The organism is Alteromonas sp. ABH4_453 (assembly GCF_056160665.1).
Genome location: NZ_JBSWXP010000005.1, coordinates 288,357 through 403,699, shown reverse-complemented (window position 1 = coordinate 403,699; position 115,343 = coordinate 288,357). Strand labels below are relative to the sequence as shown.

Sequence of the window (115,343 nt, the reverse complement as noted above, 5' to 3'; positions counted from 1 at the left end):
CAAGACCGAACTGCTGTTCGTCAATTTTGTTGTCTTGGGTGATGCTCCAAACGTCAATACTCAAACCGAGCTCTTGAATAGGTGCGTAGATAACACCCACGTTCCACGATTCTGACTCTTCGGCATCTAGGTTAGGGTTACCCGCAAACTCGATATTGTAGTCTAGCGATTCACAATCTTGGCCAGTTGCTTCACAGCGGTATTGGTCTACAAAGAATACACTTTTCTGCGATGGACCAAGACCAACTTGTGCAAGAGAAGGGGCTCTAAACCCTTGTGCCCATGAACCACGTACTGTTACTTCATCGCTTGGCGCCCAACGCAGCGCAATTTTAGGATTGGTGGTGCTGCCAAAGTCACTATAGTGGTCATAGCGGCCAGCTAGTTGAAGTTCTAGCTCGTCAGCCAAAGGAATAGAAAGCTCCAAATATGCCGCGTACTGGTCGCGTTCTGCTGAAGCTGATACTGACTCAGTACCAAAAATTAAGCCGCGTTGGAACTGTACATCAGGAACGTCAGATACCTGCTCTTCGCGATATTCAACGCCAGCCGCCATCATGACTACGTCGTCACCAAAATCAAAGGCTTCGCCCGTAATGTGTGCATCTACACTCGTCATGCGAGATTCACCACGACGCACTAGGCTGGTGGTAATTTCATCAATAACGCTTTGCGGATTGGTTACACCGCCAAACGGATTATAGTTGCCAAGATCGATTTGCTCTTGTAGCCAGTCAACGCGAACCCAGCCTTGAGACTGATCGCCACTTTGCTCTGAACGGCTACGGCCTTTTTGTACCGATGCTTCCCAATCATAGTCATTGAATGTACCGCGAAGGCCTGCTACCAAACGAAGGGTATCTGACTCTATATCCCAACGGCGAGCACCGGCATCAACAGGGCGGTAGCGACCAATTTCTATATCTTGCCCAAACGGGTTGTTGGGGTGAGTACCTGGAACGGTTAGGCCTGCGTCTTCGTCAAGAGGCGTTGCCGCACCACCTGCCTCAGAGGTGTTGTGTTGCATAGCCACTTCCATAAACGCGGTGGTTTCATCGCCAATTTTGTAATCAAACTGGCCGATAAAGCCTACACGTTCAGAGGCGGGAATAGTAAGGCCGAAAGGACCATAGTCAAACAAGCAGCTGCCAGATGCGGTTGCGCTACCTTCTGGGCAGTCTGGATCAATTGTTTTAACACCGTCTACATAAAAGTATCCTGGATAGCCTCGTGATGAACGAAAATCCATTCCGCCATACGGTGACTGATTAGCCGTGCCAAAACGGCCCATTTCATCAGCACCTAACGTGCTGTTGTTAAAGTAGTCGATAATCACAGTAGCGCTGCTTTTTTCACTTTGAGAGCCCCATAGGATGCTAGCCGTGGTCTCGTCATAGCTTGGGCCTGTGGTGCCGCCATAGCCCGCGTTGATCTCAAGACCTTCATAGTCTTTTTTAAGCACAACGTTAACTACGCCTGCTACCGCATCAGAGCCATAAATAGCCGATGCACCGTCCTTTAGAATATCGATACGTTCGATAGCAGATACTGGGATAGAGTTAATATCAACAAATGAATTAGTGATACTTTCTGCGAACGCGCTGATTGCCACCCGGCGACCGTTAATTAGCACCAGTGTCGCGTCAGGACCCATGCCGCGAAGCGAAACTGCTGCCGCACCATTTGCGGTTGAGTCTTGGCTATTGTTACGCGTTGAAAAGGTTCCTGCGCCGGTAGCGGGCATGCGCTCCAGTAGTTGCTGGAGATTTTCATAACCCATACCTTCAATCATAGTTGCATCAATTGATTGAATAGGTGAGGGGCCTTCCATATCTGTACGCTTGATACGAGAACCGGTAACTGCAATTCGTTCAAGGTTGGCTGCTTCTTCGTCAGCTTGCTGTGCATACGCAGGAGAAAGAGAGGTTATTCCTGAAAGTGCTAATCCCACTGCAATTGCACTTACTTTACGACCTTGTTTCATTGTTATTTCCTTATTATCCATTTTACTTGCTGTGTGTTTTCGCAACATAACATGTTGCAATTTTATGAATAGCACTCCTAATACTAAAGTTGCAATAGGGGAAATTGCGAAAGATATGACACTTAGTTACAAAGTGTGTAAAGGAAGACTTACTTTTTGCGTTAATTTTGTGCAATTTTAGGTGGGTGATATAAAGGTGAAATAGCAGATAAGTAAAGAGTTGTAAGGGGTTTGGCCTTGTACAAGGCCTACCTCAATTGCCGAGAAATACGCCAATACAGGCGTATGATTTGTAATAATTTAAAGGCTATCCAATAAGTCTACATATATTTTTATATGCGAGAAATTGGTTGTATTTATAGATTCGACTAGCTTATTGGTGATGCTAATTTGAACGCAAGTAAAGGTCGTCAGATAATAAAAACTAGGATAAATGCACCGAAACGGCCTATTTCAGCGCAGTAAAAAACCTATCTTTTCTAGGTAAATACATGTTGTTTTTATCTACAGAAAACGCCACAGACGTCGCTTTACCTTGAATCTCTTTAATTGGAATAAAACCGTAGTAGCGAGAATCTACGCTGTTGTTTCTGTTGTCACCCATAGCAAGAACATGCGCTTTAGGCACAGTAACTACATTAAAACTTTTTGCAGGGCTGGGTATTGGATTAAGCGCAATAGTGCGGTTGTGCCCAAGGATGTATTCGGAATAAATCTGGTCCTTTGTCAGGGTTAATTCTGCTTTTTCATCATTTATAAAAAGGAGGTTATTTTTTAGTTCAACCTTATCACCCTCAACAGCAATGACTCGCTTAATGAGCCTTGTACTAGCCGCATTGCTGTCGATAATAACGATATCGCCGCGTTTGATATCGCCAGTTTGCGCAATTACAACATCGGTAAAAGGAAGTTCTAGTGTGTATGCCGATTTATCGACAACCACTCGGTCCCCAACCTTTATAGTTGGCTCCATAGAGCCGCTGGGAACATGATACCAGTCGGCTACGCTGCTTCTAAAAGAAAAAAGCAAAACGATAAATAAAATAAAAGGCAGATTGTTTTTCACGCTTTGTTTAATGTGTTTCAAAATCGGGCTCTCGCTGTTCATAACTCGCTGATTTATTCAAATGCTTTTTAAGTGTTACTTTTCTTTTTAGGTAGAGGGCATTCAAGCCCGTTTGTTCCACTTCACATTTTGGAAAATGTAACTAACTGTGTCTTTGCATGGTTAAACTGAGATCAATTTCTATATTTTTTCATTCAATGTTATAAATAAATATTCCATTAAATCAGGTGCTTAATTATTTTTCATGAGCGTTCTATAAAAGCGTCACGGTTACGATTTACCTTGTTATCGCGTTCGGGCTGATCCTAATCTCGTGCACTGTCAGCGCACTTATGGTACTTCTTACACTTTTGGTTAGTGAAGAAATAAGAACGATGCGTTCAAGAATAAAAAATAGAAAACGAATATATGCTGCAGTTGCTGTGAGTGCACTAAGTGCAATATCGATAGGATGTACCTACACCGCTCATAACTTAGATAAAAATCAGTCAGTTTCCGTTGAAGCAACTAATACTGAATCTCAGAGCGCTTCTTCATTCAACGTAGACTATGAACGATTTACGTTAGATAACGGGCTTACCGTATTGCTTCACGTCGATAAGTCAGATCCCGTGGTGGCTGTCGCATTGACTGCCCATGTTGGCTCTGCTCGAGAAATACAAGGCCGAACAGGTTTTGCCCACCTATTTGAACACCTGCTTTTTCTGGAATCAGAGAATTTGGGTAAAGGTGGGTTAGATAAATTGAGCGCCAGAATTGGGGGCTCAGGTGCAAATGGTTCTACTAGTCGCGACAGCACCAATTATTACCAAACAGTACCTGCAGATGCATTAGAGAAAATGATTTGGGCAGAGGCTGACAAACTGGGCTTCTTCATTAACACAGTAACCGAGCCCGTACTTGCTAAAGAAAAGCAAGTTGTAAAAAACGAAAAACGCCAGGGGGTTGATAATCGCCCCTATGGGCATAACCAATATGTTATTGATAAGAACCTTTACCCTGAAGGGCACCCCTATAGTTGGCAAGTTATCGGTTCACTTGAAGACTTACAGAGTGCAACCCTTGCCGACGTAAAAGCGTTTTTTAACACTTGGTACGTGCCTAATAATGTGGTGCTAACCATCGCTGGCGACATTGATGTTACTCAAACAAAGACATGGGTCAAAAAGTACTTTGATGAAATACCTGCAGGTCAGCGGATCGATAAACTACCGCCGCAACCCGCAAAGCTTACAGACACGATAAAACGGTTTCATGTTGATAACTTTGCACAGGCACCACTGCTCACCATGGTGTGGCCTACCGTACCCGAATATCATAATGACTATTACGCCTTACAAGTCCTTTCTCAATACCTAAGCGAGGGCAAGAATGCGCCGCTGAACAGAGTACTTATTGATAAAAAGAAACTTACCAGTAATGTTTATCTTTACGGGTATGACGCGGAGATAGCGGGCCAATTGCAACTGCAAGTTATGGCGTTTGACGGCGTGAATTTAGATGATGTTGCACAGGGCATAAGCGAGGCGTTTGCAGTCTTTGAAAAAGAGGGTATTTCTTTAGATGATTTAGCGCGAATAAAAGCTGGGCAGGAAACGGAATTTTATCAGGGACTTTCAAGCGTATTAGGTAAAGGCTTTCAGTTAGCACAATACGAAATTTTTGCCGGTGGTGCAGAGTTTATAAGCCAAGACGTTCAAAAAATATTAGGGGTTACGCAGCAAGACGTAATGCGTGTGTATAACACCTACATTAAAAATAAACCTTTTGTTGCCACCAGCTTTGTACCTCAAGGTGAGCAGGATTTAGTGTTGAGCGGTTCGACAAAAGCAAACGTTGTTGAAGAGCAAATTGTAGCGGGCGCAGAAGAGAACTTCGATGCTTCTATTGCCGCTGAATTTGAACGGACACCCTCAACTTTTGATCGCACGCAGGAACCTAACTATGGTGATAGCATAGATGTTACTCCACCAAGAGTTTGGCAAAGCGAGTTATCTTCAGGAATAGAGATAACAGGTATATCTAATAGCGAAGTGCCTCTGGTGTCTTTTGAATTAAAGCTGGAAGGTGGAATGCTGCTTGACCCGGATAATAAAACGGGTACTGCAAACTTAGTAGCCGAAACGCTACTTAAAGGTACTGCAAACAAAACAGCTCAACAGCTTGAACAGGAAATCGAGCTATTAGGCGCGACTTTGGAGGCCAGCGCTTCTGAAACTGATATTACAATTAGAGGAACTGTACTTTCTAAACACTACGGTAAGCTAATGGAGTTGGTTTCTGAAGTGTTGCTTTCCCCTCGTTTTGATGAAGAAGAGTTTTACCTTGCGAAAGACGATGTGATAAACCAGATTGCACAAATCAAAGCAAACCCCAACGCAATAGCTTCAGTTGAGTTTAAAGCACTGCTCTACGGAAAAGACCACCCATTTTCTCAAACCACACTTGGCGACATTGAGTCGGTTAATAATATTGTACTCGACGACGTGAAAGTGTTTTATCGCAAAAACGTGTCTCCGTCTGTTGCGAAACTGCGGGTTGCAGGAGACATTCAACAGCAAGACGTTATCGCTGGACTAACAAAGCTCAACAATAGTTGGGAACGTAAAAAAGTCGTTTTACCCGCAGTTTCTGAGCCAGATCTACCTCAAAAAGCGCAACTGTTTTTCTACGACGTTCCTAATGCTAAACAGTCTGTGCTGTATTTTGGCCATTCAGCTCCCAGCGTTAACCATCAAGATGCCTACACGGTCAACGTCATGAACTATCGTTTGGGCGGGGGAGGCTTTGCCTCTCAACTGATGCAAGAACTTCGCGAAAATAAAGGGTATACCTATGGTATTCGTTCGTCCTTCTCTACTGATCAGTATTCAGGTGAATTTACTATCAGAAGCTCAGTACGTTCAAATGTGACGCTTGAAGCGACACAAGCGGTTATGGATATATTGAGGTCGTTCGATAAAGGTTATTCTAGTGAAGATCTAGCTGTTACAAAGGGGTTTACTCTCAAATCAGCTGCCCGTGCGTTTGAAACACTTGGAGCCAAACTAGACATGGTGGGTGAAATCAGTGACTTTGGCTTTGCTAATGATTATGTATTAAAGCAAGAAGCAGAGGTGAAGGCGCTGACAGTCGATGAGATAAAACGCTTATATCGTGATTATGTGCATCCAGATAAGATGATTTATTTAATTGTTGGGGATAAAGCTACGCAATTTGAACGTCTGGAGGCTCTTGGACTCGGGAAGCCGATACTGCTGAATGCTGAGCAGGAATAAAGGGCGAGCGGAATAAAAGGGTAAGCGGAACAGAGGCTGTTCACCTTGCCTCAATTAACCTACTAAATAGAATGCAAAAGAAAGGGCCCGCACAAAACAGTGCTAGCCCTTTATGCATATTTTTTTAAGTTGTACTTGCTACAGCTCAACGCAGAAAGCAACAGCCGTCAAGGCTAGTTGTTCTATCAGCGCTGGGTACTACTGTGTTTTCAGTTTAGCCAAAAGCTGTTCCAAAGTGCTAACAGCGGTAAAGATGGCCTTTGAACTCTCTGCCGATGCCTGTGAATTGCTGGATACTTCAGATGTAGCGTTGCCTATTACTACCATGTTTCTGTTGAGCTCTTCACTTACTTGGCTCTGTTCTTCAGCGGCTGCCGCCATTTGCGTCATGCGCTCGCTGATCTCTCCTATTTGAAGTACCGTGGTTTGCATTTTTTCAAGGGCTGACTGGGAAAGCTGTGCTGCACCTTCGGCTTTCTGACTGCCAGTGTGTATGGTTAATACTGTGTGATCAACTTCGCTTTGTAATGCTGTAATCACCCTACCAATTTCACCTACCGATTCTGCTGTCTTAGAAGCAAGAGAGCGCACCTCGTCAGCAACGACACTGAATCCTCTTCCATTTTCTCCCGCACGTGCTGCTTCAATAGCTGCGTTTAGTGCCAAGAGGTTGGTCTGGTCAGCTATCGCGCCAATAACGTCAAGGATCTTTTTGATGTCAGCGCTTCGTTGAGAGACAGCTTGTACAGCATCCGATGCGTTTTGCATTTCACTCGACAGTTCTATTACTGAATGTGTTGATTGAGAAATTTCACTTTCCGTTTGTTTTACAGAATTTGTCGCGTTATCCGCATTATTTGCGGCGTCGGCGGCGGTTCGCGCTACCTCTTGAGCAGTTTGCGACATTTCAGTAATAGCGGTGACAACGCTATCAATTTCAGCTTGTTGTACTTGAATTAAAGAATTCGTGCTCTCTGTGTGGCTTTGTGTTTGTTCGCTTTGCGCTATAACTTGAGCGCACGACTGTTTTGCTTGCTCAAGCAACTCACGTACTCTTTCTTTAAATAAGTTAAACGCTTCGCTTAACTGAATAAGTTCAGCGTGAGAGTCCACGTGAATGTCTTGGGTCAGATCACCACCTTGACCAGCAAGCTCTTCCATTCTTTGGGCGACCTGTCGCACTGGCTGAATAATGCTTTTTGTGAACACGAAAACCAGAGCAAGAGCAATTGCGGTACATATTATCGCTACAATTAGTTGGGTGGTTAATAATGAGGTTACTGACGAAGATATCATCGCCTCTAGTGAAGTTATTGGCGCCAGCGCATTCGTTTTATTAACGCCAACGATCATTTTCCATTTCACCTTTGCCACATTAAGCGATATGTCTTGTGAAACATATAGCATACCGTCACTTTCATAGAGCCCTGATTGTTGGTCGGCATTGAGTAGGCGACTTGATTTCGCTTCATCGCTAAATACTTCAGAAAATGGACGAGCTAACTTACTCTTTGCGCTAGTCGCTGCAACCACTAATCCATTTTGGCTTACAACGTAAACTTCAGCATTACCGTCGTACAGCGATGCCTTTAAACTTTCAGCTCGTTCTTGGATAATAGGGAGGTTTAAGTCAGTGCCTACCACTCCACGAAAACGATTATTAACAATGACAGGAACCGTAAGGCTTGTCATTAGTTCGCTGTAGCCTTCACGGATTTCGTATTTATAAGGGTTAGATACACACGGTGTGAGCGTCTCCTTGTTACACAAGTACCACTCTGCAGCCCTGAAGCCAAATTCATCTAAGGTAGTGTCATGTTTAAGCGTTGGGTCGGTAATCAAAACCTGTTCGGGCTTATTGTTAGCGCCCCGAATGAAATAGACTTCAAAGCTTCCTGTGCCGGGGGTCGAATGAGTCTTTCCGCTACTGTTTTCTGCTGCCTTGCCATCGAACAAATTAGCCTCGAATTGAGCGTACATACTTGATGTGACATTCGTTGTTAGCACACTTTTAACCAGTCTCTCTGCCTGCTCTCTACTTAACGACAAATCGTCGTTTGCTTCAATACTCGAGGTTAACTGGGTTGCGAGCGCAGTCGGCAAGTAGTGGGCACTGTTAAGCAGAGCTTCTGTTTGCGCCGCAAATTGTGCCGCCTTAGCTGATACTGTCCTCTCTATTTGTTCGATAACTTCTGAATTGACATGTTGATCAATCTTACGCTCTGTACTTTCAAGTAGCACATAGCTTACGCCAATAAAAACCGTAGCAAGCAAAATAAATAGTATGCCTACAACAGACATGAGTTTAGACGACAAGGAGTAGCTTTTTTTCATGAATAATAACTTAGCTAGGATATGTGCAGCCCGCGTGTAGCGGAACGTTTATGTGAACGCTTCAGCGGATTCGTTTTCTATAAAATTCCGTAAAGCGTAATGATGTTAAGTGTAGGGTGTTTTGATAATTATGCTTACTTATTATACGTAAAACCTTATGTGAAGAATGGAATAACGCGTTTTTTCATAAATACACAGGTATTTTATCTTATACCTTTTGGGTGTGAATGTGACCGGAATCACCGGTGAATTGCGTAGTTATTGGTAGAAATAATATGTGTAAGCAATTTAAAGGACGAGACAAATCGGATGCCGGATAAAAAGAGTGAAGCAGGTGATCGACGTAAAGACGTGGCGCTTAGTCATACCGAAGAGAAAGACGTAAGAGATAATCAGAGTTTAAACTCAGTTTCTTTGTATGCGATTGTTCATAGGGAAGGGCTTGAAGAGCTACAGCGCCCGATGATGTCACTGTGGTGGTCTGGTGTTGCAGCAGGTATTGGTATTTCGCTTTCTATTTTAGCTGAGGGCATTCTGCATCAGCTTTTTGTAAACTCCCCCAATCAGTTTGTTATTGAGAATTTGGGCTATACGGTTGGTTTCGTGCTGGTCATTGTTGGTCGCTTACAGTTATTTACTGAAAATACGCTTTCGGTCATTCTTCCGTTGTTAAGCAAGCCGTCTTTATACATGGGTTCCTGCATTGCGCGTTTGTGGCTTATTGTTTTCGCCGCCAATATGTTCGGCACCTTTTTGGCTGCGTTTTTCAGCTATAGCTTGCAAGCAGTTCCACCAAACCTCGTTGAAGGAATGACAGCCATATCTGAGCACTACGCTAAACTATCACCTTCAGACGCCTTCTCATACGGCATTACGTCTGGTTTTATCATTGCCGCTATTGTGTGGATGAAGCCTTCGGTTAAGCATTCTCAAATATTGATGATCGTTATTTTCACCTATTTAATTGCGATTGGAAATTTCACGCACGTGATAGCCGGTTCAACAGAGCTTTTCTTGTTAGCACTGCAAAATAAAATAAGCGTTGTTGAAACCGTTTCTCTCATCGGTGCTACATTGCTTGGAAATATTGTTGGCGGAACGGGCCTGTTTGCACTGTTGGCCTATGGGCAGGTAGTAAGGGAAATCGAGAAGTAACATTAGTAGACAAAAAATGCCCTTAGCGCAAAAACGCGAAGGGCATTTTAAATAAAAAGTTAGCGCACTTGTAAATTACTTATGACGCTCACGCAATACATCTAGCGCATCGTTCAATGACATATCGCTTGCTTGAAGCAGAACCGTTAGGTGATACAGCAAGTCAGCGGCTTCGTTTTTAAGCTCTTCTTTGTCGTGAACAGTCGCAGCCAATGCGGTTTCTACACCTTCTTCGCCCACCTTCTGCGCTATTCGCTTAATGCCTTTGTTGTAGAGGCTAGCAGTATAGCTACTTTTAGGGTCGGCATCTTTGCGGGCCGCCAATACTCGCTCTAAGTCTGCAAGAAAGGTAAACGCTGGCGTGTTGCCGTCGAACCAACAGCTTTCAACACCCGTGTGACATGTTGGGCCATTAGGATTGGCAAGTACCAACAGTGAATCTTGGTCGCAATCGCAGGCAACGCTCACTAAATCTAGCGTGTTACCAGATGTTTCACCCTTGGTCCAAAGGCGTTGCTTTGAGCGACTGAAAAAAGTCACTTTACCCGTTTCAAGGGTTTTCGCTAGGGCATCTTGGTCCATATAACCCTGCATTAATACCTTGCCTGATAGTGCATCTTGCACAATGGCAGGTAGCAGATTATCCATTTTGTCCCAAGCCAGTTTATTGCTGTTTTCGTTAGTAATGATCACGGATTTACTCCTTCTGCTTGCGCCGTTAAACCGTGACGCTTACGCATGGCAACGCCATTGCTGGTTAATTCTGCTTTAAGCTCATCAATGTTGATGATGCCTTTGTGAAATACCGATGCTGCAAGTGCGCCATCTACGTCAGCCTGTTGAAACACATCCGTAAAGTGGGCAATTTCACCCGCGCCACCCGATGCAATTAGCGGCACTTCACAGACATCGCGCACGGCCTTCAGCTGTTTCACGTCGTAGCCTTTGCGCACGCCGTCTTGGTTCATACAGTTAAGTACAATTTCACCTGCACCACGTGACTGAACTTCTTTAATCCAATCGATGGTCTGCCATTGGCTTTTTTGAGTACGCGCTTCATCACCAGTGAATTTGTACACTTCGTATTGGTCGGTTGCTTCGTTATAGAAACTGTCGATACCAATCACGACGCACTGTTGTCCATAAACGTCGTGCAGCTGGTTAATAAGGTCTGGATTATTAAGGGCTGGGGAGTTAATTGAAATCTTATCCGCGCCCATTTCCAAAATACGCCCAGCATCTTCAATGCTCTTAATGCCGCCAGCTACACAAAACGGGATATCAATAACCTGTGCAATACGGCTTACCCAGCTTTTATCTACCACACGGGCATCAGAGCTGGCGGTAATATCATAGAATACTAGTTCGTCGGCACCTGCTTTCGCATATTGCTCAGCAAGAGGCACAATATCACCAATAATTTCATGGTTTCTAAACTGAACGCCCTTAACGACTTTGCCGTCGCGTACGTCTAGGCACGGTATTATGCGTTTTGCCAGCATGCGATAGCCTCCTTAACCGTAAACTTACCTTCAAGCAATGCGCGACCTAGAATAACGCCGCCAACGTTTGCGGGTTTTAGCGCTTCAATATCAGCAATGCTGCCAATACCGCCAGACGCTTGCCAGCTTACATTAGGGAAACGGGCTGCCATTTCTTGATACAGCTCAGTGTTAGCGCCTTGTAGTGTACCATCGCGGCTAATATCGGTGCATAGCACGTGCTTAGCGCCAACTGTAGCGAAGTCTTCAAGCAAGCCTTCAAGAGCAACGCCAGAATTCTCTTGCCAACCGTGGGTAGCAATAAGCTTTTCACCGCTGTCGCTAATATTGATATCAAGGGCTAATACAATGTGCTCTGGGCCGTATTTTTCTACCCAAGACTTCACAAGCTCGGGTTGTTTTACCGCCAAAGAACCAATCACTACGCGGCTTACGCCAGTTTCAAGTAATTGCGCTACTTCTTCTTCACTACGAATACCGCCGCCGGCTTGAAACTTCATGCGCTTAGTGTCGACCATAGACTTAATCAGTGAAAGCTGACGCTTACTAGTGTCTTTCGCGCCCGTAAGGTCAACAATGTGCAGCCAAGTTGCTCCTTGGTCAGCATAGTCGTGAACCACGTCAACAGGGTCCAGTTCGTATTGGGTTTTTTGCTCGTAGTCACCTTGATAAAGGCGGACTACATGTCCTTCAATAAGATCAATCGCTGGAATAATCATTATAGGTTCACAAAGTTAGTCAGTAGTTGTGCTCCGGCTTCGCCAGAACGTTCTGGGTGGAATTGCACCCCGTAAAAATTGTTTTTGTTTATGGCGGCAGAGAACGTATTTCCATAAGTGCAGCTTGCAAGCGTGTGCTCGTATTCAGGAACGGCAAAACTGTGCACAAAGTAAAAGTAGGTATCTTGTGGTATGCCCTTAAATAAACTTTCTTCTTTATGAGAGACTGTGTTCCAACCCATATGAGGTAAGCGCACGCCTTTTGATTCCATGCGAGCCACATGACCTGGCATTAGGTTTAAACAGTCGATGTTGCCTGTACCTTGAAAACCACCTTCAGCGCTGGTTTCAACCATAAGCTGCATGCCTAAACATACGCCTAGTACAGGTTGGGTAAGCGATTGAAGGGTTTCCACTAGCACTTTTTGCTTAATGCTTGCCATCGCTGCTGCCGCAGTTCCTACGCCGGGTAAAAACACTTTATCAGCGTTTTTTATCACGTTTACATCGTCAGATACGTCTACTTCAACGCCTAAGCGCTCAAGGGCAAAGCGTACCGATGAAATGTTCGCGCAGCCGGTATTTACTATGACTATTTTTTGTCGCTGGCTCGGATTTACCACTGACATTACAGTGCTCCTTTACTGCTTGGAAGCGCATCGCCTTGACGTGTAATGGCTTGACGTAGCGCTCGGCCAAATACTTTAAACAGGCTTTCTACCTGATGGTGTGCGTTGCCTTCGCTGGTGGAAAGGTGCAGTGATAGTCCCATGCTTTGTGCAAGCGAATAGAAAAAGTGTGGCACCATTTCTGTGGCCATTTCGCCTACTTGGTCGCGACTAAATTCAGCGTCGAACTTAAGGTGTGGTCGGTTTGAAATGTCCATAATACATTCCGCTCGACATTCATCCATTGGCAACGCGAAACCAAAGCGACCAATACCGCGTTTGTCGCCTAGTGCCTTTTTAAGCGCTTCTCCTAATGCAAGCGCGGTATCTTCTACACTGTGGTGATCATCAATGTGTAAATCGCCATCGGTAGTTAGATTTAATTCAAAACCACCGTGTGTAGCAATTTGGTCAAGCATGTGGTCAAAAAAGCCCATGCCGGTCTGAATCGTCGATTTAGCCTGAGAATCAAGATCAACGCGAACACGAATATCTGTTTCAGAAGTGGTGCGTACCACCTCTGCAATACGTGAAGACGCTAACAAGCTTTTCTGAATATCATTCCAGTTTAAGCTTTCGCGATTGTACTGAAAGCTGCGAATACCCATGTTTTCAGCAAGCTGTACGTCAGTAATTCTGTCACCAATCACAAACGAGCGGGTAAAGTCTACTTTCCCTTGCTGCAAGTATTCTTGCACTAGACCAAGCTTTGGTTTGCGACATGTGCAGTTAGCAGCATCGAAGTGCGGGCAAATAAGCACGTCGTCAAATACTACGCCTTGGCTTTCGAAAATGGCCATCATGGCATTGTGTGGCTTGTCGAAATCTTCTTGCGGGAAACTGTCTGTGCCCAAGCCGTCTTGGTTACTTACCATCACGAGTTTAAACCCAGCTGCCTTTAGTTTAAGTAGCACAGGAATAACGTTTGGCTCGAATACCAGCTTCTCTAAACTATCTAATTGCTTATCTACTGGCGGCTCTTCTACGAGTGTACCGTCGCGGTCAATAAATAAAATGGCTTGCTGACTCATGCCGCGTCCTCATTATTTTTAAATTCGTTAATTAGCTGCATTAAACGCTGGTTTTGCTCTTCAGTGCCTATGCTTACGCGTAAACAGTTTTGTAAGTTAAGCTGTTTTGATTGATCGCGAATAAGCATGCCTTGGCTTACCAAGTACTGCATTAGGGCTTGCGCTTTTGCGTAGCGGAATAAGATAAAGTTTGCTCGTCTATCACCCACCAACTCAAAACCTTCAACTGCGTCTAACGCTTCAGCTAATGCCTCTTTTTCGCGGTTAATGGTAGCCACCTGAAGTTCAAGTAACGTTAGCGACTCAGCCGACAATGCTTGTGCTGCGATCTGCGCCACTGGCTCTGGAATAGGATAGGGTGCTATCACTTTAAGCAGAGCTTGAATGACTGGTGCTTGGGCAAGCGTAAAACCACAGCGAAGGCCGGCAAGTGCAAACGCTTTAGACAGCGTACGAAGTACCACTAAGTTTGGGTAGTTGTTAATCTCATTCGCCCATGTATTGTCGGCATCGAACTCAATATACGCTTCATCTACAACAACCAGTGCTTTATCAGCAAAGTGATTAAGCACGGCTTTGATATCTTCGCGAGCAACCGGTGTACCGGTTGGATTGTTGGGCGCACAGATGAAAATCACGTTAACGTCTTCTTCTGCGCAAACTGCATTCACATTAAGGCTAAAGTCGTCGTTAAGCGGCACTTTCTTAATGCCCACATCACAGGTTTCAGCACTGATGGCATACATACCGTAGGTAGGCGGGCAAATCAGAACGCTGTCTTTACCCGGCGTACAGAAGGTACGAATAAGTAACTCGATGCCCTCATCTGCACCGCGAGTAACGATAAGCTGCGACTTATCAAGCCCTGCGTAGTTTGCGTAACCACTCACTACCGCTTCAGGCTGGCACGATGGATAGCGGTTAAAGTTACCGCTATCTACATTATATTCGTTGGCATAAGGTGACTCGTTAGCGTTAAGCCAATCTTGACCGCCTGAAAACAAGCGGCGCGCCGATTCATACGGCTTTAGCGGCACTAAATTTTCGTTAATTAGGTTATCGATAAGCGTCGACATTAGGCGTCTCCCTGCTTAAGTGCCTGCATACGAAATGCAACAGCTTGTTCGTGGGCATCTAACCCTTCTGCTGCGGCTAGTGCCATAATCGCAGGGCCTAAATTACGCATACCATCTTCGCTTAACTCTTGAATTGTGTAGCGGCGCATAAAGTCTAACAGGCCAAGACTAGAATAATTCTTAGCATAGCCGTATGTGGGCAGTACATGGTTAGTGCCGGACGCATAGTCACCGGCAGATTCAGGTGACCAGGGACCTAAGAAAATAGAGCCTGCGTACTTAATCTTTGGTAAGTAATCACGGGCATTCTCAATTTGTACAATTAAGTGTTCAGCCGCGTAGGCATTGCTTGCCTCTATGGCTTGTTCAATTGAATCGGCCAAGATATAGCGCGCATTTTCCATAGCAGGGCGAGCGATCTCAGCACGAGAAAGGGTCGCCAACTGACGCTCAACCGCGGCTTTTGCTTCTTCTACAAGCGTAGCGCTGTTAGATACCAAAATGGCCTGTGAATCTGGGCCGTGTTCGGCTTGGGAAAGTAAATCAGCTGCCACAAATTCAGGGTTTGCAAATTCATCAGCAAGTACCAACACTTCTGATGGACCCGCCGGCATATCAATGGCAGCACCATCAGCGCGTTGGCTAACTTGCTGTTTAGCTTCGGTAACAAAGCTATTGCCAGGGCCGAAAATTTTATCGACCTGAGGAATCGTTTCAGTACCCAATGCCATGGCTGCAACCGCTTGAGCGCCACCACAGAAGAAGATTTTATCAATGCCGCATTTTCTTGCCGCATAGGCAATTTCAGGCGCAATAAGTTGTTCTTTATTTGGCGGTGTGCACAGTAGTTTATTTTCACAACCTGCCACCAACGCAGGTACACCAAGCATAAGCACAGTAGATGGAAGCGGTGCGCTGCCGCCTGGGATATAAAGGCCTACTGCGTCAAGGGCAGTGAAGCGAAGCTCGCATTTCACCCCTGGTGTAGTGGTCAGTGCGATATCACTGGGCATTTGTGCTTCGTGAAAGGTCTTTATATTGTTAAACGCTGTGTCGATAGCGTTTGCGACTTCAGGTGTTACCTTAGCTGCAAGGGCATCGATATTCTCTTGCGAAAGCACAAGGCTAGTTAGGTCGGGGCAGTCAAATTTACGTGTGTAATCAAGTACTGCCGCATCACCTTCTGCTTCAACGCGGGCGATAATCTCGCCCACGGTTTGCTTTAACTGTTGGCTATTGGCCATAGCCGGGCGGGCTAGCGCCTGTTTTTTCTCATTTGCCGAGAGAGATGACCAAGTAATCATAATTGTCTGCCTTTTAGCCCATCATTTTTTCGATTGGCATTACAAGAATAGAGCTACAACCAAGGGCTTTAAGCTTTTCCATGGTTTCCCAGAACAAGGTTTCTGTAGAAACTACGTGGATAGCAACTTGCTCTTCATTTCCAGCAAGTGGAAGCACCGTTGGGTTTTCAGCACCTGGAAGTAGGCTCTTAACCTGTTCTAGATACGCTTTAGGCGCGTGTAGCATGATGTACTTGCTTTCTTTTGCTAGCAATACACCATCGACACGAGGCATTAGGCGATTAACCAGTGTTACTTTCTCGTCACTAAGTTCGCTGTCAGTACGCTTTATAAGTACTGCTTTACTGCGGAAGATGACATCCTTTTCAACGAGGCCGTTTGCTTCAAGGGTTGCGCCTGTAGATACCAGGTCACAAATTGCGTCAGCGACACCAGCACGCGGCGCAACTTCTACTGAGCCCTGTAGCATTACGGCTTTCGCGTTAATGTCCTGGTCTTTGAAGTAGCGCTCAAGAAGGTAAGGGTAAGTAGTTGCTACTTTTTTGCCTTCTAAAGATTTAATACCGTCGTAATCCATCTCGTTAGGTACGGCAATTGATAAGCGACAGCCGCCGTAGTCTAGACGACGTAATACTTCATACTCGAACGGCTTGCCTGCCGCTTTGCGTTCAAGCATTTTTTCTTCAAGCTCATTTTCGCCAATGAAACCAAGGTCGCAAACGCCGTCCATAACAAGACCTGGAATATCGTCGTCACGTACGCGAAGTAAATCAATTGGCTCGTTCGTTGAGTGCGCAATCAGCAGGCGATCACGAATGTTCAATTTAATGCCGATAGCTTTAAGAAGTGAGATGCTGTCATCACTCAAGCGACCTGATTTTTGTACGGCAATTCGAAGTCTGTTGCTGTTACTCATTGAAACGTTCCTTACACGTTGTGTTTTAACTTTTGATTGCGCCTAAAACGAAAAACCCCCGGAAGTTTCCTTCCGAGGGTCGAGAATTTTTCTATCTGCGCCGTTGGAAGGAAATATAGACCTTCCAGCACGAACCTGAAAGGTTATGCTTTGTGGTGATGGTGATGTTTCGCCGCGCAGTTAATCATTTTGGTGAATCTAATTCCTAATTTCGAACGGCTGAAACATTAGCGGTTTGAGCCTCGATTTGCAAGGCAAAAGTGAACTCTTTTCCTACATTAACTCTAAATTAATATACATATGATAAAACTATTCGTTATGAAGTAGTTGTGAACCATAATTTTGAGCGCTTCTCGGCCGATAAATTATATAAACCTATACACATTTTAGGAGAGCGTATGAGCAACGATTTATTGTTTCCCATTTTGCCTCGCAACACGAAAGTGCCGATTGAACCCGATGATCGGGTGAAAAAAGTGCAGAAAACGAAAAAGTCTGAGTACCTTAGTGAGGAAGAACGCGACAATTTCCAGGACATAAAGCGAACCGAGGTAATAGACGCGTCAGCTGAGAACTCGAAAGACAAAGATAGAGACAAAAAGAGGGGCGGGCTAAAGCACATCGATATTGATGTTTAAGATGTCTTTTTAGCACTAGGTTTTATTTGCAAAAAGCTCTTCAAATAACCCTTCGATTTGCTTTGTGACTTTGTGCTTAGGCAAATAGAACGGCAGTGGTTCCCGTTTAGAATGAGACTCTTTCACTTTCACCGTAGCACCTATGTAGCTTTCTAGCACTGGTAAACCTTTCTGCTTGAGCGATTGCACCAGTTCTGAAGGCAGTTTAGCCTGACTATTATATTGATTGACTACAATGCCTAATAGCTTAAGTTCTGGGTTATGATCCTCTTTGAGCTCTTCTGCATTGTAGAGCAAGTGCTCGATAGCTTGTGCGGAGAAATCATCGCAATCAAAGGGAACACAAAAGCCATCTGCTGCAATAAGAGCCGCTTTTGAATAGAAATTAAAATTTGGTGGCGTATCAATAAAAATATGGTCGAATTCGCCTTTCAACTCCTTTAGTGCATCTTTAAGCTTAAAAATCTTGTATCGAGATTCGAGTTCTCGTTCTACATCAGCTAAGGCTGGTGAAGAAGGCATGACGTAAAGGTTTTCGAAGGGTGTGGGATGAACAAACTCAATAGGCTTTTTAGCCGTTCTGAATATTCCCACCACTTGTTTAAACATATCAGCAACGGAAAGGCTTTTCTCGTTGGGGGTAAGCCCCGCATAGTGAGTACTGTTACCTTGGACATCCAGATCTACTAATAACGTTTTGTGACCCAACTTCGCGCTTTGTGCGGCTAAATTGGTACTAATCGTCGATTTACCCACCCCACCTTTTTGATTAAATACCACGACAATCATACACAATCCCAATGTTGAAACGGTTATTGAACACATCAATTGACTAAAATATGCCCAAATACGATTGTGGATGCAAAGTATTGTTTTTATTTTGATCGTTTGCTCTTTGTAAAAATACGTAAGCGTGACGATAAAAATGAAATTCAACTTTACATATTAATGATAATGATTATCATTGGGGTATTATTTTATATTAATCGATTAAGTATGCGTTTTACTCCCACTTTACTGGCAATTTCACTGTATTCACTGTTCTCTCAGAATGTTCTTGCTCAATCTAACGAGCAAGATGATATGGAGAGCATTACTGTTACAGCCTCTGGCTTTGAACAGCTTTTGTCTCAAGCACCCGCGTCAGTGAGCGTCATCGATAGAAAACAATTGGCGCAGCGAGCTTACAAGGACATCACAGACGCACTTCGAGATGTGCCGGGGGTTACTGTAACGGGGGGCGGGTACCGCCAAGATATCAGCGTTCGAGGCCTACCTGCACAATATACATCTATACTTGTTGATGGAAAAAAACAAACAGGTAGAGAGTCCCAGCCAAATGGCAGCGGCGGGTATGAACAAGATTGGTTGCCGCCATTGGACAGCATAGAACGTATTGAAATTGTGCGCGGTCCTATGTCTACCTTATATGGTTCAGACGCAATGGGTGGGGTGATCAATATTATTACGCGAAAAAACTTCAGAAAATGGAGTGGTAACCTTCGCGCAGAAACAAAAATTCAAGAAAATTCAGACAGTGGCTCAGATAGTCAAGTTCAGCTGGCGTTTTCTGGGCCGTTAATCGAGAACTTGTTGAGCATTACAGCTAGTGGCCTTTATCAAAAGCGAGAAGAGGACGATATTGAACGAGGCTACGCAGAAAAAGATCTAAGCAACATTCGTACAGCATTTCACTTAACACCAAATACTACAGATACACTCACGTTTGAGTACATCTTCCAAGATCAGACACGTATATCTACACCCGGTAAGTCGTTGCCAGAAAGAAATTCCTTATCAGAGACTGAAAGCGAGAGACATTCATATGCGCTGACTCACGAGGGGAAGTATGATGATGTAACGGCTCGAAGTTATATCCAGCAAGAGTCGGTTGAAAACGTAGGGCGAGATATCACCATTGATAATCTGGTCTTTAATTCTCAATGGTCTTGGGCAGTTAGCGATAGCCACATGTTTACGGTTGGCACAGAATTTCTGGAAGAGTCACTAGATGATTTTGATACAAACGGCGGCGAGGCGACCAATATTGAAAACAGCCAATGGTCTTTATATGGCGAAGATGAATGGCGTGTTAACGATAGTTTGGCCTTCACGCTAGGTATTCGTCTTGATGACAATGAACAGTTTAGCTCACAAATTAGCCCTCGTGCGTACGCGGTGTATAATCTCAATGATAATTGGGTAGTGAAGGGTGGTGTTTCTACCGGCTATCGTACGCCGGAGCTTCGAGAAATGGCTGAGGGATGGATTCAAGAAAGCCGTGGGGGAGATGTTTACGGTAATCCGGACTTGTCACCCGAAACTACGTTAAACAAAGAACTCGCGCTTTACTATTCCGGTGATGCTGGCTTGGAGTACAGTATTACCGTGTTCCATAATGATTTCGATGATAAAATTGCCATCGCATCATGTGAACTATCAGTCTGTTTAGATGAAACGGATCGCTATAATATCAATATTGACGAAGCTGAATCGTACGGTACAGAATTCGCTGCAAAGTATAACGTTGGAAACTGGTCATTTAACGGTGCATACAGCTACACGCGTTCAGAGCAAAAGACAGGTTCAAATGAAGGCCTGCCTTTGGTTCAACAGCCTAAGCATTTGTTCACGCTAAACACCACATATCGCCTATCTCAAGAAAGCGAAATCTGGTCAAGGTGGACAGTAAGAGGGGAAGAAACGGCGCTAACATCAGTATCTTCACGTTCTATTTTATCCCCAGGGGTCGGTTTGTTTGACATAGGTTACAACACCAAACTTACGCGCAATATTAAATTGCAAACGGGGCTCTACAATGCATTTGATAAAACAATGCGATACGAAGAGTTTGGGTATGTTGAAGACGGAAGAAGATTGTGGCTAGGGTTAAATTGGACGTTCTGAAAATAGCGGTTATTGTATGGGCTGTTAGTGTGTGCGTTAGCTGCACTGCTAGCACTTCGCTAACCGCTCAAGATTATGCCCGAAAGGGCCTAGAGAGCGCTACACATTTTCCTGGCTTGGCAAACCTCTGTGATATTAGTGCTCCACCTAGAGATATGTTCAAACTTAGTGAAAAGCGACGAGAAAGACCTAAACGTGCCGAGAGTGCAAGCAAGCCCGACCGCAAAGGCAAGGGGCGGCGCCAAATACCACCCCAGAAGGTCTTTGATAACCTCTATTACGTAGGGGCAGGCAACGTTGCAAGTTGGGCAATCGATACGGGCGAAAGCATTGTTCTGGTGGATGCGTTGAATAATGTCGAGCAAGCTCAACAGTACATAATTGATGGCCTTTCTGCGCTCGGATTAGGCAACAAGCCCATATCTCACCTCATTATTTCTCATGGCCATGGCGATCACTATGGTGGGTTTGAACTTATCAAGTCAACATATAGTCCTCGCATAGTCATGAGTAATGTAGAGTGGGATTACCTCGAAAACGATAAATTTGCCAGTTATCGTTGGGGTAAAAAGCCAAGCCGAGATGTGGCGGTAGCCGATGGTGAAAAATTGAGTGTTAACGGTACTGAGTTAACGCTTTATGTTACGCCGGGCCATACGCCAGGAACGTTAACGGTCGTTTTTCCCGTAATTGACGGAAACGAAAAACATCGGGCTGTGTTATGGGGCGGTACTGGGCTCAACTACGGTCCTGATGTCTCGCGCATTCAGTCTTATACTGACTCTGCCATGACGATGAAACGATTAGTAAAAGAACAAAATATTGATGTTTTTTTATCGAACCATCCTGGTCGTGCCGGAACAAGAGAAAAGCTTGAAGCCTTAAGTAGCCGGGAAAGTAATGAAAAACATGCCTTTGTTCAAGGTCAAGATGTCGTTGTTGAAGCATTTGAACTGCTTGAAAACTGCACGCGCGCACAGTGGATGAGGATTGAGGAAAAACAGCACGACCAACGTAATTAGGACGCTTGTATCAAGGCAAGAAGAAGAGGGGGCTTGATGGTTGCCTCATTCCTCTTGCCAGTTCATTACCAGATGCTATTTGCAAAGAGTACTGTGCTTGTTAAACCTTCTCGCACTCAGCAAGCCTACTGCGAGAATAAAAATCGCAAACGTAGAGGGGGCACTTACTTCAGTTGAAGATGAGGTGGTAGCAAACGAACTTGCAAGTATGATTTCTCCGTTAACAATGGGATTATTGGTCAAATTAAGCACCGGCCCGTTTAACGTCCCACCAGCGGGGAAAATTGCATCGTATAACGCGTTCAGAGAAAAATTATCAAAAGATACTCTTACTGCATTTCGAGACTCAGAGCATAAAGTGTTTGAGCACGACTTTTCAACTTCATTAACGAATATCCCCAAGCCAAAGTCGGCAATATCCAAACCAGCAAAAAGAGACTGATTTTCAAGTGCAGTAGCAGTAACGCTATTTCCCCACAGGCTCACCTCCACATCTACGATATCTGACGAACCTACCGTAGACAGGTTCACCATCGGTCCAGATGATGTATACCCATCAATTTGTGACACAGTGGAGAGTACATCGGCACTAAGCGTTAAAAAGCCACTTATTCCAAGTAGGTCTGAAAATAAGTCGAGGTTAAGGTCGTTAATGGTTCCGCGGCCAGAAGTGGAAAAGCTTGCTGGAACGAAACTTGTTAAAGAAGACTGAGATTCGCCTTCAATAATGGCCGTAGATGCGATGCCTTCGAACTCTGTAATGTCCATCGGGTTGCCCAACGTACCCGAAGCATTTGCGCTTGCGCCAATAATAGTTTCACTCTGTGAATAACTTTCAGGCGAACTACCGCTGGTGTGAGCTAAGTTAATAGTTGAGTTAGCAATTGCAGAGACCACATTCCCCACATTGCTTGTAATGGAAAGATCGACATGGACAGCATTCCCATAACTGCTGCCTATTACTGCCGCGTTAGTTGAAAAGCCTACCGTCGCCGAAGCGAACAATGCGCTCGTTAATATCGTTCTTACTACTGCTCTTACCGCTTTGTTGTTTTGTGGTTGCATGATGAAACCCTCGTTTATGGCTTAGTGTGCTGCTAAGCGAGCCTTTTACAAGTAAAGCGTAGTCACGAGTGTTCAATTCAGTTATGAGGGTTTCCCCCTAAGTTTAGACTTTCGTATAGAGGAGAGGTGGAAAGAGAATCTATGTTGGTAACACAACACTGCTTATTTATTTGTTCCAAATTGTCTATATATTTTGAGTGGAAGAGAGCATATTGTGCAGAGAAAAATAAAAAGGCCTCTGCACTCAAGAGGCCTTCGGTGAGTTGGAGCACTAATCGCTAATATGATTAGGAATAGTTAGAGCTGCATTAGTTTAGTTCTTTATCTACCCAAAATTTCGTGCCTTTTACAGTGGCCTGCAATGTAAGACCGCTTTCAGTCATAGTGTAAACCGTTACATTACCAAGGTAACCTTCGCCTTCAGCAGACGCGCCTTTATTGCCTGCTTTCGCTGCCACATCTGCGTTACCACCGACGGTCCAACCATTTTCAATGAAATGATTCATCGCTTTTTGAGTATGGAAGACCATAACAATACGATAATCTTTAGCGCCTAATCCTAAGCCAACACCGCCTTCAGCCATATTCATATATGTTTTTGCGCCAGTAACGTTATTGTTTACCACACCGTAGCCGGTGCCTGCGGCCACGAAAAATACGTTAATGTTGGCGTTTGTGAATACGGCATAGCCAGCTGCGTCCTTTATTTGCGAGCGCGTGTCTGGCTTCTCTGTATAAAGGCGCGTAAGCGCATTTTCTTGCATATCTAAAATAGCTTGTTGCTTTTCAGCAACAGTACCATCTCCCATAGAGGCGCAAGCTGTTAAAGCCAAAACAGCTGCAAAAAATGCAGACTTAATCGCTAACTTACTAATTTTCATGTAATTCTCCTTAGCATGTCGGTATTTTACCAATTGCGATAAAAGACATTTTCTAACGCGTTTAATTCAACAAAATACCGTTTTCATTTACGTTACATGAGTTGTACGCAAAAAATGTGCTAAGTGGAGCAGGCATATATCAAATAGTAGGCGCCTTTGGTGAATCGGTGGCTTCGTGCTATTAATTTTAGCCCAAGTTGGGTTCGCTAACAGTCAGCATTCACCATTCTATTTCAAGCTCTAGCGCACCGGGATGATCGGTTTGACCGACCATTTCTTCATACGGAGTACTCTGGCGAAGCCAAACGTGCTCAAATGCTTGTGAGTCGAAATGTTCTCTAATTTCATTCAAGCAGTGAAACGTTTTAGGTTGCGACTTTTTATCTCTAACTAAACTGCGTGATGCACCCATGCCTGTAGCAGCAAGGTAGTTACCACCTTCTAATGATTCAATATATAAATTCATAAAATAGCCCTCGTTAGGTCGCAGCTAACTTTGGCTGCGTCTTATATCTAATTAGTCGAAAACGGCCACAATGATCATTAATTTTGTGTCATAAAGGTTCTCACCATCAATCACCAGTACCTAGAAAAAGGAAACAGAAGAAAGTTTGTCAGAAGCAAAATAAGACAACGAGCTTTACCACCATTTGTTGGTGCATACCATGACCCCGGCCCTATGCAAGTTATCGTGTACTAGCTTTTTGTCTTCCGAGTTTAAAAATGCGCCCAGCTCAAATTGCTGCATAGAAGTTTGTAAAATTAACCGTGAAATACGTTTTAGACTTGTGTCCTTTTGGTAGAACAAGGAGGTATCTGGACGTGGGAAGCATAAGCTAGTGCCGTTCGAGCAGGATATAAGGATACGGTCAGCCGAAATTAAAATGGTTTCCCATCGATAGGTGGCTTTAGACACCAAGTACATAATTAGTGCTAATAGGCCTACCTCTATTCCAGCAAATGGGAGGATGACCCACGCTCCCACTATTGACCAAGCAATGGCTATCGAGCTAATGAAAACGGCAAAAGCGGTAATAAGATATTTAGTTTGCTGCCAAGTTGCTGAGCGGTTTGGCGAAAGATGCAGTTGCACCTGCTGCTCAAATGTAGATACTTCAACCATATTTTACAAAGTACTGTATATGATAATTGTGTAAGTAAAAACTTATACGTTATGAGCTAACAATAGTTTGAAAAATGTACTGATGCGAATAGTTAATGTACCAAGCGAGTTTATTTTTTAACAATTATCATAGTTTTGTCGTAAGGACGTGTGTGATCTCTTTATTAAAGCGCCAACCTAGCAAATCAATTTTTGTTCTATTTCTTCTTATTTGGTGTAGCCTTTTATTAGCGCAGCCTTCACCTATTGAACTTGTTAAAGAGTTCGGCCTTTTCAGTGTTCTTGGTGTGATAGGTGCTATATTTGCGAACGCCACTGGAGCCGGCGGTGGCGTGGTGTTCGTTCCATTTTTCAATTACCTGTCATTTTCATCGCAAAGCGTAGTGGCAACCAGCTTTGCTATTCAATGCTGCGGCATGACTGCGGGGGCATTGACCTGGGCAGCGTATTATAAAAAACAGCACAAACACGATGACTACTGGAATGCATTGCCGAGCGCTCTCATGCTAACCGTTCCTTCATCTATTTGTGGTATAGGGTTCGCGCAATATTCGTCGCAAAGCCAATTGTTTTTAGCGCAATTATGGGGCGGTGCCAATAACCTTCACATTGCTTTCGGCGGGTTTTCTATTTTATTAGCCATTGCCATTTTTGCGTCTGTTCCATTAATGAAGCGCACTCATTTTGATAAGGATTTACAAACAAAGGATTTAGTGTTTTTACCTTTCATTGGTTTTGTAGGGGGGGGTATTACAGCTTGGCTTTCAGTGGGAGTGGGTGAGTTAGTGGCGGTTTATTTAATTATTCGTGGCTTTAATGTCACTATGTCTATCGCTGTAGCCGTTATTCTATCTGCTTTTACCGTGTGGTCTGCGTTGCCATACCATGCTTTTATTGGCGAATCAGTGGTGTGGCAGGTCGTTTTGTTTGCTGGCGCGGGCGCTATGATAGGTGGAATGATTGCCAAATATATAGTTTTGGCATTTTCTGTTCAGCGTCTAAAACTTTTTTTCGGTATGTGGGTACTAATTTTAGGAGTTACAAGTTTACCTATTTAAGTCATGAGCTTGTCATAGTTAGCAGTCCAGCTTGCTGCAATTTAAAGCCTAAAAGTAACATAGTGCATGGTAACGCTCACTATTAAGGTTCTTCTTCTAAACGCTTATCTCGATAAGGAAAGATAATATGGATATCAATCCTGTTCCCCAGAAACGCTATAACGTGCTTCAGCCTAAATGGTCATCTCATGCGGTTATTTATCAGGTCAACACCCGACAATTTTCAGAAGAAGGAACTTTTGAAGGAGTAAGGAAGGGTCTTGCGCATATTAAATCCCTCGGCGCGGATATTGTTTGGCTTATGCCGATACATCCTATTGGTGAAAAAAACAGAAAAGGCGAGCTTGGCAGCCCCTATGCCGTTAAAGACTATTTGGCCATTAATCCAGAATTTGGTAGCGAAGAAGACTTTAAGGCGCTGGTGGAAGAAGCCCACCGACTTTCGCTGAAAGTCATTATAGACTGGGTGCCAAATCACAGCGCATGGGATAATCCACTGGTTGAACAACATCCCGAATGGTACGCCAAAGATTACAAGGGCGATTTTCGTCCCTCGCCGTGGTGGGATTGGAGCGATATTATTGAATTCGATTATGAGCAAATTGGCCTTCGCAAATACATGATTAATGCTTTGTGTTACTGGGTTGAAAAATTTGATATCGACGGCTTTCGTTGTGACGTAGCAGGCTATGTGCCTAACGACTTCTGGCGTCAAGCTGTTGAAACATTAAACGCAATCAGACCTGTCTTTATGTTGGCTGAGTGGGAGAATCGCGACCTTCACGAAAATGCGTTCAATATGACTTACGCGTGGAGTTGGAATGAAACATTGCATGAACTCGCTCATGGAAAGTGCTCACTAGATAGGTTGCGCAAGTATTATTCTTGGAACGAACGCAGCTGGCCTCACTCCGCCTATAGAATGACCTTCGTTAGTAATCATGACAAAAATGCTTGGGATGGCACACAGCGCGAACAATTTGGTGATGCGCTTGAAGCATGCATTGCGTTGTCGGTGATCGGTGAAGGTATGCCGCTCATTCACAATGGGCAAGAAGCTGGGGAAATCAAACGTTTAGCGTTCTTTGAGCGAGATCCTATACAGTGGCAAGAACATGAAATAGGCAACTTGTACCGCAAGCTAATTGCCCTTAAAAAGTCCAAAGCCGTGCTAGGGAATGGAGAGTACGGGGCAAGAATGATTCAGGTGCCTAACTCTAAGATGGGTGAGGTTTTTAGCTTTGTACGTTGTAGTGAAAATGAAAAAGTGTTCGTCATAATTAATTTCTCGAACGATCAGCTTGAAGTAACGTTTGAAGAACCATTATTTGAAGGTGAGTATGCGCACTGGGAGCGTGACGAGAAGCAAAGTTTTGAATCTGATTCTGTCTGTAAACTTGCACCTTGGCAGTTTGAAATATGGGTGGCTTGAAGCGTTGATCGTTTGTCCTAGTCTTTTACTACAAAAGATAAACAAAATTTTTCATCTCTTACCAAGCAAAAATTAAGGACGAACTATGACTACAAATGATTCAATTGAAAAGAATGAAGACCGCTCTATAAACAATCATGCTGCGCTTAAGACTTCTATCGCCAATGGGGATGTAAAAGAGGTTAAAGCACGACTTAAAGGACACGCTTTGGATAAGCTAGAAAAAGGCTATCTGATCGACCTCGCACGCTTAAGCGGTAACAGTGAAATCGAGGAAGTGATAATGTCCACACCCGAAAGTTAGATGCTTAAATAACACACCGTATGTAAGCATGTTTCCTACTAAACAAGTGAGGGGACACGCTCTAAACTGTATTTTCGTGATTAGTATTATTTAATTATATTCGGTCGGTAAGAGGTTTGCTTCAGACTTTCAACGTCATCTTCAATGGGTTTTTCGAGTTTAGATACGGCGTATGCAACGCTTAAGCCCTGCGTTAAGTAAGCCCGCCACTGAAGCTGACAGCGTCGACTTCAAAAGAAAGCGCTGCAGTTGTGGTGCATGAGTCATTTTAGATATGGCGTAAGCTGAGCCCGTAATAGCGACAACGGATGGCGGCGTTGTCGCGTTGCTCAAAGTGCTAGATGTAAGGACGTTTTTTTCATTTTGTGCTGTGTTAGCACTGTGTCCCTTCATTTTTCGCAGCGCTCGATACGCAAGTAGGCCTTTAATTCCTGTGGAAGCTAACATAAAAATTCCCTCTTCGATAAAGCGATTAACTGCTAAAGAAAGCTCTTGTCATGTACAACATTGAAGAGATGTGTACAAAACAAGCTGTTAAAACAAAAAAGAGCCGCGCATGCGGCCCTTGTATTACTTAGTCATTACTCTTCAGAGTTATCACTCAAGTCACTTTCAGACATACTGTGATAACGCTTAAATTCAGTATGCGTAATAAGTTCATCATCATTAAGGTCAATTTTATCGAAGTCGCGGGTAACACCACTTCTTGAAGCTTCGGCTTTAGTAAGCTCGCCATCGTTGTTCGCGTCCATCATTTCAAATTCACTACGCGCGACCACCGCTTCGTCAGCGATAACTGTTTTATCGTTAACAACCGTATCTTTCGTGACTTTTTCAACTTTCGTCTTTTTTAAGTCTCCATTCGCTTTTAGCTCAGTTTCGGCTCTTAACTCGTGTGTCAACCTTTTGTCTTTCGTAGCTGCAACGACTTCATCTACATCGGTATCAACTTTCACTTCCGTTTCCATCGAACCTTTTTTACCCATGCTTTGTTTCATCGATTTTACAGTCGCAAGCACTTCATCATCGAAGTGTTGAGGGTGCTTCATAACATGAGTGTTAAACTCTTCAATCGAAAGCTGCATATCTGAATTAGCATCAATTTTAGAGAAATGCGCATAAATCTCATCGTCGTCTGCTTCTTCCCGCGAGATGTAGCCGTTGTCATCGTTGTCTAAATCGACGAACGTTGTGTCGATTTTCTCCATGTCGTTGCCAGCAAATGCACCAGCAGAAAGAGCGGCACTAATTAATGTAGCAATAGTTAACTTTTTCATATCTTACTCCTTGGTTTTTGGCCTCCATACTGCTTAAAAACGGAGGAGAGAATTCACAAAGAGTTATTCATAGTGTATGCCATTAAAATAAAATTGATTTAAATCAATGTGTTGGGTTTTTTAAGTGGCTCGGGGAGGCAGGCGAAATTGTGAGAACTATAGAATTTTATGCAAAAGTTACTCGTTATTTTTAACAAAAATAATACAAGTTAAGTGAGATAAACTGTGACGCGTGTTTACAAGCGCATAACGATCGTTTAAGTGCGGCAGTACTTGATAGCTGAACTTCTCTGGCACCATTAGAGAATGGCCCGCATAAGCAAGCCCAATAGAAAAAGCCTGTTCAATTTCCTGTCCGCTTTCATCAACATCAAAGTAACTTTTCTAGAAGGGTGGCGGACAATTTTCATAGTTTAAAATAGGGGCTTAAAACGCATTGCGTTAAGTCGAAATTATATAGGCGCTGTTTAACACTGAATTGGTTAAAAAAATAGCAATATTTTTGTTCAAAGCACTATTTTTTTTTTTATATCGGAGTAGAATCCGCGCACCTTAATTTCGATGTGATTTTCATGGACATTGGCTTCCATCACCTTGAAGAAAAGCGACTATTAACGCTTTCTTTTTATATTGCCGGCGCGTTTGTCGTAATTGCGCTTGGTTTTGCCATTTTAACGAGCTCAGGCGCTATTTTATTTGATGCCTCCTACTCGTTAATCGCTTTTATTATGTCAATGCTAACGCTTAAAGTGGCTAACTTGGTTCAACGCCCTGACGATGACCGATTTCACTTTGGTTACACGGCAATCGAGCCCACGCTCAACATGTTTAAGTCGCTTATTATCATTGCCACGTGTGTGTATGCCGTCGCGAGCTCTGTTCAGAGTTTATTAGCAGGTGGGCATGCTGCTGAGTATGGCATCGGTATGGTCTACGGTGTAGTGGCAACGGTTGGCTGTTTTAGTATCTCTCTTTACATGCGAGTAAAAGGTAAGCATTTACTGTCCGACTTAGTAAAAGTGGATTCTCACACTTGGATGATAGACGGCGTGCTAAGTGCATCCATCTTGTTCGCTTTTATTTTAGCCTACGGGCTTGAATTAACGGAATATAGAAGGCTGTCGCCATACGTTGACCCTGTATTATTAATTATTCTTGGCTCAGCAATGTTGCCAGTGCCTTTTAAAATTCTGCGTGAAAGTCTTAACGAGGTCATTAATAAGGCGCCTCCTGAAGCAATATCCGCAATAATTGAAAAGAAGTTCAAAAAGACATTGGCCGACGTACCATACGAACATGTGGAAGTGCGAATTAGTAAGCGGGGTAGGGATGTCTATCTGTTAGTCCACATTATAGTGGATGACGCATTCTCGATTGCAACGATCAGTGAGTTAGACGAAATTCGACTGAAATGCGAAGCAGAGATGCGGGAGTGGGATCCTGCAATCATCATGGATATCTTGTTCATAAAAGATCCTGAGCTTGCAGAGTAATGATACGGGGGAGTGTGAAATTTCTCGCATTCACCCCTTACTTGGCTGGTAAAATTTCTAAAATTTTCCGATAATCAAATCTTTGAGCTATTAGAAGATGTAATGGAAACGCGACTTCCGCTATACAAAAAACTGCTGGTAATGTACCGCATAGAACCGGGGTGTCTTGGGCCGCAAGGTGCAGACTATGTCGAGGAGTTTTGTGTATTTGCCAAAAAAAAGCTAAAGGACAACAATGGTCATTGCTTGAGATGGACTATTAAGCCCCGCTACGACAAGACACTGCCCGAGCTTGAATTTCAGATAAAAAACGCCGTACTTTCCCGTGACAATGCGGCTAAATATATGGATAGCTTTGGCATTGATATCGACGCTTTTGAAGAAGAGTTAGAGGAGTCACTGGCCGATTTGGTTGATGCGTTTTTTGAACGCTGATTTATTCGATTAAAGCCACCTTTGCATGCTCCGCTATATAAGACAGAAAAACTCGAAAAGGCATGTAAAAAGCAAGGCCAAATAATGTGCTCATTTCAAAAAAAGAAAGCACAAAAAAGCCCCGTCATTTCTGGCGAGGCTCGTTTATCAATTCAGATAAAGTGAATCAGTAACTCATCTTATTAGATTAGTTTAAAGATTTCAGCTTTTGGTAACCTTCAGCTTCTAGCTCATCATTTACGCACTCTAATACAAATGCGTCTTCCGACTTGCCTTTTGTGCCTTCTTCTTCAGCAATTTCTTTACAGAACTGAGTTAGTTCAGCTACTAGCTCCGCAGGTGCTTCTCCTGATGCAGCTGCAATTACAGAGAACGCCATTGCGCTTAAACCTACTAAGCCTAAACCTATAAAGCGTAAACCTTTCATAATTACCTCGTTAAATAGTTGAGTGTAAACATTTACGCGCTGGATTTTGCGCCTAAGTATTAAGTTTAAAAAGCAAATTCTTTTGTTCTGGAAGATAAATTCTTTTCATCAAAAATTTAACATTTGTGTTGCTCGATAAGTGAAGTTAAGCGCTTCATGCTTTTCGTAATTTAACTATTAAGCTAGGCAAATGAATGGAAGAGGACGACGCTAAAGTGCAAACCTTTAATGGGCATTCCAAAGGCTTTTTGGCATAATGCGTGGCCCAAACGAGAAAAGTAAAGACAGCGCTTAAACCATGCCAACAATAAATAATGTATTCTCTTCAGATGGCCTCCTTGCAGGTGCTATCAAGGGGTTTGTACCTCGCGAAGCTCAAACTGAAATGGCAAAGGCGGTTAAGCGCGCTATTGATACCACAGGTAGTTTAATAGTAGAGGCAGGTACGGGAACGGGAAAGACTTTCGCTTATCTCGCTCCAGCATTGTTGAGCGACGGAAAAGCCATTGTTTCTACAGGGACTAAAAACTTACAAGAACAGCTATTTCACCGTGACCTACCTCTGGTAAAAAAGGCCCTGGGCAGCAAGCGAAAAACTGCACTGTTAAAAGGCCGTTCAAACTATCTTTGCCTTCACCGGGTAGCGCAGCACAGCGGTAATTCTACTCTGGTTGAAAAAGAGGTACTGGGTCAGCTTTCAGAAGTAAAACGCTGGTCTAGTACTACCAAAACAGGTGACATGGGTGAGCTTAAAACCCTTCCCGAAGATGCCCGTGTTTTGCCGCTTGTTACCTCTACAGTGGATAACTGTCTGGGCCGAGATTGCCCAGATTATGAAGATTGCTACTTGGTAAAAGCGCGCAGAAAGGCGCTGGAAGCAGATATTATCGTAGTTAATCACCACCTTTTCTTTGCAGACATGGCACTTAAAGACACAGGGTTTGGCGAGCTCATTCCTGAAGCTGACGCAATTATTTTTGATGAAGCCCATCAAATCCCTGATATTGCGAGTGATTACTTTGGTGAGTCACTTTCGACAAGACAAATTCACGACATTGCGAAAGATATTACGCTCTTGTTCAGAACGGTTTTGAAAGATGCGGGGCAGTTAGATAAAGCGGCTGACAAATGCAGAATGATAGCCTCTGATTTGCGTTTATTGTTCCCGGATACGGCTGAACGCGGCAACTGGGCCGAGGCACTAGACCGTGACGACGTGCGTATGCAGGTGGGCAAGCTGGCCGAAGCGCTAGGTGTACTGCATGAGGTGTGCAAGTTACATATTGGTCGCGATAAAGATTTAGACAACATGTACGAACGTGTTGTGGCTGCAAGAGAGCAGTTAGATGCGTTAAGCGATAATAAGCAAGAAAATGTAAGTTTGTGGTATGAAACGACTCAGCGTCACCTCATTATGCATTTAACGCCCTTATCAATAGCAGCTAAATTTAGGCGTTTTGTATCATCGCCGCCGCGAGGATGGATTTTTACCTCGGCAACCTTAATGGTAAACGGCGGTTTTGATCACTTTCAGCGCCGCATGGGCTTAGAAGATGCTGAAACGTTGGGTTTGGATAGCCCGTTTAATTATCCCGAACAGGCCATGCTATGCGTGCCCCGCTATCTACCAGAACCAAATAGCTACGCTATGCGCGAAACCTTGTTAGAAACAGCTAAGCGGCTAATCAAAGCAAGTCGAGGTAGATGTTTCTTACTGTTTACCAGTCATGCCATGCTTAGGGAAATTGCGCAGAAGTTAGAAGATGAGATAGACAACCCGCTACTGGTGCAAGGGACTACCACTAAGCAAGCATTGTTGGATGCCTACCTTGCAGATGAAAAAGCCGTACTAATGGGCACAGGCGCATTTTGGGAAGGGGTCGACGTACGCGGCAACGACTTGGTTTGCGTGATGATTGATAAGCTGCCGTTTGCGTCACCCGATGACCCGCTGCTTCAAGCGCGCATGGAAGATGTAAAGAAACGAGGCGCAAATCCTTTTGGCGTTATCCAAATTCCCCAAGCTGTTATTACGTTAAAGCAGGGGGCTGGGCGACTCATTCGAGATCCATCAGATAAAGGCGTACTGGTAATATGTGACAATCGATTAGTGACGAAACCTTACGCCAAAACCTTCGTTGGTAGTTTGCCAGATATGAGGCGTACAAGAAGCTTGGACGAAGTAGAAAAATTTTTAGCCGGCATTGATGAAGCCTAAGTTAAAGCACTGAAAAAGCGGTTAGCGTGTATTACACCATTAGCCCATTTTCAGCTTATATGAAATAAGAGATAAACATGAACATTTTAGCTATAGATACCGCAACCGAAGCCTGTTCGGTTGCGCTTCAGTTCAACGACACAGTGATTACGCGTTTCGAAATATGCCCTCAGCAGCATAGCCAGCGTCTTCTACCCATGGTGGATGAGGTGTTAAAAGAAGCAAAAGTTTCGCTGGGCGACCTAGATTTATTGGCTTTTGGTCGAGGTCCAGGCAGCTTTACTGGAGTTCGTATAGCTACGGGTATGATCCAAGGGCTTGCGCTAGGAACGGGGTTAAAAGTCGCCGGCGTAAGTACCCTTGAGGCGATGGCGTATGAAGTGGCGAATAAAGCTGAAAACCGAGAGGCGATGATCGCTGTTGCGTCAGATGCGCGTATGGGTGAAGTGTATTTTGCTGTTTATAGGCAGACAGAAGAAGGTGTTTCTCTCACTATAGAAGAGCAAGTTTGTCCGCCCGAAGTGGCTATTGACCAACTAAACATGCTAACGGAAGAAAATAGCGCGGCTGTGATTGCAGTTGGAACAGGCTGGTCTGCTTATGATGAGCTTACTCAATGGAAGTCTGAAGTCATTGGTGAAACAACGTGCGATGTTACACTTCCAAACGCGCAATTCATGCTTAAGCTTGCACACGATGCTTATGACTTAGGTGAAGTGTCTGAAGCCGTGAATATACAGCCTGTTTATTTACGCGATAAAGTAACGTGGAAAAAGTTACCGGGAAGAGAGTAGAAGCACTAAAAAACGTACCGTATTAAAGCGAACGCAACACAACGGTTTTCTCTTGTATGGTACGTTTTTTGCCTTAGCAATCTCGTATGATTATCAATAATAATTTCGCATTACCGTCCTCTGAACCTTCGCAAGGACGAGTTGCAAAGATCAGCAAAGACCCCGAACAGCAAAATAAGGGGCAGAATGAATCGTCGATAAGGGCGATCGTTGTTGCGCCTGATGAACAGGGTACCGATAACGCGAAGGCCTACCAGCAATTTATCCGCGAGGATGGCAATACCTATTCTCAAAATGCAATAGCCTCTTACACCAGTTTTGAAAAACAACAGCAACGTGAATCTATCCAATCAATGTTCGGCGTAGATATTTACGCATAACTCTCCACACGCCATTGCTTTTTACTTACAAACTAATTCTAACGAATTGTTAAATTTCACAAACAGTTTTGAACAAACTCCTATTATATCTGCTCTAATCTATGTTTTGTATTTACACGCTTTCTTGTTTATGAAGCAGATAAGTTGAACGACAGTGGTTGTCGTTTCGTAATAATGCTAATGTTTAAGTGCTGGAGTGCGGTTTTTCTTTGTAACTGAAAGAGATACGTAAAAGTATATTAGAGTTTTTAGATGTAGTGCCGCATGTGGATTTCATTTGGAACACTTGGCGTTTTATTTGTAATCCATACAAGCGCAAAATTTTTCTAGGGTTCACAGGAGCGCTTTAATGTCTCGTTATTTAGTTTTACTTACGGTCATGTTGTTTACTGGCTGTACCATAGTTCCAGAAAGTATCGATGTACCAGAGGGTACCCAGTTAGTCAGCTACTCTAAAGCGGTCACTTCGGGTGCTAATGCGCAAGGTCAAAAGGCGCGTTGGGGAGGGATGATTGTTGGTGTTGAAAATAAACCTAATAAGACTCTTATAGAACTTGCTCACTTCCCCTTGAACCACTACGGTAAACCTTCTACGAACGGCGAAACGTCGGGTCGATTCAAAGTTCAAATAGACGGTTTTGTTGACCCTATTGTTTTTGAAGAAGGACGCTCTGCAACATTTTTGGGCAGTATAACTTCGCCAACAGCGGGTATGGTGGGCGAACAGCCATATATTTATCCTACTATTATTGCTGATGATTATCATATGTGGAGAAAACAAGAGGTTTACGATGTAAACACTTATTTCTTCAATTACCATACAGGTTGGTACTCACCATTTTATCGCTTCAATGGCCCTTGGATGTACCCGCACTTTAATCGAACTCGAGTTATCCGTTATCAAAACGCGCCTAGCAAAGCTAAGTTACCATCGCGCAATTCAGGGGCGAGTAACTCCAGAACAAAGTCGACAGCGCAGCCTTTGCGTGCTGATAAACAAAAATAGTATCAAGAAACAGAGCGGCATCTAATTGCCGCTTTTTTATTTTCGGCGGAAGATAGGTGTAAAAGGAGGCGGCAACTATTTGCCTGTATGGAGTTTTATGATTGAAACAGAGTTCAATATTGGATCATTACGCCTAGCTGCGTTAGACAACCAAGGTGCTGGCAAAGTTGTTATCGGTTTGCACGGGTACTTGGATAACGCAGAAAGCTTAAGGCTGCTAGCGCCTTACCTACAAACCCACCGCTTTGTTGCAATTGACTTAGCAGGGCATGGGCGTTCATCTCATCGAGTTCATGGCGCGCATTACAATCAAGCGGATTACTTGCAAGACTTATACGCCTTAATTGAATCTCAAAACTGGGAAGAGGTTATTCTACTAGGGCACTCACTTGGTGGAATCCTGGCTAGCTTATTTGCTGCGCTCTTCCCAAATAAAATCTCTGCCGTGATTAGTATTGACGCATGTGGCCCGCTTACAGAAAGTGAAGAGACTACCGCATCGCAAATGCGAGAGTCTATTATCAGCCGTCATGCCAAATCCCGTAATGAGTTGCGGATCGTTGATTTAGAAGATGCCGTAAAAGCGAGATGCAAAATTTCAGACATTTCAGAAGATCACGCGCGTTCAATATTGTCTCGAAACTTAACCCAAGATGCAGGAGGGCATTGTTTCTGGGCGAGCGACCCAAAACTTCGCACAAAATCATCGCTTAGACTAACAGAAAAGCAAGCAGAATCTCTAATGCGTGCTATTGTATGTCCTGTACTTTTTTTCGGTGCATCCAATAGCTTCAAAAAACTAGAGACGGTCTTTCCAGAAAGGAAAGGGTGGTTCTTAAATGCTCAATACGAACAATTAGTAGGCGGCCATCACATTCACATGGAAAATACTGATGATGTAGGCCTATTAATTCGCAATTTTGTTGAGCAATTGTAAATTGTGCCGTTTATTTTTTTTTACACTTCCTATACTATTCGCAAGTTATCAGACCAGTTACTTGGGCATGTCTTCTAAAGTGCTCATTAAATAGTATAAGAATAAAGTAGAGGAGGTTTTGGTGGAAAAAACCTGGCTTAAGCATTACGACCCTCGCGTTTCCGCAGAAATCGATGCCGATCGTTACGCATCTGTAGTAGACATTTTTGAGCAGTCGGTTAAGAAGTTTAAAAACAAAGAAGCCTTCATTAACATGGGGCACTCAATTTCGTTTGAGGAGCTAGATACCTTATCAGCGCAGTTTGCTGCATACTTACAGTCTAGCGGCTTAAAACGCGGTGATGCTGTGGCAATTATGATGCCTAACCTCCTTCAGTATCCTGTGGCTATGTTTGGGATATTGCGTGCAGGTATGGTTGTGGTTAACGTTAACCCGCTTTACACCGCCCGCGAGTTGAAACATCAGTTAAACGATGCCAACGCTAAAGCTATCGTCATTGTCGAGAACTTTGCTTGCACTCTTGAAGAGGTTATCGGAGATACTAACCTACAAGAAGTCTTTTTGACGGCATTGGGTGATATGTTGCCTGCTCCTAAGCGTTGGGTGGTGAACGCGGTTGTGAAGTACGTTAAAAAGATGGTTCCTTCATTCAACCTGCCTGAAACGACTTCATTTATGTCGGCGGTTAAAACAGGTCAGTCTCTCAAGTACACGCGCCCAGACATCGACAGTGGCGATTTAGCCTTCCTTCAATACACAGGTGGAACGACCGGTGTTTCTAAAGGAGCTATGCTTACTCATCGCAACATGGTGGCCAACCTAGAACAAGTGTCAGGTATTCTTGAAACCGTGATTGAAGAAGGCGAAGACTTTGTTGTTACTGCGCTTCCGCTTTATCACATCTTTGCGCTTCTGGCGAACTGCTTGATGTTCGTTAAATACGGTTGCCGGAACTTACTTATTACCAATCCACGCGACATGCCGGCTTTTGTAAACGAGCTTAGCAAATATCCGTTTACCATTTTGCCTGGCGTGAACACCTTATTTAATGGCCTGTTAAATACGCCGGGGTTCAGCGAGCTTGATTTTAGCAAGTTTAAGTTTGGTCTAGGCGGCGGCATGGCAGTTCAGCGCCCCGTTGCCGAAAAATGGGAAAAGGTTACTGGTACCGTGCTTCTTGAAGGTTACGGCCTGACAGAGTGTTCACCTGTTGTTGCGGTAAACCCTCCACAGATTGAAGCCTATAAGGGCGCAATCGGAATGCCGGTTCCTTCAACAGACATCAAGCTTCTCGATGACGATGGTAATCCAGTTGAGAAAGGCGAGCCTGGTGAAATGTGGGTGAAAGGCCCTCAGGTGATGAAAGGGTATTTGAATCGTCCAGAAGCAACAGAAGAAATTCTGAAAGACGGTTGGTTAGCCACAGGTGACATTGCTACGGTAGATGATGAAGGTTACTTCTATATTGTTGACCGTAAAAAGGATATGATCCTAGTCTCAGGCTTTAATGTGTTCCCTAACGAAATTGAAGAAGTAGCTGCAATGCATGACAACATTGTTGAGGCTGCGGCAGTTGGGGTTCCTCACGAGGTCAGCGGTGAAGTGGTGAAATTATTCGTAGTACGAAACGACGACTCACTCACTGAAAAAGACGTTATCGCGCACTGTCGTAATCACCTAACGGGTTACAAAGTGCCTAAGCAAGTTGTTTTCAAAGACGACTTACCAAAAACCAATGTAGGTAAAATACTGCGTCGGGAGCTTCGAGACTAATTTCATAGAAATAGTTTTGTAAAAGCCGGCGTAAGCCGGCTTTTTTATTACTGTGCAAAAATATGCAATATCAATTAATTACATCATCTGAACAACTTGAAAAAGTGTGCACTGCAGCACAGCGTCAAGAGGCGGTAGCCTTAGACACCGAATTTGTAAGGACCCGTACCCTTACGCCTCACTTAGGCCTGATTCAGCTTTACGACGGCCATCAACTGGTTCTTATCGACCCGCTTGCCATCGACAACATGCGCCCGTTTATCGAGCTTATGGAAAATACTGAAGTAGTAAAAGTACTGCATTCGTGTTCAGAAGATATAGAGGCATTTCTCACAGCCTTCGACACGGTACCAACACCCGTTTTCGATACACAGTTGGCGGGTAGTATTTTGGATATGGGGCCGTCACTTGGCTACGCAAAATTAGTAGAGCTGCTATGTGATATAACGCTAGATAAAGGAGAGTCGCGAACAGACTGGATAGCGAGACCCCTTCGCGAATCGCAACTGAGTTATGCCGCAAACGATGTATTGTACTTATTGCCATGTTACCAACAGCTAGCCAGTAAAGTGCAAGAAGCGGGCAAAGTGCATTGGATTTACCAAGAAATAGCGTTGCTAGTAGATAAAAAGCGTGCCCAAATGCCTGAAGATTTTGCTTATCTAAGCATTAAGAACAACTGGCGATTAAACAGCGAGCAGCTCACCGTATTACAAGCGCTGGCCGCATGGCGTTTAAATACGGCACGCAAGAAAGACTTGGCGCTAAACTTTGTTTTCAAAGAAGGCCATTTATTTGAAGCGGCGCAGCGTCTGATTGATAGTAAATCTGGCCTTTCGCGCATTAACGGCGTGAATCACCAATCGGTACGTCGCTATGGCGATACTATTATTACACTAATTGAAGAAGCAAGAGCGAAGTATGCGCAAACGCCAGAGAAGCTACGGTTACCTGTTGTGCTGCGGCTTATCGATATTGCTAAATACAAGAAAACCCTTGCCGAACTTAAAGTAATTAGTGATCAAATTGCAAAAGATAACAACGTTAATAGTGACGTTATTGCCTCTAAAAAACAGTTAAATCAATTGTTAAAATGGTACTGGTTTCAGGTAGATGAGACCCGCGTACAAGGGTTAACGCCTGATGTGCTATCTACTTGGCGTGAGCCATTGTTTCGTCCTCACGTAACCCGACTGTTAGGCGACGCGCCTGCCCAGTAACTTTCTACAAAACATCGCGGGCGTAAAAAAGTGAAAATTTTCACGACCGCACTCATTACAAAGCGAGTAAATCATTTATGTTATGCGCAGTTTATAAAACGCGAAAAAAAGAAGGCATGTATTTATATGTGCCAAAAAAAGATCATTTCGAAGATGTGCCCGAAGCGCTAATGGAAACCTTTGGTCGCCCAGAATTAGTGACCATTATCGCTTTAGAAAAACGGGAAAAACTGGGTATGGTCGATAAGCAAAAGCTTATCGATGAACTTACTGAAAAAGGTTTTTACCTGCAGATGCCACCTAAGGAAGACAACCTGTTAGAGCAGCATCGCGAATCTCTTGGACTTTCAAAAACTCCGGATAAAAAGTTTTAAATATTCATGTTAGTAAAAATGATAAACCGCTTAGTCGCTCGTTTGGCGGTTCACAATAAGCGCGCTAGCTGCAGGTTCCTCGATAAGCCGTTCAAAATCGTTGCTCTCTTATTAAGTATAACATTAGGTTTTTCACTAACTGTTCACGCTGAAAACAAGCTTATTAGTGAAAAGGGGCTTAACGAAGAAGGCTTTAAACGCTATGTCGCCCAGCTTAAAGACGAAGCGGCTGCCAAAGGTATGGACAAGGCAAAGCTAGAGAAGGCGTTTGCTGATATCTCCTTTAGACCTACCGTCGTTAAATCTGATAAAAGCCAGCCAGAGAAAAAAATCACTTTAGATGACTATTTGGCAACGCGAGTGCCAGATTGGAAAGTAAAGCAAGCGGTAGGACAGTACAACGAACACAAAGAGCTGCTTGAAGAAATTGCCCAAAAATATGGGGTTCAGGCTCGGTTTATTGTCGCTTTGTGGGGTAACGAGTCTAATTTTGGAAAAATTCAGGGCAATTTTAGCGTGTTGTCTGCGTTAGCATCATTAGCGTACGAAGGACGTCGAGAAAAACTGTTTAAAGACAATTTTTTTGCCGCACTTCGCATACTTAGTGAAGGACACATCGACGTAGAGGCGTTCAAAGGCTCTTGGGCCGGTGCTATGGGACAAACACAGTTTATGCCTATATCCTTTTTAAACTACGCGGTAGATTACGACGGCGACGGCAGAAAAGATATTTGGGGCACCAAGGCTGATGTATTTGCATCAATCGCCAACTACTTATCCTCTGAAGGATGGGATAGTGAAGGGACGTGGGGGCGCCAAGTCACTCTCACTCAACCTGTACCCTTTTCAGGCCTCGCGAAATCTAATATGAAGCCGCTATCTTTTTGGAGCTCAAATGGCGTTAAACGCTATAACGGCACTGGACTCCCCAATGTAGATGTCACAGCTTCGCTCATTATGCCCGATGGTGAACAAGGTCGAATCTATTTGGTGTATAACAATTTTCACACGCTGATGAAATGGAACCGCTCATCATACTTTGGTGTGTCGGTGGGGTATTTATCAGAGCGGATAAAGCGAGGTTACTAATGACTTATCGTCACATCGATTTTCAAGGTAATGAAATAGCGTTACCTACAAGTAAAGTGGTTTGTATAGGTCGAAACTACCTTGATCACATTCAAGAAATGAACTCTACGGTGTCTGAAGCACCGCTGCTATTTATGAAGCCGAAAGCAGCCTTATGTTATATGCATGAGCATATCGCTATTCCCACCGATAAAGGCGAGTGTCATAACGAGCTTGAAGTGTCAGTACTGCTAAAGTCACCGCTTAAAAATGCCAATGAGAATGACGTAATGAACGCCATTTGGGGAATTGGTTTGGGACTTGATTTAACCCTTCGCGAAGTGCAGGCCGAGCTGAAGAAGCAGGGGCAGCCATGGGAAAGGGCCAAGTCTTTTGATAACAGTGCACCGCTTTCAGGGTTTGTGCCGTACAGTGAAGTAGGTAACCTCGATGACTTGCGCTTTACCTTAACCATAAATGGAGAGGTCAGGCAGCAGGGGCATACCGAACTCATGCTACACAAAATCATTCCGCTAATTGCCCATATGTCATCTATATTTACGTTGGACAGTGGCGATGTGATCCTTACGGGCACGCCTAAAGGCGTAGGTAAACTTAGCCCTGCAGATAGGGTAGAGGCATCGTTAGAAGGCCTCCTATCGTTGTGCACAAAGGTGATAGCTGAATGACAGTAGCATTTTGGGAAACTAAATCTTTAGAAGACATGACCCAACAGGAATGGGAATCACTTTGTGATGGTTGCGGTAAATGTTGTCTGCAAAAGTTTATTGATGATGACGCGGTAGAAGAATACGAAGTTACCGATCATATTAATGATAATGAAAAGATTCACTATACCAATATTGTTTGCACGTATTTGAATACGAAAAAGTGTGAATGTACTCAATATGCAAGACGCACTGAGCTTGTACCCGATTGCGTGAAGCTGACTAAAGAAAACCTCAAAGATATTTTCTTTATGCCTAACAGCTGCACTTATCGACGCCTTTATGAAGGGCGGGGTATACCCTCATGGCACCCCTTGTTGAACAAGGGTAAGAAAAATGTAATGCACGCAAAGGGTATGTCGGTACGGAACAAAACGGTGTTTGAAAGTGATGTGGATCTCAACAATTTTGAAGATTATATCGCCATTTGGCCGTTAGAAGATTTAGATTAAACCCTGCGAGTTGTGACTACATAAGTTCAACACCTCACCTTTGTTAATTTTGATTTTAGACTAAAGAGCGTAAGTGAAATGCGATTGACTCGCTTATACTTACGCTTTTCTTACCCGATTTTCAAAGGCTTAAAGATGAGTAAATTGAGGGCTAGTGCTTCGATATTATTGGTAGCCACAACTTGTATAGGCACATCATTAAAAGCAGAAAGCCTAGATATTAATTACAGCGGTTCGGTTAGAGTTCGTTATGAAACGCTTAATAATCCAATCTTTCCTACAGACGAAAACATTCGGGCTAAAACAAATCAACGCCTTTCAACCCGAATTAGGTTAAAAGGCGAAGCCAACTATGGAAATTGGGGGGCTGTCGCTGAGATTGAGGACTCCAGGGCTTATCTCGACGAGAATGATCCCACTCTCAAATCTTCGCAGGTGAATACGCTTGAGCCAGTACAGTTGTACATCACTTACAAGGGTATTAGCGAGGCTATAAATAGCTTAACTATTGGACGTGTAACACTAGATCACGGCAGTCGCCGACTGATTGGGCGCACACGATTCAGAAACGCTACGAATAGCTTTGAAGGTGCACTAATAGATGCAACTTGGTCTGGGTGGCATGTTCGTGGTTTCTATTTATTGCCGCTTTCTCGTTTTCCTATCGATTCAGCATCAATCGATAGTAATAAACGCGCTTTTGATAAAAGTTATAGCAATCAAAAATTTTATGGCGTCTATGCTGAATCAGAGGATAACACTTGGAAAGTACACAGCTACTGGCTGAAAGAATCTGACTCAGAAGAGCTAGCGACAAAAAATCGCGACCTGTTTACCTTGTCGGTGGATTATTCGAAGACCTTTTTAGAAAATTGGAAATATAATATAGAAGCGATAGGGCAAACTGGTCAGGCAAGGCAGTCTACATCGACATCTGACATAGATGATAAAAACGTTACTTCTTGGATGATACATAGTCACATCGGCAAGCAAATCAGTGCTAGTACTTTTATTAGAGCAGAAATTGATGCAGCAAGTGGTGATAATAATAGTACTGACGACACCATAAAAGCCTTTGACTCTCTTTATGGTTTACGGCGGTTTGATTTCGGCCCTACGGACGTTTACCAAACATTTCCTCGTAGCAATGTATTGGCACCGGGGCTAAGAGGCGTTACAAAGCTAAATGACGATAACACGCTGATGCTGGGGTACAAAGGACTGTGGCTTCAAAAAGTGGCTGAAGGTGAAGAAGACTTTTTAGGGCACCAAATAGAGTTTCGCTTACGATATCAAGCATCTGCACCATTAAGATTCGAACTAGGCGGTGCATACCTTGCTAAAGGTGATGCGTTAGAAACTGGCGCATACCCCGACGATTCCATGTACGCCTATACGGGGATAATGTACTCTTTCTAAGAGTAATTACAGATAATAAAAAAGCACTGCCACATAAGAAGAGAATATTGGGGCTGTTAGTAGCTTGATTACACGTTTAAGCTGATTAGGTAGTTAGTGCATAAAGAAGCGCGTCTCTTCCAAATACGCGTTTTCTACACAGCCCTTCTTTCACTCCACCAATTCGCTCGGCAACACGCATACTCGCTTTATTGTTTGGTTCAACAAAGCACTCTAGTCGGTGCAGATTCATTTGCGAGAATGCGAGCTTTTTTAGCGCTTCACAAAGCGCCGTCGCTAAGCCTCTACCGCAAGCGTCGGGTCTTAACCAGTAGCCGAGGTTTGCGGTTAAATGGGTGTGATGAATATGATTGATAATACCCATGCCCAAACATTTTTCGTCATGCATTAACAAATAGGTAAGACCGTAACCCGTCTGACGGGCTTTCTCCATATTATTAATACATAGCTTTGACAATGCTGGCGTGACAGGGCACACCGCAGAGCCGAACCAAGGCTTTACATGGTGAATAGATTGTTGGCCCGCATCACACAGCGCATCGCAATGTTTCTCTGCGATACGCTGAATGCTAATTGGGCCTTGCTCCGACTGTATAGGAGGTAGGCGAGAGGGTAAGATGGATAAATCGATCAAAAGGGTTTCTTATCCAGCAAGCGACACGCAAATACAACAGCAAATACAACAAAGTAAACTGCAAAGATAATTTGCATCCACTCAGCCATGCCCATAGACAAAAACTGCCACGAGTCTTCTAAACAGTCACCCTCAGCAGCAAACACTGCGGGCAGCCACTCATGAAGCTGTAACCATGAAGGAAAGTTAGGCACTATTTCACAGCTGGCAAAAAACGGGTTGGCAGCGTTTAGAATGCCTACATGCTCTTTGGCAATTAAATAGCCCCAGCCTGAAGAGACCGCCCAACCAGCAAAGCCAAGCATTCGGGTGAATCCGTTGTTTTTTAAAACCACTATAAGTGCCGACAACACAATGCCGTACATAGCAGTTCGCTGATAAATACACATAATGCAGGGTTTCAAGCCCATGCCATATTGGAAGTACAGGGCGGCAACTTCCAATGCTAGTGATGTAGCAAAAAGCACAAGCCACGAAGACTTGTGCTCTGCCCACTGGCTTATGCCGTGAATGATACCGCGCATAGATTAATGGCCTACCGCTTGTGCGCCTGCTTCAGCTGCAGTGTGGTGCTCAATAAGATGCAAGTCGTATAGCCACTGAGTAGCATCTGCAAGCCCAATATAGGTCGCTACCAGACCAACAATAGTAAGTACTATCGTATATGGCAACGCCATCATAACCATGCGGCCGTATGACAAACGAAGTAGAGGTGCGATGGCTGAGGTTAGCAAGAATAGGAATGCCGCTTGACCATTTGGCGTTGCAACACTAGGTAAGTTTGTACCTGTGTTAATTGCTACCGCAAGCATATCGTATTGGTCACGAGTAATTTGACCTGCTTGCAGCGCAGCCGTTACCTCAGTGATATACACCGAGCCTACGAATACGTTGTCACTCACCATCGAAAGAACACCATTGGCAAGATAGAACATGACCATCTGCGTTTCGCCTTCAAACGACAGTACCCAATGGATAACTGGCTGGAATAGGCCTTGGTCAATAATAACCGCAACTACACCAAAGAAAACACAAAGTAGTGCTGCGAAGGGCAGTGCTTCTTCGAATGCTTTTCCTAGCGCATGCTCTTCGATTACGCCGCTCATCGATGTGGCAAGAACAATAACAGACAGACCGATAAGACCCACCGACGCCATGTGCGTAGCTAAGCCGATTATCAACCAAACACCAATTAGTGCTTGCACTACTAATTTTGCGGTTTCACGCTTACTGCGACCTTTGTCCATGTGGTCGTTGTAGTCGACCAAAATCTGCCTAACTGCAGATGGCAACTTGGCGCCATAAGAAAATGTACCCGTCTTTTCAAGAACAATTGTTGTCAACAAGCCGAATACGAAAACAGGCAGTGTAACAGGGGCCATACGGATAAAGAACTCTACAAAATCCCAACCTGCTTTGTCAGCAATAATAAGGTTTTGGGGTTCACCTACCATGGTCATTACTCCACCCAGAGCAGTACCAACCGCAGAGTGCATCATTAGGTTGCGCAAGAACGCTCTGAAGTCTTCTAAGTCGTGACTTCCCAATTCGTCATCACTGGTGTGGTCGTGATCTGAGTGAAACTCTTTGCCCGACGCCACTTTGTGATAAATAGAATAAAAGCCCAAGCCTACACTGATGATTACCGCCACGACCGTTAGCGCATCTAGGAATGCAGATAAAAACGCAGAGGCAAAAATAAATGAAAGCGACAGTATCAGCTTATTGCGTACCTTAATAACCAATTTGGTAAATAGGTACATAAGTAAATCTTTCATGAAGTAGATGCCTGCAACCATGAAAACAAGCAGTAGCAGTACCTCTAAGTTCACTTCAATCTCATGCATCATGTGACCGGGTGTTGTCATGCCGATAAACATGGCTTCAATAAGAAGCAGCCCACCTGGCTGAAGCGGGTAACATTTAAGCGCCATTGCTAGCGTGAAAATAAACTGAATGACAAGAGTCCAGCCAGCAATATATGGGTCCACCATGAAGATGAAGGGATTAACAATGAGAAAGGCAATAATGGTTTTTTTATACCAGTCGGGCGCGTGTCCCAGGAAGTTCTTATAGATCGCCGCGATCATTGAGGTTTGCATGAGTTCCTGTTCCTTTTACAACAAAGTACGCATTTTGCGCATCTTTATACTGTGTAGTTCCGGTTATTGCATACATAAACTGCTGGTGCTATACGATTTAATTCGTCTAACCGCCGTTTTGTAGCTGTCATTATAGTCGGAAATTAAGCGTACATGATATTACCGCCTTGAGAAAGCAATTCACAGACCCCACCATGTGAAAGTCACTGAATATTTATCACTTTTTTGATGATAATTATCATTGAATGTAAAAATGCAGAATGTTTCGAACATAAATTATACGGCGGACGCTGCGCAGTGTCTGAAATACCACTTTAATATTAACAAGTTGTTAAAAGCTTTTGTGGACGAAGCATTATTCATTGTGATAATAAAACAGCATCTGGTACAATCAGTTGCAAAATAACAAGAACGTGCAGGCGATTAGTTATGATTTATAAGGCACAGAGTCCAGCCGGATTCGCCGAAGAGTATATTGTTGAATCTATTTGGAGTGGACGATTTCCACCTGGCACCATTTTGCCTGCAGAAAGAGAGCTTTCTGAGTTAATTGGTGTAACGCGAACTACGTTAAGAGAAGTGCTACAACGTTTAGCTCGTGATGGCTGGTTGACCATTCAGCACGGCAAGCCAACTAAGGTAAATAATTTCTGGGAAACCTGCGGTCTTAACATTCTCGAGACACTTGCTCGCTTGGATCAAGAAGGTATTCCGGAATTGGTAGATAATCTGCTTGCCGCTCGCACGAATTTAAGTGCAGTTTTCATTCGAGGTGCCATTCGTAACAATCCTCAAGCGTCTGCAGACATCATTGCTAGATACAAAAATGTAGAGCAAGAAGGCTTGGCGTTTGCTCAATTCGATTATCAAATGACTCACGACCTAGCGCTCGCTTCAAACAATAACGTATTTGTCTTAATGATGAATGGTTTCCGCGGACTATATTCGCGCATCGGCGGTTATTTCTTTTCACATCAACCGGCCCGAGATATTGCGATGAAGTATTACGCAGATTTGCTTGAAGTAGCAGAGAAGGGCGAGTACGACAGAGTACCAGTGGTAGTTAGAAACTACGGTATTGAAAGTGGCAAGGTGTGGCAGGCTATTCGCGATGAAATGCCTAAAGACCTAGTCGACTGATGCTACAAGCTTGCTAAACGCGCTGCCACACAGCAAATTACAAAAATAGTATAAACGCCGCCTATTTCCTTGAGATAAGCGGCGTTTTTGTATGCGCTTCTTTTTATTTTCTCTCTGATAAGACTGGTGTATTTTGTAACATTTATTATGGTCCCTAGCGATTAGCGACAAGCCAATAATGCTACAACCTAAGTTGCATTTATATACTCAATATAATTATGCTGCGTGTTTCGTTATAAAACGTTGAGAATACTTTTAACCAAATTACGTCTTTTAAAAATGCGAAATGCGCAGTGATTCCAAACGTGTCAAAAAGGAAAAACAATGAAATTTCTATGGATAGCACTTGCCACAGCGGGGCTGATGTCGGGCTGTGGTGTCGAGAACAAATCGGACAGCGTAGAACAAGAAGTAAATAAAACAGTACGGTCAGTTATGTTAAATACGAATGTAAATGCACCAGTAGCGAAAAAAGTGCCTTTCGAAATGTCAGCCCATGGCGTTACCAGAAACGACAATTATTACTGGATGCGCGACGATTCACGCACCGATAAAGAGATATTGGCGCACTTAGAGCAGGAGAACAGCTACGTAGAAACAGTACTAGCTCCGCTTATAGAGACACGAGAGGCGCTTTATGAAGAGCTGGTTTCTCGTATTGAGAAGGACGACTCGACAGTACCTGTGTTTGATAACGGCTACTGGTACTACACCCGTTACTCTGGGGAGAATGAGTATCCTGTTTATTTGAGAAAGCCCTCGCTAGATGCAGATCCGCAAGTGTTGCTTGATGCGAATATTATGTCTGAAGGACATGACTATTTCAGTATTGGTAGTTACGCGGTAAGCAGTGATAACACGCTCATGGCGTACTCTGAAGACACGCTTAGTCGTCGCATTTATACCGTATATGTGAAAAACCTGGAAAGCGACGAAAAGCTAGACGATGTGCTTGAGGAAACGTCAGGCAGGGTCGTATGGGCGAATGACAATGAACATTTATTCTATGTGAAAAAAGACCCACAAACCCTTTTAGGCTATCAGGTGTATCGACACAAGCTGGGTACTTCACAAGAGAACGATTTATTAGTTTACGAAGAAAGCGACCCAACGTTTTATACCTACATTAGTAAAAGCAAAGACGACAGCCTTATTTATATTCATCACTCTAACACTGACAAAACAGGCGTGACTGTGATTGATGCAAATAACCCTAAATCTCAACCTGATATATTCCTACCTATTAAAGACGGGCAGGAATATAGCGTAGCAAAAGCAAGTGACGGTTATTACGTATTAACTAACATTGATGCAAAAAACTTCAAAGTAATGAAGGCGCCATTGAACGCCACTGGTGACGTGTCAAAGTGGCAAGAAGTAGTGCCACATCGTCCAGAGGTCTTTCTTCAAAGTATTGAAGTGATGAAAAACCATCTGGTTGTGAAAGAAAAAGAAAATGGCATGCTGCGCTTAGTTGTACACAACCTAACTTCAAACGAGCAAAAGGTTATACCAACTCAAGATCCTATTTACGGTGCATACTTTAATGCCAACCCTGAAATGGATACTAATAAGCTTAGAATCTATTACAGCTCATTGACTACGCCAGGCTCTATCATTGATATCAATTTAGATACGCTTGAAAGCGAAGTCATGAAGCAAACCCATGTATCTGACACCTTTGATTCTTCAGCTTACGCCTCTGAGCGAGTAATGATTGAGGCGCGAGATGGCGCTATGGTTCCAGTGTCTTTGGTTTATCGTAAAGATAAGTTCAAAAAAGACGGGTCTAATCCGCTATATCAATATGCCTATGGCTCGTATGGTGCAACTATCGACCCTACATTTAGAAGCAGCTGGCTCTCTTTAATAGACAGAGGTTTTGTTGTTGCCATTGCACATATTCGCGGTGGGCAAATGCTGGGGCGTGAATGGTATGAGAGCGGCAAAATGCATCAAAAAATGAATACATTTACTGACTTTATTGATGTGTCAAAAGGCTTAATCGCTAAACAGTACGCTGATAAAGACCGCGTATTTGCAATGGGCGGAAGCGCAGGTGGTTTGCTAATGGGAGCTGTTGTGAATATGGCCCCTGAGCTTTACCAAGGGGTGAGTGCCCACGTGCCGTTTGTTGATGTGGTGACCACTATGAGTGATGAGACTATTCCATTGACCACAGGTGAATATACCGAATGGGGTAACCCAGCAAATAAAGATGAGTTTGACTATATGCTGTCTTACTCGCCTTACGATCAAATAGAAGCTAAAGATTATCCGCACATGCTAGTGACCACAGGGTTGCATGATTCGCAAGTGCAATACTTTGAGCCTATGAAGTGGGTAGCGAAACTTAGAGAGTATAAAACAGACGATAACTTGCTTTTATTTAAAACCGACATGGAAGCAGGGCACGGTGGCGCGTCAGGACGCTTTAAGCGTTTTGAATCAACGGCCCTAGAATATGCCTTTGTTTTGCATCTTGCAGGTGTACCACTTTAGGAAGCCGCGTTTTTAAAGAAAGTTGACGTCAGTCACTACTTAGATTGTTCGCTTTTCAAAGAAGAAGCACTTCAGTATTTAAGCCCGAATAAGCACACGCTTTTCGGGCTTTTTTATTTTTTAGTGTTTTTAGTATGCGGATTCTAATTGTTAAGCGTAAAGTCTAACCATGGTGTTGAAACACACTCAAATTTAGCATTCATAGGAGCTGAACATGACTACTACTGACACAATCAAAGGCAAAATTAACGAAGCCGAAGAAATGGCGCGTAAAATTTGGTTAGCAGGCCTAGGCGCTTATGGAAAAAGCGTTGAAGAAGCACAGGGGCGTTACGAGAAGTTAAGCGAAGAAGCGAACAAAATGTTCGACGAGCTTGTGACTAAAGGTGAAACTTTAGAAGACGACGCGAAAAGCAAGTTCAAATCTACCACTAACGATGTGGAAAACCGTGTAGCTGATGTTCGCAAAAAGCTTGGTTTAGATTCTGAACCAGCAGATCAGCGTATTGAAGAGCTTTCAGCAAAAATCGACGCTTTGACTGAAGCCGTTGCAAAACTAGCTGCAAGCAAGTAAAGCATAGGTTCTTTTTGGGCACCGCTTGCGGTGCTCTGTATGCAGTTTTCATTTACTACTTCGCTAAAGAAGGGTATTAAAATAAATTGCAATTGAGTGGCAGTGAAAGCCGAGCTTTTAAGCTTAAGATGAGCTCTCAAAGAAGCTTTTAAACAAAGCATTTAGGCTTAGCTTCAAACATTTCTTACATTGCCATGCTTACAAATCTCCATATTGGAGGCGTTATGAGCAACAAAAATATTCCTAATTCAGAAGCTGTGCCTGTCGTCGAAACCGACTCGACTACACTGAATGGCACCGCTGTTTCACCTCTAAAATCATCCCCCTTGTTTGGATGGCTCTTTGCCGGCTCAGACCTATTGTCTGCAAAGCTTGATCAAGCCGCAGGTGTGGTCAGCCAGAAAATTGATGACACCCACGAGACCATTAACGCTATGCAGGTTAAAGGCCTGGAGGTGGAGAGTGAACTCAGAAGTACGCTTAACCCATTCGCTTTAGTCGATACTGCTCAAAAACTGGTGGCATCGACGCCACTATTTTCAGCATTATCAGGTGGCCAAAAACGTCAAAAGAAAGAACAGCAGCTCGAAATGTTGAGTGCAAAAGTGGATTTGCTCGTCGAGCAAGTTGCCCTTTTAGCGGCGAAAGAGGCGGCTAAAAAAGCCGAAGCGACAAGTACTGCAAGTAAGGCTACTGCCACTAAAAGAACAGCAACTAAAAGTGCTTCAGCTAAGTCAACAACGACCTCGTCGACAACAACGGGTGCTCGCAAATCGAGTACAGCAAAAACGGCCACTTCATCGCCTAGTTCGACTAAAAAGGCCGCTACTGGAACAGCTAACAAGCGAACTGGGGCAAAGTCGACGACAGCTAAGAGTACCGCGCGTAAGACAACAGCTAGTACTAAAGCGACACCGGCCAAAAACACGGCTAAAAGTACATCTAGTTCGTCTGAAAGCACTAAGAGCGACGACTAAAAACGTTCAAAAAAGATAGTTATTGGTAGTTGCGCCAAATAAATACGCGTATATTTGGCGCTGCTTCATTTAGGTTCGTTTGAATTATTTTTTTGTTTGAGTGTAGAGATAATTATCGGTGATGTCAGGCTTCTAAGCTATCCACCTCTAATCCAAGAATTTTAGCAAGTATGTCTGAGTCATCTTGTATTGCGTAATAATCGCCGTGAAACATTAATACAATTCTTGTTTGGTTAGTAGTTAGGATGCTCAGTTCGTGACATGTCAGTGAGCGTTCAGATGTATATATTTGTGTCGTTACTAAAAGAAGCTTTTCAAAAGAATCAAAAGCTACTTTAGTTTTCGGGTTGTTCAAACTGCCGATGTTTATCACTTTTTCTTTTAGGTCAAAATAAAATGCTCTTCTGCTTCTTCTGCATACAAAGGCCGTTCCTAAACTAAAAAGTCCCCCCAGTGTAAATACGACTATAACAAACTCGGTTTTAGAATTAAGGTTGGGTTCCAACTGCCAAACTTTAATTGACATGAATATGCATACTGTCCAGCAGAAAAGATGCATTCCCCATTCAAACAAATAGCTTCTAAGGTTAGGAATAATAGCGACAATATCGTTATTTATCTTCAATTTAGCGTTGCAATAACTAGAAGCAGTTATACCTCCTGTAATAGTAATTTCGTCATCCGCTTTCATACTTAAACTCCCTTTTGAACAGTAAAAACGAGTATAAGAAATATTAATGCCGTAGGCTACGCATAGAGATAGTTGTATTTGAGTTTTGTTTTACGTTTTTCAGCGGTGGGCGTTTGAAGAAAATATGAAACGGGTAGCCATCAAAATAAGTAAGCGAACTGTATGTGCCAATAGTAGCTTTTAAAAAGCAACTAGATAAATTCAACATCATCAGCGCTTATACTTTAACTTAAAAATAAGAACGTAAACTAACCAAAGAAAGACCGACCAAGAAATAAGAAAACCGGCAAGCAACATCGACATATGTTCCCAAACGACACTTTTGATTAAAACGGATTCTTCCGGGTTATTGGGGTTTATGTAAATGTCTACTGGCTCAGAAACTGCAAATTTTCTTTTTAATTCATACCCTAATTCAAGCATAAAGCCGTCGTCATAAATGTCATACCAAGTAACTCTTCTTCCAGTATGTTCCTGGTCACTAGTATTATATTTGTAAAGGATACGAGGCGTGTATAAAGTATATTGGCTTCGATTATCTCTAGTCGTTGATGTAATCATTTCGTCAATATATACATTTATTAAAGTTGCTTTGATGGGAACCCAATTCATTGAAAAAATGGGGCCGGCTAACCCTTTAAATACTTGTATTGAGAAGACGATGGCAAAAATTAGGGCAATTAAAGCGACAAAATAGACCCCCAATCTTGCTTTTCTAAGTTGTGCTCGGCTTACCTCAATAGTCACAAAAGCGTCTCATTCAGTCCATGTTTAATCATATTTTTATAGAAGAGTACTTGCTCGCTAATTGTTCTTCGCCCACAAATTCTGGTGTTTTTTAAAGCCAAAGAAGTCATAGGGTTCCCAAAAGCTTGGCACTAAATCGTCAATAGCATCTGGCGTGAAATTGCTCGACAGCTGGCTCATGATTTCGCCCAACCTTTCTTGGCCCACGCGCATTAACTTTTTTCTGTTCGCAGGGAAATACAGGTTTCTGCCTTTTGGAATGACTTCTTGCGCACCGCTAGTGATGTATTTTTGGTTCCTTGTCACCACTTTGCATAAAGGTTCTGCGGGGTTCGCGGGGTTCAGTCCAATTACTATGGCGCACTCGTATTGGTCTTTTTCTTGGCCTTTTTCATTTACAGGAATATAAGTAACGCCAAAACCTTGCGGGAAGTAGCCAACCAGTTCAACGAAATCCTGTGCTAATTGTTTATTTAGGCCACCTTTCTTCGCAAGTTGCTCAATTAGCATATACCCCTTGGGTAAGCTCATTCGTGAGTAGTCTGACTTGGTTGAAAGCACGATGGAAACGTAAATTTGAGGGATCTTTACAATCTCGCCCAAGCCGGATTTTGACACAAAGGCGTCTTTAACCAAACTCAGCAAAAATTCTTTAGCGTCTTTGTGAGTTTGGTTGAAACGGTCTCTCTCTTCTTTGTTGTTACCTACGTAGTTAGGCTGGCCTAAACCATCGGATAAGTAACGTAACGTAAAGTGATAGTTTAGCTTCAGCAGGTCTTTTCGCTGCGATTCGTCTAATAAACGAAACTCATCTAGGTCGCCGTTTTCACCTTTTAATATGGTTTGTGCAGCAGGGCTTTGTAAACCAATATCTTGCAGAAGCGCTGCGGTGATTAGGGGGCGTCCAAGCTCAATTTTCCATTTATCTCGCCAATAGCGGTTTCCGCGAAAGCGAGAGGCGGCTTCACGGTACTTGGATAAATATTTGTGGGCAATGGTATCGTGTTCTAAAAGTCTATCTACTAAGCGCAACGTTAAAATTGCCTTGTAGAGGGGTTTGAAGCGCATGTGTACCTTGGCAAAGTTGCCTTCAGGCCCTCGTGTAAGCAGCATAATTGTACCAAGTAGCTTTGCACTAAGTTGCTGGGTTTCTTGCCAGTTGTCGCCTTCGCAAAGCTCGATTATTTTAGTGCTTACGGCGTCCAATCGCTCTAATCTCGCTAAGCGTTCTTCTTCAAGCTTTTCTGAGCTATTTCTTATTTGTTGGGCAAGCTGTTCAGCTAATACTTCTTTCTTTTTATTACCTTGTATTCGCTTAAGCAGTGCTTTTAAGTCTTCAATATGCTGCTCAAGAGAGGGGGTAAGGGAAAAGTAATGACTGGCATCCTCAAAAACCGAGCCGTAGCCCGTATCTTTAGGATAAATCATGTTGATAAGCTGCTTTACTTGCTGCGTGTAAATACTGTCGGGGTTTTGGCTTTGTGCGCTCACCGTCGTCCTTTCAAATGATGCTGCGAATTACCCTTGTATTGTGTCGGGTAATCCAGGTCAGGTCAGCGCTGCATTAGGTTACTTAACCTCATGTCCAAGCTCTACTGCCTCACGTTTTTTCAACTGGCCTAAATGATACCGTAAATTTTCACTAATTTTGGTATTTCTTTTTATAACATGTAGTTGCGGCCATGAAGCCCGCTCTCCACTGACAATTAACTGGCTAATGCTGTCACGGGTTGGATTAGACAATACCTGCGATAAATTTCGTATTTGGCGCTTGGGTAAAATATTGATATTGCCTACATACTGCTGATCAATAATAGAACGTACTTTGTGAATTGCTAGCTTAGCGCTTTTATTCCCAGTTAAGCGCTCAATGACATCGATAGCGAAAATACTATTAGTTTTTGCAAGTTGTCCAATGTGACGTGCAGACATATCCCATAGCGAGTTGGGATCAATGCGATTTGATGAAATGAACGGCACCGCTAGTGGATTTGTTTGGCTCACAATGCTGTGATTCACTCCGTATAGTCTAGCCAAGCGCTCGAAGGGTAGGTCGGCCATAATTGAGCCATCGGCAAAACGACGATTAGGGATATAAGGCACTATATCGCCTGATAAAGTTTTTGCTCTTAGCTGCACGGGGCTGAAAATGACTGGAACCGCACAGGATGCGCGAACTGCTTGGGTAATAATAGCATTGGGCGAGGTTTTGGCATTCAACAATCGTGAGTGCTGATGCAAGTCGGCAGGAGATACCGTTACTGTTATGTGGCGCCCTGTTTTTTTAAAAGCCTCTTCGAAGGTAGTAAGGTCGAATAGTTCAATCAGTGCATTTTCAAGTACTGAGCTATCAAATAGTCCTTTCTTTCCAAGACCGGCAAAGCTCCGCCAGTGTTTAAAAGTCTCATAAATAAAGTCGGCGCTGAGTGCTTCTAATAATTGGTCGTGTGTTCGCGTGCCCAACATGGCTGCGATGATTGACCCTGCACTCGAGCCAGACACTACCGTAGGCAGTAAGTTTTTTTCGTTTAACGACTTAACCACGCCCGCGTGGAAAAAGCCTAAGCCAGCGCCGCCTGAAAGCATGAGGCAGCTTCGGCCGAAGGCATGGGCGGTTTCATCAAAAAACGATAGCTTCTCATAGAAGTCTACGTCTTGTTCATCGGCGTTATAGATCTGCTCTAGCGCCAATATCACTTCATCAATAAACTGTTCAATAAGATATTTAGTGCCAATTTTGCACTGGGTAAGCAGTATAGGGTTGGCGATATTACCTAAATTGCCGTGCAGTCCCTCGTGCAGTATGGACATCAGCGCATGTAAATCGCCTCTGCTTCTAGCCAGCTGTAGGCGTTGAACACGCTTTCGAATAAGCTTGTAGTCATAGTCATCGCTGGCATCTTTTGCTTTCCACTCTTCTGCGCCAGACAGCGCATCGTGTGCTAGGCATGCGGCCTCATATTCATCGTAACTGCTTGCATGCTCTATCTCATGTTCAAGCTTTTTTAACCGCAAATCGAATACTGCCATAACGATAACCTATTTAAGTTGATGAGCGCTGCTGCCTTTCTTGTATGACAAGCGAACGAGCGCGGATAACACCAGCAAAAGGAAAAATGCGTATTTTGAACGCTGTTTACTGAGTGACGCATTCATCGGCATTTACTAAAAGCATTCAGTAAGCCTGCGCGTATCAAAAGCGATCTATACGCCATCTTGAGTGTATGGTGTAAATTTAGAATTCACTACCTAAACCCTTCTACTAAAATGACCGCTTGGTGCTTTTAGCGTGTTACTCAAGGCGGTATCTTTTAATTGTTAGGCTTTCAGAAGGTTGTTTTCAATCAACAATTAGCAGTAATTTTGTTTTTTACATTGACCATTTCATAAGCACTCAGTAGCCTGAGAGAGAAAATAATAATGTGGATCTCTTTTTTGTAGTATGGAATGGAATTTTCAAACGCTAAGCCTGCTATCAATCCCTTTAATTAGTGCCATTGTCGGGTGGCTGACTAATTATTTGGCGGTAAAAATGATGTTTTACCCCATAGAATTCGTTGGCATTAAACCTTTCTTTGGGTGGCAGGGGCTTATTCCCGCGAAGCGCCGCCAAATGGCAGAGATTGAGGTTGAACTAGTTTTAGGTAAATTACTGAGTGTTGAAGAATTAGCCCAGCGCTTAGATGCAGATGAACTAACGAAGGCTATTGAGCGCCGCTTAGGGCAGGTTATACGCAAAGTTGTCAATGACGTAATGGCCGAATCAGCGCCTCAACTTTGGGCAGCTTTGCCTGTGCAAGGTAAAAATTTAGTTTACCAACGCATTGAAAACGACATCCCTAATGTGGTCCACAAAATGGTGGACGACTTCCAGCACAATGTTTCAGAAATTCTAGATATAAAAGAGCTGGTGGTAGAGCAGCTGGTTAATGCACCTGAGCTCGTTAATGAAATTTTCTTAACGGCAGGCAGCAAGGAGTTTCCGTTCATAGTGCGCTCTGGCTTTTACTTCGGTTTCCTATTCGGCTTACCAACCATGTTGCTTTGGTATTTCTACCAAGCATGGTGGATTCTACCGTTAGGTGGACTGCTTGTGGGCTATGCCACCAATTGGATTGCCATCAAGATAATTTTCGAACCCAAACGCCCGAGAAAACTGGGGCCCGTTACTATTCAAGGTATGTTTTTAAAACGCCAAAAAGAAGTGTCTGAAGTCTATTCAAACATTATTGAAGAAAAACTTATAACACCTAAAAACATCACCCATATAATCTTGCATGGTTCAGGCTCAGCCCAGCTTTTGGAGCTCATTGAGCTTCATGTCAACGACGCTATTGAACGCTATGTGGCTATCGCGCAACCTTATTTTGCACTAGGTGTTGGGTCAGAAAATTATCATAAAATGAAGGCGCTAGCGGTACGTCAAATCTTTGATAATTCAGATAAATACTTACTTTATGCCTTTGATTATGCCAACAATGCTATGCAGATAGGGCACGATTTGAGTGAACGCATGCAGGCACTGAGTGTTGAAGAATTCGAAGGGGTGTTGCGCCCAGCTTATCAGCAGGATGAGTGGAAACTCATCGTAACAGGCGCTATTTTGGGTATGGTAGCTGGTGTTGCCCAACTTTATCTGGTGTTTATGTAAGGTGTTCCATAAGTAAAAACTAACGCACAGGGCTGGTAAGGGGTCGGATTAAATTATGAAAACCGCGCAGAAAATACTACTCACCGCGCTAACGTTATTCAACGAACATGGCGAAAACACGGTAACCAGTGTTGATATCGCCGTCGAGATGGATATTAGTCCGGGGAATCTCTACTACCACTTTAAAGGTAAAGACAGCCTTGTTAGTGCGTTGATGAAAATGCATGAACAACAAATGCAGAAGATACTCAATCGAGAAAAACTCGATACACTTCATCCTGAAGAAATTATGTATTATCTGTATTTGCTTATAGACAGTATTCATGTATTTCGCTTTTTCTACCGTAGCCCAGCCGACCTAGCAGAAAAGTATCCCAGTATAGTGCGGCCTAGACAGCACATATTATCTAGCTTAAATAAACAATTAGCGTTTCTTTTTGAATCATTATCAAAGCGCGACATTCTTATTGCCTCCAAGGCAGACAGGGCACTTATGGTGGATTTAGTGTCCTTGATCATCACACAGTCTTGTCAATTTGATGAATTAAACAGTCATATGGATAGTACGATGCAGCGCTATCATGCTTTGTCACTAATGATGGTAAGCGTTTTGCCAAGGTTGGCGCTTTCCGATGAACAAAAGCACCAGCTAGAACAGATGCTCGACTCTCATGACTTTGTGAGAAATGCCTCAACCCCGTCACCACTCGACTTCGCGTAAAGCAACATAAAGGAATAGTAATGGCAAAAACGCTCAGTTTCTTAGATAAGTCATTTTGGATAACCGAGTCAGACGAGAATCCAAAACATGTAGCTTGTTTGCAGCTACTTGCCATACCTAAAGGGGCGAAAAGTACCGAATACGTGCCCCAGTTATTTCAAGAAATAAGAAGCTATGCCCGTGCTACTTCTCCGTTCAACTGTGCGGTAAAAACGGTATTGGGGTACCCGGTGGGGTTTGCGCCGGTGAAAAAGCTCAACATGGATTACCACGTTCAAATTCATCGCGTAGCTGACGTTAAAAACCGCGAAGCGCTAGATGCATTTGTAGCAAGACTACATGCTTCGCGGTTAGATCCCGACAAGCCCCTTTGGCAATACCATTTTATTTTTGATGATAACAGTGAGACGTTTGCTATTTATGCACGGGTTCATCATATGTATGGAGATGGAGCGACCCTGGTACGCTGGTTTCAAGCCGGTTATGTATCAAACTCTCACGAGACTAAGTTCACACCTGTATGGGCAGTAAAACGACTGCGTCATAAGCGCAGAGAGCCCGTGAGCTTTTACAAGCGCTTGGTAGGCGTGGGTTACGCGCTTAAAACCGCGCTCGATTTGCTTATTATCTTTATTCGCATATTCATGAAAGCGCTGCGAGTAAACCCACACTATATGCCTATTCCTTTCACTGGTACGAAAACAGTGCTGACTGGTCAAGTAAAAGCAGGTAGGGCTGTGGCCACTATGGACTTAGACTTTAAGCGGGTGAAAGCGCTAGCAAGGCGCACGCGTTCTACCGCAAATGAGGTGTTGTTATGCGCCTTTGATATCGGTGTGCATAAGTTACTGCAAGACCATGGCCAAGTATTTAAAAAAGCCTTATTCACCAATATGCCGATTAATTTGCGTAAACCCGGTGAGAAAACCACTGGTAATAAAATAGCTATTGTGCCGGTGGAGTTAGCACATGGCGAAAACGACCCCTATCTTAGGTTGCGCCAGATTGTGGTGAATCATCGTATTGTTAAAAATGCAGCGCAGCATGCGCGCCCTGCGGCATTTAGTGGCTATACCATTGCAATTCAATCTCTTGCACTGGTCTTCGAATGGTTAAAGCTATCTAGCGTAGTTAAACCCATTGCAAATATTCTTATTTCAAACGTACCTGGCCCCAAAGATACAAGGTATCTAAAAGACGCGGAGTTATTGGCCTGCTACCCTATTTCTACCATGACGCCTGGGGGCGGGGTAAATATTACGCTTATGACCTACGCGGGCACTGCAAATGTGGGCTTGGTGTGCTGCAATAAGAACATTGAATCGTTACAACCGTTAGCGCGCTACGTCAAAGAAGCTTTCGATATGCTAGAAGCGAGCGTGGACGATCCAAGGCTAAACATCGACGATATTGGTGAGCAGGTGGATACCGTGCCTGTCTCTATTGTGTCAGATCACTAGTATGCGTAACTTTTAGACTGAGCGCTATTCAATGAGGTAGAAGCGCAGTACGTTGTCTTCTACACGTACGTTTTGACCTAGTTTCGAGAAGAGTACTTCGCGCCAGTGGTCACCACGCATAGTATGGCTTAAGTCTTCTTGGGTAATTTGCTTTTTTAATGCCTTGTTAATATGGGGAATGTGATATTCCAATACTGCTTGTTTCGAACCCGTTAAATAGACCTGTAAATAGTCCGCTGCAATATCAGATGTTCCGGCGCTAAAAAGCGATAGGGCTGACTTTAACGAGCCGCCAAGCAGTGTATTTACACTTTTAGGAAAGAAGCGCGAAACCAAAAACTGTGTGTCTTTAATCAACGCGTAATCATCGTTAACTAAACTGACACTATCAGTGGAAAGGCCGGTTAGATAAAGCGTGCTCATGTTTTGGTCGTAGTGAGGCGATGCCGATACAGTGAACACCACGTGAGCGCGGTAAATAGTGGTGGAAGCTACCACTATATTAAGTGCCGCAAGACACTGAAGACCAATACGGTTGTTTACATTATCTAGCGTAATGTTGCCTTCAAGCACGGTAACTGTACCGGTTCCCATTGGGATGTCGAAAGTGAATGAGTAGGGGAAACTGCCTTTTACAAGGTCTTGAAGCTCTGATTTCGTGAAATCGTCGTGCGTCAGCTTGCCCCATTTCACAAGCCATTGTGCCAGGTACACTTTGCATTTGTCTTTGAAGGATAAGTTATTGGTCAAGGTGTATTCTTAGCCTTATTTTTCTAGGCAGTGGCTTGTAGCTAGATAGTCTAACGTAATGCATATACCGATATAGCAGTTAAGTTATCAGGATTGTTATATTTTTTAAATCTAACAATTTAATTCTTTTATTGATGAAGTATTGTTTGCTAATCTGGTCGTACCACAACGTTTTATTAACATTTAAAAGTCTTGCCCTCAAGGAGTTGGCGAAATGAGCGAAGTACTCAGCAAATACGATTACATCATTGTAGGCGGGGGCTCTGCGGGTGCAGTGCTAGCCACTCGGTTATCGGAAAATCCTGCGTTAGATATTTTGCTATTGGAAGCTGGCTCAAAGGATACCAACCCACTTATTCATATCCCTTTTGGTTTGTCTCTGCTTAGCAGGTTTGAAGGTATTGGTTGGGGTTATCATACGGCTCCTCAAAAAGAAATGTACGACAGAGAGCTGTTCTGGCCTCGCGGTAAAACCTTGGGCGGCAGCAGTTCAGTCAACGCCATGTGCTATATTCGAGGGCAAAAAGAAGACTACGACCGCTGGGCTAATGAAGAAGGGGCCGAGGGTTGGTCATTTGAAGATGTACTGCCTTATTTCAAACGCTCTGAGAACTTTGAAGAAGGGGCTGATGAGTACCACGGCACAGGTGGCCCGCTAAATGTTAGCAAGCTTAGGCATACAAGCGTACTGTCCGATGCTTTTGTGAACTCTGCGTCGATTGCTGGCTATCAACAGCTCGACGACTTTAACCGAGATGATAGGGAAGGGCTTGGTTACTACCATGTTACACAAGTCAACGGCCAGCGCTGCTCAACAGCAAAAGGGTACTTAACGCAGGCAAAGCACCGCAACAATTTAACCGTGCTTACAAGAGTCGCTGCTGAAAAGGTGTTATTAAAAGAAGGGCGTGCTATTGGGGTTCAAGTACGTGAAAAAGGGGTAGTAAACCGCTATTTCGCTAAAAGCGAAGTTCTTCTTTGCGGCGGAGCGATCAATTCACCTCAACTTCTAATGCTTTCGGGTATTGGACCCAGAGCAGAACTAGAAGAAAAGGGGATTTTTGTACAGCAAGACTTGCCTGGTGTGGGCCAAAACCTACAAGATCACCTAGATGCCATCGTGCAATATACCTGTAAAGCCAGAGAAGGTTATGCCGTGGCATTCGGAGCGCTGCCTTCTTACGTTAAAGCCACCGCAGACTACGCGTTTAAGCGCAAAGGTATTCTTTCTTCAAATATCGCTGAAGCCGGTGGTTTTGTTAGTTCAAGCTTAGCGACACAGGGCCCTGATATTCAATTCCACTTTTTACCTGCAATTTTAAACGACCATGGAAGACAGTTGGCTTTTGGTTATGGTTATGGCCTGCACGTATGTTGCCTATATCCCAAAAGCCGCGGCACTATTTCGCTTCAAAGTAACCATCCTGCCGATCAAGCGCTTATTGACCCGAATTACTTATCCGCAGAGGAAGATCAGCAAGTCATGATTGAAGGCGTGCGTATTGCCCGAAAACTGCTATCTGCACCAGACTTCGACAAGTTCCAAGGCAGTGAATTATATCCTGGGGAAGAAGCTCAGACAGATGAAGAAATATTAGAGTTTTTACGAGAGCGGGCTGAAACCATCTATCACCCGATTGGTACGTGTAAAATGGGTAGTGATGACGATGAGATGGCCGTTGTCGATACCCAATTGCGCGTAAGAGGTGTAGCAGGTCTAAGAGTGGTAGATGCTTCGGTGATGCCAAGCTTGATTGGCGGCAATACCAACGCCCCCACCGTCATGATTGCCGAACGTGCTGCTGAATTTATTAAAGCGACGCACGAAGGTCAGCCAGTATCTTTGGCTAAAGCAGAATCGGCATAATTAAAAAGATGCTAAGAGCGAGCCCTCATCTCGCTCTGGCAATTCATCCGCTTTTAAGTATTCATTTGCTTGTATCAGTTTTACCACGCAGTGCTGATCATCTCTTGAAGGCTACTTGTCCGCTCTAGGCAGTTTTTCCGCTCTAGGCAGTTAAAAGCGTTTCGCGTCGTACAAGCGCAACGCTATATTCAAGTGGTTGAGTTGATAAGACGTTTATACCTGCTTCTGCATAAATAAATCCGCTGCACAATCACACATTTCGTCGATATGACTGCTGTCAGCGTATATACCGTCAATAAGCAAACGCGCTATACCATGTAACGTACCCCACGTTACCTGTGCTAGTCTCAACGCATCCTGATTGTTTGGAAGTAGTCCTTTATCTTGCCAATAGCGCGTCATCGTCACTTGAAACTGAAAGCAGGGAAATGCAACGTCTTTCAGATCGTTGGTCGCCGCTTGGTTTTGCCAAATAGTGCGACCAAACATCAATTCGTACATCTCGGGGTTGTCGGCAGCATAGCCAATGTATTCGTGAACAAATTCACGAAAACGTGCCTTTGGCGTTTTGTCTTCTTGCTCAAAAATGCGCTTTGCCGCGCTATGCCAGTCGCTAAAGCCTTTCGCCGCGATAGCACTTAACAAAGCACTTTTATCTTTAAAGTGATGATATGGCGCAGTACGTGAAACCCCGGCATCTTCTGCCAGCTTTCTCAGCGAAAGACTATCAACGCCATGCTCCGACAAACGCGCCGTTGCTGCCTCTATAAGGGCACTGCGTAAATCGCCATGATGATAGTTTTGTACTGCATTAGCCATATATCAAATATTTCCGTTGTTGCAATTGGGACGAATAGATAACGTTTTATCTTGACACTGTCAACATAGCCTTTTATCTTGACGCTGTCTAGTTTGCAAATTTGTTAACAGGAATAGCCCAAGGAGACAGCGCAAACCATGAAGTACTCTACATTAGAAGTAAAACAAGAGGGCCATATCGCCCACGTAGTACTTAATCGCCCTGAAGCGATGAACAGCATGATCCCAGAGTTCTGGACCGAGCTACCGGCAGCCATTCGTGAAATAGATGATGAAGCCAAAGCACGGGTAATCGTTATTTCATCTACAGGTAAGCATTTCTCTGCCGGTATGGATTTATCGGTGTTCCTGAATATGAAAGAAGACTTTAAGGGCGACCCATCGCGCAGAGCTGAGCGTATGCGCCGTATGGTGATGTTGCTTCAAGATAGCTTTACCGCCATAGAGCAGGCACGTATGCCGGTTATTGGTGCCGTGCAAGGCGGGGCAATTGGTGGTGCAGTAGATTTACTTAGTGCATGTGACATGCGCTATTGCACACAAGATGCTTTTTTCACTATCAAAGAAACCCAATTAGGCATGACGGCGGACGTCGGCACGCTTCAGCGCCTGCCAAAACTTATTCCCATTGGCATAGTGAAAGAGTTGGCGTATACCGGTCGCAATTTTGGTGCTGCAGAAGCGCAGCAACTTGGTTTTGTAAATCAGGTATTTGACGACCAAGAATCAATGCTAGAAGCGGTAATGAAAATAGCGCAGCAGATTTCAATGAATTCGCCGCTAGCGGTTTCAGGCACCAAGACTATGATTAACTACGCGGTAGAGCATACGGTAGCGGAAAGCTTAACCTATATGGCTACGTGGCAAGCGGGTATGTTCCAAATGGAAGATGTATTCAAAGCTATGGAAGCACAGAAAACCAAAACGCTGCCGGAATATCCGCCATTACACCCAGCGATTAAAAAAATGAATTCGTAAGTGAATGCAATTAGTTGAATTCTACAGCGCCTTCAGAGAAAGAGCGCATTAGATAAAAATATTTAAACAGGCTTTTTAACGGCTTTTACCAAGCCAAAACGACTTTCAGGAATGTATCATGAATCAGACCGTTACCGATCATCCCGTTTACCCTCATTTATTTCGACCGTTAGATTTAGGCTTTACCACTCTTAAAAACCGTGTCCTTATGGGTTCTATGCACACGGGCTTAGAAGAATTGCCTGACGGCCACAAACGTATGGCAGCATTTTATGGCGAACGTGCTAGAGGCGGCGTAGGGCTTATCGTTACTGGTGGTATTGGGCCAAATGAAGAAGGCGCTACTCATCCATCGACGTTTCGTTTAGATACAGACGAAGCGGTTAAAAACCACAAAGAAGTGACTGACGCAGTGCATATTGCTGGCGGCAAAATTTGTATGCAAATATTGCATACGGGTCGCTATGCGTATAGCCCTAAGCTTGTTGCACCTTCTGCGGTACAAGCGCCAATTAACCCGTTTAAGCCAAAAGCGCTAGAAGCTGACGAGATTGAAAAGCAAATTAAAGATTTCATCACTGCAGCAACTCAAGCTCAGCGCGCTGGCTACGATGGCGTTGAAATCATGGGGTCTGAGGGCTATTTCCTTAACCAGTTTATTGCTAAACGCACTAACCACCGTGACGATGAATGGGGCGGTGATTACGAGAACCGTATCCGCTTACCTATTGAAGTCGTGCGCCGCGTGCGTGAGGCGGTAGGTAAGAACTTTATCATTATCTATCGTTTGTCGATGCTTGACCTTGTTGAAGGTGGCTCTACTTATGAAGAAGTCGTACAGCTTGGCAAAGAAATCGAAAAAGCGGGTGCCACTATTATTAACACCGGTATAGGTTGGCACGAAGCGCGTATCCCAACCATTGCCACTAAAGTACCGCGAGCGGCATTTACATGGGTAACGGCTAAATTCCGCGAAGCACTTTCGATTCCGGTAATCACATCGAACCGTATCAACACCCCTGAAGTCGCTGAAGAAGTGCTGTCTCGCGGTGATGCTGACATGGTATCAATGGCTCGCCCATTCTTGGCCGACCCTGACTTTGTGCGCAAGGCGCAGCAAAATAAGGCCGATGAAATCAATACCTGTATTGGCTGTAACCAAGCCTGCCTTGACCATGTATTTAACGGCAAAATGACCAGCTGCTTGGTAAACCCTCGTGCGTGTCACGAGCTTGAAATAAACGTTAAACCTGCACAAACCAAAAAGCGTGTAGCGGTTGTAGGTGCAGGTCCTGCGGGATTAGCAGCAGCAGTGACCTCGGCCGAGCGTGGTCACGACGTTGTGATTTATGACGCATCTAGCGAAATTGGTGGGCAGTTTAATATTGCTAAACAAATCCCTGGCAAAGAAGAATTCTATGAAACGCTGCGTTATTTCAAGCGCCAAATTGAGCTTCATAAAAATATTACCCTCAAATTGAATACTTATGTTGACGCGGCTGCGCTTAACGATGAAGGTTTCGATGAAGTTATGATTGCGACGGGTATTAAGCCACGCACGCCAGCGATTGAAGGTATTGAGCACGAAAAAGTACTGACCTATATCGAAGTGTTAAAAGAGAAAAAGCCTGTAGGGAATAAGGTGGCCATTATCGGTGCTGGCGGTATTGGTTTTGATACCGCTGAGTACTTGTCTCATGGCAAAGAAACGCCAAGCCAAGACATTCCTGCATTTATGAAAGAGTGGGGCATTGATATGACCTTTTCGGCTCGCGCGGGTATTGAAGGCGTTAAGCCACAGCCAGATCCATCTCCAAGAGAGATTTTCCTATTACAGCGCAAGACCACAAAAGTTGGCGCGGGTTTAGGCAAAACAACGGGATGGGCGCACAGAGTAGGCTTGCTGGCCAAAGGCGTGACCATGATCCCTGGCGTAAGCTACGATAAAATTGATGATGAAGGGCTACACATTACGGTAGAAGGCAATAGCCAAGTATTGCCGGTAGACAACGTCATCATCTGTGCAGGTCAAGAGCCGATGCGAGATATCGTTGAAGGCTTAAACATGCCTTATCACTTAATTGGTGGTGCCGATGAAGCGTTGGAACTAGACGCTAAACGCGCCATCGACCAAGGTACACGGGTGTGCGCTGAGGTTTAATGACCTAGTGCAAAAACACAGTTAGAATTATAAGTGCCTTATTAAGAGATGCTTATGATTGATAATAAACCCCTCTTTTTTCGGAGGGGGTTATTTTTTCTAGCCGCCGAAAGCTGTGATTTTTACGAAAATACCGAAACCACACCTGTTTTAGCCTGTTGAAGTTACCTAGACCTGCTATTATCGTTTTCTTTTTTCACTGAGATAAATATGACGTTCAGCAACACTCAAAACTTAGTCCAAGCCGTTAGCAATTCACCAGAGACTATTGAGTTTAACGATGTTATCGCGCTAGTTGATAGCGTGTTTGCTTTTACGCCAACCGCGTTCACCAATGGTGATGTAACAAACGAAGCTAACCAGAATAATGGCTCATGCAAGCTGCTTGCACTGGGTCAGTATTTAAACCTAAACCAAGCACAAACACTGGCTTTGTTTGGGCGCTTTTATCGTGAAGACGTACTCAATAACCCCGATGGCAACGACCACGCCAATATCCGCAACTTTATGAAAACAGGGCATGAAGGCGTGGCGTTTGAGACGTTTCCTTTAGTTGTAGTAAATGCTGATTAGTGGCTTTTTACAGGTAGTACGCTTGCCTATTAGGACATGCAAAGCATGACCTCAGTAATGCGGCAAGTTGTCTACCGCCTAGCTTTAGACTGGAATAAGCGGTACGACGCTTCATCGCCTATTTTTTGTGAAAGTGACAGCCCCAAGCTGATAAGCGAATTATCAGGCTGTCTCTTTATGGCTTTTCTTAGTACGTTGAGTGCGCTTTTCGTTTGACCTACACTATCTAAAGCAAGGGCGTAAATATACCAATTTTGTGGGTTCTCAGGGTCAAGTTCTGTTGCTTTTTTGAAAAGTGTAACTGCAGTTGCTTTATCCTGTTTACGAACATGCAGCATGCCTAACGAATAATGGATGAGCGCGCTATTAGGTAAATTGCTCATTCCATCAAGGAGGGTTTGTTCTTCTAACTGAAGTTTATTTTGAGCGCGATACAATTCGGCCAAGTTGATGTAGTTCGCCTCAAAGTAAGGGTCTACAGTTAGACCTCGTTTTAGCAGCTTTTCTGTTTGATAAATATTGCCGAGCTGATATTCAACCAGACTTTGATTGAGGTTACCTTCGCCCCGCCACTGATTTACGGTATTCGACAACCTAAGCTCTTCTAGCGCTTTTTTGAAGTTCGGTGTGTTGAAGCCCAGACCTAGCAAGTTATTAGCTGCCGTTATTCGTATAGCTTTATATGTATCATCAAGTAGATTTGCGTACGTTTTCGTACGTTCATTAGGAAGAAGGGCACGACCGGCTTGCGCCGCCCCCAGTCTTATCAAAGGCTCTTCATGCAGAATAAATTTTTGTAAATCTTTATCAGTAAGTGACTGGTTAGACGATGCCAACAAGCTCAGCGCAGTAGCCCGTTTTATAACTGGAAGAGACGACGAATGGGCAATACGCAGCACAGCTTGTTTACTATGAATACTACCCTGCATAAGAGAGATATAGTTTTCTTCTTGTTTGTTTAGTGTAGAGTCTTTGCCATACCAGTTGATTAGCTTTTCTGATACCCAATCATTATCTTGGTCGTGACAGTTTAAACATGCGTTCGGTGCGCCAGTAGTCGAAGAAACGTTGGGAGTTGGAATACTAAAGCTATGATCCCGCCGTGCATCTACACCCATATAGGTGCGCGTAGGCATGTGGCAGTTTACGCACTGATTTACATTTTCACTCCCCACATGCTTTGTATGTTTTTCACCTTCATAAGCCGATGCCGAGTGACACTGAAGGCACAAACCATTTCCCTCTATTTTGAGCTTCATAGAGTGTGGGTTATGGCAGTCTATACAGTTAACACCAGCTTCATACATACGGCTTTGTAAAAAAGAGCCGTAAACATAAACCTCTTCACGTATTTGCCCATCGGCAAAATACAATGGTGAAATAAGAAGCGAGGGTGAGAACTGGTCTAGGAAAGGTTTTTTAGGGTCTATTCCGTCAGAAAGTGAGGTGCGCAGAGAGTGACACGCATAGCATGTTTCCATGAACCGATTGTCTCGTTTTGCAGGAATAAATTCGCCATTTTTTTGTTCGTGCCAAGTAGCGATGTTGCTTCCATCTTTTAACAGCCACTTTCCAATTGCTTGTTGTTCATTTAGAGACAGGTCGCGAGAAGTGAGCGATGACCTATGGTGCTTAGCTTCTTCAACATGCGTAACGTTGCCCTTTTTATTTGGTTCGCTGTCATTAACGCTTGTTGTATTTACAGCATAATGCGATGCCATATCACCGTGGCAGGATGCGCACGACACATTGATTTCATCAAACTGGCTGTCGAATGTAAGCGTCTTAGTATCAAAATTACGCTTTAAACCGCTTGAGTGGCAGTCTGCACACATACCATTCCAGTTTTGCATCGGTTGTTTCCAATGCAACCTGTCTTTAGGAGCAATATCCTCAGATGGATAATTTGGGTACCAACGTTGACCGCCTTTTGATTTGTCTCGAGCATCCCAAGCAAAAGGAAAAACTTGAAGTTTACCTGCTTGTGTTTCGATGAGGTATTGCTGTAACGGAAAATGACCAAAAACATAAGTAATTGGATAGACATTCGTACTTCCTGCTTCTGTCAGCTCGGCAAAAAATTTATTTTCGTTTTTGAAAAAACGTGCCTTCTGCGTGAAGTGAGTTATAGAAACATTATCGAAATTGGCAAGCACGGTTTTATCGTTAGCATGGGCCATTGCTTTCGCGTGGTCTGATTGTTGCCACAACGTAACTTGTTCCTGATGGCAGCTCACACAATTAACATACTCTTGTGCGAGTGAACTTTTAACTAAACTCGTTAGATAAATTATGCTGAAAAGAAAAACCAACCGTGGCATTACAACTGCTGTCTGAATATTTGTGAACTCTCTGAACTTTATCACAGGGGCACGAGCAGCGTTAAATAAAGTTTGCGCGCTAATTATCACGCTCTGTCAAAATCAATTCACTAGACTGAGGCATTATCGCTAAGTCAAATTGACCTAAAATATTCATGCCTAATAACCCGTCGGCATCGGGGAGGGCGTCTTCGGGCAGCACGATGGCAGAAACATCGTTAAACTCGTAGCCAGCGAAATAGAAGCGAGGTATTTGTACCAGTGGAGCTTCGATAGTTCCAGATGCAGTTCTAACGTTGAAGTTGCCAATGAACGTGAGGTTTCGCATACGACCCAAGCGAGCAAATAATCGTGATGATATCGCGGTGGTACTGGCGCCGGTATCTAAAATCATGTTGGCTTTTTGGTTAAGCGCCTTTGCTTCAAGGCGATATTGATCACCAATACGCTGCAAAGCTATGCGAGTTTGATACCGAGCAGCGTCCGAGCTTGTGGGTTTGGTTTCGCTGTGGCTTGGCGCGGTGTCCGCGCTGGCTATATCGCGCATTTCATAGGCTTTATCGCGAATGATATTGGCGTCTCTATCGTTTAACGGCAGAGCAGCAAGCACATCTTCCATTAGCGTAAGTTTTTGCTGGTAAGCATACGCTTCAGCTAAATTAAGGGTGTAGTGTTTTGCGTCGGGTATGCGTTGATACAGTGGCTCATTTAATCTAGCCACCAGTTCCCATTGTTCGTCCTGACGTAAATGCGTTTGCGCTTGTTGATACAAAGTGGCAATTTTAGTGTCGATAAACGAGAGCGTTTCAAGTGTAAGAGGCAACTCAGCTATATCGTAGTAGTGCACTATCGCCGTTGAGAGAGGCTTCGTCATCTCAATCAGCTCACCTTCAAGTAACAGTAGTGATTCGTTGAGCGGATCATTTTTTAGGTAGTTGGTTAGTTCTGTTGCGAGCAACGCATACTGTCCATTATTAAGTAGGCTAGTTAGCGTAGCGATATCACTTTGGGTAATTTGTTGCGAAGATAAGCGCAGATCTTCACGCTCATTTGACGGTATGTTAGTTCTGTCAGCGTTCGAAAAAGAGGTGGATTCACGTTGTTTGTTGTGGGGCTCTATATTGCCCTTCGCCTGAGTCTCACTTTCTAGCGCTGACTCATGTTGTAAACGATGCTCATAGCCTGCTTCTAGCTTATAAGCGCCGTCATTGTTCTGCTTTAAGTTAATCCATAGGTAAACATTGATGCCTAACGACACACATAGAAACAGGGTAAGCAGAACTGCGAACCATGTCTTCATTGTTGTTCACACGCCTTCCCATAAACGTCTACAAATTGCTTAGGCATTCGTTTAGGGGCGCCAGTATCAAGGCTAACGCACACGAATGTGGTTATAGCATCAAATACGGTTTTGTTTCGCTTTGGGCAGATAAATTGAAACTGGCGTTTCAAGGTAAGTTTGCTATCGCAATGCACTATCCAAGTGGCGCATTCTAACGTATCTCCAAGATGAGTTGGCAGATGATAGTTAAGTTCGTGACGCTTTATAACCATACCTCTGTTTAGCGCCTGATAATCGGCAAACTGCAAGCCAAGGGCGTTTGAATGGGCCCAAGCTAAGCTTTCGAGCTGCGACAGGTACGCTACATTATTCACATGCTGATAGTGGTCGATGTGTGTTGCATCAATATGCCACTGCTGCACGTAGGGGTTGTCTAACATCCAATTAAGCGCCGGGTTGCTCAAACCTTTTCCTTATACATATATCTTGTTTTTATCCTAGCTACTTTATTACCGTCGGCGTAGCGCCGTTGCTCACGAAGGCCTGTTATTGCATTTCTTTCTTTGCAACTCATACCACAGGCAACGGATTATCTTCAGGTAAAATCAAATCGTCACTCAATAACATCTGCATTATAGACTTTTCACGTACCAGCACCGGTTGTATAAAGCTTTGTACATCCCCTAGCGCTTTAAATGCATTAAAACCACGCTCTAAAAATTCGTGTAGAGCAAGCAAGCCTGCGAGTTTTGCGGGTCGCCTCGATAGAGAAATCAACATACCTATACCACGAATCTTTATTACATCAGAGAGTTGATCGCCCAAATGGGAAATTATGTCGATTTGATGCTCTCTATCTTCCATCCTGCCCACATTTCGATAAGCCAAGGCGTAGTTGTCTCGGTTGATGGGTTCCCCAGGAAAATGACTTTGTAAGTACTGGGCCATTGCCATATCTAAATCGAACGATAATGCATTTAACGATAAAGCATCGTCCATAGCGTTCATGGCTTTATCGGGCAATACTTTTGCAAGCTTCGGAATAACGCGAACTAAGTCAGCGTCGCGCTGGCTAAAATCTTTCGGCCCGTACAATTCATCTACGAAAAACGCCATGGCTTTTTGATAACGTTTTTGCTGCGCCAAATCGTTGTGCGTGACCAGTAAGCGTTCGCATTGCCAATGCTGCAGCTGATGAATGATAGGCATTACACCCAACTGAGTGGCCAGATCACGAAGGGCATTTACCCGGTGAATATGTTTAATTATCTGTTGCGCCAAATGACGAACTCCCTGTTGAGCTAGTGTAGCTTATCCGCTGTTGTAAACCTAGATTGACCTAAGCAAGCGTGCCTTTCAAGTGAGAAGGCAAAGTTTTACTGGTATACTCTTCTGCCATTAGTTTAGCCCGCTTATTTAGATTTTTAATAAACTTAATGAACAGTCAAAGTAGTCAGTCATCATTGAACAATGCCCTTAACAACGAGACCGCTAGTGCGCAGTACCCGGGCTTAGAAAAAGACAGCGATGTACCCGCGTTAATATCACTATTTAATAGCACGTTTGAAGATTTCAATACGCGCTTGGTTTTGGGTGATGATGAACCTATTTACATCCCAGCGGGTAACGAAAGGCCTTATCATCAAATCGTCTTTGCTCATGGATTCTTTTCAAGTGCCTTACATGAAATTGCGCATTGGTGCATTGCAGGCGAAAAGCGCAGACTTTTAGAAGATTACGGTTACTGGTATTGCCCTGATGGCCGCGATGCAGTGCAGCAAGCAGACTTTGAAAAAGTAGAAATTAAGCCTCAAGCCATCGAATGGGCGTTCACCGAAGCCGCAGGCAGAAAATTTCAGGTGAGTACGGATAATTTAAATGGTGCAGAACCCGACAGAGAAGGTTTTACTAAAAATGTTGCTGCACAGCTAGCACTTTATAAAGCCCATGGCTTTCCGCCTAGAGCTGAACGTTTTATCAACGCCTTAGCAACCACTTTTTGCAAAAAGAAGCATGATGATGCCACTGGAGCAGATGCAGCATGATAAATGATGATTTTGACCGCCCAGCCCTTTTTAAGCTTGGTGTTCTTATAAACCCTTTTGCTGGTATAGGCGGTGCGCTTGCACTTAAAGGCAGTGACGGTGCTGAAATTCGAGAAAAAGCATTGGCCATGGGCGCAGAGAAGAAAGCCAATGAAAAAATGGCAAAAGCGCTCAGTATTCTTGAAGCATTGTCTGGGAAATTTACCGTAGTGACAGCGTCGGGCGATATGGGCGAAACAGTCTGTGAATCTCTAGGTATTCCTTATGAAGTCATCTACACAGCTGATGCGGCACAAACCGAAGGCGAAGATTCAGAGCGCGCAGCGAAAGCAATGGTTGAGGCAAACGTCGACTTACTGCTGTTTGCAGGCGGCGACGGCACAGCCCGCAATATCTGTAGCGTAGTCGGCACACAAGTTCCCGTGTTAGGTGTGCCCGCCGGCTGTAAAATTCATTCTGGCGTTTACTGCGTGTCGCCGTCAGCAGCAGGGCAGGTAGTTAGTCAGATGATCGCAGGCGAGCTTGTGAGTGAAATGGACGCCGAAGTACGTGATATTGACGAGAATGCATTTCGCGATGGGAAGGTGATTGCTAAGCACTATGGCGAAATGCGCGTACCGGCTGAACTCACTTACGTTCAAGCCGTAAAAATGGGCGGCAAAGAAGACGAAGCGCTGGTATTAGACGACATTGCTGCTTATGTCAGCGAAATTATGGACGATGAACCTGACGCTTATTTTGTTATGGGCTCTGGCTCGACCGTAGGTGCGGTTATGGAGTTTCTTGGCTTAGACAATACTTTGCTAGGTGTTGACGTGGTTAAACAAGGCGAGTTAATCGCAAGTGACGTGACTGCCAGCGAACTAATTGCGCTGACAAAAGACAAACCCACCAAAGTAATTTTGACGGTTATTGGTGGTCAAGGGCACATCTTAGGGCGTGGAAATCAACAGTTAAGCCCAGCGTTTATTCGTCAAATTGGCAAACAAAATATGCTTGTTGTTGCCACTAAGCAAAAACTGCAGGCATTGAACGGTAAGCCGCTTCGCTTAGACTCAAGCGACGCAGCGCTAGACGTTGAACTAGCAGGCGCGTTTTCGGTTATTACGGGCTACAAAGACAAAGTGCTTTGCCAAAGTGTTTAAATACTCAGTCCAATATAACCAGGCTGATAGATTACCTTAAAAACCAAATTTAATTATCTCGAACTGAGAATAGAACTTTAGAAATAAAGAACAGAAATTAGAAACAGGAAGGAGTAAGACGTGTTACCACCTGCTGCAGCACCCGAAAGTGTCGTTAAAGCTATCGCAAATATTGAGGCATCGCTTGATGACGTGGTCAATCACGGTAGTGATGACGAATTATTTATTGCCAGCTACTTGCAAGGCCATTTTGCCGTTGAGGCTCGCCAATTAGAGATGCAAGAAGGCGCTACCGTTGCGATGCTTAATGACAAAATGATCGAAAGCCTTAATAGTGCTTTCGCTAACAATGAATTAGAAAATGAAGATGCTAAGCAGGTAAAAGCTCTTTGGGCACGGTTAGTCGCAATATAATTGCGACTTTCTTCTCTCCTATCTACAACAACTATATCCCTATTCTTCGTTTACCCTTTTTTACAATCCGTTACAGTTTTATTTGCGAAATCCTTTATTAACCGCCAGATTGGTTTATGTTTAATGTTAGCGGAAAGCCGCTTTGTGGTGCCTGGCATATTTAGGTATAAAAAGATTAAGGATGACGACATGACTGTACTTAAGGATCTCACCCAGCGCTTGAAGGTAAGCGTAGGTGTGTTGGCTGTAAGCAGTACGCTGATAAGCTCAGCGCTTGCCAAGAACGATATCAATATCGATTACGAAAAGTTTACAACCGATAACGGGTTAACTGTAATTGTTCACGAAGACCGCAAAGCACCAGTGGTTGCTGTGGCGGTGTGGTATAAAGTGGGTTCAAAAGATGAGCCAGAGGGTAAATCTGGGTTTGCGCATTTATTTGAACACCTCATGTTCAACGGCACAGAGAACTATGATGATGAATGGTTCGGGCCGCTTCAAGAAGCCGGGGCCACAGGCCTAAACGGTACCACCAACTTTGACCGTACTAACTATTTTCAAACCGTTCCAACGCCGGCTTTAGACCGTATTCTGTGGATGGAATCCGACCGTATGGGGCACCTGTTAGGTGCGGTAACACAAGACAAGTTAGACGAACAGCGTGGCGTTGTACAAAATGAAAAACGCCAAGGCGAAGACCAGCCTTACGGAAGCGTATTCACGCATATTTTTGAAGGCTTATTTCCCATAGGCCATCCCTATCATCATACGGTAATAGGCTCTATGGAAGATCTCAACTCAGCGTCGTTAGAGGACGTTAAGGGGTGGTTTAATCAATATTATGGCCCCAATAACGCGATATTGGTGCTGAGCGGGGATATTAACGCAGAAGAAGCCAAACCTTTGGTTAATAAATACTTTGGCGATATTGAACCGGGCCCTGCATTGTCTAAATGGCAAGCATGGGTGCCGAAACGCAGCGTAAATACCCGTGAAATTATTCAAGACAAAGTGCCTCAATCACGTATTTATCGCCTTTGGGTGTCACCTGAGAATACATCTTCGACCGCAACCGACCTGTTTATCGCTGCAAGTGTTATGGGCGATGGCAAAAATTCACGTCTTTACAAAGAATTGGTGTACGACCAGCAAATTGCCACTAATGCCTCGGTATTTAATTACGAGCTACAAATGGCGTCCATTTTTGGAGTAACGGTTGACGTAAAAGACGGCGTTGGCGTAGCTAAAGTGGAAAAAGAAATTGATAAAGTCATCAGCGAGTTTTTGCGTAAAGGCCCTAGCAAAGATGAAGTTAAGCTTGTTTCGACTAAGCGACGTGCTTCGATTATTCGTGGGCTAGAAGAAGTAGGGGGCTTTGGCGGCAAAGCCGATACCCTAGCTAGTGGTGAGTTTATTGCTGGCGACCCTAACTACTTCAAAACTGAAATGACTGAGCTAGAGCAAGCGACCCCCAAAGGTGTTAAAGCGGCAGCGAATAAATGGTTAAAAGAAGGCTGGCATCAAATTACGGTGGTTCCGTTTATCGAGCATGCAGCATCTACTGAAGGCGTCGATCGCAGTACAGGTCTGCCGTCAATCGATGCCGAGACACAGCTAAGCTTTCCAGAGGTTACGCAAACCACATTATCTAACGGTATAAATGTGGTGTTTGCACAACGTGCTACAGTTCCATTGGTGAATGTGGCGGTACAGTTTGACGCAGGGTACGCTGCCGATGCGGGTGGCAAGCTTGGGCTCGCCAGTTTCACTACGCAAATGCTAGACGAAGGTGCAGGTAAATACGATGCCTTGGAACTAGCGGCAGAGCTTGAGCAATTGGGAACAAACTTAAATGCTGGATCAAATCTAGACACCACAACAGTTAGTATGTCGATGTTGACAGAGAACATGGAACCTTCTTTGGCGCTTATGGGGGATATCTTGAAATCACCCACGTTCAAAGAGGAAGAAATTGAACGCCAAAGAGCGCTTATTTTAAGTAGTATTGCACAACAAAAAACTCGCCCTGTAAGTATTGCGCTAACCTTACTTCCGCCGCTGATCTACGGCGAAGATCATGCTTATGGTATTCCGTTTACGGGTACCGGAACAGAGCAAGACGTGCAAGCAATAACGCGAAGTGACCTTGTTAACTTTAAAGACACCTGGTTACGCCCCGACAACGCGACAATTTTTGTCGTTGGCGACACTACGTTAGATGTCATAAAACCCATGCTTGAAAAAGAGTTTGGTAAATGGAAAGTGAAAGGTAACAAAGGTACGAAACAAATAGCTGAAGCGTCAATGCCTGAGCAAGGCCAAGCGATCATTATTGACCGCCCCGGTGCGCAACAGTCGCTTATTCTAGCTGCGCATTTAGCGCCATCAACAGGTGCAGACAACAACATAGCCATCAATGCAATGAACCAAACTTTAGGTGGCGCTTTCACAGCTCGTGTGAACATGAACTTACGAGAAGATAAAAGCTGGTCTTATGGCGCGTATACCTTTCTCCAAGACGCAAGAGGTCAACGCCCATTTATGGTGTATGCGCCAGTGCAAACTGATAAAACAGGTCCGTCTCTGCTTGAGCTCAAAAAAGAACTCAATGCATATATAGGTGATAAACCGCCGATGGCGAATGAGTTGGAAAGAGCGCGATTGGATGAAGTTCGCTCTTTGCCTGGTCAGTACGAAACAGCTAATGCGGTGATGTATAGCCTCTTATCAAGCAAGAGATTCAATAGAGAATATAACTATCCAGAGTCTTTGGTCGAAAAGTATAACGGTTTAACTTTAGACGATTTAAGTAGTGCGGCTGAAGAAGTGCTGCATCCGGAAAAATTGACATGGATAATCATTGGTGATGCCGAAAAAATCAAAGCGGATGTTGAAGCCGCTGAGCTTGGGCCTGTCAGTGTACAGAGTATGAACTCACTGTAATCGGCGACACTGCAATTTGAACGAAAGGGCCGAGAAATTACTCGGCCTTTTTTATTCAGAATTATTCACTAAATTCGTCAAAAGCACGCAAAGCATCGGCAGCATACATAAATGATGGGCCGCCTCCCATATAGACGGACATACCGCACACTTCTTCGATTTCTTCACGGGTAGCGCCTAAATGCACTAACGCTTTAGCATGAAAGCCTATGCAGCCATCACATCGTGTTGCGATTCCAATGGCAAGGGCAATAAGTTCTTTCGTTTTTTTATCTAACGCGCCGTCGGCGGTCGCCGCTTTGGCCATATCAGAAAATCCCTTCATGACTTCTGGCACGCCTTTTTTAACCTCGGCTAGATACGGATTTAAACTATCTGTAATTTCTTTATATGACTTCGTCATAGAGTTCCCCTGATGAAAATGTAATGGATTATTAGGCTTGAACATCTATAGATACTCAGGCTTAATCTAAATAAAGTTCAAAGCAAATCTTATCGGTCAATGTGCACTTATTTTAGTCTAAAGTTAATAGTGCGCTATGACGTAAGTCAATAACTGTCAAGGAAATCGTACAAATGCGCCTTTTGTTGAATGGTTCGAAAGGCCAGGATGCACTAAAGTCACGGCAGTTTAATTTATCGCCTCGATTCTTATTTTGAAGCTCCTCTCACCTGCGAACACAGCAAAAATTTTACGTTCTCTCGAGCGTACGCTTGCAATTTTCCTAATCCATTTGTTTTGTGTTTCGTTAGTGTTTGCTTCGGAGTCAAACAAGTTAATGAATGAATATGCGGTCGAACTTTTAACCGCTGAAGATGGCTTTGTTTCATCGGAAATTTATTCCATAGTCCAAGACCGCCAAGGTTTCCTTTGGTTTGGTACCGCGGAAAATGGCGTTATGCGCTACGACGGCCGCAACGTAAAGCTCTTTGAGTCAAATAGCGAAAACGAGCAAAGTCTTTCTCATAACGATGCCGGCAACTTAATGTTGGATGCAGAGGGCAATATTTGGGTGGGAACGTGGGGCGGTGGTGTCAACAAATACGAGCCTACAACTGGTCGATATACACGCTACTCAAACGTGCCTAACGAAGCAGACTCTTTATCATCAAACCGAATACAGTCACTTTTTCAAGATAGCGCAGGTGATATCTGGCTGGGCTCTTACGACAAAGGGCTCAATCGTTTTTTAGGCAATGGGCGATTCCAGCGCGTTCAAAAAATACATGGAGCTAAAAATAGCCTTTCCCATAATCGCATTTGGGACATTATTGATAACGACGCCGATAGTCTTTGGGTCGCAACCAGCTATGGGATAAATTTACTCGATAAAAAAACCTTAAACGCCAAGCATTTCTTGCCGGATCAGAAAAATAAAACGGCTACAGGCGCAAATGAAATACGCAGTTTACTTCGTACATCTTCTCATCAAATATTTGTCGCCACGCAAAATGGGCCCTTCTTATTTCTCCCCAGTTCCGGTGTTTTTCTGCCTCAAACAACACGAAATGGTGAATCATTAAGTCAAGTAAACTCAATGATTGAGGACCATGATGGCCAAATATGGTTCGTCACCACCGAGGGACTGTATCGTCATACCAAAGAGGGGAACTATGTTGAAAAGGTCGACTTTGGTTATGAAAACGGCCTTCGCATTATTTTTGAAGACCATACTAGAACCAAGTGGATTACCAGTGAAGTTCATGGGATTTTTAAGTTCTCTCCTCGCGGTAAGTTAAAACAAATCAATAGCAAATTACTAACCGCACCAAGCGGTATAGCACTTGATAACGTAAAGGAAAAGGGCGACAAAATTGGCGATGTACTTATCGTCACGGCAAACGCAGACGTGTTCAAATGGAAAGTTAAAGAAGAGCTTCTGCAAAAAGAATACGACTCGGTATTTAAAGAGCTTGAAGGTTATAAAGAGCGTGGGGTTATAGAAAGACCTATTATAGTGCCTGATCAAGCGGGTTTTCTGTGGGTCGCACAAGACAACTTTGTGGCTAAAGTTGACCGACGGACTAAAAAAACAAGTCGTATTGAATACCCTAATACTGACAGTAATTACCGCCAGTTTCGAGAGTTTAGAGCGCTTGAACTAGATAATAATGGCAATGTTTGGATTGGCACCTACAAGCACGGTATATACATTTACAACAAACTTTCCGGGGAGTTCAAGCATCTCACAACCAAAGACGGTTTAACGCACCCAGAAATTCACAGCCTATACAAAGACGCTAGCGGCAATATGTGGGTGGGCACGGGGGGAGGTGTGAATCTTTGGTCAGTTGATAGTAAAAGTTTCGTGTACTTCAGTGGCGCAGAGGGCCAAACGGGAAGCTTGGTCGATAGGATTGTGGAAGATATCCATCAAACGAGCGACGGGCAAGTATGGATAGCTACGCAAACGGGGTTGTACCAGTATTTCGCAGAATCTAAATCCTTCAAGCATTTTAGTGAGAAGAATGGGCTGCCCACCACCTTAATAAGAGCTATCGCCGATGGCGAGGACGGCAGACTGTGGCTTACCACCAACAAAGGTGTTTTTCTTTATAATCCCGACACACAAAATGTTACTAGCTACAACAGTAATACAGATTTGGCAGGCAAAAACTTTTACTCTGATAGCTTAATTAAAGCGGGTGAGAATACCTATTTTACGAGTAGTCAGCGGGGGATAGAGTACTTCAAATATAACCGTGAACAAACCGATACAGTTAGCGCAAACATAGTTCTCACCGGTTTTAACAAAATGGGGGAATCGGTAGAGCTCGATAAACCGCTGTCGTATGTCACTGATATCGACCTTTCTTATGAAGATTACTTTTTTTCATTAGATTTCACGCTTTTGGATTTTTCAGATCCTGAGCGCGCCCACTTTGCTTACAAATTAGAAGGGTACGATGAGCAGTGGATTGATATTGGAAATCATGATTCGGTATCATTTACCAACTTAAATGGTGGTGACTACAGGTTACTAGTAAAAGCCATGAAACCAAATGGAGAGTGGGGTGATGATGCTCTATCATTAAATTTGCATGTGGCCGTAGCACCATGGAAAAGCTGGTGGGCATATACTATCTATGGCTTATTTTTGTTAGCTATGGTTGTTTCAGTGATTTACCTGCGCACCCGCTTACAGCAAACGGAAATTACAAAACAAAAGCGCTTTGTGCAAACACTAGAGCAGCAGGTATCTGAAAAAACCGCATCGCTAAAAGCGCAAGCTAACCATTTGAAGCAAGCACTAGAGCAAGCAGAAGAAGCAACGAAACTGAAGTCTGAATTTCTTGCCAACATGAGCCATGAAATTAGGACGCCGATGAATGGTGTTATAGGTATGCTCGGTCTGCTGAAGAAGAGTGAGCTTACTGCAGAACAGAGTCAGCGGTTAAATATTGCTAGGTCTAGCGCTAACTCATTGCTCGTACTCATTAATGATATTCTAGACTTTTCGAAGATAGAAGCGGGCAAGCTTGAGCTAGAGTCGGTAGATTTTGATCTAAGAGCGTTAGTGGAAAGTGTTGCGCTATCAGTATCTCACTCGGCACAAGAAAAAGGTTTAGAAGTGATCGTTGATGTCCTTAAAATTAGCAATACAAAGATACATTCAGATCCAAACCGAATTCAACAAATCCTGACTAACCTTTTAAGTAATGCCGTTAAATTCACTGAAAAGGGTGAGATATACATTGCAGCAAAGTTACTTCCAAGTGATGTTGAAAATGAAGCTATGCTTCACTTAACCGTAAAAGATACGGGTATAGGTATACCAGGAACAAAACTTCCTCATTTATTTAATGCCTTTACCCAGGTAGATGCTTCTACAACCAGGCGCTTCGGAGGTACTGGACTTGGTTTAAGTATAACTAGGAAACTGTGTCAGCTATTGGGAGGGGACATAAGCGTTACGTCAGAGCTTGGCAAAGGTAGCTGCTTCAACGTTATATGTAAAGTTTCGGGGGCGGAGGAAAGCTTGAAACCGCAACCTGAACTTGTTAAAGAAAACACGCGTTGCTTAATAGTCGACAACAATGCGTCAACAAGACAATCCATGCAAACTCAGCTTGAGTATTGGGGGGTAAATGCGTTAACTGCATCATCATTAGAAGAGGCAGTAGCGCTTTACTTAACTGATGAGATTAGTGAACAAGACTCTTCAATTATTGATATTTTGTTTTTGGAAAAAGTGGTTGATGAGCACGAGCAAGACAACCTGTTACTGAACGTTAAGGGTGTCGAAAACTTAAAGCACGGTCGCATTATTCTGATGACTAAACTGAGCGATGTCGATAGCTACAGCGAGTTTAGAGGACTGCCAATAGACGAGTGTTTGCCTAAGCCCATTACGACTTCAGATTTACTAAAAATACTTGAAACCACGGTAGGTAAGTCCAGTACGCGAAACGAAGTGCATACACAGCCGTTAGGTATGGGGACTACAGATTTTGTGGAGCTACAGTCAGATGAAGTGCTAGTAGAGCTAGAAACTGAAAATCGCCCCCTCGCTATCGGAGCAACACGAATTTTGTTAGTTGAAGATAACGCGATAAATCAACTGGTTGCTACTAATGCACTCGAAAGCGAAGGCTACCAGGTGGATGTGGCGGACAATGGTCTAGAAGCGTTAGATATGTTGAAGAACTGCAAGCTCAAAGCACAATACAGCGCAATTATTATGGATTGCCAAATGCCTGAAATGGATGGGTTTAAAGCAACGAAATGCATTCGTGAAGGCGCGGCGGGAGACATTTACAAAAATACGCCCATTATCGCGATGACTGCCAATGCCATGCAAAGCGACAAAGATATGTGCATGGCAGCAGGTATGGACGACTTTCTTACCAAGCCCATCGATAATCAGAAAGTAACGTCGACCTTACAGAAATGGCTAAACAAAAATAACTAGTCTCTCGCCAAAAAGGAATTAAACGCGTTAATATGCAACAAGTTTTTAACAAGTTGTGAGAGCGTTAATGCTAAACCGAGCATCAAAACCCTTCGTAAAACTCGTCGAAAGATATCTTCCCGATCCTTATATTTTCGTATTATTACTTACCCTAATTACGTTTGCTTTTGCGGTAGTCATTCAAGACCAAACTCCACTTACCACAATTCAACAGTGGGGAGACGGATTTTGGGGGTTGCTCACATTTTCAATGCAAATGCTCTTGGTATTAGTAACCGGGTTTATGCTGGCATGCACGCCACTAGTTAAAACACTGCTGGAAAAACTCGCCCGTCTAGCAAAAAGCCCTGGAAGCGCCATTATGCTGGTCACTTTGGTGTCACTTATAGCAAGCTGGATAAACTGGGGCTTTGGTCTTGTTGTAGGTGCGCTGTTTGCTAAAGCCTTAGCAAGAAAAGTGTCGGTTGATTATCGGTTATTGGTGGCAAGCGCGTATTCAGGCTTTATTGTATGGCATGGCGGTTTAGCGGGTTCTGTACCCTTAACGATTGCAACGCCAGGCCACTTTTCCGAAGCACAAATTGGCGTAATTGGCACTGGCGAAACCATTTTCAGTGGGTTTAACTTGCTGTTATTGGCAATCATGTTCGTGATTATTCCTCTTGTTAATCGTTTAATGTTACCGCATGAATCTGAGAGCATTATTGTCGATAGCGCCAAGCTGAAAGATGACGTTTTGCCTTCGGCAACGAACGAGCGGCCCGCAGACAAACTTGAAAACAGTAAGGTGCTTGGGTTACTTGTAGGCTTTGCTGGGCTTGCTTATCTCACCAACTACTTTGTTTCAGGGGGCGGGCTTAATCTCAATATCGTTAATACGCTATTTCTTTTCCTTGCAATTGTCCTTCATGGTACACCACGCAATGTACTGCACAGCCTGCAGCAAGCCGTTCAGGGCGGTAGTGGTATTGTTATACAGTTCCCATTTTACGCGGGGATCATGGCGGTAATGGTGCAATCAGGATTGGCCCAAACCATGTCAGAGTGGCTGATTAGCTTTGCATCTGCAGAGTCTTTGCCCGTGTGGAGTTTTATTAGCGCAGGCGTTGTTAATATCTTTGTGCCTTCGGGTGGAGGTCAATGGGCAGTGCAAGCCCCAGTAATCTTGCCTGCCGCCGCTGAACTGGGGGCCGAAATAAATAGAGTGGCCATGGCGGTGGCGTGGGGCGATGCGTGGACCAACCTGATTCAGCCGTTCTGGGCGCTTCCAGTGCTTGCCATAGCGGGCCTGAAGGCCAAAGATATTATGGGATTTTGTTTAGTTCAGCTTATCGTTACTGGCGTTATAATTTCGCTGGTTTTGCGGTTCGTTTAAGAAAACCTACTTTAGATGTTGTATGAAATAAAAAGTGATTCGGCACCGTCAAATACAGTAAAAGAGTTTGGAATATTAGGGCACAACAAACAGTTAAGCAGTGTGAAATATGCATATAAGCGAAGAAAAGGTAGGGTTGTTGATCGTAGATGTCCAGGGCACTTTGGCTCGAAGAGTCAGCGATAGTCAAGCAATGATATGCAAAACCGCAAAGCTAATACAGTGTTGTAAATTGCTCAATATTCCCGTAGTTGTACTTGAGCAAAATCCTGATGGCTTGGGGAGAACAGTCCCTGAAATTGAAACTCATGTCGCAAGCGACCCTCACTTTAAGAAGTTTACTTTTAACGCTGTAGCGGGTACTGACCAGTGCTCGTCCGAAATACTGGCGTACATTAGTGAAATGGAATTAAGTCGATGGCTGGTTGTGGGAATTGAAGCGCACGTATGCGTTTATCAAACGGTAACGGGTTTATTGGAAAATAATCACACTGTGGAAGTAATACAGGACTGCATTTCTTCAAGAGAGTCTTCAAATGCTGTGCTCGCCATCCAAAATATGCGTGAGCAGGGCGCACGGATCAGTAGTTTTGAGATGACACTTTTTGGACTTTTAAAATCATGCCAACATCCAAAATTCCGAGAAGTGTTAGCGCTCATCAAGTAGTCGAACAACGTGATGAGCGAAACAAGTCTGAGCTAAGCGAATGCGGTTTCTATCGATACAATGTCAATACCGCGCACTTGCATAGAATCCAGCGCCAATAGATGACCAATGGCGTCACGCGTGCAGGTGCAAGGTTCAATGACTTTGGGGGAATACTTGGCGGCAGCTGGTGATAATGCTGTGTGAGTTACGCAGTTGTGCGTCATCATACCTGCCAGAAGAATTTCATCCACGCCCAATGACTGTAAGGTTTCCTCTAAATTGGTCTTCTCAAAACAATCGGCGTGTTGCTTTGTGATGATGGGCGCATGCGGGGCTGCGGCTATCACCTCTTTATGAATTTCAGCGCCATGAGATCCTTCATAGAAAAACAACCCTTCTCCGGCCTCTACAGGCACAAGGTGCTGTATGTGAATAATCGGAATGCTCTTTTCCTTTGCAATAGCCATCGCTTTAAGTGTTTCTTGCATCGCAAGCTCTGGTTTGTGTAAAGGATACTTCCCTTTAGGAAAGTAGTCGTTTTGAATATCAATAACAATAAGTGCTTGTTTAACCACGGCCTTACCCCTTTTTCCAAGAAACAATCTCTAGCACGGTTTAAGTTGTGCTTACTCAATATTGACTATTCTGCAGATTTTCACGTGTAATAGAAAGTGACGATAATGACAAAAAGCACGCCAAATACGACAGCGTTCGCAAAGCGACAATGACACGATGAAAGAAATAAAAATAGCAGTAATAAACTATCCAACCGCAAGCCAATCTGCGCTTTACGGCATAGTTGAAATGTTAGAATTAGCGAATACGATGTGTGAGCAAATCAACGCTGACGTGGCGTTTAGCGCGAGTATTTGCAAAGCGGAACAGTTAAATTCAAATGCGCTGGTTGATGTCGTCATCTTGCCGCCAAGCATGAGTGAAACATTTTTTGAGCATGACTTCACAACACTTATCAACTATATGAAAGTCATGCAGTCCCAAGGTGCATTGCTCGCATCTGCTTGCGTAGGTGCATTTATTCTTGGCAAAGGGGGCTTTTTAGATAACAAAGTGTGTACTACACACTGGCGAATTGCCGATCACTTCATGGCAGCCTTTCCCACAGCAAAACTAGACGCCAAGGCTATCGTGGTAAACGGGGAGGGTGTAATAACGGCTGGCGGGAGAATGGCGTGGATTGATCTTGTGTTTGAAATCATATCGACCTTAAGTTCACCCACCATTGCATTGAATCTTTCTAAAGAGATGGTGGTGGATACAGGTTACAGGGAGCAAGGCTTTTATCACCAGTTTTCACCTAAAAAAGATCATGGCGATGCTCTCGTTGTTAAAGCGCAAAATTACTTGGAAAACCATTACAGTCAGCCAATTTCTCTTAGCGATTTAGCCAGCCACACTTTCGTTAGTCAGCGAACCTTACAGCGAAGATTTGCGCAAGCGTTAGATATGTCAGTCATCGACTATCTGCAGAAGCTGAGACTTCATCATGCTTGTCAGCAAATTGAAGTATCAACGCGCAGCATTGCTGATATTGCATTCAACGTGGGCTATCAAAACGTCAATGCATTTAGGAAGATATTCCGTAAAGAGTATGGGCTTAGTCCGGTGGAATACCGCAAGCGTTTTGCAATAAATTAATCATATCGTTATTTTCATTTTAATTGTTATGTTATAACATTTATTAAATTAAAGATTTAAAATGAAACTTAGCGAGTCGTTATGTCTATTCAAACTCAGCTTCCCGTTACCGTACTTTCGGGCTTTTTAGGCGCCGGTAAAACCACGGTTTTAAACCATATTCTGAATAATCGTGATGGATTAAGAGTAGCCGTCATTGTTAACGATATGAGTGATATCAATATCGATGCAGCTACGGTGAAAAATGAAGTTAGCTTTAATCGAGCCGAAGAAAAGCTAGTTGAAATGAGCAATGGCTGTATTTGCTGCACGTTGCGAGAAGATTTGCTTGAAGAGATAGAGCGTTTAGCGCATGAAGGTAAATACGATTATCTGGTAATAGAGTCTACAGGTATTTCGGAGCCTTTGCCTGTAGCTGAGACCTTCACGTTTGCCGATGAAGACGGTAAAAGCTTATCGGAAATATCACGCCTCGATACTATGGTTACCGTTGTCGATGCATTGAATTTTCTTAAAGACTATGACGAAGCGTCGTTTCTCAACGAAGTGGGTGAGAGCTTGGGGGAGGAAGACGAGCGAAGCGTGGCAGACTTGTTGGTCGAACAAGTGGAATTTGCTGATATATTGCTAATAAGCAAAACCGACTTAGTCTCTGAACAAGAGTTGGCGCGCCTTAAAAGTATTCTGCAAACCCTTAATACCGAGGCTATTCAAATTCCTATTGAGCATGGAAAAGTGCCCCTCGACAAAGTGCTGAACACAGGGCGGTTTAGCTTCGAGCGTGCTCAGCAGTCGCCCGGTTGGCTGAAAGAAATGCGTGGCGAGCACGTACCAGAGACTGAAGAGTTTGGTATAAGTAGCTTTTCGTACGAAGCGCGACGTCCGTTCGATCCGCAGAAGTTTTATGATTTTATTCATAGTAAAGAAATAGCTGGCAAATTAATTCGTTCAAAAGGCTTCTTTTGGTTAGCAACACGACCTCAATTGGCTGGCAGCTGGAGCCAAGCAGGCGGTATGGCGAGATACGGAGCCGCTGGGCTGTTTTGGAAAGCCGTACCCAAAGAGCAATGGCCTGAAGACCCTGAATACCTTAAAGCGATAGAAGAACAATGGATGGAGCCCTTCGGTGACATGCGTCAAGAGCTTGTGTTTATTGGACAAGGGCTTAATAAAAACGACATTATCGAGCGGTTAGATAGTTGCTTGTTAACAGACGAACAGCTTATTCAAGGTCATCATGTTTGGGCTGAAATGCCTGACCCATTTCCTGCGTGGGAGCACTAATATGCAGGCGTTACAAGACCACATTACTTCCTTTGAATACAGCGACTCTTGGCGTTCAAGCGCCGATGCAATGGTGTTGGGCGATATCTTTGATAAAGGTATTAGCGTTGCGGTATGGACAAGGCCTGAAGCTCCACTTGTCACGCAATATTATGCCGACGTTTTTAAATCATTAGGAATGGGGGTTCGCGGTGTTTTCTCTTTAACATCACTGAAAGAGGAAATCGCAAAGCTTTTACCTGAAGGAAGAAATAGTGCCGGAAAGCAGGCTGCCATTGACGATATTTATTTGCTGTCTGACATGCTCACCACGCTATTTGATTGTGACAGTGTTGGCATAAGGTTAGTGCCCCTTTCATCAGCAATGTGCCCAAGCTTTCATGTGGACAATATTCCTGTTCGGTTGGTGAATACCTATTTGGGCGAAGGTACAGAGTGGCTGCCGAAAGAAAGTGTGGTTACAGGCCCAATGATTGGTCTTAACGACGCGAATACGCAGGGGCTTGCTAAGAATAGATTGGGTCAGCACTATCACGAGAGCAGCGTTAGGCAAATGAACGCGTTTGATGTGGGTTTACTTAAAGGTAAATCGTGGCAGGGCCATGAAGAATTTGCCGCCGTGCACCGGTCCTGCAAAGTCATACCTGGTACTCATCGCGTGTTGCTTACCCTGGATCCCATGTAGTTTTTAAGTTCTTTTTGTAGCTCACCCTCGGTTACTTCGGCGCTATCACTTTTTCCATGAGTTGTCCCTTGTAATAGCGCTTTTTCTCTCTTGGTACCTAGCCTCGCTAATCTTCTTAAATATCTGCTTTTATAAGGCTAATTGTCTAACAGGCAAGTGCCACACCTTTATAGCGAAGACCTGAAAAACCAAGTTTTTCAACATATACCCTTAAACATTATAGTCTTTCATATTTAACGTATTGTGAATGCTAGGAATGCGTTCTTCTGCATGGTGATTTACATACAGCAGTGTACTTGTGCCTGCTTTAGCCAATATATTAATAAGCTTCAGCGCTTTTTGGCGGTTGAAGTCGTCTAAACCATTGCAAGGTTCATCCAAAATAAGCACGGCGGGGTGCTTAACCATAGAACGTGCAATAAGTACTAATCGCTGATCACCAAAAGACAGTGACTGAAACGGCGTGTTCTTTTTCTGTTTCAAGCCTATTACTTCAAGCCACTGCTCTGCTACCATGCGTTCCGCTAGCGTGGGGCGGGTGTACAGACCAATACTGTCGTGAAAGCCTGAAATGATAACGTGCTCAACACTAGCGTTCACTTTGTACTGCATGTGGATCGCATTCGACATAATTCCAATGTGCTTTTTAATGTCCCATATGCTCTCGCCTGTGCCACGTTTTATGCCAAACATTGTTAAATCGTTGGTATAACAATGGGAATTATCACCAGTAAACATTTGAAGCAAACAGGTTTTGCCTGATCCGTTCGGGCCCGTTATCTGCCAATGCTCATTTTTGTTAAGCGTAAAGTTAAGCTTTTCAAATACGGTTCGCTCATCGAAGCGCACGAACCCATCTTTAAGCTGAATTAAGGTATGAGGTAGTGAATCTAACTCACTGTTTTGCTCATTGAGGTTTCGGTCATTGCGATTGGGGTCATCGCCGTGTTTGTCTTTAGCGTTAAGGGCTGAGGGAACATCGATATCATCAGACTCTAGTGCAAACCAGGTGCTTAATTCTGAGCGCAAACCGTCATAGTTAAGTTTATCTTCAGATTTCCACGTAATAGCTAAGTCATCCATGACAATCAACTGGGCTTGCATATTCTTGGCAATATCTGCGAGTTTGTTGGCGGTAAGTACTAAAGAAGCTTGCTGCTGAGAGACAAGAAAGCGACTAAATGCGCTTATCGCTTCAACATCTAAACCCTCGAAGGGGTCATCAAGCAAAATAATAGAGGCATTACTTAACCATGCCAACATGATAATAATCTTGCGGGTTTCACCTGTTGAAAGTGAAAGAAACGCATTATCTAGCAAATGCTCAATTCTAAGCGCAGAGGCGAGTTCGTCGTAATAAGGGTGGTTTTGATAATCCTCATTAGTCTGTGCGAATAGTTCGCGAACCTGTGTTGGCTCAGCTATTACGTCTAGAATATCTGCACTGCCTTTTTGTTTTTCTTCTTCAATTATCGCTTGCTGTTTAAAAACTGAGACTTCTGCAACAACCGAACTACATTCACGACTACCGCTTTCTATTTTACCGTTACCGGCAAGCGCAGAGATTAAGAGTGACTTCCCGCTACTATTTCTACCTGCAATAAGGACGTGCGAGGGTGGTTTTTCGTTAATTAGTGTTAACGAAAATGCAGGGGTAATATATTGATTAGGAAGCTTTGTTTGAAATTCGGAAAGGTACAGCATTACGATTGCGAGTGGATAAGAAGTAGAACCATTGTGAAGTTTTCTGTTTACCTGTCAATGGTGAATAAGACTTTCTGAAGACGGAGTCAGCTGGTAAGTTAGTCTTATGAGCTAAGCGCTACACTCTACAGTCGATTAAGGGAATAAATTTTTGAGCAAGGTAGTCATTGTTACAGGGGCAAGCCGTGGTATAGGTGCCGCAACCGCTAAATTGTTAGGAAGTAGCGCTTATAAGGTTTGCATTAATTACCTATCAGATAAAAATGCTGCGGATAGCGTGTGCGCGTCAATAGCCGAAAGTGGTGGCGTTGCATTTGCCCATAAAGCCGATGTTTCAGATGAAGCGCAAGTGCTGAACATGTTTAAGACTGTGAACAGCCGATGGGGTGAGATAACGCATTTGGTAAACAATGTGGGCATTTTATTTACCAAAACTGAGTTATTTAACATCAGTGCAGAGCGCTTCACCAAAGTACTTAATACCAATGTTCTTAGTGCATTTTTGTGCTCAAAAGCTTTCGTCAAACAAAATGTTACGGGTGGCGCAATAGTTAACGTTTCATCCATAGCATCTCGTACAGGTGCGCCCTTTGAATACGCAGATTATGCCGCATCGAAAGGAGCTATGGATTCATTTACTAAAGGGCTTTCCTTAGAACTTGCCGCAAAGAATATTCGTGTGAATAGCGTTAGGCCCGGGTTTATCAAAACAGACATTCATGCCGATGGTGGTGAACCTGGCAGAGTTGAGCGGTTGCGCTCACAAATACCTATGCAGCGGTGCGGTACAGCTAACGAAGTCGCACAGGCGATAGCCTGGCTTCTGTCACCTCAGTCTTCGTATGTTACTGGGTCGTTTATTGATTCAGCGGGTGGGAAGTAAGGCGCATGGTAACACTCAGAGATTTTAAAACGAGCGATGTAGGTAGGCTGTTAGATATTTTAAATCAACCGTCGGTTACTCAATATCTTTCGACAAAAATTCCTAACCCTTATACAAAAGAAGATGCAATGTGGTGGGTTCAAGAGGGTAGTACCCAAGGCTTTATAAGAGCTGTTGAGTATGAGGGCGAGTTAGTAGGGTGTATTGGTGTTAACCCAGGTAACTTTGAATATGAGAGGTCTGGAGAAGTTGGGTACTGGCTTTGCTCATCACATTGGCGAAAAGGCATTATGCGCGAGGCGCTGCGCCAAATTATTGCGCTTACTTTTTCAAACACAAATATAGAACGTATTTTTGCCTGCGTATTTTCATCGAATTTTGCTTCGCAAAAGCTGCTGCTAGATGCAGGGTTTAAGCAAGAAGCGATATTGCAACGCGCCATTTTCAAAAATGGACAGTTTTACGATAGCCATATTTTTACCACCTTGAGATAGCTAGAAGGTAATTCCCCAATAAAGTGTTTATCTGAGTCTGAGAAAACAACCTTCATAAGGTGCGACCTATAAAAAGGAACTTTTGTGAAAAAAACGATCATATCAATTTTACTAATTTTTCTGGTATTCATTTGCGCGGGGCTAGTAATTCCAGAAAAACTTGTAATTCCAGTAGAGGGGGCATCCTCTAACGACTGGAATCACAATACGTTTTGGTATGAGCCGTGGGGCAGCTCTGGTGTGCACAAAGGTGTAGACATCTTCGGTGCGAAAGGCACGCCTGTTCAATCCGCTACCTCTGGCTACGTTATCTACACAGGCGAATTGGGAAAAGGAGGGAACGTTGTCGCGGTTCTAGGCCCTAAGTGGCGCGTGCATTATTACGCTCATATGCAAGAAGTTACAGTGAAGAAAGGGGTTTGGTTATCTCAAAAAGATCAAGTGGGAACCCTTGGCGATACTGGCAATGCCAAAGGTAAGCAGCCCCACCTTCACTACTCGATAGTTTCTCTTATTCCTTTGCCATGGAAAGCAACGTCTGAACCTCAAGGTTGGAAAAAAATGTTTTTTCTTAATCCTCACGAAAAGTTGCTGTAGGCGCAAATGCAAGGATGAGAGCATCTTTAGGTGAATACATACTTCATGTTGATGGTATCGCAGGAACGAGTACTGGCTTATTGCTTCTGCTTTTCCAAAATATAGCGAGCGACTTCTAACAACTGCCGAAAGGGCTTATTCTATTCTTAGCGGGTGCGAATTTATGCTATGGCATAAACGCATTAAGGCTTGCCCTTATACGCAATAGGTCACTTAATGAAGTAACGGCTTTAGCTATTGCAAACTTTCTTTGGGTGGTTACATGTGTAGGAATTCTTCTCACTTATTACGAACAAGCGAGTATATTCGCACTGCTTTTTATTAGTGCCGAGTGCATATTTGTAGCAATACTTGGTTCGTGTGAGTGGCGCTACAGATTTTTATTAGTTGCTAGTGGTAATTGATTTTCGCTTAAAGCAAATGCGATTTTCAATCGTAAAAATTCTATCTAACATCATTCTGAAAGATATCTAGTTTGTAAAATTTACGGCTATTTTCTAACCTTTTCCCATAAAAATATTACTGAAGCGCTGAATTACCTACACATAATAATTCTATTATCTAAACCCTGTCATTTCCTTTTTATTTAAATAAATTATACTTTTCAAAGGCTTACGCTTCTTCCTATTCCTTGGCACTCGTTTTGCGATCTTGTCAATGTGTGTATTTTCAAGGAAAAGATCAATGGAATCCGAACATCGAGCCGTCAAGCATTCTGTTCAATTGCGCCATAGTAACCAATTGAAGGAGAACGTTTTTGGTCACTCCTTAGCGCCTAGCAAACGAACTTCTAGCATAGCGAGAAAGCTTGTTATTGCTGCAGCTTCTTTCTGGTTACCTTTGGTAGGTGTTGCCTCGACCGTTTCCACTCCAACACCTGCAGCTTTGGAAGAAGCGAATACAACCTCAGCGTTACAAGCACAGTTAAAGCAAATGAAAAGTGCTTATGCTTTCTACTCTTCTATTGCCCAACAGGGCGGCTGGAAAACCCTAGATTCAGAATCAGTTCTTGAAAACGGTGCGCTAAGAAAGGCCACACGCAATAACAATACAACTAATGGCGAAAAGCAGAGTCAAGTTATACGTGCGCTTATCTCCCGCTTAGGAAGAGAATACCCCTCGATAGATACGAACTGTACTCATGCATTAACGGTGGCCAACTCCGCTCCATGCGTTTTCAACGAAGAAGTTGAAAATGCAGTAAAGGATTTTCAACGTCGTCATGGCCTTCTAGTCGATGGTGTAGTGGGTAGGAATACGCTTGCTGCGCTAAATGTGACGGCAGAAGAAAAAGTTCAGCAGTTAGCCCTTAATATCACACGCTTGGAAATGTTTGAAGAAAAAGACAGCGATGCTTATGTGTTAGTTAACATTCCAGAATTCCGCCTTCGCTATATTAGTAAAGGTAGAGTAAAAGCCACTAAAGACGTGGTTGTGGGCAAGCCAAGCTGGGCTACGCCCTCTTTTAGCGATCATATCGAAAAATTTGTCGTTAACCCGGAATGGCGTATACCCCTTTCTATCGCGACTAAAGAGATCGCCCCAAAAGTAGCAGATAACCCTCATTACTTAGAAGAGAACAACATTGTTATTCGCAAAAACAGTTTCGTTGATGATGAGTTGGTCGATCCCGAAACAATTGATTGGGAAAACATAAAGCCCTATCAGTTTGACCATTTTCTAGTAAAGCTTCCCAACGATAAAAATCCGTTAGGAAAGGTTAAGTACCTATTCCCCAATCGACATGCTGTGTACGTGCACGATACGCCCTATCAACAGTGGTTTAGTGAAACAAACCGCGCAGCGTCTCACGGCTGTATTAGATTGCAAGACCCATTCTCACTAGCGAAGTTAATTGCAGAAGAGCAGGGCGTAGAGAGTCTAATGGACAACGTTATATCAGCCCGTGATTTAAGCCAGTCAAAAACCTTTCACCTTGAAGAGCCTTTGCCTATCCATTTGGTGTATTGGACCGCGTGGGCTGACCAAGACGGTACGGTGAACTTTAGGAATGATATTTATCAGCGCGATAGACGTGACGCTGAAGCGCTTACGCAGGTAGCGTCTCTGTAAAAGAATATAAACGAATGATAGTGGTAACAAGGTATATGACAATGATAGTGAATAACTTAACAGCTTCGGTAGTGGCATTCGCATTACTTTTGCCTTCACATTTTGTGCATGCTTTTGTACAGGGCACCGATGCAAAAAGCGATGAGATAGTTCAGCAGAATGTTCCCAAAAGAAGTACTCAAGTAGCGCCACATGAGCCAGTTGTCGTTGAGAATAGAGCGCATTTAGAAGACGCGGAATTTAGTTTAAAGATCAATAATATTGTGGTGCCTTATAACGTCTTTTCTTTATTTGTGCTACCTGAAGAAATTACTGAACTAGAAATTATTTATCCGCAACCGGACAAAACCTATCAGTTGTTTGAAAACGGCGTAATGGTTGATAAATCCGAGTCTATGACCTGGCACTGGCAGGCGAAAGATACGCCGGGTGAACAGCGCCTAGAAATAAGAAGCGAAGACGGGCTGGTTAATATGTCACTGAATGTATTTGTGATGGTTCCTGCCGAGGAAGTCCAAGGAGGACGCCTAAAATATTACCATATAGGGCCTTATCCAGATGAAAGCGAAATTAAAAATAAAGACGTTTACGTTGAACCTGAAGGCTTTATTGAAGTTACCCAAAAAAACCAAGACTTATCGTTGTCTCCCCATTTCAAGCTAAAAGAATTCACAAGTAAACAGCGCTCTGGCTACCCCAAGTTCGTGTATCTTCGTCCATCTCTTCTTTTAAAGCTGGAAATGCTTAGAAGGGAAATGAATATGAACAATATTCACGTTTCAAATATGGTGATCATGAGCGGATACAGAACGCCTCAATATAATAAAGCAATCGGCAACGTTAAATTTAGTCGACATGTATATGGCGATGCTGCCGACATTTTTGTCGATAATGACGGTAACTACAGAATGGACGACTTAAACGGCGATGGGGTAGTAAATATTGCAGATGCTGACGTTATGGCCAACATGATAGCAGAGCTAAATAAACGCAGCGAATATAAAGGCTTAATCGGTGGTATGGGGGTTTACGGACCTAAACCTCACCGAGGTCCATTCATTCATATCGACACCCGTGGTATTAAAGCGCGATGGAGAAAGCCTTAAGCAGATAATCGCTGTATCTCAATTGCATTTCATTTTTGATTAGCTAAAACGCCCGTTAAATGCGGGCGTTTTAGCGAATACAAGGCTTACTTATAAGCGCCGCTAGCGTAGTGAAGTTCATAGCTGTGGCTGTAAATTTCGATGATGTTACCGAACGGGTCTTCCATATAAATCATACGATAAGGCTTTTCACCCGGGTAGTAGTAGCGAGGCTTTTCCATTCGACGCTTACCGCCGGCATCCACAATTTTCTGCGCCAGTTCTTCAACATTTGGATCTTGAACTGCGAAGTGAAACACACCCGTTTCCCAATATTTAAAGTTATTGTCAGGGTTTTTCTGTTGTTCAAACTGGAACAGCTCAATACCTATCTTATCACTTGTAGACATATGAGCAATTTTATAGCTGCCCCATCCCTTGCCGAATACGTCGGTCGACATTTTGCCAATTGCGCTGTCATCTTCTTGCACACTAGTCGGGCCCATTATGGTATACCAACCCAGTACCTCACTATAAAATTCTACTGCTTTTTCCAGATCGGGTACTGAAATACCGATGTGGGAAAAAGAACGCGGATATGCTGCGTGTGAGGCTTGCTCTTCTTTTGTCGGTGTTTCCTGCACAGCATTTGCAGTAAATGTCGGTAGATTGAATACCGATAAACTCGCCATCATTAATAGCCACTTCTTCATCATAACTTCCTTAACTGTTGTATTACTGTAAACCGGGCAAGTGCCCTTTATTGACTGATATACTAGTTTCTAACGTCGCTAACTAGAAATTATGGATTGTTATTATTTTGATAATTTTAAATTATTGCTTCGGCTTTCAATAGGATAATTGCGCTGGGCGAATAGCCAGAAGGGTGTGCACGTATAGTTTCAAATTCCAGTTCGAACAAATACACGTCTAAAAGCTGTCATTTTACTTTCTGTTCGTTGCTAAGCCTTTTATTGCCCCTGTACCTGCAAGGTTCATCAAACGGCGAAATCTTGGGCATTCTAAGTGGCTTGGTGCTGTGCAGGCTGCCGCATGTTGCAGACCATCGCGCATGGCTGTGAGCTTTTTTATTGTTCCGTCTAGTTCATTGGCTTTTCTCAGTAGTAGTTCACGATCAATTTCAGGCTTTGCCTCGTTCCCCAAAATGCCCGTTATCTCATCTAAAGAAAAACCTGCAGCGCGACCTAATGCTATTAATTCAAGGCGCTCTAGTACATTCTGGCTAAATACTCGACGTATACCTTGCCTGCCAATAGAAGTGATAAGACCTTTTTCTTCATAAAACCGGAGTGTTGATGCTGACACTCCGGACTTTTTGGCAACCTGAGATATTTCCATACTTTTTTCCAAAGGATTGCTTGACTTAAAGTTAACTTGAAGTTGTAGGCTAGCATCTCTAACTAATTGAAACTAGCTGTTGAGGGTGAATATGCAGAATATTGTTTTTATCGTGCTAATGGGTATTGGGGCTACCCTAGTGATGGATTTGTGGGCGCTGCTAAGGCAACAATTGTTTGGTATTGCTCCAACAAATTGGGGCATGGTGGGGCGTTGGATAGGGCATATGAGAAAGGGGCGGTTCTTCCATACTTCTATTGCCAACGCCGATGCTGTGAGTGGTGAGAAAACTATTGGGTGGGCAGCACATTACGTAATTGGTATTGGCTATGCGGTGTTACTTTTCCTTATATTTGGAGAAGCTTGGTTGTGCGAACCGACACTAGGTCCAGCTTTGGTGCTCGGTATCGCTACGGTCGTTGCACCGTTCTTTATATTGCAGCCAGGTATGGGCGCAGGAGTTGCTGCGTCTAAAACGCCTAATCCTAACGCTGTCCGTCTACACAGCGTTTTAAACCATGCTGTATTTGGCATTGGGCTGTACCTTTCGGCATTGATAGTGAGATTTGTTTTATAGCAATACCTAATACGCGGCCAGCGCAACACTGGCCGCGATTTCCTTACACCTCAATTTGCTAAAATGTTTTTTACTAAGTCTTCTGTATCTACAATTGGGTCTTTGCCAAACCATATGGACCACAAGGCGTCAGCCAACGCTTTGTTTTCAGTCTCGACAACCAAGGTATTGTTGAAAAACACACTTAGCTTATCTGAAGGAAGTCTGGATATTGTTAAGGTTGAATGTTTTCCTACTTCATCCTGAAATCCAGCAGATAGTCTTTTAATATCCTCTTTAATTTTACTAAGGTCAGCATCGACGTTATTTCGCTCAATGCCTTCCATTAGTGCTTCCTCTATTTGCTCTCGGGATACATCCCTCAAGAACTCCAATTCTAGGCGCTGCTGTGTGTCTGCATTTAAAATAAACGTGATCAGCGCTTCTTTCGATGTAAAGTTAACACTAGGCTTTGCCATGAAGTGGCTCAATTTGTAAACGCTAAAGAAAAAGCGCTTTTTAACGGTGGTACCGCTTAACTTAAGAGCATCTGAAATAGCTGTAGAATTGTTTTCGACTGAGATGCTGTGGGAATATGTCGAATCAATCACTGCTTCGGCTGTCACACTAAAACAAGTCATCATTAAAAGAATTAGACCGCGGTTTAAAATTACTCGCGACAAAACTGTTCCTCTGAAAAAGCTATTAACATATCTATTTGTAGCAGTACTGATAGCGTTAATTGCAGTTAACGACAATTTGCGATCAATTTCTATACTTTTTCAGTACGAAGATAGACAACAGTAAATAGAGACTCTCTTGAAGTTTATAAGCTTTCTTCTTTATATAGTCCTTTTTGTTACCTTAAGTAAACAAAGTCATGCAGATTACCTGCAAGGCTGTAACGACCCTGAGTACCTAGAGTATATTGAGAAGCGTTTTGCATACCTTGAATCAAGAAATCGTCGATTGCTTAATGAGACATGGAAAGACTATCAACTGAGTTTGTCGCTCAACAGTAATCCATATCAAGTGCTCAACAACTTAAGTAGGCATATAAAATATAGTGCGCAATTTGAGCCCATTGAAATAGCTGAATTGAAGATTGAGCGCGCATTTGAATATGCTGATGAGATGAGCACAGAACAACAAATAGCGGGCGATGTGTACGATGGTTTCAGTAGTGAAAATCATTATCTGGATATCGCTAGAGCGTGGATAGCCTATCGGCAAGGCGATGTTGCGGGTGCATTTCATGCGCTACATAATTCTATAAAGAGTGTTGATTCTGCGCTGCTGGGTGCTTTTGGCCCAGACTTTGATTTGGTGCGTCAGCTTTATAATGATGGTTATATTGACGCTGTGGTCGCTTACATCAATAAGACCGAATCATTTTGGTCTGGCAAGCGACCCGATGCACTACGCAGTGCGTGGCTTAATATGATTAAGGCCGGCTGTAAAATACAATTTGACTCTATCGATACAATAAAAGCTGAGCAATTAGGGCTTACCGTGATTGACGTTCAAAAAGTGCTTGGTTTCGATTAACAGGTATGTTTGCTTTTGTAGATGGAATTGGCAGCGTTGCTTTATCTCAAACCATCACCCTCACATAGCAAACTTCTGAGCTCAAACAAATAAAGATATGGTATAAAACAAGAATTCTGTCGCCAAAGCCTTCTATTCAAGCTTTGGTTTCGAAGAGGTGGGGTTAGATGAAGATGGCGAAGACATGCTTGCTGTTATTGCCATTTAGCCACGAATTAAATTTAAAGCAGCGAAATGCGAGGGATCTCAAGATATGGACGTCATAGATATTAAAACTTTTATTCCAAGCAAAAACTACGACATTTCTAAAGCATTTTATTCTGAGATTGGATTTAATGCAGAATACGTAAATGAAGACCTAACACTGTTTGAAAATGGTGATTGTCTCTTCTTTCTTCAGCGCTTCTATAATCCTGAATTGGCGAATAACTTTATGCTACAAATATGTGTAGCAGACATTCAGGACGCTTTTGATTTGTGCTCGCGCTCGTTACATAAAACGAAAATTTCATCAATTGAGCAACAACATTGGGGAAGTGTTTTCTATCTGTGGGGCCCGTCGGGCGAACTACTTCACATTACCGAATTAGCTAGCTAGCCGTTTAATTATCGGCAGCTTTCTGTCCTAAGGCGGCAAGACGCCTCCGCTTCTTATGAGCAGCCTGACGATAAACATCAAATTCTTTTGGTTCTGAAAATGGCACATCTTCTAAAACTAGGCGCTTTACGTCACTTGGTTATCAGCAATTTTTTTCAATGTAACGGTCAATGCTGCTTGTAGTCTCTCTTTGGTGTGAATTTTGCAGAAGCCTGTTTAAAGACACTGAAAATGTCGGTTTGCGTAGTAGCTGATCACTGTTTTTCGATGAGTTTTTGCTTCTTTCCGATAGAAATTTGACGTTTTTCACTGGACATGTGTAATGAAAAGTATGACAAAACCTGTCTATCACGCTTTGCTGACAGAAAATGGTCGCTTGATCGCGAAAGCCTTGGCATATACCGCGCTTCTCTTGGGCTTACTCTCTGGTTGCTCTTCATCTGACGAACCTAAGAGTCAATTTGCGCAAACCGATGCCAGCGACGTATCGGCATTGGGTAATGTGGAATACCATACCTATATGTTGGCAAACGAACTTTTTGCTGATGTGGGCCCAGCACGTCAGTCTCGCTATGCGGTAGTTGGCTTTGTACCTGCCGATACTATGAAATACCGTGCTGATCATCAACACCCGTTAATCTTGTTGGGCCATCAACTTGAACAGGGAATGATTACTGAGGCCACGAAAAGAGGCTTTTCTACTCAAGAATTTAAGCTTTCGAACGATATAATTGTGAGTAACGAAAGCGACAGAGTATTAACCCGCGATATCGACCAGCTTTCCAATATTGAGCGCGTCGATTTTTATATTACCGGCACCATGGTGTATCAAGAGTCTGGTGCGGTGGTTAACGCTCGAATTATCAACGCTAGAAATAAAAACATTGTCGCTGCAGCAACACGTTTTTTCCCTGCCGAACTGTTTTGGCGCGAAGAACAAGTAACCACCAGAAACGGCAAGTTATACAGAACTGAAGGTACGAGGTAACCCCATGAAAAGACGAAATCAATACGCGGCGCTTTCGCTTTGTGCTTCACTGCTAAGCGTTAGCGGGTGTTCTATGATGATGGGGGAAGAAGAGGTAGCCGAACAAGCGCCTCAGCGCCCGGCCATGAATGTGATTGATATTACTGCCGCCGACCGCGCTCCTTCAAAGCCAGTTGAAAATACCAGTGATACCCAGTCTCAGGGTATGGACGCGTACGGTGCTATCGGTCAACCTCCTTTGTATTCGAGCGTACAGGGCGCGTATAAAGGTAGACCTCTAACCAAGCATATTGGCGACTATGTGAAAAACATGGCGCAAGACTTAATTGCCAATATGGAATACGTGAATAACAAAACACCTATTGGTGTAACCCATTTCGCACTGCTAGATACTGACTTGCAGAAAACAGATTTACTTGGTCGTCAGATGGCGGAATCCTTTGTGCACGAACTGCATAAATTCCGCGTGCCGGTTATAGACTTCAAAGCTACCGAGTATATTCGCATTACTGTCGACGGCGATTTTGTATTAAGTCGAGACTATTTGGAATTGAGCAGCAGCCTTCCTATTGAATACGTGTTAACGGGAACGATGACCAAGCACCAAGGTGGCGTGTTAGTTAACGCTCGTATTTTAGGCATGGAGTCGCGCGCAGTGGTGGCAACTGCGCAAATGTTAGTGCCGTTCTACGTGGTAGATGCACTTATTCCAAGTGACGGTAGCCAGCAAAACGGTATGCGCGATGGCGTTAAGCTAAGTCGCGGCTAGGAGTTTCAGCATGGTGTTTACAAAGAAGCTTTTGCCTAGCAGTTGGGTAGCCGTTGGCGTAATTCTAAGTGGTTGTATGACAGGGTGCACTAGCACAGAGTCTATTGGCTCATTTTGGTTAGGTGAAGACGGTGAAATTACGCATCACGCCGAGCCAGTGCCTGTACCAAGCCGTTCAGGGCTGGAGTACACACCAGATTCTCGCGATAGACAATATCAACAGCACGTGGAAGTCGAACCCGGTTATAAAGACCCACTACACCATGGCTATTCACCTTCACAAACGCACAAACGTTTAAATGATTACGCCTCGCAACTTGCGATGGAGTTAATGGACAATGCAACCCGTCTTACGCAGCAAGATATGGTGGGTGTGGCGAGTTTTGTGAGGCTTAATCAGTCGTTGAGCGACAGCACCGTGTTAGGCAATCAGCTTTCAGAGTATCTAATAGCCGAGCTACAAGACTTTGGGTTAGCGGTTGTCGACTTTAAGCTTGCAGGTGGCATTACCGTAACGCCAGTGGGCGATTTCGTACTTACTCGAGATGGTACTGCACTCGCTAAACAGGTTGAAATGGACCATGTTGTAACTGGCACCATCATTGAAGATGACAGAGGCGTGCGCGTAAACGCACGTATTGTGTCGCTGGAAAATAAACAAGTGGTGGCAAGCGCTAACGTATACATTCCCGCTTTTATCGTGATGGATTTAAATAAAATGGCTAGCGTAAACTAGCCATTTACTCCCATTGCGCTCTGCCTTCGAAAGCGAATGCGCTTCGTGTTCGCTTTAAAACCTCTAAACATCCGAACTTACGTATTTAGCTAACAAGACCTAGCTAATAAGAGAATGTTGGCGAGGGTGATGCGCATTTTAACCCTGACTTCTAATCGCGTCGCGAGTCATAAAGCGGCTTGTGTTCACTGCATTAAGCAAATCGTTGCTTAAAGGTAGCGGCTCCTTACATAGACTGCTCACCAAAACCTCTGCCATTAAAGGCGCTGTGGTTAACCCTCGTGACCCCAAGCAAGTAAGCGTGGAAACTAAGCTTTCAGGCAACACTGGCGAGCTGGTTAACGGCTTGCCCACGCCTAGCATAGTGTAGAGCTCTTTTAATGAATCAAAGTTATGTAGTGCACCGACAACAGGCTGGTGGTCGGGTGAGCCTAAACGGGTAGCGGCTCTGGCTTTACCGTCATGTTGTAATGCTTTCACGATGTCGGTGTTTGCCAGCGCCTGTTCGTGGGTGGCGAGGTTCATTTCAGTTTCATCGCCTCGTACATCGGTACTTAAGTCGTTTTTAACGTAGGTTGAACCTAACGCGTGCCGACCTTCGAATACAGGTGTCATATAGCCTTTGTGACACAACACAGTGTTAAGCTGTTCAATTGGCATTTGGGTGGGAATAGCTTCAACCTGGCCGCGAACAGGACGAAGTGACAGGCTGTTAAAATCGCTAGCGTTTACCGCACCTGCACCAAGGGCAAGGATAAGGTGATCGGCAGTAATAACTTCTTCACTCTCAGCGCTATCTAAGTTAAAACGAATCTGCACCCGCTGCTTTGTTGTCTGAATTGCCTCATGAGATATATAGGTATGATTGGGTTTCAGCTCGAGTTTGCCACTTTGAAGTGCTTGTTCAATCATGGCAGTAACTAGCTGTGGAGGAGAAATCCATCCGCCCAAACCAATGTATAAGCCAGAGTAGGGAAGAGCTAGGTTAGCGATACCGCTCACTTCTTTGCTGTCCACGGGCTTAATCAAAGCTTCAGGCCATACGTCGGCTGCAGCCAGTTTATTTTGGCGTTCTGCTACCTTGTCGTTAAAGCTTAGTTGAATAACGCCACAGAAATCATGGGCAACGTCGGCTAGGCCACAGGCTTTTGCATGTTCAATAGTGTGGTCGTAGGCTTGTCTAGCATACAAAAAACTATGCGCCTGAATGCGGCTGGCAATACTTGCTTCGCTATGAAGCTGCGGGTAAAAGCCGCCTTGCGGGTTGCCAGACGCGCCGCTTGCAAGGGTGTCACCATCAAAATACAAAGTAGTGCTAATGCCACGTTTTACTAAAGCCAGGCACGCGGTAGCTGCTGCAAGGCCGGAGCCTACTACTGCGACTTTGCTTGTTTTATCTAAACTGTCGTCAGCGTACCTGTAATAGGGGCCAGCAGGCAGGCGAAGTCTATACTGCACATTCTCATTGTCTTGGCTAAAAACGCCGGTCAACATGTCGCGCTTACGGCCAAAACCATCGCGTTTTTTTATGGTAAAACCTACACCAGCAAGCCCACGTTTTACGATGCCTGCGGCGGTAAAGGTTCCAAAGGTTGTACCTGTTTTTGACAAGCGAGCCATTTGGCTAAACAGTGCATCGGTCCACATATCAGGGTTTTTGCTTGGTGCAAAACCATCTAAAAACCAGGCATCGATGAGGCCATTTACAGGAGAATGCCATTGAGGTAGAAGTTCGTGAACATCACCAATCCACAAGTCGAGTGTGGTTGAATGGTTGTCAAAATGAAGGCGATGACAACCTTCAAGGCCCATGGGGTAAAGTGAAGCGAGTGCTTCCGCTTCGTCTTTAAGAGCTGGAAAAGCTTCTAGTGCGCGCTTCATATCCTGTTGAGGCAGTGGAAACTTTTCCGTGGTAATAAAATACAGGCGCTTTAACGGATGATCAGGGTTCGCTGCTCTAAATTCGTTGAAGGCACGCATGGCGACCAAAAAGTTCAGCCCAGTTCCAAAACCTGTTTCGGCGATGACAAAAGTAGGGTTGTGCCACTGTTGCCATCGCTCAGCAAGGTCGTTGCCTGCAACAAAAACGTGTTGGGTTTCATCAATTCCGCTGTCGTTAGAAAAATAAACGTCGTCAAAATGGTCGGCGACAGGCGTACCGCTCTCATTAAAATGAACCTGTGCATGCTTAGATTTCACTGTTTATTTTTCTCCGTTTATGTCGTTTTTGTATTGGCATTTTGAATTGAAGGCAGTTTTCACTACTTCAACAGCTTGCCCATCCGATGCTTGTTTTGAAACGTCAGAGCTAGCGAGCCTTGTAGATGGACAGGACACTTTTGAACGTGTTGAAAAATGCGTAATGACTTTACTAGTAACGCGTTGTGCACCAATCATACCGCCAATGGTGACCCAAGAACCGTTAACGTTAATTAACCCGCGGTGATCCATTGTAGGTGCTTCAGCATCTGTTTTTGATATAGCCCAGGTTTCTTCTGCAATATCAAAGGTCCATATGGCGTCATCCGCAGTTGAAGGCTCGCCGTTATAGCCAATGCCATTATAGTTGTACGGATTAGTTGAGCCGCCAACAAAATAGATTTTATTGGTGGCTTCATTGCCCGCTGCGGCCATGCGATAGCGCGCAGTACCCGTTGGATGGTCAAGGGTACGCCAATCAATTTTGAATGGATCTTCCTTGTCAATTTCACCTTTAAAGCAGGCTGTTTCTGGCGCGAAGCTGCGGCGTTTATCGCTGTGAGGTGTTACTGATACGCCGTCACAAATTACCATAGTGCTGTTAACGATGCCGCCAGCTTGCCCGAATACCGGACTGCCAAGAAAAGGGCTCGCCTGTTGCCATTGGTCGTTTTGAGTATCATAAACCTGCACAAGGTTTACGTTGCCATCGTTGTGCCAGCCAGAAATTAAGTACACGTAACGGTCTTGGTAAACCAGTGCAGTTGCATCATCAACAGGGACGGGCATAGGCGCCAATAGCGTATATTCCCCAGTTACAGGTGAGAATTTATAAACATCTGGGGTGCTAATTTCATTATGGTCTTCATCAACCGTGTAACCGCCAAAAATATAAACGTTGTCATTAACGCCCACTGCTACGGAAGCCAAACGGCCTTTTAGCGCAAGACTTGATGGAACTGGGTGAAGGGCTTGCCACTGCAAAGGTTTATCGTTGTTGTTAATCACAAGCTGCCAAGCACGGTTGTGCACATCGTTATGAGTTTTAGCTTTGCCCAGTCCCATAAAACTAAATACATATTGTGTGTCGTCTATGGTTATAGAAGCTACGGCATTGTTTGAAACTGGCTCTGGTAGCGCGGGGAGGGCGATAGGCGCTGCTGCTGTTGAGACAGTCGCTGCAGAAGCAATGATAAAGGCAGCCACTACGAAAGAAAGTCGGGGTACCGCACTTTGAAAAATGCGTAGAGCAATGGTTCTTGGCTTTTTTAATAACACAGCAATCTTCAGTTTTATCTAAATTTCGAACGTCTGGCCGCGTATTCTACCTGTCACCTTTTTGTTTTTCCGCAAAAGTTTATGTTCAAGCTATTTTGAACATTTTGTGAAGGTACAAATTAACGCTAGTCATGACCCTGTGCATTCGTGCTACATTGGAAATATTCCGAACAAGAAAGCTTAGACGAAGACGGCAAAACGAAAAAGAAGGGAAGTGGGAAACTACCTGATTATGCACATAAGCCCAGGATTGAAACAGGTACTGCAACGCTGAAGTTTAGCTAATTAGAGTGGGGCAGATGGCAAAGCAGACCACTTTACCATTCAAAATCGTTACCATAAGCCGCAACAACGCAAAGGGTAAACTATGAGAAGAGCAGTTATCACCGGTCTTGGTATCGTATCAAGCATCGGCGTAAATAAAGAAGACGTACTTGCTTCACTAAAAGCGGGTAAGTCTGGAATTACATTTTCAGAACAGTTCGCCGAAATGGGCCTTCGCAGCCAAGTTTGGGGCGACATCGATATCGACTTAAAAGAGCACATCGACCGTAAAGCAATGCGCTTTATGGGCGATGCGGCAGGCTACGCATACGTAGCGATGCAGCAAGCCATTGCAGACTCTGGTCTAGAAGAAAGCGACATTTCAAACGAGCGCACAGGTATTATCGCAGGCTCAGGTGGCGCGTCTTCTGAAAACCAAGTGCTTTCTGCTGATATTCTTCGCGAAAAGGGCGTTAAGCGTGTTGGGCCCTACATGGTTCCTCGTTGTATGGCATCTACGGTATCAGCTTGCTTAGCGACACCGTTTAAAATTCGCGGCGTGAACTATTCAATTGCCTCTGCGTGTGCAACCAGTGCCCATTGTATAGGTAACGCACTTGAGCTTATTCAGCTTGGTAAGCAAGACGTCGTATTCGCCGGGGGCGGTGAAGAGCTACATTGGTCACTATCAAGCCAATTCGACGCTATGGGCGCACTAAGCTCTAAATATAACGACAATCCTGCTGTGGCATCACGTACTTATGACGCGGCACGCGACGGCTTTGTAAGTTCTGGCGGCGGCGGTATGGTTGTTGTTGAAGAACTAGAACACGCGCTTGCGCGCGGCGCAAAAATCTACGGTGAAGTTGTAGGTTACGGTGCTACATCAGACGGTTTCGACATGGTTGCACCGTCGGGTGAAGGCGCAATTCGCTGTATGAAGATGGCAATGCAAAATATCGATGCGCCAATCGATTATTTAAATACTCACGGTACATCAACGCCTGTGGGTGACGTGAAAGAACTTGCGGCGATTCAAGAAGTGTTCGGCCAAGCGGGCGTACCTATTAGTGCAACAAAGTCACTGACAGGTCACGCACTAGGTGCAGCGGGTGTAAACGAAGCTATCTATAGCTTGTTGATGATGGAAAATAACTTTATCGCACCATCAATTAACATCGACACGCTGGACGATGCAGCACAAGGCTTAGATATTGTTACCGAAGCACGTGAAGCAACACTAAACACAGTGATGTCTAACAGCTTTGGCTTTGGCGGCACTAACGCAACGCTTGTTATGCAGCGCTATAATGGTTAATTAAAACCGCTTGAATCAGTAAGCGTTTTTAGCTTCTGTTAGAAGCTTCAAAACAAAAAGGGCGTAAACCTGAGTACCATGAGTGCTTGTGTTTAAGCCCTTTTTTGTTGCTGTTTCTTTGATTAAACCTGCGTTTCGATACTATGAAGTATCAGCAATAAGCTGTTAGCTTTCACGCCTCCGTTATGCGCAATATCCTGTACATGTGCTCATTTCTGGTCTAAACTTGTCCCATATAATGTACAGGTGGGGTGGTAAATGCGAATTGTCTCTTTTACAGAAGCAAGAAATGGACTAAAAGCTGTTTTGGACAATGTAGTCAACGATGCAGATACAACGGTAATCACCCGTCGTGACTCAGAAGATGCTGTTGTAATGTCATTAGATTACTACAACAGCCTTATGGAAACCGTTCATCTACTTCGTTCTCCAGCGAACGCTGAACACTTAAATCGTTCAATAACTCAGTTTAAAGCGTCAAAAACGGTTCAGCGAGAACTTATCGATGAGTAACAGGTTGTTGTCATGGACTGATGAAGCTTGGAATAGTTACGTTTATTGGCAATCTCAAGATAAGAAAACCTTAAAACGTATCAATAAATTAATAACCGATGTCAAGCGCTCTCCGTTTGATGGGATTGGAAAGCCAGAACCTCTAAAAGAAAACCTTGCTGGTTTCTGGTCACGCAGAATAGATGACACCAACCGTTTGGTATATGCCGTAGACGATACTGCAATTACGGTTATCTCGTGTCGTTACCATTACTAGCTGGTGTCTGCTAACAATCTAATAAAGTCGCTCACGGGCTCACTGGGCCGCAAACGTGGCGGTTACTTCACCTCGCTTTTATTATAGCCGCCATGTTTATGGGCCAAATTGATGAGAGTAAAAATAGAAATTTCTTTTATTGTTCTCGTCTATAGCTTTCTAAAATAAAGATTGCGAACACGACCGTTAGATATTCTGAAGCCACTCACCTCACCGTTAACATTGCGCTCAAATAGGATATCGCCAACTTGTGAGCTAAAAAAGTCACCTTTGACTGGTGCAATATAATGGTCGCTTAGACGGTGATGAGAAATTTTCAGCTGTTTATTTTCTGGTGAAAAGTGATAAGTGGAAGAAAGTTCAGGGCTGAAGTAACTGCCGGCGTATTGCGATAACCAGTTTTTGGTTATTTTGATTGGTGTATAGCCAACCGACACATACGTATCGACATTGTCTACCTGCACTGTCATTAAGCTTTTCTCGTCATTTTTGGTAAAGCTAACATAAATCTCTCCCTCTACATTCAGCATTTTGAAGGTGTTTTCGCCGATAGGAGCGAGTACACTTACGTTGTCTTCCCCTCTTGAATACATTAGTTTCCCATTTTCTAAATATATTTCTCTTGAGTACGTTTCTGGTTCATACCAATAGTGACCCACATAAGCTTTGAGTGTGCCTTCATCTAACTCAAGAAAATTAGATTTTTCTTTAGGTGAAATTGACTCTAAAAATGCGTCAGCAATCGCGTTCTGAGGGGGAGGGGTGTTTGTCTCTAGAAGCCTGTCAGCAAGTTGTAGAGCCAATTCCCAAGGCCTTGCATCTGCGCCATTATTCAATATTGCTATTGCTAAATTTTGTTTAGGGAAACGAGCCAAATACGAACGAAATCCTGCGTCTCCGCCGCTATGCTGAATATATTTGGTACCTTTGTAGTTACTAATAAATTGCCCATATGCGCCACCAAATGTTTCTCCATTGTTTAAGGACGCAAGGGTATTCATTTGCTCGATTATGGCAGGGCTACCCACAGTCGGTTCGGTGAAATTAGCTGACCATTTCAGCAGATCTTCTGCGGTCGTAAATAAACTGGTTGCACCTACATTTGAAAAGTTCAATACGCTTTTTTTGTAACCATTGCCGTTACGCTCGTATGAGTAGGCCCTATTGCTAACGATCTTTTGATGGTCGTCGTAAAACAAGCTGTTACTCATATTCAATGGCGTGAACAGCCTTTCTTGTGTGAATTGCGCAAAAGATTTACCGCTAACACGTGCAACAACCTCTGCTAATAGTGTGAACCCGGTATTTGAGTAAAGAAACTCTTCTCCCGGTTTGAAGTTTAGCTCTTTTTGTCGCGCTACTATTCTTAATACGTGTTCGGTAGTGATTACGTCATCTAATCGCCAACCAGCCATACGCAACAAATTCCATTGATCTCGCATGCCGCTTGTATGTGATGCTAAGTGTCGTAAGGTTATGGTGTGACCAAAATCCGGCACTTCTGGAATGTATTGTCGTATGTCATCATCGAAATTTAACTTACCTTCTTCAGCCAGTAGAAGAATGGCGAATACGGTAAATTGCTTAGATACAGATGCAACGTGAAACATAGTTTCTGGCGTAACAGGTATATCGTATTCAAGGTTTGCACTGCCATAACCTTTTGAAAATATAATCTCTCCATCCTGCAGAACTGCAACTGAGGCTCCTGGTTTATTAATATCATCGAATTGGGCAAATAGTCGGTCAAATTCTAGGGTTTGTTTTGAGGGGCTATTAAGAGACTTTTCAGGTTTTAACGATGGTTGGCAGGCGCATAAACCAATTGATAGCAGTACACTAATGACTAGACGGGCTGCAAATTTAGACATTTTAACGATTCCTTGTTATCACTTATTTTCAATTTTTTCCGACGAAGAGCAAACGTCAATACACTGCACAAAAAAGCAAAAGCTAGTCACAGGAAAAGGTTAGAGTAAAGTTGTTTTAATTAGTAGGCAAACAGATTTTCTATTAGCTACCTACTGACGAAAATGCTTTTGCACTTATTCTTTTCACTTTGACTGGGTTGTTATTTCCTATCATTTGCAAACTATACTAAATTTATAACGGATTGATTTAGTATCAGTTGGTCTAAAAAAGCAGTTTTCTTTTTTTAGAGGTCGATTAGTTTAATACTTGAGCCCTATTTATTTGGTAGAACCTTCATTCTTCGAAAGGACTTTAAATGGATTTTGTTCTTTTTTTAATTACAGCATTGGCACTAATAATTAGCCTTATAAGAGAAATTAGGAAACGAGGCAGCGACAGCATAGGCGTTGTAGTCTGGAAATATTTTAGTTATTACACAACGCTCACGAACCTTCTTGTCCTAATTTGGTTCGCTGCTTTGACTTTCTGGCCTGAGCAACCAGTTGCTCAGTTTGCTAAAAAACCGAATGTAGCCACTGCAGTTACTTTTTATATAGTTACAGTTGGTATTGCTAACTACCTTATCTATGGATGGCTCAAACTTTCATTGTTTGAACGTATTTCAGATTTATTAGTCCATGCCGTTACACCCGTAATCACACTTTCCTACTGGTTTTTCTTTGTAGAAAAAACGCAGCTTCAATACGCTGACTTAGGCTATTGGCTCATTTTTCCACTGACTTATGCCGCGTACACAATGTCTCATGGGAAATGGACAGAATTTTACCCTTACGAATTTACAAATGTTCAAGCGCTAGGCCTTAATAGAGTTTTATTAAATGGATTAGTATTATCTATTAGCCTCCTTGTTGGCGGCGCTTTATTTATATCTTTGGGAAAACTCTTGGGGGATTTTAATAGTGCGTTTTAGGCGCTTGCTACGAGTGCTGGAATCTTATACATGAACTATGTCACATCGTCTCTAATTTTAGCTCTCGCGTAATCGACCATTTGTTTGGAGTGCGAAGGTCTGCTGTTTGTCTCAAAAGGCCTGCGGGGCCGATGTGTACGTGAAGCAGCCCTCCAATTAATAGCAGGTGGAATTCCTGCAATTCGCTTTAAGCAGTCTACAAGACGACCAACTCTGTAGACGAAAGACTCAGATTAGGTCTGAGCTTATACATGTTAAGGTGTTCTTCTCAGCCCAACCCGTTTTCCCAATAATTAGCCTCTTATGTCGTCTGCTGAATCAAAGCTGCAGCATGTTTAATGGCTTTTCGAATCCTATGATAGGTACCACAGCGACAGATATTGTCGCTCATAGCTTCATCAATGTCACGATCGTTGGGATTGGGATTAGACTCCAAAAGTTTGACGGCGGTTAAAATTTGTCCCGCCTGACAAAACCCACACTGAGCGACATCTTCGTTTATCCATGCTTCTTGCACCGGATGTAGAATATCATCGACCGCAAGTCCTTCAATAGTGGTTAGCGATGCACCCTTTACTTCTTCCATCGGAACAATGCATGGGCGAACTAGCTCACCGTCTTTAAAGATAGTGCAAGCGCCACACACGCCAACACCGCAACCATATTTTGGGCCAGTAATACCAAGTCGATCACGTAATAGATACAGAAGCTCGTCATCGTTTTCAGCGTCGATAGAAACCGGGTTATTGTTAACATTAAATGTAATTTGTGGCATGAATTAACCCTCTGGATAGAAGTCACGAAGTGGAAAACGACGTGGTGCAATACCCGTCGCCCTGGCAAATGCGTTGGCTATCGCCGCTGCCGCCGCAGGAACTACTAACTCGCCTGCACCTCCCGGTGTTTCTCCATTAGGCGGCATAAAATGCACTTCGATCTTTGGTGGCGTGTTGCGCATTCGAGCAATTTCAAAATCGCCGTAACTGCTCTCGCGTATTGCGCCATTGTCGAGGTGTAAACTGGTGCGAATCATGTAGGTAATGGCGTCGGTTGCTGCACCGATAACTTGCGCCTCAAGGCCGGTTGGATTTAATACTCGGTTCACATCCAGCGCAACAACAATCTTAGTGACTTTACTTTCTTTCTTCGGATTTTTGAACGTTTGTAATTCAACAAGCACTGCGGCTCGAGACTTATACTCTTTATGTAACCCGAGGCCTTGGGCACGTCCTTTTTTCATTCTCCTTCCCCACTTGCCCTCTCGAGAAACTTTCCGCAGAACAGCTTTGGAGCGCTCATCATCAAGCATTTGTAATCTGAACTGGCATTCGTCCTTGTTCATTGCGCGTGCCAATTCGTCAACAACTATCTCGTTTGCGACGGCGGCTGTGCCGGAGTAGATGCCGCGCCAAGAGGAGGTTGGCACAACGAATTTTTTTTCGTTTAGCAGCAAGGAAGTTACACCAAACTTATATTGCACTAGTTGCGTTGAGTGCCAGACTGTCTGGCTGAAAGCAGCGGGAGCTAATTCTCCTCCCAATGCAGTAATACCTTCGCCAAAGCCATGTTCGAGATCCAATTCAGCGGTCGCAGCTCGATGGTCAAACGACAACACTTTTTTGCCAAATAAAAAACCTCGAGTGTAAGTCGCTTTTACGTTATGCAAGCTGAGCGGTCGTGCGCGGCCAAACTTTGTGTCGTCCTGTCGAGTAAACATAAGTTTGATGGGGCGGTTTACGATTTGTGAAATACGCGCGCCTTCAACTGCTGCATCAAAAAATAAGCGACGGCCAAATGAGCCGCCGCTCTGAATTACATTCACCTCGACGTCAGTGGGTAAGACTCCAAGGTCACGCGCAATTTTGGCTTGTGCTGCAAGTGGCGTCTTGGCGCCAGTCCATACCCTGATCTTTGAGCCGGTTGCATCGGCAACTGCTGTCATGGTTTCCATAGGGGCATGCGCCAAATAAGGAAAGATGAACTCGCCGCCAACCGAATCGGTAGCCAGAGGGATTTTAGGTAAGGTTGGCAGGTTTATCGCACGTAACTGCTCAATGACCTCGGCGTCAGATAGATGTTCGGCAGCACCCACACTCCATGTAATATTAAGTGCATCACGCGCTCGAAAAGCTTCGCCAAAGGAACGCGCAACAACGGCCACGCCAGAGGAGTTTGCATCAACATCCAACGGAACTTCTTTGATGGCGAGGACGCCGGGCAGGCCTATTGCCTCAGAATCGTCAAACGTGATCACGCAACCACCTAAGCTGGGTGGCCTAGCGACCACGGTGGGCATCGCGTCTGGTATGTCGAGATCCATCGCGAAATTTAGTTTGCCGGTAACAATATCGCGCGCGTCAGCCCGCTTTTGCGGCGTACCGATAATTTTGTATTGAGACGGGTCTTTAGGCTTTGCCAGTCGAGCTGCATCGTTGCGTCCCTCAACACCTGCGGTGAGCTCAGAGTAAGCAATGCGGCTGCCATCGTTATCAATTGCAAAGCCATTTTCTGTACTAATTTCGTTCACAGAAATCCCGAAATGCACTGCGGCTGACAATTTTATCTTATATAACAGCGCTGCCGCGACCTTGCGCAACGGATCCCAAAGAGACGTTACGGCGTGAGAGCCCCCTGTAATTTGACCAGTCGCTCGTCTGATTTCAGCCGGAGATAAAGTCGCATCAATTGAGGACAGTTCAACGTCCAGCTCTTCGGCAAGAATCATCATTGCAGCGGTTAATATACCTTGCCCAACTTCCATTCGTGGAAGCTCAAAACGGACGCGGTTATCACTCGTTATCTTAATTAAATAATCGTAGTAGAAAGGGTCACCGGAGATCAGCAGCAGGTCTGTTAAATCCAGTTCATCTGCAAGCTCCGGTATTCCTAACAACTGGGCGTTGGCATCCTGAGGACGAAAAGCACCACCGGTTATATGTAACGCAACGGCAAAACTCGAGCCCTTGAGCATGTAACCAATAAACTTTCTTCGTCCGGTGTTTTCTGCCTCGACAATGTGTTTGTCATCACTATCGGATTGATCATGTTTCTGAGAGGAGGTAACCGTCTCTATTTGTTCTGCATGGTTGCTTTTTGTCATAGCTTCCCCTTTTCAGTTCAAGACCTTCGATCGTTAACTTAAGCTTAAGAAAAGTCGTTTATTTAATGTAGGTAATTGCAGCTTGCCAAATATATGTTAACGAGATGTTATCATTAAGTATGATTTATTGAACATTAATAATAATTAATACTAAGTGGGGGATTTCCTTATTTAAGAAGTATATTTTCTGTGAGTTGGATAGTTGAAGAGAATTCGTTTGAGGCATCTCATCTATCTGATCTTCATGGGCAGAGTCTAACAACACCAAAGCGGCTATATATTCGGGATAGGTGAGGGCATAGCGCTGCATGTTTACCCCGCCAAATGAATGGCCTACAAGGATAATTGGTCCAGTAATGTCTTTCTTTTCTAGAACCGAGTGAAGTTCAGCAACAATAGTTTTACTGTCTCATTCATACGGCCTTTCTTCACTCCACCCAAGGCCAGCTCTATCATAGGTAATGACCCGAGAAAACTGTGAGACTTACTCTGCTACTTTATTCCAGACCGATGAGTCATCACCCATACCTGCATCAAAAATAACGGTAACTTTTCCTTGTTCCAGAATCCTCGACATAAAGACTGTAGTCACCTACGTTTATCATTTCTCCACGCTTGTCAAAAGAGGTGGAGTCGACGTAGCTTGAATATGACTGATATACAAAGACAACTATGGAAAGCAAAACTATGCTGGCAGATAAAATTTTCAATGCGAACTTTTCTTTTCGTTTGCACGCCTTTAATAATTTTCCATAAACTCTTGAGCGATTCAGCCAGTTATTTCGGTCAAAAAAAATTGAACGCCTTTCTGACTTTGCGGTGCACCGTTTAATTGAAGATGCACATGAAAACTGGGGCAAACTCTCAAAACACATTGCTTTTCCGAATGCCAGTAAGGTTCTCAGGTTTGAACAAACCAGTTTAGCGATTGATGCTGCTCTAGCGGGGAAAGGAATTTGCATTTCCCCTCATATGCTTGGTGAACAACATCTAACCAATGGCGAATTGGTGTTGTTACGAAGAATTGAGCTTTCAAAGGAGCAAGGCTATTTTTTGTTATATCCAAAAAATCGAAAGTTCGTCAACGATAAACACCTGGTGCTCAGATGGTTAAAAGTAGAAATGAAAAAGATGGAAGAAAAGTGGGTAGACTAGACCAGGAACAGCTGACTCGCCCTAACACCCTTTATAAGTAAAATTAGCTCGTTTGTAGCTCTCAAAGTGATAGGCTTTTCAGCCGCTGTATTTGAGTAGCTGATATTGGCTTAGAGTAGCGGTCAGATTAAAAATTTGAACGACCGCTCTTTATCTATTGGTGCCTGTCACTAACAACTGTAGGTCGGCAACGTAGGCGAAGCGGACACATAGTTTTCCCGAAACTTACAAAACATAGATTTGTGATTAAAATGAGTGTTACGCTAAATAAAAATTTAGTGCACCCACACGGAAGTGATATGAACAATAAGTATTTATTAATAAGTCTGCTGCTTTCTACATCAACGTTTGCAAACACTTTCAAAGCTGATGACTTTATCATCGAATATGATGCCGACGTCCCTATTACAGTAGTTGAGCAACTCGCATCAAGAGTGAGCGAAAACAAAAAAGTTGTAAAAGCTTATTTAAGCCAATCTGAAGAATATAATGGAACTCCAATTCAAGAAGACTTGGTAGTATTTATTTCCAAAAAGCGTCGTACTCCTTACCAAGATTGGAATACGATTCACATTCCAGAGAAAAGAGTTCTTTCGGCCTTCTCGTCAGCAAAGTCAGAAAACAGCGGTATGGCTGTCATCCACGAATTAACGCACGTGTATGCTGTCAGTGACTTTCGTAAAAAGAAGAAAAACGGCTATGAAGATCGTTTCTTTGATGATGGTCTTGCCGTGTTCTTACAACACAGATTTGGTGAATCTGCTGAATACCCTGATTTTGGTCAAGATTTGTATAGAGCAGTAGCAGAAACGTCGGTTAGCTACGGCGGATTAATACCTTTGACTGAATCAGAAAATGTAAGACACTCAGCAAAAACGGGAACAGGTAGGCGTTTGGCGTATTTACAAGAAGGTGCCTTTACGCAGTTCCTGATCGAAAATTTTGGTTTAGACCAATATTTGAAAATTTATGCTGGGGAAAATATCCAAGCAGTTACTGGTAAGTCTTTTAGTGAGCTCGAAAACGATTGGGCCGCATTGATTAGTAGTTTTGCACCGTGACAAACGTAATCAGTCTTTAGCTATCGCTTATGCGAGAGCGTCCGGTGTTTGTATCTAGATGCCTCTGGCGCTGTTAGGCAGCTGTGTACGTAAAGCGGACCTTGGTGCATTAAATTTTTCCAAACCCAAGGTCAGTATACTAACTTCAAGAATAAGCGCATATTGAGTAGGTAATGGCTAAATATAAAAAACTCTACACAGCATGCTTGTTCATTAATTTGTTTCTTCTACCATTGTCTACTTATGGGATGTTGTTAGGTATAGCGTCTTATTTTTGGGACGAAGCTGAAGGGATAGTTTTGTCGGCTAGTAGAGTTACAGTGAGGACTGGAAATAGTTACGTAGATGAAGCAGCAATAGAGTTCACTTATAGTGTTGATAACGTTCAGTACATCTCAGATATAGTTTCACTCAACCCGAGAATCCAATTTAAAAATAGAACG

Annotated in this window: 105 protein-coding genes, 1 pseudogene and 1 other annotated feature (2 of these 107 cut by a window edge); of the genes and pseudogenes, 62 read left to right on the top strand and 44 right to left on the bottom strand. The window is 43.8% G+C overall.

The annotated features are described in order from the left end of the window. Both ACXAGV_RS12525 and lepB read right to left on the bottom strand, forming a co-directional pair. Positions 1–1,984, bottom strand: partial view of a TonB-dependent receptor gene (locus ACXAGV_RS12525; RefSeq protein WP_474873554.1) — the 5' portion only. The gene continues 611 nt to the left of window position 1, outside the view; only the first 1,984 of its 2,595 coding nucleotides appear in the window; its start codon is at positions 1,982–1,984; the stop codon falls past the left edge of the window. Positions 1,985–2,432: 448 nt separating this feature from the next. Then, a complete protein-coding gene (lepB, locus tag ACXAGV_RS12520; RefSeq protein ID WP_474873553.1) occupies positions 2,433–3,092 on the bottom strand; it encodes a signal peptidase I in 660 nt (219 codons plus the stop codon). A gap of 332 nt (positions 3,093–3,424) precedes the next feature. On the opposite strand from lepB, the gene ACXAGV_RS12515 reads away from it, so the two are divergent. After that, complete coding sequence (locus tag ACXAGV_RS12515) at positions 3,425–6,328, top strand: M16 family metallopeptidase (protein ID WP_474873552.1); 2,904 nt, start codon at positions 3,425–3,427, stop codon at positions 6,326–6,328. A gap of 198 nt (positions 6,329–6,526) precedes the next feature. Here ACXAGV_RS12515 and ACXAGV_RS12510 read toward each other — a convergent pair whose 3' ends face one another. After that, positions 6,527–8,662: a methyl-accepting chemotaxis protein gene (locus ACXAGV_RS12510; protein WP_474873551.1), complete on the bottom strand. Its 2,136-nt coding sequence runs from the start codon at positions 8,660–8,662 to the stop codon at positions 6,527–6,529. A gap of 309 nt (positions 8,663–8,971) precedes the next feature. On the opposite strand from ACXAGV_RS12510, the gene ACXAGV_RS12505 reads away from it, so the two are divergent. Further along, entirely contained in the window at positions 8,972–9,817 is an 846-nt protein-coding gene (locus ACXAGV_RS12505) for a formate/nitrite transporter family protein (RefSeq protein WP_474873550.1), read from the top strand. A gap of 75 nt (positions 9,818–9,892) precedes the next feature. On the opposite strand, the gene hisIE is transcribed toward ACXAGV_RS12505, so the two are convergent. Genes hisIE through hisG form a run of 8 tightly spaced genes read right to left on the bottom strand, consistent with a single transcriptional unit; the run spans position 9,893 to position 17,033 of the window. Further along, positions 9,893–10,510 (bottom strand): bifunctional phosphoribosyl-AMP cyclohydrolase/phosphoribosyl-ATP diphosphatase HisIE, encoded by a 618-nt coding sequence (gene hisIE / locus ACXAGV_RS12500; RefSeq protein ID WP_015067587.1) that lies wholly within the window; start codon positions 10,508–10,510, stop codon positions 9,893–9,895. Next, complete coding sequence (gene hisF / locus ACXAGV_RS12495; protein ID WP_014950033.1) at positions 10,507–11,319, bottom strand: imidazole glycerol phosphate synthase subunit HisF; 813 nt, start codon at positions 11,317–11,319, stop codon at positions 10,507–10,509. The genes hisIE and hisF overlap by 4 nt, the downstream gene beginning before the upstream one ends. Continuing rightward, positions 11,301–12,038 carry a 1-(5-phosphoribosyl)-5-[(5-phosphoribosylamino)methylideneamino]imidazole-4-carboxamide isomerase gene (gene hisA, locus ACXAGV_RS12490; RefSeq protein ID WP_474873549.1) on the bottom strand — a complete coding sequence of 246 codons (738 nt, stop codon included), beginning with the start codon at positions 12,036–12,038 and terminating at the stop codon, positions 11,301–11,303. The genes hisF and hisA overlap by 19 nt, the downstream gene beginning before the upstream one ends. Beyond that, positions 12,038–12,667, bottom strand: coding sequence for an imidazole glycerol phosphate synthase subunit HisH (gene hisH, locus ACXAGV_RS12485; protein ID WP_474873548.1), 630 nt, complete (start codon positions 12,665–12,667; stop codon positions 12,038–12,040). Before hisH ends, hisA begins: the two co-directional genes overlap by 1 nt. Next, positions 12,667–13,737 (bottom strand): bifunctional histidinol-phosphatase/imidazoleglycerol-phosphate dehydratase HisB, encoded by a 1,071-nt coding sequence (gene hisB, locus ACXAGV_RS12480; protein WP_474873547.1) that lies wholly within the window; start codon positions 13,735–13,737, stop codon positions 12,667–12,669. Before hisB ends, hisH begins: the two co-directional genes overlap by 1 nt. Continuing rightward, positions 13,734–14,813, bottom strand: coding sequence for a histidinol-phosphate transaminase (hisC, locus tag ACXAGV_RS12475; protein WP_474873546.1), 1,080 nt, complete (start codon positions 14,811–14,813; stop codon positions 13,734–13,736). The genes hisB and hisC overlap by 4 nt, the downstream gene beginning before the upstream one ends. Beyond that, positions 14,813–16,117: a histidinol dehydrogenase gene (gene hisD, locus ACXAGV_RS12470; protein WP_474873545.1), complete on the bottom strand. Its 1,305-nt coding sequence runs from the start codon at positions 16,115–16,117 to the stop codon at positions 14,813–14,815. The genes hisC and hisD overlap by 1 nt, the downstream gene beginning before the upstream one ends. A 13-nt stretch (positions 16,118–16,130) precedes the next feature. Beyond that, positions 16,131–17,033 (bottom strand): ATP phosphoribosyltransferase, encoded by a 903-nt coding sequence (gene hisG, locus ACXAGV_RS12465; RefSeq protein WP_474873544.1) that lies wholly within the window; start codon positions 17,031–17,033, stop codon positions 16,131–16,133. Between the two features lie 50 nt (positions 17,034–17,083). Next, positions 17,084–17,201: a sequence feature (His leader region), on the bottom strand. Between the two features lie 230 nt (positions 17,202–17,431). Between hisG and ACXAGV_RS12460 the strand changes: the two genes are divergently transcribed. Then, entirely contained in the window at positions 17,432–17,671 is a 240-nt protein-coding gene (locus ACXAGV_RS12460) for a hypothetical protein (RefSeq protein WP_474873543.1), read from the top strand. A 15-nt stretch (positions 17,672–17,686) separates the two neighbouring features. On the opposite strand, the gene ACXAGV_RS12455 is transcribed toward ACXAGV_RS12460, so the two are convergent. Next, the gene (locus ACXAGV_RS12455) at positions 17,687–18,460 is read right to left on the bottom strand and encodes a ParA family protein (RefSeq protein WP_474873542.1); all 774 of its coding nucleotides are present in this window, start codon (positions 18,458–18,460) and stop codon (positions 17,687–17,689) included. A gap of 207 nt (positions 18,461–18,667) precedes the next feature. Between ACXAGV_RS12455 and ACXAGV_RS12450 the strand changes: the two genes are divergently transcribed. Both ACXAGV_RS12450 and ACXAGV_RS12445 read left to right on the top strand, forming a co-directional pair. Then, positions 18,668–20,578, top strand: coding sequence for a TonB-dependent receptor domain-containing protein (locus ACXAGV_RS12450; protein WP_474873541.1), 1,911 nt, complete (start codon positions 18,668–18,670; stop codon positions 20,576–20,578). Then, complete coding sequence (locus ACXAGV_RS12445; protein ID WP_474873540.1) at positions 20,551–21,600, top strand: MBL fold metallo-hydrolase; 1,050 nt, start codon at positions 20,551–20,553, stop codon at positions 21,598–21,600. The genes ACXAGV_RS12450 and ACXAGV_RS12445 overlap by 28 nt, the downstream gene beginning before the upstream one ends. 75 nt (positions 21,601–21,675) lie before the next feature. Here ACXAGV_RS12445 and ACXAGV_RS12440 read toward each other — a convergent pair whose 3' ends face one another. The 4 genes from ACXAGV_RS12440 to ACXAGV_RS12425 all read right to left on the bottom strand — a co-directional run bounded on the left by ACXAGV_RS12440 (position 21,676) and on the right by ACXAGV_RS12425 (position 24,669). Further along, positions 21,676–22,665 (bottom strand): hypothetical protein, encoded by a 990-nt coding sequence (locus ACXAGV_RS12440; RefSeq protein WP_474873539.1) that lies wholly within the window; start codon positions 22,663–22,665, stop codon positions 21,676–21,678. Between the two features lie 308 nt (positions 22,666–22,973). Beyond that, positions 22,974–23,546 carry a lipid-binding SYLF domain-containing protein gene (locus ACXAGV_RS12435; protein ID WP_474873538.1) on the bottom strand — a complete coding sequence of 191 codons (573 nt, stop codon included), beginning with the start codon at positions 23,544–23,546 and terminating at the stop codon, positions 22,974–22,976. A gap of 220 nt (positions 23,547–23,766) precedes the next feature. Then, positions 23,767–24,012 carry a DUF6482 family protein gene (locus ACXAGV_RS12430; RefSeq protein ID WP_179983935.1) on the bottom strand — a complete coding sequence of 82 codons (246 nt, stop codon included), beginning with the start codon at positions 24,010–24,012 and terminating at the stop codon, positions 23,767–23,769. 174 nt (positions 24,013–24,186) lie between these two features. Then, positions 24,187–24,669 carry a DUF2244 domain-containing protein gene (locus tag ACXAGV_RS12425; RefSeq protein WP_474873537.1) on the bottom strand — a complete coding sequence of 161 codons (483 nt, stop codon included), beginning with the start codon at positions 24,667–24,669 and terminating at the stop codon, positions 24,187–24,189. 152 nt (positions 24,670–24,821) lie between these two features. Between ACXAGV_RS12425 and ACXAGV_RS12420 the strand changes: the two genes are divergently transcribed. The 3 genes from ACXAGV_RS12420 to ACXAGV_RS12410 all read left to right on the top strand — a co-directional run bounded on the left by ACXAGV_RS12420 (position 24,822) and on the right by ACXAGV_RS12410 (position 27,463). After that, a complete protein-coding gene (locus ACXAGV_RS12420) occupies positions 24,822–25,727 on the top strand; it encodes a sulfite exporter TauE/SafE family protein (RefSeq protein WP_474873536.1) in 906 nt (301 codons plus the stop codon). Positions 25,728–25,854: 127 nt separating this feature from the next. Then, complete coding sequence (locus ACXAGV_RS12415; protein WP_474873535.1) at positions 25,855–27,159, top strand: alpha-amylase family glycosyl hydrolase; 1,305 nt, start codon at positions 25,855–25,857, stop codon at positions 27,157–27,159. A gap of 85 nt (positions 27,160–27,244) precedes the next feature. Further along, on the top strand, positions 27,245–27,463 hold the full coding sequence (locus ACXAGV_RS12410; RefSeq protein WP_474873534.1) for a hypothetical protein: 219 nt from the start codon (positions 27,245–27,247) through the stop codon (positions 27,461–27,463). A gap of 159 nt (positions 27,464–27,622) precedes the next feature. On the opposite strand, the gene ACXAGV_RS12405 is transcribed toward ACXAGV_RS12410, so the two are convergent. Then, positions 27,623–27,910 (bottom strand): hypothetical protein, encoded by a 288-nt coding sequence (locus tag ACXAGV_RS12405; RefSeq protein WP_474873533.1) that lies wholly within the window; start codon positions 27,908–27,910, stop codon positions 27,623–27,625. A gap of 134 nt (positions 27,911–28,044) precedes the next feature. Further along, complete coding sequence (locus ACXAGV_RS12400) at positions 28,045–28,740, bottom strand: EF-hand domain-containing protein (RefSeq protein WP_474873532.1); 696 nt, start codon at positions 28,738–28,740, stop codon at positions 28,045–28,047. 572 nt (positions 28,741–29,312) lie between these two features. Between ACXAGV_RS12400 and ACXAGV_RS12395 the strand changes: the two genes are divergently transcribed. Both ACXAGV_RS12395 and ACXAGV_RS12390 read left to right on the top strand, forming a co-directional pair. Next, complete coding sequence (locus tag ACXAGV_RS12395; protein ID WP_474873531.1) at positions 29,313–30,233, top strand: cation diffusion facilitator family transporter; 921 nt, start codon at positions 29,313–29,315, stop codon at positions 30,231–30,233. 102 nt (positions 30,234–30,335) lie between these two features. Continuing rightward, on the top strand, positions 30,336–30,668 hold the full coding sequence (locus ACXAGV_RS12390; RefSeq protein WP_025255750.1) for a hypothetical protein: 333 nt from the start codon (positions 30,336–30,338) through the stop codon (positions 30,666–30,668). 187 nt (positions 30,669–30,855) lie between these two features. Here ACXAGV_RS12390 and ACXAGV_RS12385 read toward each other — a convergent pair whose 3' ends face one another. Further along, the gene (locus tag ACXAGV_RS12385; RefSeq protein WP_474873530.1) at positions 30,856–31,095 is read right to left on the bottom strand and encodes a hypothetical protein; all 240 of its coding nucleotides are present in this window, start codon (positions 31,093–31,095) and stop codon (positions 30,856–30,858) included. 298 nt (positions 31,096–31,393) lie between these two features. On the opposite strand from ACXAGV_RS12385, the gene ACXAGV_RS12380 reads away from it, so the two are divergent. The 12 genes from ACXAGV_RS12380 to ACXAGV_RS12325 all read left to right on the top strand — a co-directional run bounded on the left by ACXAGV_RS12380 (position 31,394) and on the right by ACXAGV_RS12325 (position 43,465). Then, positions 31,394–33,313 carry an ATP-dependent DNA helicase gene (locus ACXAGV_RS12380; protein WP_474873529.1) on the top strand — a complete coding sequence of 640 codons (1,920 nt, stop codon included), beginning with the start codon at positions 31,394–31,396 and terminating at the stop codon, positions 33,311–33,313. Positions 33,314–33,390: 77 nt separating this feature from the next. Continuing rightward, the gene (gene tsaB / locus ACXAGV_RS12375; RefSeq protein WP_474873528.1) at positions 33,391–34,107 is read left to right on the top strand and encodes a tRNA (adenosine(37)-N6)-threonylcarbamoyltransferase complex dimerization subunit type 1 TsaB; all 717 of its coding nucleotides are present in this window, start codon (positions 33,391–33,393) and stop codon (positions 34,105–34,107) included. 86 nt (positions 34,108–34,193) lie between these two features. Continuing rightward, positions 34,194–34,487 carry a hypothetical protein gene (locus tag ACXAGV_RS12370; protein WP_474873527.1) on the top strand — a complete coding sequence of 98 codons (294 nt, stop codon included), beginning with the start codon at positions 34,194–34,196 and terminating at the stop codon, positions 34,485–34,487. Positions 34,488–34,836: 349 nt separating this feature from the next. Then, a complete protein-coding gene (locus ACXAGV_RS12365) occupies positions 34,837–35,493 on the top strand; it encodes a Slp family lipoprotein (protein WP_474873526.1) in 657 nt (218 codons plus the stop codon). A gap of 97 nt (positions 35,494–35,590) precedes the next feature. Beyond that, positions 35,591–36,430, top strand: a complete 840-nt coding sequence (locus ACXAGV_RS12360; protein WP_474873525.1) for an alpha/beta fold hydrolase — start codon at positions 35,591–35,593, stop codon at positions 36,428–36,430. Between the two features lie 121 nt (positions 36,431–36,551). Next, a complete protein-coding gene (gene fadD, locus ACXAGV_RS12355; protein WP_474873524.1) occupies positions 36,552–38,204 on the top strand; it encodes a long-chain-fatty-acid--CoA ligase FadD in 1,653 nt (550 codons plus the stop codon). A gap of 62 nt (positions 38,205–38,266) precedes the next feature. Further along, positions 38,267–39,424, top strand: coding sequence for a ribonuclease D (rnd, locus tag ACXAGV_RS12350; RefSeq protein ID WP_474873523.1), 1,158 nt, complete (start codon positions 38,267–38,269; stop codon positions 39,422–39,424). A gap of 77 nt (positions 39,425–39,501) precedes the next feature. Beyond that, complete coding sequence (locus ACXAGV_RS12345; protein WP_474857122.1) at positions 39,502–39,798, top strand: YcgL domain-containing protein; 297 nt, start codon at positions 39,502–39,504, stop codon at positions 39,796–39,798. A 6-nt stretch (positions 39,799–39,804) separates the two neighbouring features. Then, the gene (locus ACXAGV_RS12340) at positions 39,805–40,887 is read left to right on the top strand and encodes a lytic murein transglycosylase (RefSeq protein WP_474873522.1); all 1,083 of its coding nucleotides are present in this window, start codon (positions 39,805–39,807) and stop codon (positions 40,885–40,887) included. Next, complete coding sequence (locus ACXAGV_RS12335) at positions 40,887–41,555, top strand: fumarylacetoacetate hydrolase family protein (protein WP_474873521.1); 669 nt, start codon at positions 40,887–40,889, stop codon at positions 41,553–41,555. Before ACXAGV_RS12340 ends, ACXAGV_RS12335 begins: the two co-directional genes overlap by 1 nt. Continuing rightward, positions 41,552–42,046 carry a YcgN family cysteine cluster protein gene (locus ACXAGV_RS12330; RefSeq protein WP_474873520.1) on the top strand — a complete coding sequence of 165 codons (495 nt, stop codon included), beginning with the start codon at positions 41,552–41,554 and terminating at the stop codon, positions 42,044–42,046. Before ACXAGV_RS12335 ends, ACXAGV_RS12330 begins: the two co-directional genes overlap by 4 nt. Positions 42,047–42,181: 135 nt before the next feature. Beyond that, positions 42,182–43,465, top strand: a complete 1,284-nt coding sequence (locus ACXAGV_RS12325; RefSeq protein ID WP_474873519.1) for an alginate export family protein — start codon at positions 42,182–42,184, stop codon at positions 43,463–43,465. An 85-nt stretch (positions 43,466–43,550) separates the two neighbouring features. Here ACXAGV_RS12325 and ACXAGV_RS12320 read toward each other — a convergent pair whose 3' ends face one another. Genes ACXAGV_RS12320 through nhaB form a run of 3 tightly spaced genes read right to left on the bottom strand, consistent with a single transcriptional unit; the run spans position 43,551 to position 46,201 of the window. Beyond that, entirely contained in the window at positions 43,551–44,099 is a 549-nt protein-coding gene (locus ACXAGV_RS12320) for a GNAT family N-acetyltransferase (RefSeq protein WP_474873518.1), read from the bottom strand. Then, complete coding sequence (gene dsbB / locus ACXAGV_RS12315) at positions 44,096–44,623, bottom strand: disulfide bond formation protein DsbB (RefSeq protein WP_474873517.1); 528 nt, start codon at positions 44,621–44,623, stop codon at positions 44,096–44,098. Before dsbB ends, ACXAGV_RS12320 begins: the two co-directional genes overlap by 4 nt. A 3-nt stretch (positions 44,624–44,626) precedes the next feature. Continuing rightward, positions 44,627–46,201 carry a sodium/proton antiporter NhaB gene (nhaB, locus tag ACXAGV_RS12310; RefSeq protein WP_474873516.1) on the bottom strand — a complete coding sequence of 525 codons (1,575 nt, stop codon included), beginning with the start codon at positions 46,199–46,201 and terminating at the stop codon, positions 44,627–44,629. Positions 46,202–46,630: 429 nt separating this feature from the next. Here nhaB and fadR point away from each other — a divergent pair, with 429 nt between their 5' ends. From fadR to ACXAGV_RS12290, 4 genes are all read left to right on the top strand, one after another. After that, positions 46,631–47,341: a fatty acid metabolism transcriptional regulator FadR gene (gene fadR / locus ACXAGV_RS12305; protein WP_474873515.1), complete on the top strand. Its 711-nt coding sequence runs from the start codon at positions 46,631–46,633 to the stop codon at positions 47,339–47,341. Between the two features lie 324 nt (positions 47,342–47,665). Continuing rightward, complete coding sequence (locus ACXAGV_RS12300; RefSeq protein WP_474873514.1) at positions 47,666–49,843, top strand: S9 family peptidase; 2,178 nt, start codon at positions 47,666–47,668, stop codon at positions 49,841–49,843. A 214-nt stretch (positions 49,844–50,057) separates the two neighbouring features. Further along, a complete protein-coding gene (locus ACXAGV_RS12295; protein WP_025255732.1) occupies positions 50,058–50,417 on the top strand; it encodes a phasin-related domain-containing protein in 360 nt (119 codons plus the stop codon). Between the two features lie 224 nt (positions 50,418–50,641). Further along, positions 50,642–51,394: a hypothetical protein gene (locus ACXAGV_RS12290; protein ID WP_474873513.1), complete on the top strand. Its 753-nt coding sequence runs from the start codon at positions 50,642–50,644 to the stop codon at positions 51,392–51,394. Between the two features lie 124 nt (positions 51,395–51,518). On the opposite strand, the gene ACXAGV_RS12285 is transcribed toward ACXAGV_RS12290, so the two are convergent. From ACXAGV_RS12285 to ACXAGV_RS12270, 4 genes are all read right to left on the bottom strand, one after another. Next, a complete protein-coding gene (locus ACXAGV_RS12285) occupies positions 51,519–52,085 on the bottom strand; it encodes a hypothetical protein (protein WP_474873512.1) in 567 nt (188 codons plus the stop codon). A 210-nt stretch (positions 52,086–52,295) separates the two neighbouring features. Beyond that, positions 52,296–52,832: a DUF3592 domain-containing protein gene (locus ACXAGV_RS12280; RefSeq protein ID WP_474873511.1), complete on the bottom strand. Its 537-nt coding sequence runs from the start codon at positions 52,830–52,832 to the stop codon at positions 52,296–52,298. A gap of 57 nt (positions 52,833–52,889) precedes the next feature. After that, positions 52,890–54,323 (bottom strand): hypothetical protein, encoded by a 1,434-nt coding sequence (locus ACXAGV_RS12275; protein WP_474873510.1) that lies wholly within the window; start codon positions 54,321–54,323, stop codon positions 52,890–52,892. Between the two features lie 78 nt (positions 54,324–54,401). Next, positions 54,402–55,862: a DUF3336 domain-containing protein gene (locus ACXAGV_RS12270; RefSeq protein WP_474873509.1), complete on the bottom strand. Its 1,461-nt coding sequence runs from the start codon at positions 55,860–55,862 to the stop codon at positions 54,402–54,404. Positions 55,863–56,274: 412 nt separating this feature from the next. Here ACXAGV_RS12270 and ACXAGV_RS12265 point away from each other — a divergent pair, with 412 nt between their 5' ends. Genes ACXAGV_RS12265 through ACXAGV_RS12255 form a run of 3 tightly spaced genes read left to right on the top strand, consistent with a single transcriptional unit; the run spans position 56,275 to position 59,664 of the window. Continuing rightward, positions 56,275–57,483, top strand: coding sequence for a DUF445 domain-containing protein (locus ACXAGV_RS12265; protein WP_474873508.1), 1,209 nt, complete (start codon positions 56,275–56,277; stop codon positions 57,481–57,483). Positions 57,484–57,538: 55 nt separating this feature from the next. Continuing rightward, positions 57,539–58,204, top strand: coding sequence for a TetR/AcrR family transcriptional regulator (locus ACXAGV_RS12260; RefSeq protein WP_474873507.1), 666 nt, complete (start codon positions 57,539–57,541; stop codon positions 58,202–58,204). Positions 58,205–58,224: 20 nt separating this feature from the next. Next, a complete protein-coding gene (locus tag ACXAGV_RS12255; protein ID WP_474873506.1) occupies positions 58,225–59,664 on the top strand; it encodes a wax ester/triacylglycerol synthase domain-containing protein in 1,440 nt (479 codons plus the stop codon). Positions 59,665–59,688: 24 nt separating this feature from the next. Here ACXAGV_RS12255 and ACXAGV_RS12250 read toward each other — a convergent pair whose 3' ends face one another. Continuing rightward, the gene (locus tag ACXAGV_RS12250) at positions 59,689–60,414 is read right to left on the bottom strand and encodes a DUF1439 domain-containing protein (protein WP_474873505.1); all 726 of its coding nucleotides are present in this window, start codon (positions 60,412–60,414) and stop codon (positions 59,689–59,691) included. 214 nt (positions 60,415–60,628) lie between these two features. Between ACXAGV_RS12250 and ACXAGV_RS12245 the strand changes: the two genes are divergently transcribed. Continuing rightward, on the top strand, positions 60,629–62,281 hold the full coding sequence (locus tag ACXAGV_RS12245; protein WP_474873504.1) for a GMC family oxidoreductase: 1,653 nt from the start codon (positions 60,629–60,631) through the stop codon (positions 62,279–62,281). A 213-nt stretch (positions 62,282–62,494) separates the two neighbouring features. Here the strand turns inward: ACXAGV_RS12245 and ACXAGV_RS12240 are convergent, their stop codons facing one another. Further along, complete coding sequence (locus tag ACXAGV_RS12240) at positions 62,495–63,100, bottom strand: TetR/AcrR family transcriptional regulator (RefSeq protein ID WP_474873503.1); 606 nt, start codon at positions 63,098–63,100, stop codon at positions 62,495–62,497. Positions 63,101–63,238: 138 nt separating this feature from the next. On the opposite strand from ACXAGV_RS12240, the gene ACXAGV_RS12235 reads away from it, so the two are divergent. From ACXAGV_RS12235 to ACXAGV_RS12225, 3 genes are all read left to right on the top strand, one after another. Continuing rightward, the gene (locus ACXAGV_RS12235; protein ID WP_474873502.1) at positions 63,239–64,078 is read left to right on the top strand and encodes a crotonase/enoyl-CoA hydratase family protein; all 840 of its coding nucleotides are present in this window, start codon (positions 63,239–63,241) and stop codon (positions 64,076–64,078) included. 118 nt (positions 64,079–64,196) lie between these two features. Beyond that, a complete protein-coding gene (locus ACXAGV_RS12230; protein ID WP_474873501.1) occupies positions 64,197–66,239 on the top strand; it encodes an oxidoreductase in 2,043 nt (680 codons plus the stop codon). Positions 66,240–66,449: 210 nt separating this feature from the next. Further along, a complete protein-coding gene (locus ACXAGV_RS12225; RefSeq protein WP_474873500.1) occupies positions 66,450–66,812 on the top strand; it encodes a HopJ type III effector protein in 363 nt (120 codons plus the stop codon). Between the two features lie 71 nt (positions 66,813–66,883). On the opposite strand, the gene ACXAGV_RS12220 is transcribed toward ACXAGV_RS12225, so the two are convergent. From ACXAGV_RS12220 to ACXAGV_RS12205, 4 genes are all read right to left on the bottom strand, one after another. Continuing rightward, on the bottom strand, positions 66,884–69,049 hold the full coding sequence (locus ACXAGV_RS12220) for a tetratricopeptide repeat protein (RefSeq protein ID WP_474873499.1): 2,166 nt from the start codon (positions 69,047–69,049) through the stop codon (positions 66,884–66,886). Positions 69,050–69,212: 163 nt separating this feature from the next. Next, a complete protein-coding gene (locus ACXAGV_RS12215) occupies positions 69,213–70,433 on the bottom strand; it encodes a retropepsin-like aspartic protease family protein (protein ID WP_474873498.1) in 1,221 nt (406 codons plus the stop codon). Then, positions 70,430–70,879: an acyl-CoA thioesterase gene (locus ACXAGV_RS12210; RefSeq protein ID WP_474873497.1), complete on the bottom strand. Its 450-nt coding sequence runs from the start codon at positions 70,877–70,879 to the stop codon at positions 70,430–70,432. Before ACXAGV_RS12210 ends, ACXAGV_RS12215 begins: the two co-directional genes overlap by 4 nt. Before the next feature lie 106 nt (positions 70,880–70,985). Further along, positions 70,986–71,696, bottom strand: coding sequence for a DUF8198 family protein (locus ACXAGV_RS12205; protein ID WP_474873496.1), 711 nt, complete (start codon positions 71,694–71,696; stop codon positions 70,986–70,988). Between the two features lie 155 nt (positions 71,697–71,851). Between ACXAGV_RS12205 and ACXAGV_RS12200 the strand changes: the two genes are divergently transcribed. From ACXAGV_RS12200 to ACXAGV_RS12185, 4 genes are all read left to right on the top strand, one after another. Beyond that, positions 71,852–72,460 carry an elongation factor P hydroxylase gene (locus ACXAGV_RS12200; protein WP_474873495.1) on the top strand — a complete coding sequence of 203 codons (609 nt, stop codon included), beginning with the start codon at positions 71,852–71,854 and terminating at the stop codon, positions 72,458–72,460. Next, positions 72,457–73,605 carry an ATP-NAD kinase family protein gene (locus ACXAGV_RS12195; protein WP_474873494.1) on the top strand — a complete coding sequence of 383 codons (1,149 nt, stop codon included), beginning with the start codon at positions 72,457–72,459 and terminating at the stop codon, positions 73,603–73,605. The genes ACXAGV_RS12200 and ACXAGV_RS12195 overlap by 4 nt, the downstream gene beginning before the upstream one ends. A gap of 120 nt (positions 73,606–73,725) precedes the next feature. Further along, positions 73,726–74,019, top strand: coding sequence for a YfcL family protein (locus ACXAGV_RS12190; protein ID WP_474873493.1), 294 nt, complete (start codon positions 73,726–73,728; stop codon positions 74,017–74,019). A 189-nt stretch (positions 74,020–74,208) separates the two neighbouring features. Continuing rightward, positions 74,209–76,962 carry a M16 family metallopeptidase gene (locus ACXAGV_RS12185; protein ID WP_474873492.1) on the top strand — a complete coding sequence of 918 codons (2,754 nt, stop codon included), beginning with the start codon at positions 74,209–74,211 and terminating at the stop codon, positions 76,960–76,962. Positions 76,963–77,023: 61 nt separating this feature from the next. On the opposite strand, the gene ACXAGV_RS12180 is transcribed toward ACXAGV_RS12185, so the two are convergent. Then, complete coding sequence (locus ACXAGV_RS12180; protein ID WP_039222723.1) at positions 77,024–77,365, bottom strand: carboxymuconolactone decarboxylase family protein; 342 nt, start codon at positions 77,363–77,365, stop codon at positions 77,024–77,026. Between the two features lie 376 nt (positions 77,366–77,741). Here ACXAGV_RS12180 and ACXAGV_RS12175 point away from each other — a divergent pair, with 376 nt between their 5' ends. From ACXAGV_RS12175 to ACXAGV_RS12165, 3 genes are all read left to right on the top strand, one after another. Next, positions 77,742–81,875, top strand: a complete 4,134-nt coding sequence (locus ACXAGV_RS12175) for a two-component regulator propeller domain-containing protein (protein ID WP_474873491.1) — start codon at positions 77,742–77,744, stop codon at positions 81,873–81,875. A gap of 67 nt (positions 81,876–81,942) precedes the next feature. After that, complete coding sequence (locus ACXAGV_RS12170; protein ID WP_474873490.1) at positions 81,943–83,250, top strand: short-chain fatty acid transporter; 1,308 nt, start codon at positions 81,943–81,945, stop codon at positions 83,248–83,250. Positions 83,251–83,359: 109 nt separating this feature from the next. Further along, entirely contained in the window at positions 83,360–83,917 is a 558-nt protein-coding gene (locus tag ACXAGV_RS12165; RefSeq protein WP_474873489.1) for an isochorismatase family protein, read from the top strand. Positions 83,918–83,949: 32 nt separating this feature from the next. On the opposite strand, the gene ACXAGV_RS12160 is transcribed toward ACXAGV_RS12165, so the two are convergent. Then, positions 83,950–84,474, bottom strand: coding sequence for a cysteine hydrolase family protein (locus ACXAGV_RS12160; RefSeq protein WP_474873488.1), 525 nt, complete (start codon positions 84,472–84,474; stop codon positions 83,950–83,952). A 157-nt stretch (positions 84,475–84,631) separates the two neighbouring features. Here ACXAGV_RS12160 and ACXAGV_RS12155 point away from each other — a divergent pair, with 157 nt between their 5' ends. The 3 genes from ACXAGV_RS12155 to ACXAGV_RS12145 all read left to right on the top strand — a co-directional run bounded on the left by ACXAGV_RS12155 (position 84,632) and on the right by ACXAGV_RS12145 (position 87,524). Next, positions 84,632–85,555: a GlxA family transcriptional regulator gene (locus tag ACXAGV_RS12155; protein ID WP_474873487.1), complete on the top strand. Its 924-nt coding sequence runs from the start codon at positions 84,632–84,634 to the stop codon at positions 85,553–85,555. 81 nt (positions 85,556–85,636) lie between these two features. After that, on the top strand, positions 85,637–86,839 hold the full coding sequence (gene zigA, locus ACXAGV_RS12150) for a zinc metallochaperone GTPase ZigA (RefSeq protein WP_474873486.1): 1,203 nt from the start codon (positions 85,637–85,639) through the stop codon (positions 86,837–86,839). A gap of 1 nt (position 86,840) precedes the next feature. Then, positions 86,841–87,524 carry a DUF1826 domain-containing protein gene (locus ACXAGV_RS12145; protein WP_474873485.1) on the top strand — a complete coding sequence of 228 codons (684 nt, stop codon included), beginning with the start codon at positions 86,841–86,843 and terminating at the stop codon, positions 87,522–87,524. A 210-nt stretch (positions 87,525–87,734) separates the two neighbouring features. On the opposite strand, the gene ACXAGV_RS12140 is transcribed toward ACXAGV_RS12145, so the two are convergent. Then, positions 87,735–89,228, bottom strand: coding sequence for an ATP-binding cassette domain-containing protein (locus ACXAGV_RS12140; protein WP_474873484.1), 1,494 nt, complete (start codon positions 89,226–89,228; stop codon positions 87,735–87,737). Between the two features lie 151 nt (positions 89,229–89,379). On the opposite strand from ACXAGV_RS12140, the gene ACXAGV_RS12135 reads away from it, so the two are divergent. The 5 genes from ACXAGV_RS12135 to ACXAGV_RS12115 all read left to right on the top strand — a co-directional run bounded on the left by ACXAGV_RS12135 (position 89,380) and on the right by ACXAGV_RS12115 (position 94,381). Then, positions 89,380–90,111 (top strand): SDR family oxidoreductase, encoded by a 732-nt coding sequence (locus tag ACXAGV_RS12135; protein ID WP_474873483.1) that lies wholly within the window; start codon positions 89,380–89,382, stop codon positions 90,109–90,111. Between the two features lie 5 nt (positions 90,112–90,116). Further along, a complete protein-coding gene (locus tag ACXAGV_RS12130) occupies positions 90,117–90,605 on the top strand; it encodes a GNAT family N-acetyltransferase (RefSeq protein ID WP_474873482.1) in 489 nt (162 codons plus the stop codon). An 84-nt stretch (positions 90,606–90,689) separates the two neighbouring features. Next, the gene (locus tag ACXAGV_RS12125) at positions 90,690–91,202 is read left to right on the top strand and encodes a M23 family metallopeptidase (protein WP_474873481.1); all 513 of its coding nucleotides are present in this window, start codon (positions 90,690–90,692) and stop codon (positions 91,200–91,202) included. A 684-nt stretch (positions 91,203–91,886) separates the two neighbouring features. Further along, positions 91,887–93,275, top strand: a complete 1,389-nt coding sequence (locus ACXAGV_RS12120; protein ID WP_474873480.1) for a L,D-transpeptidase family protein — start codon at positions 91,887–91,889, stop codon at positions 93,273–93,275. A 41-nt stretch (positions 93,276–93,316) separates the two neighbouring features. Next, entirely contained in the window at positions 93,317–94,381 is a 1,065-nt protein-coding gene (locus tag ACXAGV_RS12115; protein WP_474873479.1) for a YcbK family protein, read from the top strand. 86 nt (positions 94,382–94,467) lie between these two features. On the opposite strand, the gene ACXAGV_RS12110 is transcribed toward ACXAGV_RS12115, so the two are convergent. Both ACXAGV_RS12110 and ACXAGV_RS12105 read right to left on the bottom strand, forming a co-directional pair. Next, positions 94,468–95,076: a lactoylglutathione lyase family protein gene (locus ACXAGV_RS12110; RefSeq protein ID WP_474873478.1), complete on the bottom strand. Its 609-nt coding sequence runs from the start codon at positions 95,074–95,076 to the stop codon at positions 94,468–94,470. Positions 95,077–95,305: 229 nt separating this feature from the next. Beyond that, positions 95,306–95,719 (bottom strand): helix-turn-helix domain-containing protein, encoded by a 414-nt coding sequence (locus ACXAGV_RS12105; RefSeq protein ID WP_474873477.1) that lies wholly within the window; start codon positions 95,717–95,719, stop codon positions 95,306–95,308. Between the two features lie 91 nt (positions 95,720–95,810). Between ACXAGV_RS12105 and ACXAGV_RS12100 the strand changes: the two genes are divergently transcribed. Next, positions 95,811–96,296, top strand: coding sequence for a DUF2938 domain-containing protein (locus ACXAGV_RS12100; protein WP_474873476.1), 486 nt, complete (start codon positions 95,811–95,813; stop codon positions 96,294–96,296). Between the two features lie 50 nt (positions 96,297–96,346). Here ACXAGV_RS12100 and ACXAGV_RS12095 read toward each other — a convergent pair whose 3' ends face one another. Continuing rightward, the gene (locus tag ACXAGV_RS12095) at positions 96,347–96,916 is read right to left on the bottom strand and encodes a chalcone isomerase family protein (protein WP_474873574.1); all 570 of its coding nucleotides are present in this window, start codon (positions 96,914–96,916) and stop codon (positions 96,347–96,349) included. A gap of 178 nt (positions 96,917–97,094) precedes the next feature. Between ACXAGV_RS12095 and ACXAGV_RS12090 the strand changes: the two genes are divergently transcribed. The 6 genes and pseudogenes from ACXAGV_RS12090 (at position 97,095) to ACXAGV_RS12065 (ending at position 100,914) form a co-directional block, all read left to right on the top strand. Then, positions 97,095–97,823, top strand: coding sequence for a hypothetical protein (locus ACXAGV_RS12090; protein ID WP_474873475.1), 729 nt, complete (start codon positions 97,095–97,097; stop codon positions 97,821–97,823). A 109-nt stretch (positions 97,824–97,932) separates the two neighbouring features. Continuing rightward, a pseudogene (locus tag ACXAGV_RS12085) lies at positions 97,933–98,031 on the top strand (GNAT family N-acetyltransferase); the annotation flags it as partial. Between the two features lie 45 nt (positions 98,032–98,076). Next, on the top strand, positions 98,077–98,421 hold the full coding sequence (locus ACXAGV_RS12080; RefSeq protein WP_474873474.1) for a VOC family protein: 345 nt from the start codon (positions 98,077–98,079) through the stop codon (positions 98,419–98,421). Positions 98,422–98,743: 322 nt separating this feature from the next. Next, positions 98,744–99,409, top strand: coding sequence for a FlgO family outer membrane protein (locus ACXAGV_RS12075; RefSeq protein ID WP_474873473.1), 666 nt, complete (start codon positions 98,744–98,746; stop codon positions 99,407–99,409). A 4-nt stretch (positions 99,410–99,413) separates the two neighbouring features. Continuing rightward, positions 99,414–100,178 (top strand): FlgO family outer membrane protein, encoded by a 765-nt coding sequence (locus ACXAGV_RS12070; RefSeq protein WP_474873472.1) that lies wholly within the window; start codon positions 99,414–99,416, stop codon positions 100,176–100,178. A 10-nt stretch (positions 100,179–100,188) separates the two neighbouring features. Further along, a complete protein-coding gene (locus tag ACXAGV_RS12065) occupies positions 100,189–100,914 on the top strand; it encodes a FlgO family outer membrane protein (RefSeq protein ID WP_474873471.1) in 726 nt (241 codons plus the stop codon). Positions 100,915–101,052: 138 nt separating this feature from the next. On the opposite strand, the gene mnmC is transcribed toward ACXAGV_RS12065, so the two are convergent. Continuing rightward, complete coding sequence (gene mnmC / locus ACXAGV_RS12060) at positions 101,053–103,113, bottom strand: bifunctional tRNA (5-methylaminomethyl-2-thiouridine)(34)-methyltransferase MnmC2/FAD-dependent 5-carboxymethylaminomethyl-2-thiouridine(34) oxidoreductase MnmC1 (protein ID WP_474873470.1); 2,061 nt, start codon at positions 103,111–103,113, stop codon at positions 101,053–101,055. 3 nt (positions 103,114–103,116) lie between these two features. Next, the gene (locus ACXAGV_RS12055) at positions 103,117–104,391 is read right to left on the bottom strand and encodes a Kelch repeat-containing protein (RefSeq protein WP_474873469.1); all 1,275 of its coding nucleotides are present in this window, start codon (positions 104,389–104,391) and stop codon (positions 103,117–103,119) included. 367 nt (positions 104,392–104,758) lie between these two features. On the opposite strand from ACXAGV_RS12055, the gene fabB reads away from it, so the two are divergent. The 3 genes from fabB to ACXAGV_RS12040 all read left to right on the top strand — a co-directional run bounded on the left by fabB (position 104,759) and on the right by ACXAGV_RS12040 (position 106,742). Further along, on the top strand, positions 104,759–105,973 hold the full coding sequence (gene fabB, locus ACXAGV_RS12050; protein WP_118493712.1) for a beta-ketoacyl-ACP synthase I: 1,215 nt from the start codon (positions 104,759–104,761) through the stop codon (positions 105,971–105,973). Positions 105,974–106,231: 258 nt separating this feature from the next. After that, the gene (locus tag ACXAGV_RS12045; protein ID WP_474873468.1) at positions 106,232–106,486 is read left to right on the top strand and encodes a type II toxin-antitoxin system Phd/YefM family antitoxin; all 255 of its coding nucleotides are present in this window, start codon (positions 106,232–106,234) and stop codon (positions 106,484–106,486) included. Next, a complete protein-coding gene (locus tag ACXAGV_RS12040) occupies positions 106,479–106,742 on the top strand; it encodes a Txe/YoeB family addiction module toxin (protein ID WP_474873467.1) in 264 nt (87 codons plus the stop codon). The genes ACXAGV_RS12045 and ACXAGV_RS12040 overlap by 8 nt, the downstream gene beginning before the upstream one ends. Positions 106,743–106,891: 149 nt before the next feature. Here the strand turns inward: ACXAGV_RS12040 and ACXAGV_RS12035 are convergent, their stop codons facing one another. After that, positions 106,892–108,613 (bottom strand): serine hydrolase domain-containing protein, encoded by a 1,722-nt coding sequence (locus tag ACXAGV_RS12035; RefSeq protein ID WP_474873466.1) that lies wholly within the window; start codon positions 108,611–108,613, stop codon positions 106,892–106,894. 356 nt (positions 108,614–108,969) lie between these two features. Between ACXAGV_RS12035 and ACXAGV_RS12030 the strand changes: the two genes are divergently transcribed. Next, complete coding sequence (locus ACXAGV_RS12030; RefSeq protein ID WP_474873465.1) at positions 108,970–109,584, top strand: Pr6Pr family membrane protein; 615 nt, start codon at positions 108,970–108,972, stop codon at positions 109,582–109,584. A gap of 301 nt (positions 109,585–109,885) precedes the next feature. Here the strand turns inward: ACXAGV_RS12030 and ACXAGV_RS12025 are convergent, their stop codons facing one another. The 3 genes from ACXAGV_RS12025 to ACXAGV_RS12015 form a co-directional block, all read right to left on the bottom strand. Then, positions 109,886–110,359 (bottom strand): (2Fe-2S)-binding protein, encoded by a 474-nt coding sequence (locus ACXAGV_RS12025; protein ID WP_474873464.1) that lies wholly within the window; start codon positions 110,357–110,359, stop codon positions 109,886–109,888. Between the two features lie 3 nt (positions 110,360–110,362). Then, on the bottom strand, positions 110,363–112,684 hold the full coding sequence (locus tag ACXAGV_RS12020; RefSeq protein ID WP_474873463.1) for a molybdopterin cofactor-binding domain-containing protein: 2,322 nt from the start codon (positions 112,682–112,684) through the stop codon (positions 110,363–110,365). Positions 112,685–112,808: 124 nt separating this feature from the next. After that, positions 112,809–113,081, bottom strand: a complete 273-nt coding sequence (locus ACXAGV_RS12015; RefSeq protein ID WP_474873573.1) for an alpha/beta fold hydrolase — start codon at positions 113,079–113,081, stop codon at positions 112,809–112,811. Between the two features lie 422 nt (positions 113,082–113,503). Between ACXAGV_RS12015 and ACXAGV_RS12010 the strand changes: the two genes are divergently transcribed. From ACXAGV_RS12010 to ACXAGV_RS12000, 3 genes are all read left to right on the top strand, one after another. Beyond that, positions 113,504–113,839, top strand: coding sequence for a type 2 periplasmic-binding domain-containing protein (locus ACXAGV_RS12010; protein WP_474873462.1), 336 nt, complete (start codon positions 113,504–113,506; stop codon positions 113,837–113,839). Positions 113,840–114,138: 299 nt separating this feature from the next. Beyond that, a complete protein-coding gene (locus ACXAGV_RS12005) occupies positions 114,139–114,900 on the top strand; it encodes a hypothetical protein (protein WP_474873461.1) in 762 nt (253 codons plus the stop codon). A gap of 173 nt (positions 114,901–115,073) precedes the next feature. Further along, positions 115,074–115,343, top strand: the 5' portion of a protein-coding gene (locus ACXAGV_RS12000; RefSeq protein WP_474873460.1) for a hypothetical protein. Its footprint extends 198 nt past the window's final position; the window shows 270 of its 468 coding nt (coding positions 1–270); it begins with the start codon at positions 115,074–115,076; its stop codon lies off the right edge, out of view.

What these genes read in the sequence shown, in the direction of transcription:
- ACXAGV_RS12435 (WP_474873538.1), bottom strand. Translation starts at nt 23,546, where the DNA reads ATGAAAATTAGTAAGTTAGCGATTAAGTCTGCATTTTTTGCAGCTGTT.
- ACXAGV_RS12360 (WP_474873525.1), top strand. Translation starts at nt 35,591, where the DNA reads ATGATTGAAACAGAGTTCAATATTGGATCATTACGCCTAGCTGCGTTA.
- ACXAGV_RS12410 (WP_474873534.1), top strand. Translation starts at nt 27,245, where the DNA reads ATGACTACAAATGATTCAATTGAAAAGAATGAAGACCGCTCTATAAAC.
- ACXAGV_RS12080 (WP_474873474.1), top strand. Translation starts at nt 98,077, where the DNA reads ATGGACGTCATAGATATTAAAACTTTTATTCCAAGCAAAAACTACGAC.
- ACXAGV_RS12345 (WP_474857122.1), top strand. Translation starts at nt 39,502, where the DNA reads ATGTTATGCGCAGTTTATAAAACGCGAAAAAAAGAAGGCATGTATTTA.
- ACXAGV_RS12100 (WP_474873476.1), top strand. Translation starts at nt 95,811, where the DNA reads ATGCAGAATATTGTTTTTATCGTGCTAATGGGTATTGGGGCTACCCTA.
- fadR (WP_474873515.1), top strand. Translation starts at nt 46,631, where the DNA reads ATGATTTATAAGGCACAGAGTCCAGCCGGATTCGCCGAAGAGTATATT.
- ACXAGV_RS12270 (WP_474873509.1), bottom strand. Translation starts at nt 55,862, where the DNA reads ATGGCAGTATTCGATTTGCGGTTAAAAAAGCTTGAACATGAGATAGAG.
- ACXAGV_RS12285 (WP_474873512.1), bottom strand. Translation starts at nt 52,085, where the DNA reads ATGAAAGCGGATGACGAAATTACTATTACAGGAGGTATAACTGCTTCT.
- ACXAGV_RS12370 (WP_474873527.1), top strand. Translation starts at nt 34,194, where the DNA reads ATGATTATCAATAATAATTTCGCATTACCGTCCTCTGAACCTTCGCAA.
- ACXAGV_RS12260 (WP_474873507.1), top strand. Translation starts at nt 57,539, where the DNA reads ATGAAAACCGCGCAGAAAATACTACTCACCGCGCTAACGTTATTCAAC.
- ACXAGV_RS12200 (WP_474873495.1), top strand. Translation starts at nt 71,852, where the DNA reads ATGAACAGTCAAAGTAGTCAGTCATCATTGAACAATGCCCTTAACAAC.
- ACXAGV_RS12290 (WP_474873513.1), top strand. Translation starts at nt 50,642, where the DNA reads ATGAGCAACAAAAATATTCCTAATTCAGAAGCTGTGCCTGTCGTCGAA.
- ACXAGV_RS12295 (WP_025255732.1), top strand. Translation starts at nt 50,058, where the DNA reads ATGACTACTACTGACACAATCAAAGGCAAAATTAACGAAGCCGAAGAA.
- ACXAGV_RS12450 (WP_474873541.1), top strand. Translation starts at nt 18,668, where the DNA reads ATGCGTTTTACTCCCACTTTACTGGCAATTTCACTGTATTCACTGTTC.
- ACXAGV_RS12430 (WP_179983935.1), bottom strand. Translation starts at nt 24,012, where the DNA reads ATGAATTTATATATTGAATCATTAGAAGGTGGTAACTACCTTGCTGCT.
- hisF (WP_014950033.1), bottom strand. Translation starts at nt 11,319, where the DNA reads ATGCTGGCAAAACGCATAATACCGTGCCTAGACGTACGCGACGGCAAA.
- dsbB (WP_474873517.1), bottom strand. Translation starts at nt 44,623, where the DNA reads ATGCGCGGTATCATTCACGGCATAAGCCAGTGGGCAGAGCACAAGTCT.
- ACXAGV_RS12505 (WP_474873550.1), top strand. Translation starts at nt 8,972, where the DNA reads ATGCCGGATAAAAAGAGTGAAGCAGGTGATCGACGTAAAGACGTGGCG.
- ACXAGV_RS12140 (WP_474873484.1), bottom strand. Translation starts at nt 89,228, where the DNA reads ATGCTGTACCTTTCCGAATTTCAAACAAAGCTTCCTAATCAATATATT.
- ACXAGV_RS12510 (WP_474873551.1), bottom strand. Translation starts at nt 8,662, where the DNA reads ATGAAAAAAAGCTACTCCTTGTCGTCTAAACTCATGTCTGTTGTAGGC.
- ACXAGV_RS12070 (WP_474873472.1), top strand. Translation starts at nt 99,414, where the DNA reads ATGAAAAGACGAAATCAATACGCGGCGCTTTCGCTTTGTGCTTCACTG.
- ACXAGV_RS12170 (WP_474873490.1), top strand. Translation starts at nt 81,943, where the DNA reads ATGCTAAACCGAGCATCAAAACCCTTCGTAAAACTCGTCGAAAGATAT.
- ACXAGV_RS12145 (WP_474873485.1), top strand. Translation starts at nt 86,841, where the DNA reads ATGCAGGCGTTACAAGACCACATTACTTCCTTTGAATACAGCGACTCT.
- ACXAGV_RS12165 (WP_474873489.1), top strand. Translation starts at nt 83,360, where the DNA reads ATGCATATAAGCGAAGAAAAGGTAGGGTTGTTGATCGTAGATGTCCAG.
- ACXAGV_RS12040 (WP_474873467.1), top strand. Translation starts at nt 106,479, where the DNA reads ATGAGTAACAGGTTGTTGTCATGGACTGATGAAGCTTGGAATAGTTAC.
- ACXAGV_RS12245 (WP_474873504.1), top strand. Translation starts at nt 60,629, where the DNA reads ATGAGCGAAGTACTCAGCAAATACGATTACATCATTGTAGGCGGGGGC.
- ACXAGV_RS12105 (WP_474873477.1), bottom strand. Translation starts at nt 95,719, where the DNA reads ATGGAAATATCTCAGGTTGCCAAAAAGTCCGGAGTGTCAGCATCAACA.
- zigA (WP_474873486.1), top strand. Translation starts at nt 85,637, where the DNA reads ATGTCTATTCAAACTCAGCTTCCCGTTACCGTACTTTCGGGCTTTTTA.
- ACXAGV_RS12195 (WP_474873494.1), top strand. Translation starts at nt 72,457, where the DNA reads ATGATAAATGATGATTTTGACCGCCCAGCCCTTTTTAAGCTTGGTGTT.
- lepB (WP_474873553.1), bottom strand. Translation starts at nt 3,092, where the DNA reads ATGAACAGCGAGAGCCCGATTTTGAAACACATTAAACAAAGCGTGAAA.
- ACXAGV_RS12065 (WP_474873471.1), top strand. Translation starts at nt 100,189, where the DNA reads ATGGTGTTTACAAAGAAGCTTTTGCCTAGCAGTTGGGTAGCCGTTGGC.
- ACXAGV_RS12405 (WP_474873533.1), bottom strand. Translation starts at nt 27,910, where the DNA reads ATGTTAGCTTCCACAGGAATTAAAGGCCTACTTGCGTATCGAGCGCTG.
- ACXAGV_RS12120 (WP_474873480.1), top strand. Translation starts at nt 91,887, where the DNA reads ATGGAATCCGAACATCGAGCCGTCAAGCATTCTGTTCAATTGCGCCAT.
- ACXAGV_RS12235 (WP_474873502.1), top strand. Translation starts at nt 63,239, where the DNA reads ATGAAGTACTCTACATTAGAAGTAAAACAAGAGGGCCATATCGCCCAC.
- ACXAGV_RS12390 (WP_025255750.1), top strand. Translation starts at nt 30,336, where the DNA reads ATGGAAACGCGACTTCCGCTATACAAAAAACTGCTGGTAATGTACCGC.
- nhaB (WP_474873516.1), bottom strand. Translation starts at nt 46,201, where the DNA reads ATGCAAACCTCAATGATCGCGGCGATCTATAAGAACTTCCTGGGACAC.
- hisB (WP_474873547.1), bottom strand. Translation starts at nt 13,737, where the DNA reads ATGAGTCAGCAAGCCATTTTATTTATTGACCGCGACGGTACACTCGTA.
- ACXAGV_RS12335 (WP_474873521.1), top strand. Translation starts at nt 40,887, where the DNA reads ATGACTTATCGTCACATCGATTTTCAAGGTAATGAAATAGCGTTACCT.
- ACXAGV_RS12130 (WP_474873482.1), top strand. Translation starts at nt 90,117, where the DNA reads ATGGTAACACTCAGAGATTTTAAAACGAGCGATGTAGGTAGGCTGTTA.
- ACXAGV_RS12425 (WP_474873537.1), bottom strand. Translation starts at nt 24,669, where the DNA reads ATGGTTGAAGTATCTACATTTGAGCAGCAGGTGCAACTGCATCTTTCG.
- ACXAGV_RS12460 (WP_474873543.1), top strand. Translation starts at nt 17,432, where the DNA reads ATGAGCAACGATTTATTGTTTCCCATTTTGCCTCGCAACACGAAAGTG.
- ACXAGV_RS12515 (WP_474873552.1), top strand. Translation starts at nt 3,425, where the DNA reads ATGCGTTCAAGAATAAAAAATAGAAAACGAATATATGCTGCAGTTGCT.
- hisC (WP_474873546.1), bottom strand. Translation starts at nt 14,813, where the DNA reads ATGTCGACGCTTATCGATAACCTAATTAACGAAAATTTAGTGCCGCTA.
- ACXAGV_RS12020 (WP_474873463.1), bottom strand. Translation starts at nt 112,684, where the DNA reads ATGACAAAAAGCAACCATGCAGAACAAATAGAGACGGTTACCTCCTCT.
- ACXAGV_RS12045 (WP_474873468.1), top strand. Translation starts at nt 106,232, where the DNA reads ATGCGAATTGTCTCTTTTACAGAAGCAAGAAATGGACTAAAAGCTGTT.
- ACXAGV_RS12035 (WP_474873466.1), bottom strand. Translation starts at nt 108,613, where the DNA reads ATGTCTAAATTTGCAGCCCGTCTAGTCATTAGTGTACTGCTATCAATT.
- ACXAGV_RS12255 (WP_474873506.1), top strand. Translation starts at nt 58,225, where the DNA reads ATGGCAAAAACGCTCAGTTTCTTAGATAAGTCATTTTGGATAACCGAG.
- ACXAGV_RS12380 (WP_474873529.1), top strand. Translation starts at nt 31,394, where the DNA reads ATGCCAACAATAAATAATGTATTCTCTTCAGATGGCCTCCTTGCAGGT.
- ACXAGV_RS12025 (WP_474873464.1), bottom strand. Translation starts at nt 110,359, where the DNA reads ATGCCACAAATTACATTTAATGTTAACAATAACCCGGTTTCTATCGAC.
- fabB (WP_118493712.1), top strand. Translation starts at nt 104,759, where the DNA reads ATGAGAAGAGCAGTTATCACCGGTCTTGGTATCGTATCAAGCATCGGC.
- ACXAGV_RS12230 (WP_474873501.1), top strand. Translation starts at nt 64,197, where the DNA reads ATGAATCAGACCGTTACCGATCATCCCGTTTACCCTCATTTATTTCGA.
- ACXAGV_RS12395 (WP_474873531.1), top strand. Translation starts at nt 29,313, where the DNA reads ATGGACATTGGCTTCCATCACCTTGAAGAAAAGCGACTATTAACGCTT.
- ACXAGV_RS12110 (WP_474873478.1), bottom strand. Translation starts at nt 95,076, where the DNA reads ATGATGAAGAAGTGGCTATTAATGATGGCGAGTTTATCGGTATTCAAT.
- ACXAGV_RS12175 (WP_474873491.1), top strand. Translation starts at nt 77,742, where the DNA reads ATGAATGAATATGCGGTCGAACTTTTAACCGCTGAAGATGGCTTTGTT.
- ACXAGV_RS12185 (WP_474873492.1), top strand. Translation starts at nt 74,209, where the DNA reads ATGACTGTACTTAAGGATCTCACCCAGCGCTTGAAGGTAAGCGTAGGT.
- ACXAGV_RS12115 (WP_474873479.1), top strand. Translation starts at nt 93,317, where the DNA reads ATGATAGTGAATAACTTAACAGCTTCGGTAGTGGCATTCGCATTACTT.
- hisD (WP_474873545.1), bottom strand. Translation starts at nt 16,117, where the DNA reads ATGATTACTTGGTCATCTCTCTCGGCAAATGAGAAAAAACAGGCGCTA.
- ACXAGV_RS12415 (WP_474873535.1), top strand. Translation starts at nt 25,855, where the DNA reads ATGGATATCAATCCTGTTCCCCAGAAACGCTATAACGTGCTTCAGCCT.
- ACXAGV_RS12030 (WP_474873465.1), top strand. Translation starts at nt 108,970, where the DNA reads ATGGATTTTGTTCTTTTTTTAATTACAGCATTGGCACTAATAATTAGC.
- ACXAGV_RS12265 (WP_474873508.1), top strand. Translation starts at nt 56,275, where the DNA reads ATGGAATGGAATTTTCAAACGCTAAGCCTGCTATCAATCCCTTTAATT.
- ACXAGV_RS12005 (WP_474873461.1), top strand. Translation starts at nt 114,139, where the DNA reads ATGAACAATAAGTATTTATTAATAAGTCTGCTGCTTTCTACATCAACG.
- ACXAGV_RS12075 (WP_474873473.1), top strand. Translation starts at nt 98,744, where the DNA reads ATGAAAAGTATGACAAAACCTGTCTATCACGCTTTGCTGACAGAAAAT.
- ACXAGV_RS12225 (WP_474873500.1), top strand. Translation starts at nt 66,450, where the DNA reads ATGACGTTCAGCAACACTCAAAACTTAGTCCAAGCCGTTAGCAATTCA.
- tsaB (WP_474873528.1), top strand. Translation starts at nt 33,391, where the DNA reads ATGAACATTTTAGCTATAGATACCGCAACCGAAGCCTGTTCGGTTGCG.
- ACXAGV_RS12340 (WP_474873522.1), top strand. Translation starts at nt 39,805, where the DNA reads ATGTTAGTAAAAATGATAAACCGCTTAGTCGCTCGTTTGGCGGTTCAC.
- hisG (WP_474873544.1), bottom strand. Translation starts at nt 17,033, where the DNA reads ATGAGTAACAGCAACAGACTTCGAATTGCCGTACAAAAATCAGGTCGC.
- hisH (WP_474873548.1), bottom strand. Translation starts at nt 12,667, where the DNA reads ATGTCAGTGGTAAATCCGAGCCAGCGACAAAAAATAGTCATAGTAAAT.
- ACXAGV_RS12300 (WP_474873514.1), top strand. Translation starts at nt 47,666, where the DNA reads ATGAAATTTCTATGGATAGCACTTGCCACAGCGGGGCTGATGTCGGGC.
- ACXAGV_RS12385 (WP_474873530.1), bottom strand. Translation starts at nt 31,095, where the DNA reads ATGAAAGGTTTACGCTTTATAGGTTTAGGCTTAGTAGGTTTAAGCGCA.
- ACXAGV_RS12155 (WP_474873487.1), top strand. Translation starts at nt 84,632, where the DNA reads ATGAAAGAAATAAAAATAGCAGTAATAAACTATCCAACCGCAAGCCAA.
- hisA (WP_474873549.1), bottom strand. Translation starts at nt 12,038, where the DNA reads ATGATTATTCCAGCGATTGATCTTATTGAAGGACATGTAGTCCGCCTT.
- ACXAGV_RS12440 (WP_474873539.1), bottom strand. Translation starts at nt 22,665, where the DNA reads ATGCAACCACAAAACAACAAAGCGGTAAGAGCAGTAGTAAGAACGATA.
- ACXAGV_RS12325 (WP_474873519.1), top strand. Translation starts at nt 42,182, where the DNA reads ATGAGTAAATTGAGGGCTAGTGCTTCGATATTATTGGTAGCCACAACT.
- ACXAGV_RS12095 (WP_474873574.1), bottom strand. Translation starts at nt 96,916, where the DNA reads ATGACTTGTTTTAGTGTGACAGCCGAAGCAGTGATTGATTCGACATAT.
- ACXAGV_RS12215 (WP_474873498.1), bottom strand. Translation starts at nt 70,433, where the DNA reads ATGAAGACATGGTTCGCAGTTCTGCTTACCCTGTTTCTATGTGTGTCG.
- ACXAGV_RS12240 (WP_474873503.1), bottom strand. Translation starts at nt 63,100, where the DNA reads ATGGCTAATGCAGTACAAAACTATCATCATGGCGATTTACGCAGTGCC.
- ACXAGV_RS12455 (WP_474873542.1), bottom strand. Translation starts at nt 18,460, where the DNA reads ATGATTGTCGTGGTATTTAATCAAAAAGGTGGGGTGGGTAAATCGACG.
- ACXAGV_RS12330 (WP_474873520.1), top strand. Translation starts at nt 41,552, where the DNA reads ATGACAGTAGCATTTTGGGAAACTAAATCTTTAGAAGACATGACCCAA.
- rnd (WP_474873523.1), top strand. Translation starts at nt 38,267, where the DNA reads ATGCAATATCAATTAATTACATCATCTGAACAACTTGAAAAAGTGTGC.
- ACXAGV_RS12365 (WP_474873526.1), top strand. Translation starts at nt 34,837, where the DNA reads ATGTCTCGTTATTTAGTTTTACTTACGGTCATGTTGTTTACTGGCTGT.
- ACXAGV_RS12400 (WP_474873532.1), bottom strand. Translation starts at nt 28,740, where the DNA reads ATGAAAAAGTTAACTATTGCTACATTAATTAGTGCCGCTCTTTCTGCT.
- ACXAGV_RS12180 (WP_039222723.1), bottom strand. Translation starts at nt 77,365, where the DNA reads ATGACGAAGTCATATAAAGAAATTACAGATAGTTTAAATCCGTATCTA.